Source organism: Pseudonocardia abyssalis, assembly GCF_019263705.2.
GTDB classification, from domain to species: domain Bacteria; phylum Actinomycetota; class Actinomycetes; order Mycobacteriales; family Pseudonocardiaceae; genus Pseudonocardia; species Pseudonocardia abyssalis.
The window spans coordinates 1304668-1419488 of the sequence record NZ_JADQDK010000001.1 but is presented as its reverse complement, the minus strand read 5'-3'; the positions used below and the strand labels follow the sequence as shown (position 1 = coordinate 1419488).

General features: G+C 74.3%; 105 protein-coding genes (2 of these 105 only partly in view). 54 read left to right on the top strand and 51 right to left on the bottom strand.

The genetic code is table 11. From position 1 onward, the window contains the following. Together I4I81_RS06810 and I4I81_RS06805 are read left to right on the top strand one after the other, a co-directional pair. On the top strand, positions 1-129 hold the final stretch of the coding sequence (locus I4I81_RS06810; RefSeq protein ID WP_226363794.1) for an ATP-grasp domain-containing protein. Its footprint begins 1188 nt before the window's first position; 129 of the gene's 1317 nt are visible here — the last part of the coding sequence; its start codon lies off the left edge, out of view; it ends in the stop codon at positions 127-129. 2 nt (positions 130-131) lie between these two features. Further along, positions 132-1148 (top strand): D-alanine--D-alanine ligase family protein, encoded by a 1017-nt coding sequence (locus I4I81_RS06805; protein ID WP_226363793.1) that lies wholly within the window; start codon positions 132-134, stop codon positions 1146-1148. Positions 1149-1155: 7 nt separating this feature from the next. Here the strand turns inward: I4I81_RS06805 and I4I81_RS06800 are convergent, their stop codons facing one another. Beyond that, positions 1156-1503 (bottom strand): hypothetical protein, encoded by a 348-nt coding sequence (locus I4I81_RS06800; protein ID WP_218604052.1) that lies wholly within the window; start codon positions 1501-1503, stop codon positions 1156-1158. A 104-nt stretch (positions 1504-1607) separates the two neighbouring features. Further along, a complete protein-coding gene (locus tag I4I81_RS06795; RefSeq protein WP_218604053.1) occupies positions 1608-2447 on the bottom strand; it encodes a LysR family transcriptional regulator in 840 nt (279 codons plus the stop codon). A 98-nt stretch (positions 2448-2545) separates the two neighbouring features. Here I4I81_RS06795 and I4I81_RS06790 point away from each other — a divergent pair, with 98 nt between their 5' ends. Beyond that, positions 2546-3271, top strand: coding sequence for an SDR family oxidoreductase (locus tag I4I81_RS06790; protein ID WP_218604054.1), 726 nt, complete (start codon positions 2546-2548; stop codon positions 3269-3271). 1 nt (position 3272) lies between these two features. Here the strand turns inward: I4I81_RS06790 and I4I81_RS06785 are convergent, their stop codons facing one another. After that, a complete protein-coding gene (locus tag I4I81_RS06785) occupies positions 3273-3770 on the bottom strand; it encodes a MarR family winged helix-turn-helix transcriptional regulator (protein WP_218604055.1) in 498 nt (165 codons plus the stop codon). Between the two features lie 40 nt (positions 3771-3810). On the opposite strand from I4I81_RS06785, the gene I4I81_RS06780 reads away from it, so the two are divergent. The 6 genes from I4I81_RS06780 (at position 3811) to I4I81_RS06755 (ending at position 11509) form a co-directional block, all read left to right on the top strand. Then, on the top strand, positions 3811-4731 hold the full coding sequence (locus tag I4I81_RS06780) for a DMT family transporter (RefSeq protein ID WP_218604056.1): 921 nt from the start codon (positions 3811-3813) through the stop codon (positions 4729-4731). A 311-nt stretch (positions 4732-5042) separates the two neighbouring features. Beyond that, a complete protein-coding gene (locus I4I81_RS06775) occupies positions 5043-5702 on the top strand; it encodes a peroxiredoxin (protein ID WP_218615892.1) in 660 nt (219 codons plus the stop codon). A gap of 224 nt (positions 5703-5926) precedes the next feature. Continuing rightward, positions 5927-7669 carry a serine/threonine-protein kinase gene (locus tag I4I81_RS06770; RefSeq protein ID WP_218615891.1) on the top strand — a complete coding sequence of 581 codons (1743 nt, stop codon included), beginning with the start codon at positions 5927-5929 and terminating at the stop codon, positions 7667-7669. 1 nt (position 7670) lies between these two features. Then, the gene (locus tag I4I81_RS06765) at positions 7671-8519 is read left to right on the top strand and encodes a phosphatase PAP2 family protein (protein WP_218615890.1); all 849 of its coding nucleotides are present in this window, start codon (positions 7671-7673) and stop codon (positions 8517-8519) included. A gap of 288 nt (positions 8520-8807) precedes the next feature. Beyond that, positions 8808-10937 (top strand): DEAD/DEAH box helicase, encoded by a 2130-nt coding sequence (locus I4I81_RS06760; RefSeq protein ID WP_226363792.1) that lies wholly within the window; start codon positions 8808-8810, stop codon positions 10935-10937. Positions 10938-11218: 281 nt separating this feature from the next. After that, the gene (locus tag I4I81_RS06755) at positions 11219-11509 is read left to right on the top strand and encodes a hypothetical protein (protein WP_225924507.1); all 291 of its coding nucleotides are present in this window, start codon (positions 11219-11221) and stop codon (positions 11507-11509) included. A 9-nt stretch (positions 11510-11518) separates the two neighbouring features. Here I4I81_RS06755 and I4I81_RS06750 read toward each other — a convergent pair whose 3' ends face one another. Then, a complete protein-coding gene (locus I4I81_RS06750) occupies positions 11519-12802 on the bottom strand; it encodes a glycosyltransferase (RefSeq protein WP_218605267.1) in 1284 nt (427 codons plus the stop codon). Continuing rightward, on the bottom strand, positions 12799-15150 hold the full coding sequence (locus I4I81_RS06745; RefSeq protein WP_225924506.1) for a glycoside hydrolase domain-containing protein: 2352 nt from the start codon (positions 15148-15150) through the stop codon (positions 12799-12801). The genes I4I81_RS06750 and I4I81_RS06745 overlap by 4 nt, the downstream gene beginning before the upstream one ends. Positions 15151-15201: 51 nt before the next feature. Here I4I81_RS06745 and I4I81_RS06740 point away from each other — a divergent pair, with 51 nt between their 5' ends. Continuing rightward, entirely contained in the window at positions 15202-16059 is an 858-nt protein-coding gene (locus tag I4I81_RS06740) for a thermonuclease family protein (protein ID WP_218615889.1), read from the top strand. 295 nt (positions 16060-16354) lie between these two features. On the opposite strand, the gene I4I81_RS06735 is transcribed toward I4I81_RS06740, so the two are convergent. Genes I4I81_RS06735 through benA form a run of 4 tightly spaced genes read right to left on the bottom strand, consistent with a single transcriptional unit; the run spans position 16355 to position 23738 of the window. Beyond that, the gene (locus I4I81_RS06735) at positions 16355-19156 is read right to left on the bottom strand and encodes a helix-turn-helix transcriptional regulator (protein ID WP_218602198.1); all 2802 of its coding nucleotides are present in this window, start codon (positions 19154-19156) and stop codon (positions 16355-16357) included. Positions 19157-19191: 35 nt separating this feature from the next. After that, positions 19192-21855, bottom strand: coding sequence for a benzoate 1,2-dioxygenase electron transfer component BenC (gene benC, locus I4I81_RS06725; protein WP_218602197.1), 2664 nt, complete (start codon positions 21853-21855; stop codon positions 19192-19194). Between the two features lie 11 nt (positions 21856-21866). Further along, entirely contained in the window at positions 21867-22382 is a 516-nt protein-coding gene (benB, locus tag I4I81_RS06720) for a benzoate 1,2-dioxygenase small subunit (RefSeq protein ID WP_218602196.1), read from the bottom strand. 3 nt (positions 22383-22385) lie between these two features. Continuing rightward, the gene (benA, locus tag I4I81_RS06715) at positions 22386-23738 is read right to left on the bottom strand and encodes a benzoate 1,2-dioxygenase large subunit (RefSeq protein ID WP_218602195.1); all 1353 of its coding nucleotides are present in this window, start codon (positions 23736-23738) and stop codon (positions 22386-22388) included. A 202-nt stretch (positions 23739-23940) separates the two neighbouring features. On the opposite strand from benA, the gene I4I81_RS06710 reads away from it, so the two are divergent. Genes I4I81_RS06710 through I4I81_RS06695 form a run of 4 tightly spaced genes read left to right on the top strand, consistent with a single transcriptional unit; the run spans position 23941 to position 27169 of the window. Further along, a complete protein-coding gene (locus I4I81_RS06710; RefSeq protein ID WP_218602194.1) occupies positions 23941-24861 on the top strand; it encodes a LysR substrate-binding domain-containing protein in 921 nt (306 codons plus the stop codon). Beyond that, positions 24858-25961 (top strand): mandelate racemase/muconate lactonizing enzyme family protein, encoded by a 1104-nt coding sequence (locus I4I81_RS06705; RefSeq protein WP_218602193.1) that lies wholly within the window; start codon positions 24858-24860, stop codon positions 25959-25961. The genes I4I81_RS06710 and I4I81_RS06705 overlap by 4 nt, the downstream gene beginning before the upstream one ends. Positions 25962-25998: 37 nt before the next feature. Continuing rightward, positions 25999-26841: a catechol 1,2-dioxygenase gene (gene catA, locus I4I81_RS06700; RefSeq protein WP_218602192.1), complete on the top strand. Its 843-nt coding sequence runs from the start codon at positions 25999-26001 to the stop codon at positions 26839-26841. 37 nt (positions 26842-26878) lie between these two features. Beyond that, on the top strand, positions 26879-27169 hold the full coding sequence (locus I4I81_RS06695; protein WP_225924505.1) for a muconolactone Delta-isomerase family protein: 291 nt from the start codon (positions 26879-26881) through the stop codon (positions 27167-27169). Positions 27170-27581: 412 nt separating this feature from the next. Here I4I81_RS06695 and I4I81_RS06690 read toward each other — a convergent pair whose 3' ends face one another. From I4I81_RS06690 to I4I81_RS06680, 3 genes are read right to left on the bottom strand one after another with little or no spacing between them, the layout of a single operon-like run. After that, positions 27582-28790, bottom strand: a complete 1209-nt coding sequence (locus I4I81_RS06690; protein WP_218602191.1) for an acetyl-CoA C-acetyltransferase — start codon at positions 28788-28790, stop codon at positions 27582-27584. Next, positions 28783-29430, bottom strand: coding sequence for a 3-oxoacid CoA-transferase subunit B (locus I4I81_RS06685; protein ID WP_218602190.1), 648 nt, complete (start codon positions 29428-29430; stop codon positions 28783-28785). The genes I4I81_RS06690 and I4I81_RS06685 overlap by 8 nt, the downstream gene beginning before the upstream one ends. After that, complete coding sequence (locus tag I4I81_RS06680) at positions 29427-30092, bottom strand: CoA transferase subunit A (protein WP_218602189.1); 666 nt, start codon at positions 30090-30092, stop codon at positions 29427-29429. The genes I4I81_RS06685 and I4I81_RS06680 overlap by 4 nt, the downstream gene beginning before the upstream one ends. 70 nt (positions 30093-30162) lie before the next feature. On the opposite strand from I4I81_RS06680, the gene I4I81_RS06675 reads away from it, so the two are divergent. Next, positions 30163-31086, top strand: coding sequence for a LysR family transcriptional regulator (locus tag I4I81_RS06675; protein ID WP_218602188.1), 924 nt, complete (start codon positions 30163-30165; stop codon positions 31084-31086). A gap of 444 nt (positions 31087-31530) precedes the next feature. Here the strand turns inward: I4I81_RS06675 and I4I81_RS06670 are convergent, their stop codons facing one another. Together I4I81_RS06670 and I4I81_RS06665 are read right to left on the bottom strand one after the other, a co-directional pair. Beyond that, the gene (locus tag I4I81_RS06670) at positions 31531-32049 is read right to left on the bottom strand and encodes an SCO family protein (RefSeq protein ID WP_218602187.1); all 519 of its coding nucleotides are present in this window, start codon (positions 32047-32049) and stop codon (positions 31531-31533) included. Continuing rightward, the gene (locus I4I81_RS06665; RefSeq protein ID WP_218602186.1) at positions 32046-33536 is read right to left on the bottom strand and encodes a linalool dehydratase/isomerase domain-containing protein; all 1491 of its coding nucleotides are present in this window, start codon (positions 33534-33536) and stop codon (positions 32046-32048) included. Before I4I81_RS06665 ends, I4I81_RS06670 begins: the two co-directional genes overlap by 4 nt. A 105-nt stretch (positions 33537-33641) precedes the next feature. Between I4I81_RS06665 and I4I81_RS06660 the strand changes: the two genes are divergently transcribed. Genes I4I81_RS06660 through I4I81_RS06650 form a run of 3 tightly spaced genes read left to right on the top strand, consistent with a single transcriptional unit; the run spans position 33642 to position 36891 of the window. After that, complete coding sequence (locus tag I4I81_RS06660; protein WP_218602185.1) at positions 33642-35156, top strand: class I adenylate-forming enzyme family protein; 1515 nt, start codon at positions 33642-33644, stop codon at positions 35154-35156. Between the two features lie 32 nt (positions 35157-35188). Continuing rightward, on the top strand, positions 35189-36292 hold the full coding sequence (locus I4I81_RS06655) for a GAF domain-containing sensor histidine kinase (RefSeq protein WP_218602184.1): 1104 nt from the start codon (positions 35189-35191) through the stop codon (positions 36290-36292). After that, the gene (locus I4I81_RS06650) at positions 36286-36891 is read left to right on the top strand and encodes a response regulator transcription factor (protein WP_218602183.1); all 606 of its coding nucleotides are present in this window, start codon (positions 36286-36288) and stop codon (positions 36889-36891) included. Before I4I81_RS06655 ends, I4I81_RS06650 begins: the two co-directional genes overlap by 7 nt. Here I4I81_RS06650 and I4I81_RS06645 read toward each other — a convergent pair. Continuing rightward, on the bottom strand, positions 36860-37381 hold the full coding sequence (locus I4I81_RS06645; protein ID WP_226363791.1) for a LysR substrate-binding domain-containing protein: 522 nt from the start codon (positions 37379-37381) through the stop codon (positions 36860-36862). The genes I4I81_RS06650 and I4I81_RS06645 overlap by 32 nt on opposite strands. Between I4I81_RS06645 and I4I81_RS06640 the strand changes: the two genes are divergently transcribed. Beyond that, on the top strand, positions 37367-37804 hold the full coding sequence (locus tag I4I81_RS06640; protein ID WP_218616642.1) for an N-methyl-L-tryptophan oxidase family protein: 438 nt from the start codon (positions 37367-37369) through the stop codon (positions 37802-37804). The two genes, I4I81_RS06645 and I4I81_RS06640, sit on opposite strands and share 15 nt — an antisense overlap. A gap of 22 nt (positions 37805-37826) precedes the next feature. Then, complete coding sequence (locus I4I81_RS06635) at positions 37827-39119, top strand: aromatic ring-hydroxylating oxygenase subunit alpha (protein WP_218615888.1); 1293 nt, start codon at positions 37827-37829, stop codon at positions 39117-39119. Between the two features lie 218 nt (positions 39120-39337). Here the strand turns inward: I4I81_RS06635 and I4I81_RS06630 are convergent, their stop codons facing one another. Continuing rightward, positions 39338-40207, bottom strand: a complete 870-nt coding sequence (locus I4I81_RS06630) for a universal stress protein (protein WP_218605372.1) — start codon at positions 40205-40207, stop codon at positions 39338-39340. A gap of 225 nt (positions 40208-40432) precedes the next feature. Here I4I81_RS06630 and I4I81_RS06625 point away from each other — a divergent pair, with 225 nt between their 5' ends. After that, positions 40433-40846, top strand: a complete 414-nt coding sequence (locus I4I81_RS06625; protein WP_218605371.1) for a VOC family protein — start codon at positions 40433-40435, stop codon at positions 40844-40846. A gap of 189 nt (positions 40847-41035) precedes the next feature. Continuing rightward, positions 41036-41683, top strand: a complete 648-nt coding sequence (locus I4I81_RS06620; protein WP_218605370.1) for a response regulator — start codon at positions 41036-41038, stop codon at positions 41681-41683. Between the two features lie 64 nt (positions 41684-41747). On the opposite strand, the gene I4I81_RS06615 is transcribed toward I4I81_RS06620, so the two are convergent. The 4 genes from I4I81_RS06615 to I4I81_RS06600 form a co-directional block, all read right to left on the bottom strand. Further along, on the bottom strand, positions 41748-42947 hold the full coding sequence (locus I4I81_RS06615; RefSeq protein ID WP_218605369.1) for a sensor histidine kinase: 1200 nt from the start codon (positions 42945-42947) through the stop codon (positions 41748-41750). Continuing rightward, a complete protein-coding gene (locus I4I81_RS06610) occupies positions 42944-43612 on the bottom strand; it encodes a response regulator transcription factor (RefSeq protein ID WP_225924504.1) in 669 nt (222 codons plus the stop codon). Before I4I81_RS06610 ends, I4I81_RS06615 begins: the two co-directional genes overlap by 4 nt. Positions 43613-43689: 77 nt before the next feature. Further along, the gene (locus I4I81_RS06605; protein ID WP_218605368.1) at positions 43690-43869 is read right to left on the bottom strand and encodes a hypothetical protein; all 180 of its coding nucleotides are present in this window, start codon (positions 43867-43869) and stop codon (positions 43690-43692) included. Between the two features lie 82 nt (positions 43870-43951). Beyond that, positions 43952-44368, bottom strand: a complete 417-nt coding sequence (locus tag I4I81_RS06600; RefSeq protein ID WP_218615887.1) for a hypothetical protein — start codon at positions 44366-44368, stop codon at positions 43952-43954. 323 nt (positions 44369-44691) lie between these two features. Between I4I81_RS06600 and I4I81_RS06595 the strand changes: the two genes are divergently transcribed. Both I4I81_RS06595 and I4I81_RS06590 read left to right on the top strand, forming a co-directional pair. Further along, entirely contained in the window at positions 44692-45024 is a 333-nt protein-coding gene (locus I4I81_RS06595) for a cupin domain-containing protein (protein WP_218604718.1), read from the top strand. A 132-nt stretch (positions 45025-45156) separates the two neighbouring features. Then, positions 45157-45432, top strand: coding sequence for a three-helix bundle dimerization domain-containing protein (locus I4I81_RS06590; RefSeq protein WP_218615886.1), 276 nt, complete (start codon positions 45157-45159; stop codon positions 45430-45432). A 233-nt stretch (positions 45433-45665) separates the two neighbouring features. Here the strand turns inward: I4I81_RS06590 and I4I81_RS06585 are convergent, their stop codons facing one another. Continuing rightward, entirely contained in the window at positions 45666-45974 is a 309-nt protein-coding gene (locus I4I81_RS06585; RefSeq protein WP_218604720.1) for a cation transporting ATPase C-terminal domain-containing protein, read from the bottom strand. 221 nt (positions 45975-46195) lie between these two features. Here I4I81_RS06585 and I4I81_RS06580 point away from each other — a divergent pair, with 221 nt between their 5' ends. Next, positions 46196-47902, top strand: a complete 1707-nt coding sequence (locus tag I4I81_RS06580; protein ID WP_218604721.1) for a sensor histidine kinase — start codon at positions 46196-46198, stop codon at positions 47900-47902. Positions 47903-47979: 77 nt separating this feature from the next. Here I4I81_RS06580 and I4I81_RS06575 read toward each other — a convergent pair whose 3' ends face one another. Then, a complete protein-coding gene (locus I4I81_RS06575) occupies positions 47980-48180 on the bottom strand; it encodes a hypothetical protein (RefSeq protein WP_218604722.1) in 201 nt (66 codons plus the stop codon). Positions 48181-48445: 265 nt separating this feature from the next. Next, entirely contained in the window at positions 48446-50164 is a 1719-nt protein-coding gene (locus I4I81_RS06570) for a GAF domain-containing sensor histidine kinase (RefSeq protein WP_218604723.1), read from the bottom strand. Positions 50165-50715: 551 nt separating this feature from the next. On the opposite strand from I4I81_RS06570, the gene I4I81_RS06565 reads away from it, so the two are divergent. Both I4I81_RS06565 and I4I81_RS06560 read left to right on the top strand, forming a co-directional pair. Beyond that, positions 50716-51132: a DUF1003 domain-containing protein gene (locus I4I81_RS06565; RefSeq protein WP_226363790.1), complete on the top strand. Its 417-nt coding sequence runs from the start codon at positions 50716-50718 to the stop codon at positions 51130-51132. Further along, the gene (locus I4I81_RS06560; protein ID WP_218604725.1) at positions 51129-52133 is read left to right on the top strand and encodes an Acg family FMN-binding oxidoreductase; all 1005 of its coding nucleotides are present in this window, start codon (positions 51129-51131) and stop codon (positions 52131-52133) included. Before I4I81_RS06565 ends, I4I81_RS06560 begins: the two co-directional genes overlap by 4 nt. A 734-nt stretch (positions 52134-52867) precedes the next feature. Here the strand turns inward: I4I81_RS06560 and I4I81_RS06555 are convergent. Together I4I81_RS06555 and I4I81_RS06550 are read right to left on the bottom strand one after the other, a co-directional pair. Then, positions 52868-53392 carry a flavodoxin family protein gene (locus tag I4I81_RS06555; protein ID WP_218615885.1) on the bottom strand — a complete coding sequence of 175 codons (525 nt, stop codon included), beginning with the start codon at positions 53390-53392 and terminating at the stop codon, positions 52868-52870. A 44-nt stretch (positions 53393-53436) separates the two neighbouring features. Next, complete coding sequence (locus I4I81_RS06550; protein WP_218604946.1) at positions 53437-53715, bottom strand: DUF1918 domain-containing protein; 279 nt, start codon at positions 53713-53715, stop codon at positions 53437-53439. Between the two features lie 221 nt (positions 53716-53936). On the opposite strand from I4I81_RS06550, the gene I4I81_RS06545 reads away from it, so the two are divergent. From I4I81_RS06545 to I4I81_RS06490, 12 genes are all read left to right on the top strand, one after another. After that, positions 53937-54422 (top strand): NADH-quinone oxidoreductase subunit B family protein, encoded by a 486-nt coding sequence (locus I4I81_RS06545; protein WP_218604945.1) that lies wholly within the window; start codon positions 53937-53939, stop codon positions 54420-54422. Further along, positions 54419-56413, top strand: a complete 1995-nt coding sequence (locus I4I81_RS06540; protein WP_218604944.1) for a proton-conducting transporter transmembrane domain-containing protein — start codon at positions 54419-54421, stop codon at positions 56411-56413. Before I4I81_RS06545 ends, I4I81_RS06540 begins: the two co-directional genes overlap by 4 nt. A 47-nt stretch (positions 56414-56460) precedes the next feature. Further along, positions 56461-57393, top strand: a complete 933-nt coding sequence (locus tag I4I81_RS06535) for a respiratory chain complex I subunit 1 family protein (RefSeq protein ID WP_218604943.1) — start codon at positions 56461-56463, stop codon at positions 57391-57393. Positions 57394-57396: 3 nt separating this feature from the next. Then, positions 57397-58047 carry a hypothetical protein gene (locus I4I81_RS06530; protein ID WP_218604942.1) on the top strand — a complete coding sequence of 217 codons (651 nt, stop codon included), beginning with the start codon at positions 57397-57399 and terminating at the stop codon, positions 58045-58047. Then, entirely contained in the window at positions 58047-59507 is a 1461-nt protein-coding gene (locus I4I81_RS06525; RefSeq protein ID WP_218604941.1) for a proton-conducting transporter transmembrane domain-containing protein, read from the top strand. Before I4I81_RS06530 ends, I4I81_RS06525 begins: the two co-directional genes overlap by 1 nt. Further along, positions 59504-60973, top strand: a complete 1470-nt coding sequence (locus tag I4I81_RS06520) for a hydrogenase large subunit (protein ID WP_218604940.1) — start codon at positions 59504-59506, stop codon at positions 60971-60973. Before I4I81_RS06525 ends, I4I81_RS06520 begins: the two co-directional genes overlap by 4 nt. Before the next feature lie 212 nt (positions 60974-61185). Further along, positions 61186-62121, top strand: a complete 936-nt coding sequence (locus I4I81_RS06515; protein WP_218602993.1) for a magnesium transporter CorA family protein — start codon at positions 61186-61188, stop codon at positions 62119-62121. 115 nt (positions 62122-62236) lie between these two features. Next, complete coding sequence (locus I4I81_RS06510; protein WP_218602978.1) at positions 62237-62419, top strand: hypothetical protein; 183 nt, start codon at positions 62237-62239, stop codon at positions 62417-62419. Positions 62420-62784: 365 nt separating this feature from the next. Continuing rightward, the gene (locus I4I81_RS06505) at positions 62785-63675 is read left to right on the top strand and encodes a universal stress protein (RefSeq protein WP_218602979.1); all 891 of its coding nucleotides are present in this window, start codon (positions 62785-62787) and stop codon (positions 63673-63675) included. Between the two features lie 220 nt (positions 63676-63895). Then, positions 63896-64540 carry an SRPBCC family protein gene (locus I4I81_RS06500; RefSeq protein ID WP_218602980.1) on the top strand — a complete coding sequence of 215 codons (645 nt, stop codon included), beginning with the start codon at positions 63896-63898 and terminating at the stop codon, positions 64538-64540. Further along, a complete protein-coding gene (locus tag I4I81_RS06495) occupies positions 64537-65259 on the top strand; it encodes a VIT1/CCC1 transporter family protein (RefSeq protein WP_218602981.1) in 723 nt (240 codons plus the stop codon). The genes I4I81_RS06500 and I4I81_RS06495 overlap by 4 nt, the downstream gene beginning before the upstream one ends. Positions 65260-65287: 28 nt before the next feature. After that, the gene (locus I4I81_RS06490; protein ID WP_218602982.1) at positions 65288-65821 is read left to right on the top strand and encodes a DUF2231 domain-containing protein; all 534 of its coding nucleotides are present in this window, start codon (positions 65288-65290) and stop codon (positions 65819-65821) included. A gap of 336 nt (positions 65822-66157) precedes the next feature. Here I4I81_RS06490 and I4I81_RS06485 read toward each other — a convergent pair whose 3' ends face one another. The 3 genes from I4I81_RS06485 to I4I81_RS06475 form a co-directional block, all read right to left on the bottom strand. After that, entirely contained in the window at positions 66158-66853 is a 696-nt protein-coding gene (locus I4I81_RS06485; RefSeq protein ID WP_218602983.1) for a hypothetical protein, read from the bottom strand. Between the two features lie 71 nt (positions 66854-66924). Continuing rightward, entirely contained in the window at positions 66925-67671 is a 747-nt protein-coding gene (locus tag I4I81_RS06480; protein WP_218602984.1) for a hypothetical protein, read from the bottom strand. Next, complete coding sequence (locus I4I81_RS06475; RefSeq protein WP_218602985.1) at positions 67668-68291, bottom strand: alcohol dehydrogenase catalytic domain-containing protein; 624 nt, start codon at positions 68289-68291, stop codon at positions 67668-67670. The genes I4I81_RS06480 and I4I81_RS06475 overlap by 4 nt, the downstream gene beginning before the upstream one ends. A 157-nt stretch (positions 68292-68448) precedes the next feature. On the opposite strand from I4I81_RS06475, the gene I4I81_RS06470 reads away from it, so the two are divergent. Both I4I81_RS06470 and I4I81_RS06465 read left to right on the top strand, forming a co-directional pair. Next, complete coding sequence (locus I4I81_RS06470) at positions 68449-69591, top strand: sensor histidine kinase (protein ID WP_218602986.1); 1143 nt, start codon at positions 68449-68451, stop codon at positions 69589-69591. Next, the gene (locus I4I81_RS06465; RefSeq protein WP_218602987.1) at positions 69588-70244 is read left to right on the top strand and encodes a response regulator; all 657 of its coding nucleotides are present in this window, start codon (positions 69588-69590) and stop codon (positions 70242-70244) included. Before I4I81_RS06470 ends, I4I81_RS06465 begins: the two co-directional genes overlap by 4 nt. Positions 70245-70397: 153 nt before the next feature. On the opposite strand, the gene I4I81_RS06460 is transcribed toward I4I81_RS06465, so the two are convergent. Continuing rightward, positions 70398-71768, bottom strand: a complete 1371-nt coding sequence (locus I4I81_RS06460) for an MFS transporter (RefSeq protein WP_218602988.1) — start codon at positions 71766-71768, stop codon at positions 70398-70400. Positions 71769-71990: 222 nt separating this feature from the next. On the opposite strand from I4I81_RS06460, the gene I4I81_RS06455 reads away from it, so the two are divergent. The 4 genes from I4I81_RS06455 to I4I81_RS06440 all read left to right on the top strand — a co-directional run bounded on the left by I4I81_RS06455 (position 71991) and on the right by I4I81_RS06440 (position 76420). Beyond that, a complete protein-coding gene (locus I4I81_RS06455; protein ID WP_218602989.1) occupies positions 71991-73118 on the top strand; it encodes an ABC transporter ATP-binding protein in 1128 nt (375 codons plus the stop codon). A gap of 37 nt (positions 73119-73155) precedes the next feature. Next, on the top strand, positions 73156-74538 hold the full coding sequence (locus I4I81_RS06450) for an ABC transporter substrate-binding protein (RefSeq protein ID WP_218602990.1): 1383 nt from the start codon (positions 73156-73158) through the stop codon (positions 74536-74538). A 2-nt stretch (positions 74539-74540) separates the two neighbouring features. Continuing rightward, the gene (locus tag I4I81_RS06445; protein ID WP_218602991.1) at positions 74541-75521 is read left to right on the top strand and encodes a carbohydrate ABC transporter permease; all 981 of its coding nucleotides are present in this window, start codon (positions 74541-74543) and stop codon (positions 75519-75521) included. Positions 75522-75631: 110 nt separating this feature from the next. Then, the gene (locus tag I4I81_RS06440; RefSeq protein WP_226363789.1) at positions 75632-76420 is read left to right on the top strand and encodes a carbohydrate ABC transporter permease; all 789 of its coding nucleotides are present in this window, start codon (positions 75632-75634) and stop codon (positions 76418-76420) included. A gap of 53 nt (positions 76421-76473) precedes the next feature. On the opposite strand, the gene I4I81_RS06435 is transcribed toward I4I81_RS06440, so the two are convergent. The 9 genes from I4I81_RS06435 to I4I81_RS06395 form a co-directional block, all read right to left on the bottom strand. After that, a complete protein-coding gene (locus tag I4I81_RS06435; RefSeq protein ID WP_225924503.1) occupies positions 76474-76941 on the bottom strand; it encodes an acetyl-CoA carboxylase biotin carboxyl carrier protein in 468 nt (155 codons plus the stop codon). Beyond that, positions 76938-78647: an acetyl-CoA carboxylase, carboxyltransferase subunit beta gene (accD, locus tag I4I81_RS06430; protein ID WP_226363788.1), complete on the bottom strand. Its 1710-nt coding sequence runs from the start codon at positions 78645-78647 to the stop codon at positions 76938-76940. The genes I4I81_RS06435 and accD overlap by 4 nt, the downstream gene beginning before the upstream one ends. Beyond that, a complete protein-coding gene (locus I4I81_RS06425; RefSeq protein ID WP_218605647.1) occupies positions 78644-80248 on the bottom strand; it encodes a PfaD family polyunsaturated fatty acid/polyketide biosynthesis protein in 1605 nt (534 codons plus the stop codon). Before I4I81_RS06425 ends, accD begins: the two co-directional genes overlap by 4 nt. Beyond that, positions 80245-82209 (bottom strand): hotdog family protein, encoded by a 1965-nt coding sequence (locus I4I81_RS06420; RefSeq protein WP_218615884.1) that lies wholly within the window; start codon positions 82207-82209, stop codon positions 80245-80247. Before I4I81_RS06420 ends, I4I81_RS06425 begins: the two co-directional genes overlap by 4 nt. Further along, complete coding sequence (locus I4I81_RS06415; RefSeq protein ID WP_218615883.1) at positions 82206-88658, bottom strand: type I polyketide synthase; 6453 nt, start codon at positions 88656-88658, stop codon at positions 82206-82208. Before I4I81_RS06415 ends, I4I81_RS06420 begins: the two co-directional genes overlap by 4 nt. A gap of 43 nt (positions 88659-88701) precedes the next feature. Further along, positions 88702-89304 carry an SGNH/GDSL hydrolase family protein gene (locus tag I4I81_RS06410; RefSeq protein ID WP_218605123.1) on the bottom strand — a complete coding sequence of 201 codons (603 nt, stop codon included), beginning with the start codon at positions 89302-89304 and terminating at the stop codon, positions 88702-88704. 55 nt (positions 89305-89359) lie between these two features. After that, positions 89360-90613: an NAD(P)/FAD-dependent oxidoreductase gene (locus I4I81_RS06405; RefSeq protein WP_225924502.1), complete on the bottom strand. Its 1254-nt coding sequence runs from the start codon at positions 90611-90613 to the stop codon at positions 89360-89362. A 122-nt stretch (positions 90614-90735) separates the two neighbouring features. Then, entirely contained in the window at positions 90736-92469 is a 1734-nt protein-coding gene (locus I4I81_RS06400; RefSeq protein WP_226363787.1) for an AMP-dependent synthetase/ligase, read from the bottom strand. 69 nt (positions 92470-92538) lie between these two features. Next, complete coding sequence (locus I4I81_RS06395) at positions 92539-93477, bottom strand: LysR family transcriptional regulator (RefSeq protein WP_218615882.1); 939 nt, start codon at positions 93475-93477, stop codon at positions 92539-92541. A 248-nt stretch (positions 93478-93725) separates the two neighbouring features. Here I4I81_RS06395 and I4I81_RS06390 point away from each other — a divergent pair, with 248 nt between their 5' ends. Next, on the top strand, positions 93726-94160 hold the full coding sequence (locus tag I4I81_RS06390) for a hotdog fold domain-containing protein (protein ID WP_218604269.1): 435 nt from the start codon (positions 93726-93728) through the stop codon (positions 94158-94160). A gap of 52 nt (positions 94161-94212) precedes the next feature. Here the strand turns inward: I4I81_RS06390 and I4I81_RS06385 are convergent, their stop codons facing one another. From I4I81_RS06385 to I4I81_RS06375, 3 genes are read right to left on the bottom strand one after another with little or no spacing between them, the layout of a single operon-like run. Next, positions 94213-95109: an alpha/beta hydrolase family protein gene (locus I4I81_RS06385; RefSeq protein WP_226363786.1), complete on the bottom strand. Its 897-nt coding sequence runs from the start codon at positions 95107-95109 to the stop codon at positions 94213-94215. A 2-nt stretch (positions 95110-95111) separates the two neighbouring features. Beyond that, complete coding sequence (locus I4I81_RS06380; protein ID WP_218604268.1) at positions 95112-95681, bottom strand: PaaI family thioesterase; 570 nt, start codon at positions 95679-95681, stop codon at positions 95112-95114. Between the two features lie 56 nt (positions 95682-95737). Next, positions 95738-96901: an acyl-CoA dehydrogenase family protein gene (locus I4I81_RS06375; RefSeq protein ID WP_226363785.1), complete on the bottom strand. Its 1164-nt coding sequence runs from the start codon at positions 96899-96901 to the stop codon at positions 95738-95740. 162 nt (positions 96902-97063) lie between these two features. On the opposite strand from I4I81_RS06375, the gene I4I81_RS06370 reads away from it, so the two are divergent. Together I4I81_RS06370 and I4I81_RS06365 are read left to right on the top strand one after the other, a co-directional pair. Then, positions 97064-98014, top strand: coding sequence for a PDR/VanB family oxidoreductase (locus tag I4I81_RS06370; RefSeq protein WP_218604267.1), 951 nt, complete (start codon positions 97064-97066; stop codon positions 98012-98014). A gap of 91 nt (positions 98015-98105) precedes the next feature. Then, positions 98106-98924 (top strand): MBL fold metallo-hydrolase, encoded by an 819-nt coding sequence (locus I4I81_RS06365; protein WP_218604266.1) that lies wholly within the window; start codon positions 98106-98108, stop codon positions 98922-98924. Between the two features lie 292 nt (positions 98925-99216). Here the strand turns inward: I4I81_RS06365 and I4I81_RS06360 are convergent, their stop codons facing one another. The 8 genes from I4I81_RS06360 to I4I81_RS06325 are packed head-to-tail and all read right to left on the bottom strand — an operon-like array spanning position 99217 to position 106012. After that, positions 99217-100521, bottom strand: a complete 1305-nt coding sequence (locus I4I81_RS06360; RefSeq protein ID WP_218604265.1) for an FAD-dependent oxidoreductase — start codon at positions 100519-100521, stop codon at positions 99217-99219. A gap of 20 nt (positions 100522-100541) precedes the next feature. After that, positions 100542-100991, bottom strand: coding sequence for an acyl-CoA thioesterase (locus I4I81_RS06355; RefSeq protein WP_218604264.1), 450 nt, complete (start codon positions 100989-100991; stop codon positions 100542-100544). Continuing rightward, on the bottom strand, positions 100988-101866 hold the full coding sequence (locus I4I81_RS06350) for an acyl-ACP desaturase (RefSeq protein WP_218604263.1): 879 nt from the start codon (positions 101864-101866) through the stop codon (positions 100988-100990). The genes I4I81_RS06355 and I4I81_RS06350 overlap by 4 nt, the downstream gene beginning before the upstream one ends. Beyond that, on the bottom strand, positions 101863-102699 hold the full coding sequence (locus I4I81_RS06345; protein WP_218604262.1) for an SAM-dependent methyltransferase: 837 nt from the start codon (positions 102697-102699) through the stop codon (positions 101863-101865). Before I4I81_RS06345 ends, I4I81_RS06350 begins: the two co-directional genes overlap by 4 nt. Then, complete coding sequence (locus tag I4I81_RS06340; protein ID WP_218604261.1) at positions 102696-102950, bottom strand: acyl carrier protein; 255 nt, start codon at positions 102948-102950, stop codon at positions 102696-102698. Before I4I81_RS06340 ends, I4I81_RS06345 begins: the two co-directional genes overlap by 4 nt. A gap of 55 nt (positions 102951-103005) precedes the next feature. Further along, positions 103006-103494 (bottom strand): PaaI family thioesterase, encoded by a 489-nt coding sequence (locus I4I81_RS06335; RefSeq protein WP_226363783.1) that lies wholly within the window; start codon positions 103492-103494, stop codon positions 103006-103008. After that, positions 103491-104321 (bottom strand): ferritin-like domain-containing protein, encoded by an 831-nt coding sequence (locus I4I81_RS06330; RefSeq protein WP_218604987.1) that lies wholly within the window; start codon positions 104319-104321, stop codon positions 103491-103493. Before I4I81_RS06330 ends, I4I81_RS06335 begins: the two co-directional genes overlap by 4 nt. Further along, entirely contained in the window at positions 104318-106012 is a 1695-nt protein-coding gene (locus I4I81_RS06325; protein ID WP_218604988.1) for an AMP-binding protein, read from the bottom strand. Before I4I81_RS06325 ends, I4I81_RS06330 begins: the two co-directional genes overlap by 4 nt. 201 nt (positions 106013-106213) lie before the next feature. Between I4I81_RS06325 and I4I81_RS06320 the strand changes: the two genes are divergently transcribed. The 6 genes from I4I81_RS06320 (at position 106214) to I4I81_RS06295 (ending at position 112792) form a co-directional block, all read left to right on the top strand. Further along, positions 106214-107422: a cytochrome P450 gene (locus I4I81_RS06320; protein ID WP_218604989.1), complete on the top strand. Its 1209-nt coding sequence runs from the start codon at positions 106214-106216 to the stop codon at positions 107420-107422. Beyond that, a complete protein-coding gene (locus tag I4I81_RS06315; protein WP_218604990.1) occupies positions 107419-108795 on the top strand; it encodes an acetyl-CoA carboxylase biotin carboxylase subunit in 1377 nt (458 codons plus the stop codon). Before I4I81_RS06320 ends, I4I81_RS06315 begins: the two co-directional genes overlap by 4 nt. After that, the gene (locus tag I4I81_RS06310; RefSeq protein ID WP_218604991.1) at positions 108792-110027 is read left to right on the top strand and encodes a cytochrome P450; all 1236 of its coding nucleotides are present in this window, start codon (positions 108792-108794) and stop codon (positions 110025-110027) included. Before I4I81_RS06315 ends, I4I81_RS06310 begins: the two co-directional genes overlap by 4 nt. Further along, positions 110024-111256 carry a cytochrome P450 gene (locus I4I81_RS06305; protein ID WP_218615881.1) on the top strand — a complete coding sequence of 411 codons (1233 nt, stop codon included), beginning with the start codon at positions 110024-110026 and terminating at the stop codon, positions 111254-111256. Before I4I81_RS06310 ends, I4I81_RS06305 begins: the two co-directional genes overlap by 4 nt. Before the next feature lie 244 nt (positions 111257-111500). Further along, a complete protein-coding gene (locus tag I4I81_RS06300) occupies positions 111501-111758 on the top strand; it encodes a hypothetical protein (protein ID WP_218603236.1) in 258 nt (85 codons plus the stop codon). Next, a complete protein-coding gene (locus I4I81_RS06295) occupies positions 111755-112792 on the top strand; it encodes a phosphotriesterase family protein (protein ID WP_218603235.1) in 1038 nt (345 codons plus the stop codon). The genes I4I81_RS06300 and I4I81_RS06295 overlap by 4 nt, the downstream gene beginning before the upstream one ends. 198 nt (positions 112793-112990) lie before the next feature. Here I4I81_RS06295 and I4I81_RS06290 read toward each other — a convergent pair whose 3' ends face one another. Both I4I81_RS06290 and I4I81_RS06285 read right to left on the bottom strand, forming a co-directional pair. Then, a complete protein-coding gene (locus I4I81_RS06290) occupies positions 112991-113989 on the bottom strand; it encodes a zinc-dependent alcohol dehydrogenase family protein (RefSeq protein ID WP_218603234.1) in 999 nt (332 codons plus the stop codon). A gap of 160 nt (positions 113990-114149) precedes the next feature. Continuing rightward, on the bottom strand, positions 114150-114821 hold the final stretch of the coding sequence (locus I4I81_RS06285) for a sensor histidine kinase (RefSeq protein WP_308187738.1). 1047 nt of this gene lie beyond the right edge of the window; only the last 672 of its 1719 coding nucleotides appear in the window; its start codon lies beyond the right edge, outside the window; its stop codon occupies positions 114150-114152.

Here is a 114821-nt window from a genome sequence, read left to right as displayed (position 1 = left end):
CCGCTGCCGTTCCTGATGGTCCACCACGTGCAGATCCCCTGGCTGCTGGTGGGCAACATGCTGCGCCTCAAGGACTGGATCCGCATCGACTTCAACATCGGCAAGCTCGTCGAACCGGCGGGTGACTGAGCGTGCCGGTCCATGTCCTGCACCTGGTGGGCTCGGCCGTCGACGACGCGTTCTGCGACCTGTCGTGCCTCTACGCGCGCGACGCCCTGCACGCCGTGACCGACCCGCGGCGCTACCGGCACTCCGTCGCCCACGTCGGACCCGACGGGCGGTGGCGGTTCCCGTCCGACCTGGAGCGCACCTCGATCGCCGCGGCCGTCCCGATGACGCCGGGCGGGGCCGTGGCGTACCTCGCCGCGCTGGACGTCGACCTGGTGCTGCCGCAGATGTTCTGCCGACCCGGCATGACGTCCTACCGCGCCCTGTTCGACGTGCTGCGCATCCCGTACCTCGGCAACACCGCCGAGGTGATGGCGCTGGCGGCGCACAAGGGACGGGCGAAGGCGGTGGTGGCGGCGGCCGGGGTCGCGGTGCCCACGGGGGAGCTGCTGCGCCCCGGGGACCGCCCGACCGTCGCCGTCCCGGCCGTCGTCAAACCGGTGGACGCCGACAACTCCGACGGGGTCGCGCTCGTGACCGACGTGGCCCGGTTCGACGACGCGCTGGCCGGGGCGTTCGCGCACTCGTCCGAGGTGCTCGTGGAGTCCTACGTCGAGCTGGGCCGCGAGGTGCGGTGCGGGATCGTCGTCAGCGACGGGGAGCTGCGCTGCCTGCCGCTGGAGGAGTACGCCCTGGACCGCGTGCGCACCCGCGCCGACAAGCTGGGCCGCGACGCCGACGGCGATCTGTACCTGGTGGCCAAGGACCCCACCCGGTCCTGGATCGTCGACCCGGGCGACCCGGTCACCTCGGCGGTCCACGACGCGGCCCGGCGTTGCTTCGCCGCACTGGGCTGCCGGCACTACGGCCTGTTCGACTTCCGCGTCGACCCGGACGGGCGGCCGTGGTTCCTGGAGGCCGGGCCGTACTGCTCCTACGCCTCGACGAGCGTGGTCACCGTGATGGCCCGGGCCGCGGGCATCGCGCTGCCCGAGCTGTTCGCCATGGGCGTCGCGCAGGCGCTGGCAGGCCCGCGCTGACCGGCTCTCACGCGGCGCCGACGACCGGGCACGCGCGGCGGACGTGCAGGGCGACGATCACGGCGGCCGCCGCCGCGACGATCAGCCCCGCGAGGGCCGGGTCCATGTCCTTCGACAGGCTCGGAGCGCGGTCGGGCCCGACCGCCCAGAGGACCAACGGGACGGCGTAGGCCGCGGCGAGCGCGGCGACCCACCCGCGCAGCGCCCGGAGGCGGGCGTCGCGCAGGGACGCGACCAGCAGCCCGACGACCGGGACGACGGCCAGCATCGCGAACTGGCCCAGGACCAGGACCGGGACGGCCCAGGCCGCGGCGACGACCCAGCGGGGGGCGGTACGGGTGAGCGAGGTGCGCATGGCGATCTCCCGAGAGCGTTGACGCGAATACGGAGCAGTGCTCTCGCACAATGGCACGCCTGAGCTTCCGAAACAAGAGCACTGCTCTCCCCCGTGGGAGTTCGCTACAGCCTCGTCGCGGTCCGGACCAGGTCCGCGACCGCCCGCGAGCGGCTGTGCGGGGGCCACGCGATCACCGTCGTGACCGGCGGCGCGTCCACGACCGGGACGGCCACGAGGTCCTCGCGCAGCTGGGCCCGGCACGAGTCGGGCAGGACCACCGCGGTACGGCCCAGCGCGACCAGCTGCATCAGCTGCGTGTGGTCGTGCACCTCCGGGCCCGGACCGTCCGGGTAGCGACCCCCCGCACCCGGCCACCGCGGCATCGGCAGGCCCGGCAGCGCGGTGGCCTCGGCCATCGTCACGTCGGTGCGCCCCGTCAGGGGGTGCCCGCCCGGCAGCGCCACGACCTGCCCCTCCGTGCCCAGCTCCTCGACGTCGAGCCCGGCCGTCGTGTCGAACGGCCGGTGCAACAGGGCCACGTCGGCGCGCCCGTCGCGCAGGATCGCGCCCTGCTCGCCGATCCCGCACAGCAGCACCTCGACGGCGACCGCGGCGGGCTCGGCGGCGTAGGCGTGCAGGAGCTTCGCCAGCAGCTCACCGGACGCACCCGCCTTCGTCACGAGGACCACGCCGGCCTCCGGGGTCGCGGCGCGGCGCACGCGGCGCTCGGCCGCCTCGATCGCGTCGAGTGCGGCGACGCCCTCCCGCAGCAGCACCGCCCCGGCCTCGGTCAGGGCGACCGAGCGACTGGTGCGCTCGAGCAGCACCGCCCCGAGGCGCCGCTCCAGGCGGCTGATCGCCCGCGACAGCGGGGGCTGCGCGATCCCGAGCCGCTCGGCGGCGCGGCCGAAGTGCAGCTCCTGCGCGACGGCGACGAAGTACCGCAGCTCCCGCGTCTCCACGCCCGCCACGGTACGCGACCAGCGTCGATACCCGACCGGTATCGCCTCGCACCCGATCGGTCTTGGACGCTCCGCCGGTGCCGGGACAGGCTCGAACCATGACCGAGAAGAGGACGGCGCTGGTCACCGGCGCGAACAAGGGCATCGGGTACGAGATCGCGGCGGGCCTGGGCGCCCTGGGCTGGCGGGTCGGGGTCGGCGCCCGGGACGAGCAGCGCCGCACCGACGCCGTCGCGAAGCTGGTCGCGACCGGCGTCGACGCGTTCGGCGTCCCGCTCGACGTCACCGACGACGCGAGTGTCACCGCCGCGGCCGCGCTGGTCGAGGAGTACGCCGGACGCCTCGACGCGCTGGTCAACAACGCCGGGATCACCGGCGGTGCGCCGCAGACGCCCACCACGGTCGACCTCGACACGGTGCGACGGGTCGTGGAGACCAACGTCCTCGGCGTCATCCGCGTCACCAACGCGCTGCTGCCGCTGCTGCGCCGGTCACCGTCGCCGCGGATCGTGAACATGTCCAGCGGCGTCGGGTCGCTGACCCGACAGAGCACCCCCGGTGGCGACACGGGCCCGATCGCCGTCGCCTACTCGCCGTCGAAGACGTTCCTCAACGCCGTGACCGTGCAGTACGCGAAGGAGCTCGCCGACACGGGCATCCTGATCAACGCGGCCTGTCCCGGCTTCGTCGCGACCGACCTCAACGGCTTCCGCGGCCACCGCACACCGGAGCAGGGTGCGGCGACCGCGATCCGGCTCGCGACGCTGCCCGACGACGGCCCGACGGGCGGGTACTTCGAGGACGCGGGCGCCATCCCCTGGTGACTCACCCCGGTTCGACGCGCGCGAGCCAGCCCGTGAGCAGGACCTCGAGCCGCCCGGCCTCGTCGGGCGTGAGGGCGTCGAGCAGGCGGCGCTCGTTGCGCATGTGGTCGGTGAACGCGCCGTCGATCAGCTCCCGGCCCGCGGCGGTGAGGGCGACGACCCGACCGCGGCCGTCGCCGGTCGCGGGTCGGCGCGTGACCAGCCCGGCATCGACGAGGCGGTCGATCCGCTTGGTCATCGCGCCGGTCGTGACCATCGTGAACCGGGCGAGCTCACCGGGTGCGCGCTCGAACGGCTCGCCCGCGCGGCGCAGGGCGGCGAGGACGTCGAACTCCCCCTCCGCGAGGCCGTGGCGCCGGTAGACCACGCACAGCTCGTCGGTCAGGTGGGCGGCCAGGCGGTGCAGCCGCCCGATCACGCCCTGCGGGGACACGTCGAGGTCGGGGCGCTCGCGCGCCCACTCGGCCTGGATGCGGGAGACGTGGTCGGGCTCGGTCACCGCCCTAGTTTACCTTCCCGGGAAGGTATATGTTCCTTCCATGGAAGCTACCTGGCGGTGGGTACTCGTCACGGCGATCGCGCCGGTGGCGTGGGGCAGCACCTACTACGTGACGAGCGAGTTCCTGCCGGCCGGCCATCCCCTCTACGGCGCCGCGATCCGCGCCCTGCCCGCGGGCCTGTTGCTGCTCCTGGTGTGCCGGTCCCGGCCGCGCGGGGTGTGGTGGCGGCGCTCGGTCGTGCTGGGCGTGCTCAACACGAGCGCGTTCTTCGCACTGGTCTACCTCGCCGCACAACTGCTGCCCACGAGCATCGCGTCGGTGATCATGGCGTCGTCGTCGGTGGTGATGATGCTGATCGCGTGGGCCGTCCTGGCCGAGCGGCCCGCGGCGGCGGCCGCCGTCGGTGCCGCGCTGGGGATCACCGGAGTCGTGACGATGCTCCTCACCGGGGTGGAGGCGGTGAGCCCGGGCGGGGTGACCGCCTCGGTCGGCGCGATGCTGATGTCCTCGGTGGGGTTCGTGCTGGCCCGCAGATGGAGCGGCGAGGTGCCCGTCCTGGACTCGACGGCGTGGCAGCTCGTGGCGGGCGGCGTCGTCGTCCTCCCGGTCGCCGTGCTCGTCGAGGGCGCGCCGCCCGTCCTGGACGGCCCGGCCCTCGCGGGATTCGCCTACGTCGGCGTCGTCGCGACCGCGCTCGCCTTCACCGCGTGGTTCACCGGCCTGCGCCACCTGCGCGCGGGCACCGTCGGGCTCGTCGGGCTGCTCAACCCCGTCACCGGCGTCCTGCTCGGCACCGCGCTCGCCGCCGAGGCCCTGACCGGCCGTCAGGTCGCCGGGATCGCGCTCGTCCTCGCCGGCATCCTGCTCGCGCTCCCACGATCCGGGAAGGCCCGACGCCCGCGCCGGGCCGAGACGTCGGTGTCACCGCCACGCGCCGGGACCGCCCCGACCGTCCCTTGACCGCCGCCGCGGGGCCTTGGGGCCCCGGGACCCGGGGCGGGCAGCGGGCTTCACCGCCGTCTGCATCACCGACGACCCCGATTGCGCGGGGGGATGATCGTCGGACAGACTCGTCACGTGGTGCGCACCCTGCTCGAGGCCTTCTGGCCGAGCCGTCGCATCACGCATTTCGACGAGCTCTGTCGCCCGGCCGCGTAGCGCGACCGCCCCGTCCCGTCCCGGTCGTCACCCGCGTGGTCCCGCCGCGCCCGGGGACCACCGGAACAGGTCGACGACCACGACACCCCGCACCACACGAAGGAGACACGTCCATGGCTCTTCAGATCGGCGACACCGCCCCCGACTTCACCGCCGAGACCACCGAAGGAACCATCGGGTTCCACGAGTGGATCGGCGACTCCTGGGCCGTCCTGTTCTCCCACCCGCGGGACTTCACCCCCGTCTGCACCACCGAACTGGGCTACCTCGCCAACAACAAGGCGGAGTTCGACCGCCGCGGCGTCAAGCTCATCGGCCTCTCGGTCGACCCGCTCGACAACCACGAGAAGTGGGCCGCCGACATCGCCGAGACCCAGGGCACCGCCCCGAACTACCCGCTGATCGGCGACTCCGACTTCGTCGTGTCCAAGCTCTACGGGATGCTCCCGAACGACGTCAGCGGCGACCCCACCCAGCGCACCCCCGCCCAGAACGCCACCGTGCGCACCGTGTTCGTCGTCGGCCCGGACAAGAAGATCAAGCTCGTCCTCGTCTACCCGATGACGACCGGCCGCAACTTCGACGAGGTGCTGCGCGTGATCGACTCGCTGCAGCTCACCGCGAAGCACCGGGTCGCCACACCGGCGAACTGGAAGCAGGGCGAGGACGTCATCATCGCGGGCTCGGTCTCCGACGACGAGGCACGGACGATCTGGCCCGACGGCTGGGAGTCCCCGCGCCCCTACATCCGGATCGTGCCCCAGCCCAGTTGATCCGGCTCGCCCCGGCGCACTCCCGGACGGTGCCCGGTGCGGGACCTCCTCGTGTGCAGGAGGTCCCGCACCTGCGCGGTCCGCGGGGGCCGATGACCGGCGACGGCCGCGTCGACGCCGGACGTGCGGCGGACCGGGGCGCGGCCCGCCGACAGAACCGGTCGTGGGAGTGCGCGCGGCGGCCCACCCACCCCGACCGGCCGCGCGACCGTAGGCTGTGACCGGTGCCGGAACAGCAGAGCGCAGCCGCGGGATGGGTCGGGCACGTTCTGGCCGGTCACCGGATCGACGCGCTCATCGGCGAGGGCGGTATGGGCGTCGTCTACCGGGCGACGCACCTGCGCCTCGGACGCACGGTCGCCCTCAAGGTCCTGCCGCCCGCACTGGCCGCCGACCTCGACTACCGGCGCCGGTTCGAGCGCGAGGCCGCGATCGCCGCCAGCCTCGAGCACCCGAACGTCGTGCCGATCTACGACGCGGGCCACACCGACGGCGTCCTGTACCTGTCGATGCGCTTCGTCGACGGGGAGGACCTCGGCGCCGTGCTGCAGCGCGAGGGCCGCCTCGGCATCGACGGGCTGTGCGCCGTGCTCGGGCCGGTCGCCGACGCGCTCGACGCGGTCCACGAGGCCGGGCTGGTACACCGCGACGTCAAGCCGGGCAACGTCCTGCTCGTGCGCGCCGGGCGCCCCCGCGGCGGGCAGGTGTACCTCTGCGACTTCGGGATCGCGAAGGGCGCGACGGCCGCGGGCAGCGACATCACCTCCGCGGGTCAGTACATGGGAACGCCGCAGTACTCCTCCCCGGAGCAGATCGAGGGCCGCTGGGTCGACGGGCGCTCCGACCAGTACGGGCTGGCCTGCCTGGCCTACCGCTGCCTCACCGGGGAGGTGCCCTACCCGCGCCCGGAGATGGCCGCCGTCGTCTACGCCCACCTCGCGGCCGACCCGCCCCGGCCGAGCCGACTGCGCCCCGACCTGCCGGTCGCGGTCGACGCCGCCGTCGCGCGGGCCGCGGCCAAGCATCCGGACCACCGCTTCCCGAGCTGCTCGGCCTTCCTCGACGCGCTGCGCGCCGCCGCGCACGCACCGGTCCCCCGGCCCCGACCGCGCCCCCGGCCGACCGCGCCGTATCCGACCTCGACGCCACCCCCGGCCCCGCCGCACCTGCCGGCTGCGACACCCCTGCCGGCTGCGACACCCCTGCCGTCTGCGACACACCGACCGGCTGCGACACACCGACCGGCTGCGACACACCTGCCGACATCCGGGCCGCCCGCCGCGCCCACCCGCCGGATCACGCCGGACGAACCCGTCGCCGCCCCCGCGACGCTGCCGCTGCGCGAGGCGGTGGACACGCCGGCCCCGGACGAGCAGGCCCCCGGACCGACCGACGTCCGGGCCGAGCGCGGCACCGGGGACCGGTCGATCACCGTCAGCTGGACCGCGGGCGGCCCGCAGGACGTCGAGTACAAGGTCACCCGGCTGACGCCGGAGGGCCGCTGGCACGTCGTGGGACGCACGCGCTCGACCTCCATCGTCGACGGTGCCGTCACCCCCGACGCCCGGATCCCGGAGTACGCGGTCGTCGCCCGGCTCGGTTCCGCGGTCTCCGGGCCCGTGCGCACTCCCCCGGCCGACGATCCGGAGGAACCCCCCGGCGGGATCCCCGCGGTGCGGCACCTCGCCGCCACGGCCTCCGGAACGCTCGCGTTCGAGTGGCCCCCGGGGATCACCGAGGCGATGGTCGTGGTCCGCGCCGACCGGCTGCCCGAGACACCCGACGACCCCGCCGCCACCGCCTGGAAGATCACCAACATGCGCTACGAGCTCGACGGCGGGCTGCGGTTGCCGAGCTCCGTCCCCCTCCCCTGCCACGTGGCGGTGGCGTCCTGCCGCCGCGTCGACGGCGGGCTGGTCGTCGCCCCGGGGTTCGACCCGACCGCGCGCACCACCGTGGGCGCCTGAGGTGGTCCCACCGCCCGAGGACCCGGTCGTCTCCCGTGCCCTGGAGGAGGGGCCCGAGCAGCGCTACGTCGGCGACCGCGACCTCACCGCCTGGCCCACCGCGGTGGGCTCCGTCCTGGTCCGCCTGGCCGCCGAGCTGCGGCAGCGGCTCACCCCGCAGGCGGTGCTCCTGGTGGTGCTCGCCGTCGGGCTCGTCCTGGCCGCCGGGCTCACCGCGCTCGCCGGCGCCGTCTACGACGCCGTCACCGAGGACGACGGCGTCGCCGCACTCGACCGCCCGCTCCTCGACGCGGTCCTCGGCCTCCGTACCCCCGCGCTCGACACCGCCGTCACGGCCTTCTCCGCGCTCGGCGGACCGGTGGGCATGCCGGTGCTGGCGGGGGTGGTCGCGATCGGGCTCGCCGTGGCCTGGCGGCAGTGGACGCCGGTGCTGCTGGTCGCCGCCACCGCCGCGGGCTCGCTCGCCCTCACCGTCGTGGGCAAGGTCACGGTCGGCCGAGTCCGGCCGCCGCAGGTCGACGCGGTGCCCCCGTACGAGGTCAGCGCCTCGTTCCCGAGCGGGCACTCGCTCAACGCGATCGCCCTCGCCGGCATCGTCGCCTACCTGCTCGTGCGCCGGCAGCGCACCAGACGGGCCCGCACCGCGACCGTCGTCGCCGCCGCGGTGTTCGCGCTGCTCATGGGGGCGAGCCGGGTGTACCTCGGCCACCACTGGCTCACCGACGTGCTCGTCGCGTGGGCACTCGGGCTCGCCTGGCTCACCGTCGTCGTCACCGCGCACCGGCTGCTGCTCACGCTGCGGACCGTGCGACACCCACCCGACCCCGCCGAACAGCCCCGATCCGACTGAACCGATCGCCGTTCCGCCCGCGTCGCGGCCCGCCGCGCGGTCGCCAGGCGGTAGGATGACCACGAGATCCGACCCCGCTGGGCTCTGCCCGTCCGGCACGGCCGGTCCGCGCGGGCGTGTTCCCGGGTGGCCGTCCGGCCCGGCGGCGGCGATCTCCCCGCAGATCCACGGGCCGGTGCGCGTCCCGGAGGAGCCAGCCGGCTCCTCCCCGTGACGCCCTCACCGGCCCGCAGCACGGTGTCGGCAGGCCGCCCAGGCGGTCCGCCGCGCATCGCGAAGGAGGAGTACGTGGCTCGACGAGGCCAGCCCCCGGCCGGGGCTCGCCGTGGCGCCCCGCGCGACCGACGACGCGGCGGCGACCGCCCCGAGGACGTCGTGTCGGCGCTCGCGCGCACCGTCCGGGAGGTGGAGGTCGCCTTGAAGGGCGGCCGGGCCACGCCCGCGACACGCACGAAGTTCCAGGCCGCGGCACTGCTGCTGCGCGAGGAGCGCGCGCGGGTCCGGACCGACGCCGACGTCGGCGAGCGGCAGCGGACCGAGCGTCTCAAGCGCCTCGACGAGATCGCGAAGACCCTCGCCATGACCGCCGTCCGCGACCAGGCGCTGCTGGCCCTGCTCGCCGAGGACGCCGTCGTCTCCGACGACGCCCGGTGGCTGCGCGGCGAGGTGCTGCGCAGGGCCGGCATCGCGACGGAGCCCGAACCGGTACCGCCCGTGGAGGTGCCCGCCGCTCCGGCGAAGCCCCGCGTGGTGCCGCAGTCGGTCGTCTCCCGGCAGCTGGCCAACCCGTTCCTCGCTCCCGACTTCTCCGCCGCCCGCCCGAGCACCCCGCGCCCGACGCCGCTGGCCGGCTGGGAGCTGCTCGGCCCGCTGCTGCGGTCCTTCGAGCGCGCCGGGGGCGGGGCGTCGGCGTGCATGACGCTGCCCGCGCCGTCGTCGCGGACGGCTCCGGGCCGCATGGAGCTCATGCCGCACCAGGCCCGCCTCGTCGCCGCGGCCGCGGCCGGGCACCGCACCTTCCTGCTCGCCGACGAGCCCGGGCTGGGCAAGACCGCGCAGGCCCTGCTCGCCGCGGAGGCGGCGAACGCCTACCCGCTGCTCGTCGTCGTGCCGAACGTCGTCAAGACCAACTGGGTCCGCGAGGCCGGGCTGTGGTCACCCCGTCGCACGGCCACCGTGATCCACGGCAACGGCGACACCATCGACGGCTTCGCCGACATCGTCGTCGTCAACTACGAGGTGCTCGACCGGCACGTCGGCTGGCTGGGCGACTTCGGGTTCCGCGGCATGGTCGTCGACGAGGCGCACTTCATCAAGAACAAGACCTCCCAGCGCTCCCAGCACGTGCTGGAGCTCTCCGCGCGCATCCGGGCCTTCACCGCGCGCCCGCTGCTGATGGCGCTGACCGGCACCCCGCTGATCAACGACATCGAGGACTTCCTCGCCATCTGGCAGTTCCTCGGCTGGATCGACGCCACCAAGCCCCTCGCCGACCTGATGGACGCCCTGACCACGACCGGCCTGACGCCCGCCGACCCCGGTTTCTACCCCGCCGCGCGCAGTTCCGTCGTCGACCTGGGCATCGTCCGGCGCCGCAAGGTCGACGTGGCCGCCGACATCCCCGCCCGGCGCATCGCCGACCTCCCCGTGGAGCTGGACGGCGCGGTCGGCCGCTCGATCCGGGCGGCCGAGCGCGACCTCGCCCGCCGGATGGTGGCGCGGTACTCCGACGCCCTGGCGAACCGGCGCTCCGGGGCCCGGGTCGAGGGCATCGACCACGACCTCGTCGCGCAGGTGGCGAGGTGGGAGCAGAAGGACGCGGCCGAGGCCTCGTCGGGTGACAACGTGTTCGGCATGATGCGGCGGATCGGGCGGGCCAAGGCCGGCCTCGCCGCCGACTACGCCGCGCAGCTCGCCCGCAGCGCCGGCAAGGTGGTGTTCTTCGCCAAGCACGTCGACGTGATGGACGCCGCCGAGGAGACGTTCACCGCGCAGGGCGTCCGGTTCTCCTCGATCCGCGGCGACCAGACCTCCGCGGTGCGCCAGCGCAACATCGACGCCTTCGTGAACGACCCCGACGTCGCCGTCGCGGTGTGCTCGCTGACCGCGGCGGGCGTCGGCATCAACCTCCAGGTCGCGTCCAACATCGTGCTCGCGGAGCTGTCCTGGACCGCGGCGGAGCAGACCCAGGCCATCGACCGCAGCCACCGCATCGGTCAGGACCAGCCGGTCACCGCGTGGCGCATCATCGCCGCACAGACGATCGACGCGCGGATCGCGGAGCTGATCGACAGCAAGGCCGGGCTCGCCGCCCAGGCCCTCGACGGCTCCGACGAGGAGGTCGGGTCCTCGGCCGACGTGCAGCACGCGGCCCTCGTCGCACTGCTGACCGACGCGCTGGCCGGGGCCACCGTCTGAGCGTCGCGCGGAGGACGCACGGCGCTCGGAACGTGTCCTGCAGGCCGTCGGCCGGCGACGGGGGCATCGGCGGCGCGGGATCGAACGGGAGCGGGTCCTCGCGGGGGGCGCGTCCGGGACACGCAGGTCGGGATCACATCGGAGGCGGAGCGGACCCGGTGGGCCGCCGCCCGCGGAGCGAGCGGTCCCGTTTCCGCGGCGACGTCCGCGGGAACGCTGTGGCATGACGACCCGCTCCGGCGCCCGGCACGCCCCGGCACCCGACGTGGTGGCCTGAGGTGGTGGACCGGACGCCCGACGGGCGGTGGATCGTCGTCGACGGCCGGCGGTGGCGCGCCGCCGACCCCGAGATCCCCGACGACGTCCACGCCGAGCTCCTGCACCACCTCGGTGTGGCCCGCAACGCGGTGCGCACGTCGGCCGGGGACGAGGACGCGGTGCGCCGCGCCCGGGCCCGCGTGCAGGCCGCGAAGACCGGGCTCGGCGAGCGCGGCGACCCCTGGTGGGAGCAGGACGCCGACACCCGCACCGCCCGGTGGACCGAGGCCCTGCGGACCCTCGGTGCCGACTAGCCGGTCCGCCTACTCCTCCTGGGCCGCGCGGCGCACCGCGAGCTCGGGCCGGAACAGGTCGTCGAAGACGCGGGCCCGGTCGAAGGACAGCGCGTGCTCGCGGCCCCGCCGCTCCAGCGAGCGCCGCTCGTGCTCCGACATCTCCAGCACCACGCGGTCCAGGGCCGCCGTGATGGCCGCGACGTCCCCGGCCTCCACGATGACCGCCGCGTCGCCGACGGCCTCACCGGTGCCGCCGGTGATCGCGGTGATCACCGGGCCGCCGCCGGCGAGCAGCTTCTCGGTCAGCGCGATCCCGAACGTCTCGACGAAGTCGGGCTCCTCCTTCGTCGGCAGGGCGTAGGTCGCGCAGCCCCGCATGAGCAGCGGCTTCTCGTCGTCGTCGACGTCGGTCAGGAGGACGACCCGGTCGTCGCCAGCCGCCAGCTCCCGGACCTCGGCCAGCGCCGGGCCGGTACCCGCGACGACCAGCTTCACCTGCTCACGCGCCCGCGACGCCGCGTAGGCCCGGACCAGGTCGTGGATGCCCTTCGCCCGCGAGATCCGGGACAGGAACAGCACGTACCCGTCGCGCTCCAGACCACGCCGGCGCAGTGCCGCGTCGACCGCGGCCGGGTCGAGGTCGAGGTAGGCCGAGGTGTCGATCGGCGGGTAGCTGACGGCCACCCGCGCCCGACACTGCTGCGCGAACAGCGTGCCGCAGTGCTCGTCGACCGCCTCGGCGGACAGGACGATCTGGTCGCGGGTGTACTCCGAGACCGCGACGACCTCGTCGTGCGCCAGGAACGTCGTCAGCAGCGCGACCGCGGCACCGAACCGCTCCTCGCGCAGGCACGAGCGGATGACGTTGGTGACGTCGGACCCGACGGCCTTCGCGATGGTGTGGACGTCGGTGAGCAGACCGGCCGCGTGCACCGCCGCCACGGCGTCCATGACGACGTTCGCGTGCGGCGCGAGGTACATCGAGAGGACCGTCGTCGGCACCGGCTCGGCGAGCAGTTCGACCAGCCGGCCGGTGAGGCCCGCGAGGCCCCGTCCGTCGGGCACGCGGTAGTCGCCGACCGGCTCGGGCCGCTCGACGGTGATGCCCGGGCTGTAGGGCTGCAGCCGGTCCAGCGGTTTGAGCGGGAGACCGGCGGCCTCCAGCGTCGCGATCGGCCACGTGAGCAGCCGGACGTCGTCGAAGCCCCGCGTGAGCGCCACCTCGGCGAGGTTGCGGGCCTCCCCGGAGTGACCGCAGATCACCGGGTCGGCCCGGACGACGATCACGAGCCTGCGCTCGGGGTAGGTCACCCCCTCGCTCTCGCCGCGGGCGCGTCGGACAGCGACGGGGGCCGCGCCGACCGGCCCCACGCCGACGGCTCCGGGCCGAGCTCCAGGTGCAGCACTCCGCCACGGTGCACGTCCGAGGCGCTGATGTGGGTCGTTTCGCATGGCCGTCCGTTCAGGGTCGCCGACTGCACGTACTGCGCGGGAGGTGTCTCCGCGATCCCGTCCGCGCCGATGGGGGTCTCGCGGTGCCCGGTGGTCTCGATGACGAACTCGCCCCCGTCGACGCGCAGTACCGCCCGGGCGAAGGCCGGCGCGTTGACGAGGAACAGGCTCTGCCCGGCGACCGGGAAGAGGCCGAGGGAGGCCCAGACGTACCAGGAGCTCAGGCCCCCGGAGTCGTCGTTGCCCGGCATACCGCCGGCGCCGGTGCCGAACTGCCAGGTCAGGGCCGCGTGCACGACGTCGGCGGTGCGGTCCGGGCGGCCGGCGTAGTGGTAGGCCCACGGCGCCTCCATGTCCGGTTCGTTGTTGAGCCCCTCGAACCGGTTCAGGGCGTAGCCCGCGGCCATCTCCGCGGGCGGGGGGTGCAGGCCGGGCTGGGTGACCGCGGGCGCGCCGAAACCGAAGAAGGCGTCGAGCATGGCGACGAACCCGTCGTCGCCGCCCGCGAGCGCGATCCGGGCCCGCATGTCGTGCAGCAGCCGGAAGGAGTAGTTCCACTTCCCGCCCTCGTAGTACTCGGAGTCGAGCAGCAGGCCCGAGGCCGGGTCGAACGCGTTGACCCACTGGTGGCTGCGCGCCTCCAGGTCGTCGGCGAGTCCGTGGTCGCCCAGCGCGCGGGCGACGCGCGCGGTGCAGTGGTGGCCGTAGGCGAGGTCGAGGGTGTGCGTGATCGGGTGCACCACGCCGTCGTCGCGGAAGTTCTCCCCGTAGAGGCGGCGCAGGTCCGCCTCCATGTGCACCAGCGCCCAGCTCCAGTCCAACCGGCCGAGGCCGGTCGCGTGCGCGTCGGCGAGCGCGGTGTGCGCCAGGGCGCTGGCCTGCCGGAAGAAGCGGTCGGCCCCGCGGGCCATCCGGTACCCGATCGGGAAGTTGCCCTCCTCCTCGCAGACCCGGATCAGCGACTCCAGCAGGTCGGCGGCCCGGTCCGGCACGATCGCCGTCATCAGCGGGATCTGGGTCTTGTAGATGTCCCACATGGTGCAGACGTCGAACGCGAACGGCCCGGACGTCGGCCAGAACGGGCTCTCGTCGTCGCCGAAGCAGGGCTTGATCAGCGCGTGGTACATCGCGGTGGCGAAGACCGTGCGCCGGGCCGGGGTGCCGCCCTCGACCCGGACGCGGTCGAGGTGGTCGGCCCAGCGCGCACCCGTCCCGGCCCGGACGGTGTCGAAGGACGGGGTGGGCTCACCGCACTCGCGGCGAAGGTTCTCGCGGGCCTGCTCGCACCCGCGCAGGGAGAATCCCAGCCGCACCTCGACGGTCTGCCCGGCGAGCGCGCGGCCCATGAACAGCAGCCCGAAGGGGCGCAGCGTGGTCTGGCGGATGCTGTCGAAGTCGAGGCGGGTGCCGCCCTCGACGAGCCGGCGGTCGTACCAGAGCATCTGGCGCCAGTCCGGGCTGCTGACCTCCAGGTACACCGACAGCGGCACGCCCTCCATCACCACGGTGCCCTGCGCGCGCCCGTGCCCGATGCTCTCCACCTGGGCGCGGAGCGGGACGGTGCGGCCGTGGTCGATCGCGAGCCCGCCGCAGGACAGGTCGACCACCAGCCGCGCGCTGCCGCTCTCGGGGAACGTGTAGCGGTGCACGGCGACCTTCTCCCCCACGGTGAGCTCGCAGCGGATGCCGGTGTCCAGCGTCGCGGCGTAGTAGCCGGCCTCCGCCGACTCCTCGTGCAGGGGCCACGCCTCGCCGAGGTCGTCGAGCGGCTGGACCATCGGCGTGACGCGGACGTAGTTGTAGTACTTGCGGATCGCGCCGGTGCCGGACTGCTGGAAGTGCGTGAACCCGGACGCCTGCTGCGTCGGGAAGATCTCCTCCGGCAGTCCCTCGGTGCCCTTGTCGTAACGGCCGTAGCCGGTCGGGTAGGCCCCGGAGTAGGCGCACGCCGAAACCATCCCCAGCGGGGACGTCGCGCCCGGGTGCGTGTTGCCGACCAGCGGTTTCGGGAACCACCACGCGGCTGCGAGACCGTCCGCGGGCGGGAGGGCCGTCGCGGCGGTGCCGATGAAGGGATCGACGTCGTTGATGATGAGCGGAGTATGGGGTGGGGGTCGGCGGTCGGTGGTTACGGCGCCGTGAACTCGGGCCGGCCCACCCCGAACGGGTTCGACGTCGCCGAGCACACGGACACGGGTGCAACACATCGGGTCGCCGCGACGACAGGGGGATGTCCGGTTCGTCGTCTGTGAGGTGTCATGGGTCAGCGCGCGGTGGTTGCGGGGGTCCTGGGGGCTCTGCTCGTCCTCGGTGGGTGCGGTGGCGGCGGGGACGAGCGGCGGGCGGCGCTGGGGTCGGTGGTCGGGGCTGTTCCGGCTGCGCCCGCGTCCGCGGCGCCCGTCGTCGCCGGGACCGAGGTGGTCGCGGTCGCGGCGGTGCAGGACGGGGACACGTTCACCGTCACCGGCGGCCGGACCGTCCGCGTCCTGGGCATCGACTCCTGCGAGCTCGGCACCGACGCCGGCCGGAACGCCCTCGCGTACGCGAAGGGACTGCTACGCGTCGGGGACGCCGTGACGCTGCGGACGGAGCCCGGCGTCGACCGCGACCCCTACGGGCGGCAGCTGCGCTACGTCGCCACCGTCGGCGGCTCCGACTTCGGCTCCGCCATGATCCGCCACCCGCACACCGGGGTGTACGAGGGCGGGGACGCGCGGCCCGGCTACGTCGCCGACCTGCGCCGCCTCGACGACGGACCCCGGGTCTGCGACGCCGCGACGACGACCGCCGCCCCGGTCCCCACCGCAGTCCCGACCACCACGGTCGCACCCGCGCCCCGCACGACGACCGGCCCCGCCCCTCAGCCGGCCCCGCGACCCGCGCCGCAGCCCGTCGCCCAGCCCGCGCCGCGCCCGGCCGCCCAGCCCGACCCGGAGCCCCAGCCCGACCCGGAGCCCCAGGGCGGCGGCTGCCACCCCAGCTACACCCCGTGCGTCCCGGACGGGCCGGACCTCGACTGCCCCGACATCGGGTTCATGGTCGCGGTGACCGGGCCCGACGAGTTCCGCCTCGACGGCTCCGACAACGACGGCAAGGGCTGCGAGAGCTACGGCTGAGCCGGGCGTTCCACGAACTGCGGTGGCCGGTGGGCGCGGACCGGGTGGCTCCCCCGCGAACCGCTCCGCCTGGACCAGCGCGTGCTGGCCGGACGTGCCTCGGTTCGCGGACGCCCGCGCCGGGCACGCCGACGTCGGCCATCGACCCGTAGCCGTGGCCGAACCCGAACCCGGCAGCCCGATCTGCCCCAGCACCGCCGCGAGCGCGATCCCCGCCCACGGCGCCTGCTCGCCGCGCTCGCGCAGTAGCGCTCCAGGAACGCCGGGTCGTGCCGGTCCTCCTCGACGAGCGAGGTCACGGTCCGGTTCGCGCCGCGAGCTCGGTTCGGGAGCGCAGGCCGAGCTTCGCGTAGACGCGGGTGAGGTGGAACTGGACCGTCTTGACCGACAGCATCATCTCCGCCGCCACCTCCTTGTTGGTCATTCCCGAGGCGACGAACGCGGCGACGGTGCTCTCCTGGTCGGTGAGCCGGTCCGCCGCACCGCCGGGGCCGCGCCGCCCCGGGCCGCGCTGCCCGGGGCGGCCGGTCCGCAGCTCGCGGTCGCAGCGGTCGACGTGGACCTGCGCGCCGAGCTCGACGAAGAGCTGACGGGCCGCGGTGAGCACCTCGGCGGCGTCGCGGCGGCGGCCGGCGCGGCGCAGCGCGGTGCCGTGGGCGAAGTCGACGCGCGCGCGGTCGTAGGGCAGGGGCAGCCGGGCGAGCCGGTCGCGGGCGAGCGCGAACGCCTCCTCGGCCCCGGCGAGGTCGCCGCGCGCCGCGAGCAACCGGCCGCGGACGGACCCGAGCCGCGCCGACGCGGAGCCGTGGTCGCGCCGGGTCGCGGTCGCCTCGAGCGGCGCGAGGAACTCGTCGGCCTCGGCGAGGCGGTCGAGGAGGACGAGCGCGTTCGCGTACACGTCGTGCCACGGCCAGAAGCCCGGTTCGTCGACGCCGCCGCGCGGGGAACGCGCGGCGAGCGGGGCGAGGTGGCGCACGACGGCCTCGTGATCGGACACCGCCTCCGCGACGTGGGCCCGCGCCAGCAGGGCCGGGACGGTCATGACCGCGTAGTCGTGATCGGCAGCGCCACCGAGGCGCAGGTGTCGGTCCGCGGCGTCCTGCCCGCCGCGCAGGGCGTGGACCTGGGCGCCGGTCCAGTGCACGAGCGGGCGCAGCAGTTCCAGGCCGGTGGCGCCCAGCAGGATCTCGGCGCGGTCGACCGCCTCGAGCGCGCCCGCCCAGTCGCCGAGCGCGAACCGCGCGCGGGCGAGCCACGCCAGGGCCCACAGCGAGATCCGGTTCGACCCCGCCTGGTGCGCCGTCGGGGCCGCGAACTCCAGCTCGCGCCGCGCCGCCTCGGGGTCGTCCTGGGCGAGGTGCAGCCAGCCCAGGCCCATCCGGACGCGCTGGTGCTGCGGCCCGGACGGGCTCTCGGCGACGGCGTGGCGGTAGGCGGTGAACGCCGCCGCGACGTCGCCGCGTGCCGCGTGACCCAGCCCGATGATGGCCCGCGACTCCACCGCGGCCGGGGAACCGGGCTCGGCGTGCTCGACCGCGCGCCCCGCCCAGCGCACCAGGTCGTCGCCGTCCCACTCGGCGAGCGCGTGCAGCACCCGCCGCTGGCAGACCACCGCCGCGGCCGCGCGGTCCGTGCCGCGGGCCCGCCAGGCGGCGTCGAGCCAGGCCGCCGCTTCCGCCCGGCGCCCACGCTGCACCGCGACGTAGGCCAGCACCGCGTCCCTGCGGGGTCCCGCCGGGAGTGCCTCGACCTCGGGCAGTGCGTCGACCGCCTGTCCGAGCAGCCCGGCCCCGGCGAGCGCGTCGACGGCGCGGACGATCCGGTCCTCACGGTCGGCGCGGGTCGGACTGATCCGGCCGGCGTCGATCAGGGCACCCGCCACGACGGCCCAGGCCCCCTCGTCGGCCTTGCGCTCCGCGAGCGCGACGAGCTCGGCGGCGAGGTCGGGGTCCGGCAGCGGCGCGGCCTCGACGCGGTGCCGGAGGCGCTCGGTGTCGTCGGTGACGATGCCGGACGCCCGCAGGTGCAGGTCGTGGCGCCGGGCCGGTGCGAGGGAGGCGTGCACCGCACCGCGGACGAACCGCCCGGGGAAGGTCAGTGCGTCGAGCCCGTGCCCCGCGGCGGACCCGAGCAGGCCCGCGGTGTGGGCCTCGTCCAGCGCGGCGATGGGGTCCGGCACCGCGCCGAGGACCGCCGCGTCGGCGAGCACCGGGTCGGCCCCGAGTACCGCGGCCGCCTCCACCAGCGCCCGGGCCCCGGGGCTGCACGCGTCCAGGGCCGCCTGCACCCGGTTCTGCACGGTGGTCGGGGCCGGGAGGCGCGTCTGCCAGTCCGACCAGCGCACGGGCGGGGTGTCCCGGAGGATCTCCAGCAGGTGGCTCGGCAGCCCGCCCGCGTGCTCGCGCAGCCGCCGGGCGACCGGCATCGGCAGGTCGATCCCGGCGACGCGGGCGGCGAGCAGGCGGGTCTGCTCGGTGGTCAGCGGCGACACCCGCAGGCGGACCGCGGGGAGCCGCTCGAGCACCTCGGCGACCTCGGGGTCACCACCCGCCCCCACGGACCGGACGAGCAGGAGCAGCAGCCGTGACTCACCGAGCCGGACGACCGCGGAGGCGATCGCCCGGATCGACAACGGGTCGGCGTGGTGGGCGTCGTCGACGGTGACGAGCACCGGCCCGGACCCCCGCTGCCCGTCCGACCGCTGCCCGTCCGACCGCTGCCCGTCCGACCGCTGCCCGTCCGACCGCTGCCCGTCCGACCGCTGCCCGTCCGACCGCTGCCCCACCGACCACCGGTGAGCCAGCCGCACGCCGAGGTCGATCGGCCCGTCCCACGACGGCGCCTCGGGGGCGAGCAGCCGATCGGCCAGCGCCCCGGGGCTCGTGGACTCCCACGGCAACCCGTCGACCGCGGTGACCGGCACGGTGTCGTGCCGGTGGCGGAAGCGGCGCAGCAGCGCGGTCTTCCCCACCCCCGCCGGTCCCTCGACGACGGCGACCACCGGAACCCCGGTGGCCGCCAGGTCGAGCAGCCCGTCGAGCCGGGCGAGGTCCTCCGACGCGCCCACGAGGTGGGGGTCGTCGGGTCCGGGGTGCACGCCGCACACCGTAGGACCGATCGGCCCCGAACCGCTCAGCCCATGTCCCCGCCGGCCACCGGCAGGACCGTCCCGGTGACGTAGGAGGCCTCGTCGGAGGCGAGGAACAGGATCGCCGCCGCCTGCTCGTCGAGCGTGCCGTAGCGGCCGAGCAGCGAGGAGCCGAGCGTCTGGTCGACGTGGGCCTGGAACCAGGCCCGCTCCTGCTCGTTCCCGGCCTCCGGCGTGCCGCGGGAGATCCGCCGCGGCGGCGCCTCCGTACCGCCCGGGGCGGTGGCGACGACCCGGATGCCGTGCTCCGCGTACTCGACCGCGAGCGACGCGGTGATCGCGTTGATCCCGCCCTTCGCCGCCGAGTACGGGATGCGGTGCACGCCGCGGGTCGCGGCCGAGGACACGTTGACGATCACGCCGCGCGTCCGCTGCACCATCCCCGGGAGGACGGCCCGGCAGCACCACAGGGTCGGCATCAGCGACCGCTGGATCTCCGCGGAGATCTCGGCCTCGGTGAACTCGACGAAGGGCTTGAAGTTGATCGCGCCCCCGACGTTGTTCACCAGCACGTCGACACGGCCCTGCCAGGCCTGCGCCTCCCGCAGCGCGGACTCGGCCCCGGCCCACTGCTCCAGGTCGGCCTCGACGGCGAGCGTCTTGGCGCCGTCGGCGAGCAGGCCCTCGGCCACCTCGTGCACCAGTGGCGACCGGTCGACCAGCACCAGCAGCCCGCCCTCCGCGGCGGCCCGCTCCGCTACCGTCCGCCCGATCCCCTGGGCGGCGCCCGTCACCACCACGACCCTGCCCTCGAACCGGCCGGGCGTGACGAACCGCGGGCGGCGCTTGGCGGTGTTGTCCGCCATCGCCCGCCGGGTGGTCTCCTTGGACCGGTCGGCGTGGTCGGAGACCAGCTGCCGGGCGCGTTCCCGGTCGCCCGCCTCGATCGCGTCGACGATGTCGAGGTGGTCCTGCGTGCACAGCGGATGACACCAGGTGGCGGTGCGCAGCGACTGCTCCATGTGCCCCCGCACGCCCAGGGCCCGGTAGGCCTGCGACAGGTGCTCGTTACGGGTGAGGCTGAACAGGTAGTCGTGGAACGCGGCGTTGGACTCGGTGTAACCCGCGGCGTCGACGAACCGGTCGTCCTCGACGTAGGGGACGGTGGCCTCGGCGAGGAGGCGGTAGCCGTTGACCTGTCCACCGGTGAGCCGGCCGATGACCAGTTCGAGCGCCCCCAGCTCCAGCGCGCGGCGGGCGTCGAAGATGGCGTCCGACTCGTGGACCGACGGGTGCTCCTCGCCGATCTCGTACCCGCCCTCGCCGACGACGCCCGCGGGGGGCGGCGTCGGTACGGGTGCGGCGAGTGGCTCCAGGCCGGAGGTCGGGAAGACCTCCTGGCCGGCGAGGGAGCGTCCGGCGGCGAGGATCAGGTCGTCGCCGGCGTCCAGCGCCGCGGGGTCACCGGTGAGCGACAGCGCGAAGACCTCCTGGCCGCACAGACCGCGGGCCGATGGGGCCGGTGCCGCGTTCGACGCGTGCAGCGGCGCGAGGTCCACGAGCGGTGCCAGCACCTGGCCGGTGATCGCCCGGCCCTCCCCCGCGAGCACGAGCAGTTCCTCGCCGTCGCCGCCGCGCACGTCGACCGCAGCCGGCTCCTCGACCTCCTCGGCCTCCTCGGCAGGTGCCTCCCCGTCCGGCACGGCGGCCAGGGCGAACTTCTCGTAGAAGAAGCCGCCGGGGCTCATACCCTGGTCGGAGAAGTGGCTGCGCACGCCGTCGACCATCGGCGGCGGGCCGCACAGGTACACCGCGGCCGTGCCGTCGTGCAGGTGCTCCGGCTCGATCAGTGCGGTGACGTAGCCCTGGTGCGGGGCGGTCGTCCTCCTGTCCGCCACGCAGTGGGTCCAGGTCATGCCCGGGATCGCGTCGGCGAGCCCCGCGATGGTGTCGATCTCGACGACGTCGTCGTCGGTGGTGGCCCCGTAGAGCAGGTGGACGGGGCGCTCGCTCCCCGCCGCGGCGAGGGTGCGCAGGATCGCCAGGATCGGGGCGAGCCCGGTGCCGCCGGCGAGCAGCAGCAGCGGATCGGGCGCCTCGCGCAGGAAGAAGCTGCCGTGCGGTCCGGTGAACGAGATCGCGTCGCCGACCTCGGCGCGCTCGTCGAGGTAGGTCGACATGACCCCACCGGGCGTGATCTTGACCAGGAACGTCAGTGCGTCGTCGGCCGGCGCGTTGCTGAAGGAGTACGAGCGCGACTCCTCGGTGCCCGGAACGGCGATGTTGACGTACTGGCCGGGCAGGAAGACGAGCTTCTCCCGGTCGGCGATCTCGATCGTCAGCGCGACGGTGGTCGGTGAGAGCCGGTCGAGCCCGGTGACGGTGCCGCGGAACGTGGCGGCACTGGTCTTCGCGACCGCCGAGGTGCACGCGATCTGCAGCGCCAGGTCCGAGCGCGGCTTCATCTGGCAGGTCAGGACGTACCCGTCCTGCTCCTCGTCGGAGGACAGTGCGTCGGGCAGGTACGAGCCGCCGTCGAACTCACCGGAGTCGCAGAACGCCTTGCAGGTGCCGCAGACCCCGTCACGGCAGTCCATCGGGATGTTGATCCGGGCCCGGTAGGAGGCGTCCGCGACGGTCTGGTCGGGCGTGCAGGTGATGAAGCGGGTGACGCCGTCCTCGAAGGCGAGGGCTACTTGATGAGACATCCTCGTCCCTCCTAGAAGTGGTAGACGTCGACCACGTGGTGGATGTAGTCGTTCTTCAGCACCACGGTCTTGCGGCGGATCAGCGGCGACTCCCCGGAGAAGTCGATCGTGTAGAACGACGTCCCGTAGTAGGGGTCGATCGTCTTGTACCGGAAGTACATGGTGTGCCAGTTGAAGCGCACGTCGACCAGGTCACCGCGGCGCTCGATCACCTCGACGTTGCTGATGTTGTGGCTGGTCCGCGGCTCGGGCAGCGACGTGGCGCTGGACCGCTCGGTGCGGATCCGGAAGACCCGGTCCTCCAGGCCGCCTTTGTTGTCGTAGTAGATCAGCGAGATGTCGCGCTGCGGGTCCTCGACGAGCCGGTCGTCGTCGGTCCAGCAGGGCATCCAGTAGACGACGTCGTCGGCGTAGCACTCCAGCCACTGCTCGAACTCGCGGTCGTCGAGGTGGCGGGCCTCGCGGTAGAGGAACTGCTCGATCATGTTCTGGGTGATCAGGGTGGAACTGCGCTCGGTCGTGGTCATCGCTCAGCCCTCCGCCTTCTCGATAGCGGCCTGCATGGTCTTCTGCCAGTAGCCGTGCTGGACGGGGTAGAGCCCCTCGTCCTCGTTGCGCTGCCCGGCCGAGACGACGTTGTCCATTCCCAGGCTGGTCGCGACCTCGTCGGGGCCGGTGAGCCAGTGCTCGGCGCCGCGGCTCATGTCGTTCCACGGGGCCGCGGTGGCCCGGAACGTGAGCTGGCAGGAGCGGAACTCCTCCAGGTCGTCGGGGGTGGCCATGCCGGAGGCGTTGAAGAAGTCCTCGTACTGGCGGATGCGGTGGCTGCGCGCCGTGTCGCTCTCCCCGACCGGGGCGATGCAGTAGATCGTGACCTCGGTCCTGTCCGGTGCGATCGGGCGGAACTGCCGGATCTGCGTGGAGAACTGGTCCATGAGGTAGACGTTCGGGTAGAGGCACAGGTTGCGGGAGCCCTTGACCATGAACTCGCCCGTGGCGTCGCCGTACTGCTCCTTGAGCTCGTCCATCTTGTCCCACAGCGGCCGGTCCTCGGGGTTGCCCGCCCAGGTCCACAGGCACAGGTGCCCGTTGGGGTAGGACCAGTAGCCGCCGCCGGACTTGCCCCAGCCGCCGGCGTCGAGCGCCTTGGTGGAGTTCTTCGACTCCCCGGTGCTGCGCCGCGAGGTGGTGGCCGCGTAGTTCCAGTGCGTCGCGCTGACGTGGTAGCCGTCGGCGCCGTTCTCCGCCTGGACCTTCCAGTTGCCGTCGAAGGTGTAGGTCGAGCTGCCGCGCAGCACCTCCAGGCCGTCGGGCGACTGGTTCACCAGCATGTCGATCACGACGGTGGTGTCACCGAGGTGCTCGGCGAGCGTGCTCACGTCGGGGTTCAGGCTGGCGAACAGGAAGCCGCGGTAGGAGTCGAAGCGGGCGACCTTCGTGAGGTCGTGCGAGCCGTCGACGTCGAACGTGTCGGGGTAGCCGGCGCCCTCGGGGTCCTTGACCTTGAGCAGCTTCCCGTCGTTGCGGAACGTCCACCCATGGAAGGGGCAGGTCAGCGTCGGGCGGTTGTCGGTCTTGCGGCGACACAGCATCGCCCCGCGGTGCGCGCACGCGTTGATCAGGCAGTGCAGCCCGCCGTCCTTGTCGCGGGTGATGACGACGGGCTGACGGCCCATGTACGTGGTGAGGTAGTCACCGGGGTTCGGCAGCTGGCTCTCGTGCGCGAGGTAGAGCCAGTTGCCCTCGAAGATGTGGGTCATCTCGAGCTCGAAGATCTCCTCGTCGGTGAAGATCCGGCGGTTGGCGCGGTAGACACCGGCCTCGGGATCGTCGACGACGGCGTCGGAGAGGACGTCGCGGACGTGGGAGACGTCGAGGGTCATGGTGGGCCTCCGGTCGATACGGCGGTGGGTCGAGTTCGGCTGCCGTTCACTGTCACTCGGTGGCGTCGGCGTCGCGCCAGGGGTTCCCCTAGTACCAACCTGGGGATTTTTCAGACGCTGGACGTCTTAGTCATCCCGAACTAGGTCTTTGCGGATACATGCTCCGCTCCCTACCGTGGTGTGACCAACGTCGGGAGGTGCCATGGAGATCCGCCAGCTCCGCTACTTCGTGGCCGTGGCCCAGACCCGCCACTTCGGGCAGGCCGCCGAGCGGCTGCACATGGCGCAGTCCCCGCTCTCGCAGGCGATCCGCCAGCTCGAGTCGCAGGTGGGCGCCACCCTGTTCGTCCGCACGACCCGCCGCGTCGACCTCACCCCCGCCGGGGAAGCGCTCCTGCGCGACGCCCAGCGGATCCTGGAGTCGGTCGACGCCGCCCAGGGCCGGGTCCGGCTCATCGGGGAGGGCAGCAGCGGCCTGGTCCGCATCGGCGCGACGGGACTCGCGGCGTTCCGCCACCTCCCCCAGCTCGCCCGGATCGCGGCGCGCGAGGTGCCCGGCCTGGTCCTGCGCTACCTGCCCGACCTCCTCACCCCCGCCCAGCAGCTCGCGCTGGAGGAGGACCGGATCGACCTGGCGGTCCTGCGCCCGCCGTTGCGCGGTGGCGGCCTCGCCTCCCGCCTGATCGCCAGGGAGCGGCTGGTCCTCGCCGTCCCGCAGGCCCACCACCTCGTCGGCGACGAGCCGGTCGCGGTCGCGGAGCTGCGCGACGAGGACTTCGTGGTCTACGGCGCGCGCGACTCCGTCGTCGACGCCACCGTCACGCAGGCCTGCTTCGCCGCGGGGTTCCTGCCGCGGCGCGCCCACGAGGTCGCCGAGACCTCGATCATGCTGACGCTCGTGGCCGCCGGCCTCGGCGTCGCCCTGCTGCCCGAGTCCGTGCTCGCCCTGCGGATCGACGGTGTCCGTTACGTGCCGGTCGCCGACGACATCCACATCGACCTCGCGCTCGCCTGGCGTCGCGACGACACCTCCCCGGTGCTCGCCCGCCTCGTCGAGGCGTTGGAAGCCAACGGGTTCGTACCGCCCGTCCACATCGACTCCCCCATCGGAGGACACCCGTGAAGATCGCCCGGATCGAGGCGATCCCGTTCGCCATCCCGTACACGAAGCCACTGCGCTTCGCCAGCGGCGAGGTCCACACCGCCGACCACGTCCTGATCCGGGTGCACAGCGACGACGGCCGGATCGGCGTCGCCGAGGCCCCGCCGCGGCCCTACACCTACGGCGAGACGCAGGAGTCGATCGTCGCGGTGATCGAGAAGATCTTCGCGCCGGAACTCATCGGCGTGTCCCTGCTGGAGCGCGAGGTCGTGCACGCGCGGATGGACCGCACCATCGGCAACCCCACCGCGAAGGCCGCCGTCGACATGGCGATCTGGGACGTCCTGGGCCGCACCCTCGACGTGTCGGTGACCCAGCTCCTGGGCGGGTTCACCGACCGGATGCGGGTGTCGCACATGGTCGGCTTCGCGCCCGACGACGTGATGGTCGCCGAGGCGCAGCGCGTCCGCGACACCCACGGGATCACCGTGTTCAAGGTGAAGGTCGGCCGCCGCCCCGTCGACCTCGACGTGGGCGCCTGCCGGGCGCTGCGCACCGCGCTCGGGCCGGACGTCGAGCTCTACGTCGACGGCAACCGCGGCTGGACCCCGTCGGAGGCGGCGCGGGCGCTGCGGGCGATGGACGACCTCGACCTGACCCTGGCCGAGGAGCTCTGCCCCGCCGACGACGTGCTCGGCCGCCGCTGGCTGGTCTCGCAGACGACCGTGCCGACCGTGGCCGACGAGAGCGCGACGACGCCCGGCGAGGTCACCCGCGAGCTGCTCGGCGGGTCGGCGACCATGATCAGCATCAAGACCGCGCGCACCGGCTTCTCGACGTCGCAGCGGATCCTGCACCAGTGCGAGGGCATGGGCGTCGAGGTCGTCATGGGCAACCAGATCGACGGCCAGCTCGGCACCGCGTGCTCCGTGGCGTTCGGCGCCGCCCACCGGCTCACCTCGCGGCGCGCGGGTGAGCTCTCCAACTTCCTCGACATGCGCGACGACCTGCTCACCGAGCCACTGGAGATCTCCGGCGGCGAGCTGGCCGTCCGTCCCGGGCCCGGGATCGGCGTCGACGTCGATCCCGACAAGCTCGCGCACTACCGGCTCGATCAGTAACCCGACCCCGTCCGATCTGACACTGGAGTCCACCACCATGACCACCACAGAAGCCACTGCCGCCGGCTCCGGCCGCTCCGCCACCGAGGCGTTCACGCAGAAGGCGCGCACCGGCGGCCCGGTCGACCACGCCCGCGTCGGCGCCATCGCGACCGACGCCCTCGCCGCGCTGCACGAGGTCGTCCGCACGCACCGGGTCACCTACGAGGAGTACGACGCCCTCAAGGCGTGGCTGATCCGCGTGGGCGAGGACGGCGAGTGGCCGCTGTTCCTCGACGTGTTCCTCGAGCACGAGGTCGAGAAGGTCGCCAACGCCGACCGGTCGGGCGCCGTCGGGACGATCGAGGGGCCGTACTACAAGCCGGGCGCCCCGGAGTCGACGAGCGAGGCGACCCTGCCGATGCGCGACGACGAGCCCGGCACCCCGTTCCTGTTCCAGGGCACGGTCACCGACCTGGACGGCGCCCCGCTCGACGGCGCGCTCGTCGAGCTCTGGCACGCCGACGACGCCGGCTACTACTCGCAGTTCGCCCCCGGCATCCCGGAGTGGAACCTCCGCGGCCAGATCCGCACCACAGCCGACGGCCGCTTCGCGTTCCGCACGATCCAGCCCGCGCCGTACCAGATCCCGACCGACGGCTCGACCGGCGCGTTCGTCGACGCGGCCGGCTGGCACCCGTGGCGCCCCGCGCACCTGCACCTCAAGGTGTCGGCCCCCGGTAAGCAGCTCGTGACCACCCAGCTCTACTTCGACGGCGGTGACTACGTCGCCGACGACGTCGCCCAGGCCGTGAAGCCCGAACTGGTGCTGCACCCGACGCCGGCCGCGTCCGGCCCGGGCAACGAGGTCACCTACGACTTCCCCCTGGACCCGGCGTGAGGGCCGCCGACGTGCTCCCTCCCGCGGAGGCGCGGAGATGACACAGCTCTTCGCCGTCCGCATGGACGTCGCGCTCCCGCCGGACATGGATCCGGCGGAGCGCGCCGACCTCCTCGCCCGCGAGAAGGCCTACTCCCAGCAGTGGCAGCGCTCCGGGCACTGGCCGCAGATCCACCGCTGCGTCGGCGAGTACGCGAACCTGTCGATCTTCGCCGTCGAGGGCAACGAGCAGCTCCACGAGATCCTCTGGGGCCTGCCGCTGTTCCCGTACATGACGATGACGATCACGCCGCTCGCCGTGCACCCGTCGGACATCGCGCACTCCTGACCCACTCCCGCACGACCCCCGGGTAAAGGTCTGCCCGCGATTCGTTCCACACGTTCGTGACGCAAGGCCACCCTGCTGTAGATCCCCACTCCCGGAGGACCACCGTGCCCGCACCATCCGACGCACTCCGTCGCAGGTCGGTGACCTGGATCGTCGCCCTCGCGAGGCTCGGCGCCGTGCCGACGCTGTTCGTCCCGACCGCGGCGCACACCGCGCTGCGGGAACGGGCGGCGGCCGACGCGGCGGCCGCAGACCGCCTGATCACCTGTCCGCCGCAGGGCCCGGAGCGCGGTCCGGGCGTCAGGTCGTCGCGTGCACCGCACCGGCATCGTGTGCACCGCACCGGCGTCGCGACGGCGGTGCGGTGCCGGCAACGGTGGTGCGGTGCCGGGGGACCGCGGCGTCCTCGCCGCTACGCGATGCGCTCGAAGACCGCCGCCAGGCCCTGGCCACCGCCGATGCACATCGTCTCCAGTCCGTAGCGCGCCCGCCGGCGCACCATCTCCCGGCTCAGGGTCGCCAGGATGCGGGCGCCCGTCGCTCCGACCGGGTGGCCCAGCGAGATGCCGGAGCCGTGGACGTTGACCCGGTCCAGGTCGTCGAGCTTCCACTCCCGCGTCACGGCGAGCACCTGCGCGGCGAACGCCTCGTTCAGCTCGATCAGGTCGATCTCGTCGAGGGTGAGTCCGGCGCGCTCCAGCGCCCGGGACGTGGCCGGGACCGGCCCGATGCCCATGGTCGCGGGCGGCACGCCGGCCACGGCCCAGGACACCAGCCGCACCAGCGGGCGCAGGCCCAGCGCGGCCGCCCGCTCCGGCGTGGTGACCACGCAGACCGCGGCGCCGTCGTTCTGGCCCGACGCGTTGCCCGCGGTGACCGTGGCGTCCGGGTCGTCGCGGCCCAGCACCGGCCTGAGCTTCGCCAGGACCTCCACGGAGCTGTCGGGCCGGATGTGCTCGTCGGTCTCGACGACCGTGTCGCCGCGCTTCCCGGGCACCGTCACCGGCACGATCTCGTCGGCGAACACCCCGGCGGCCTGCGCCGCCGCGGCCCGGCGGTGCGAGCGCACCGCCAGCTCGTCCTGCTCGTCGCGGCCGATGCCGTACTCGCGGCGCAGGTTCTCCGCCGTCTCCAGCATCCCGCCGGGCACGGGGAAGTCGTCCCCGCCCGCGGTGACCCGCCCGCGGGCCAGTGCGTCGTGCAGCAGCAGACCGGGCCCGGCGGGCGTGCCCCAGCGCATGTCGGAGGAGTAGAAGGGCGCCCGCGACATCGACTCGACCCCGCCGGCCAGCACGACGTCGCTCACGCCGGTCTGCACCTGCATCGCGGCGGTGAGCACGGCCTGCAGCCCGGAGCCGCAGCGCCGGTCGATCTGCTGACCGGTGACGGTGACGGGCAGCCCGGCGTCGAGCGCGACGACCCGCCCGACCGCGGGCGCGTCCATCGTCGGGTAGCTCTGGCCCAGGACCAGCTCGTCGACGGCCGCCGGGTCGAGCCCGGTGCGCTCCAGCACCGCGCGGACGACGGTGGCGCCGAGGACGTGGGCGGGGACGGTGCGCAGGGTGCCGCCGAACCCGCCGACGGGGGTGCGCAGGGGTGCACAGATCACGGCCTCACGCACGGGACACCGCCGGCTCCACCGCGAACGGGGCGGTGGTCGCCGCCCGCACCTCGTCGAGGGTCACGCCGTCGGCCAGGTCGGTCAGGACCAGCCCGCCGTCGCGCACCGAGAACGTCGCCAGGTCGGTGACGACGACGTCGACCGGGCGCTGCGCCGTCAGCGGGTAGGAGCACTCCGCGACGATCTTCGGCGTGCCGTCCTTCGCGGTGTGCGTGGTCGCGACGACGACGGTGCGGGCCCCGACCAGCAGGTCCATCGCCCCGCCGACGCCCAGCACCGGCTTGCCGGGCACAGACCAGTTCGCGATCCGACCCTGCGCGTCGATCTGCAGGGCGCCGAGCACCGCGACCTCGACGTGCCCGCCGCGGATCATCCCGAACGACGCGGAGCTCGCGAAGAACGAGGCACCCGGCCGGGCGGTGACGGGCTTCTTGCCCGCGTGCACGAGATCCGGGTCGACCTCGCCGGGCAGGGGTGTGGGGCCGACGCCGAGCAGGCCGTTCTCGGTCTGCAGGTGCGCGGCACCGTCCGGGAGGTGGTCGGCCACGAGGGTCGGGATGCCGATGCCGAGGTTGACGACCGCGCCCGGCGGGATGTGCGGCACGACGCGGGCGGCGATGCGGTCCTGGATCCCGCTCATCGCGCACCCCCCGCGAGCACGAGGACGTCGACGAACAGGTGCGGGGTCACGATCTCCTCCGGGTCCAGCGCACCGACCGGCACGATCTCGTCGACCTCGGCGATCACGAGGTCGGCGGCGGTGGCCATGTCGGGGTTGAAGTTGCGGGCGGTCTTGGCGTAGACGAGGTTGCCGAGCTCGTCGGCGGCGCGGGCCCGCACGAGCGCGACGTCGGCGCGCAGGCTCTCCTGGTAGATGTGCGGCTCGCCGCGGATCACCCGTTCGTCCCGGCCCTCGCCGAGCGCGGTGCCCCAGCCGGTGCGGGTGTAGAAGCCGCCGATGCCCGCTCCCCCGGCCCGGATCGCCTCGGCCAGCGTGCCCTGCGGCACGAGGTCGATCTCCAGCCGGTCCTCCTGGTAGGCCGCGACGACGTCGGGGTTGCTGGTGAAGTAGGAGCCGACGGCCTTGCGGACGCGCCCTTCCAGCAGTAGCAGGCCCAGCCCGCGGCCGGGCTCGCCGAGGTTGTTGCTGACGACCGTCAGGTCCTTCACCGACGAGTGCGTCAGCAGGGCGTCGATCAGGGTCAGCGGCGCGCCGACCAGGCCGAACCCGCCGACCATGACGGTGGCGCCGTCGGGGATGCGGGACACCGCGGCGGCGGGGTCGAGAACGGAGAGGGGCATGCCGCCGAGCCTCCCCGGGTGGTATCAATATGTCCAACATCTGCTTGGTGGCTACCCATATGCTGTGCATATGCGATTCCGGCGGCTCCTCTACTTCGTCACGGTCGCCGACGAGCTGAGCTTCACCCGGGCCGCCGAGCGGCTGCACATGGCGCAGCCACCGCTGAGCCAGCAGATCGCCCTGCTGGAGAAGGACCTCGGCGCCGAACTGTTCGACCGGTCCCGCCGCGCGGTCCGGCTCACCGCCGCCGGGGAGGCCCTGCTCCCCGAGGCGCGGCGGCTCCTCGCCGACCTCGACGACACCGCGAGGCTGGTGCGTCGCGTCGCGGCGGGCTCCGTCGGGCGGCTCACCGTGGGCTTCGTCCCGTCCGCGATCAACGGCGCCCTGTCGGACCTGCTGCGCGACTTCCGCGCCGGGCACCCCGACGTCGAGCTGACGCTGCGCGAGCGCGACCCCGACGCCCTGCTCCGCGCGGTCCGCGACCGCAGCCTCGACCTGGCCGTCCTCTACCTGCCGGACGCCGAGCCCGACCTCGCCCACCGGTGGCTCGGCTCCGAGGAACTGGTCCTCGCGCTGCCCGAGCACCACCCGGCCGCCGCCCGGTCCCGGGTCGCGCTCACCGACGTCGCCGACGAGCCGTTCGTGCTCCCCGAGCAGCACGACGTCCCGGGCCTGCTCGCCGCCGTCGACGCCGCGTTCGCCGACGCCGGCGTGACCCCGCGGGTCGCGCAGCGCGGGGTGTGGCTCATGCAGACCGTCCTCGGCCTCGTCGCCGCCGGGATCGGGCTCGCGGTCGTGCCGTCCTCGGTCGCGGCACTCGGGCGGGTCGGCGTCGTCCTGCGCCCCCTCGACGGTCCCACCCACCGCGTCGACCTCGCCGCGGTCTGGCGGCCCGACGACACGTCGGCCCCGCTCGCGGGGATGCTCGCCGCTACCCCGCTGCCGGCAGCACCGCGTGCGCGTACGGGACCTCGCTCGGCGGCCCCGGGCTGACCCCGGTCTTCACCGGCCCGTCCGGGCGCCGCGCCGAGACCATCGACCCGGTGGTTGCGCGGGGTCGTCGGAGGACCGCAGGGCGTCGTGCAGGTCGGCCGGCACCGGGGTGCCCGTCCCCAGCCGGGCTCGGACGGCGGCCAGGCGGGCCACCGAGTCGCGGTGCGCGGCGGGCGCCACCGGCGCTCCGGTCCGAGCGGGTGGTTGGTGTGCAGCACCCGCGCCGGGTCGTCGGGGCGGTGCTCGGTGCGGCAACTACTCCGGCGACGCCGGGCGGCACCGGCTCCGGACCGCCACCGTCGGCCTGCGGGACCGCGACGGCCTGCACGCCCGGCTCGAGGACGTGCGGTGCCCGGTCCTGTGGCTGCAGGGCACGGCGGACTCGGTCTACTCCGTCGCCGACGCCGAGGAGGAGCCTCCTCGGCGCGTCCGACCCGGAGGTCGTCATCCCGGCGGCGGCGGAGTTCGTGGGGCGCCGGAGCTGACGCCCAGCAGGCGCCGCAGGTCGCGCACCATCTCCTCGGCGCCGCGGGTGTCGGGCCAGTGGTGGACCGGGCGCCCGTCCGGGTCGAGCAGGTAGGTCACGGCGGTGTGCTGCACGTCGTAGCCGTCGGGACCCTCCCGCCGCCGGGTGAAGACCCGGAAGGACTCCTTCGCCGCGTCGACCTGCTCCGCGGTGCCGGTGAGGCCGGTGAACCACGGGTAGGAGGCAGTCAGGAACGCCTTGAGCACGGCGGGGCCGTCGCGCTCGGGATCGACGGTGACGTAGAGCGGGACCAGCGGGGCGGGCCCGAGCTCGTCGAGCACCGCCGTCAGCTTGGTGAGGGCGCGCGGGCAGACGACCCGGCACGCGGTGAAGCCGAACTGCACGAGCTGCCAGCTGCCGCGGTGGGTGCGCTCCGTGACGGGGGTCCCGTCGTGGTCGACCAGGGAGTACGTGGCGCGGATCGGCGGGGCGCTCACGGCGCGGCGACCAGGTCGACGGCGGGACCGTCGGGGACGTCGAGCACGGTACGGCCGCCGTCGGCGCGGCCCGGCACCTCCGCGCCACCCAGGTGCAGCCGGGTGCCCGGCACGAGCCGGGCCAGGGTGACCGTGCCGTCGCCGGGCAGGGTGGCGTCGCGGCGCAGCCGGGCGTGCAGCACCCCGTCGACGACCTCGGCCCGGCTGACCTCGACGTCGCGGTCGACCTCCACCAGTGCGGGCTCCGCGTGGTGCTCGGGACCCCACGGCCGGTTGTAGAGGCCCCACAGGCCGTCGGGGACGTTGAGGCGGGCGTAGCCGAGCAGGACGTTGCCGGTCATGGGCTCGATCTCGGTGCGCCGCCCGTCGGCGTCGGTCGGGGTGTCGTTGCGCGGGTAGACGAGCCCGGCGTCACGCCGGGTCGGGCTCATGTGCCGGTCGGCGTGGGCGAGCAGGCCGTCGAGCGTGGCCCGGTCCCCCATCTCCGACGCCCAGGCCGCGACCCAGCCGGTGTCGCAGGTGTCGGTGACCAGGTCCTGCCCCATGACGTTGCGGGCGGGCGCGGACCGCACCGACAGCGTGCCGTCGGGCCCGGGGACGAGGAACTCGGCGACCTGGCGGGGATAGTGCTCGTGCACGAAGTCGCGGTTCCAGGTGTTCATCAGCGCGCCGCACCAGGCGTCGACCCAGGGGGCGAGGGTGTCGTTCGGGGCCACGGCGCGGCTGTCCTCGAGCACCATCATGTTGTAGTGCCCGGCGGCGTCGAGGCGCCCGAAGTCGGCCCACGCCCGCTCGTAGCCGGCGACGACGTCCTCCGCGCGGGAGCCGCCGGTGATCAGGTCGTGCAGGCGGAAGCCGAGGATCGCGGGCTGGTTGCAGATCTGGAAGACGCAGTTGGGCTCGCACGCCACGCCCACGTAGCCGTTCTCGACCATCTGCCAGTAGAGGTGCTCGTTGAGCGAGTCGCGGTCGTAGGAGAAGCGCTTCTCCTGCCCGCCCCAGAAGAACGACCAGTGCCGGAACGTCAGCGACCCGGGCTCGGCGTAGCGGTCGTCGGCGAAGAGGTGGTCGTGCAGGAGCGCGCAGGACTGCACGTAGGCGGAGTACATGATGTTGTCGCGGACGACCGGGTCCCACTCCTCGTGCAGCCGGTCGGCGAGGTGGGCGTTGAAGACCGCCCCGCCGCGGGAGACGTCGCGCCAGTACATCCACACGTCCGACATCAGGAGCTTGTCGATCAGGCGCCGGATCGTCGGCCGGAACACCCCGGGTGCTGCGGGCAGGCGGTGGCGGTGCGCGAGCGCCAGCCCGTAGACCATGTAGGCGAGCTGGAAGCGGTAGCTGCCGAAGTCGTCCTCGCCCGCGCCCTTGCCCTGCATCCCCGACCAGTCGTGCGGCAGCTGCCGGGACAGGTTGTCCCAGTGCCGCAGGTGCCCGATCTGCTCGGTGGTCAGTACCGGTCCCGTCGTCGACCCCGTCGTCGTCATGGCGGGCGACGCTACGCGCGACACCCAGCGCCGCCACGCCCGTTCGGGTGTGCCGCGGCGGCCCGTGGTGCGCTGTGATCGGCGCACACGAGGTGGAGGTGCACGGTGAACGGTCCCGGGGAGATCCTGCGGGTGGCGGCGCGGCGGTTCGGTGCACGACCCGCGCTGGTGACGGCGACGCGGACGCTGACCTTCGCCGAGCTCGACGCGCTCAGCGACCGCGTCGCGGCGTGGCTGACCGCCCGCGGGGTGCGCGCGGGCCGGCCGGTGTCGCTGTACGCGCAGAACCGGTGGGAATGGGTCGTCACCTACCACGGGGCCCTCAAGGCCGGCGCCGTCGTGAACCCGGTGAACGTCATGCTCACCCCCGAGGAGCTCGCGTTCGTGCTGCGCGACTGCGGCGCGGCGGCGGTGTTCACCAGCGCCGAGCAGGCCGCCGCGGTGGTCGGGCTGACGCGCGACCTGCCCGACCCGGTCACCGTCGTGGCGTTCGGGGAGGCCGCCGGCGCCGTCGGGTTCGACGAGGTGCTGGCCTGCGACGGCCCCGTCCCCGACGTCGTGGTCGACCCGGGCGCCCCGTCGACGATCGGCTACACCTCCGGCACCACCGGTCACCCCAAGGGCGCGGTGCAGAGCCAGCAGGCGGTGCTGCTCAACTGCGCGCTGACCGCCACGATGCACGGCCGGACCAGCGCCGACGTCGTCGTGACCGCGTTGCCGGCGCCGCACGTCTACGGCAACGTCGTGATCAACGGGACGTTCCTCGTCGGCGGCACCGTGGTGCTCATGGAGCGGTTCGACCCCGCCGGGTCCCTGCGGCTGATCACCGAGCACCGCGCCACGATGTTCGAGGGGGTGCCCGCGATGTACGCCACGATGCTCACCTCGCCGTCGCTGGCCGACGCCGACCTGTCCTCGCTCACCCGCTGCACGGTCGGCGGTCAGACCATCCCGCTGTCCACCATCGCGCGGTGGGAGGAGCGCTCCGGGGCGCCGCTGATCGAGCTGTGGGGCATGACCGAGGTCGCCGGGCTGGGCACGACGCACGCGCTGCACTCCCCGCCCGTCCCCGGCTCGATCGGGGTGTCGCTGCCGGGGATCGAGATCCGCGTCTGCGACCTCGAGGACCCTTCCCGCGACGCCCCGCGCGGTGAGCCCGGCGAGCTCATGGTCCGCGGCCCGATCGTCATGATCGGCTACCACGGCAACCCCGAGGCGACGGCCGAGGCCATCGAGCCGGACGGATGGCTGCACACCGGCGACATCGCGACGATGGACGCCACCGGCCACGTCTTCGTCGTCGACCGCCGCAAGGACATGATCATCACGGGCGGCTACAACGTCTACCCCGCCGAGATCGAGCGCGTGCTGGCCGCGCACCCGGCGGTCGGGCAGGTCGCGGCGGGCCCCGTGCCCGACCCCGTCAAGGGCGAGCTGGCCTGCGCCTACGTCGTACTGGCCCCCGGCGCCACGGCCACGGAGGAGGAGCTCATCGCCTTCACGGGCGGCTCGCTGGCCGCCTACAAGCGCCCGCGCGCGGTGCGGTTCGTCGACGCGCTGCCCGCGACGTCCACGGGCAAGATCATGCGCCGGGAGCTCATCAAGCAGTTCGACGCGTGACGGGGACGGCCCCTACGGCGTTCACTGGTCGGATGGACGCGCTCGCCCCCCTCGCCCGCGGGCACGCCGACCTCGTGGAGCTGCTCGACCGGCGCGCCGCGCTCGACGCGGCGCTCGGGCTGCTGGTCGTCGACGGCGACGTCGCGTGGATGGCCGAGCCCGCCTCGGACGGCGGGTACCTGGTGCTCCGCCGGGTCCGCGGCGACCGGACGGGCCTGCTGCGCGGCCTGCGCGTCCCGCGCGGACTCGGGCTCACCGGCAAGGTGCACGGCAGCGGCGGCCCGGCCTGGGTCGACGACTACTTCCGCTCCACCGACATCACCCACACCTTCGACGGGCACATCGAGGCCGAGGCCGTCCGGCGCCTGCTGGCCGTCCCGGTCCGGCGCCACGGCCGCCCGCTGGGGGTGCTGGCGGTCGGCGCGCGGACCGACGGCGCGTTCGGCGACCGCGCCGTCGCGCGGGCGGGCGCCGTCGCCGACCATGCGGCACTGGCGGTCGCGGTGGCCGAGCGGGCCCGGCTCGCCCGCGAGGTCGCCGTGCACGAGGAGCGCAGCCGCATCGCCGCCGAGCTGCACGACAGCGTCGGCGCGCTGCTGTTCGCGATCGGCTCCGGCGTGGCCGGGCTGGCCGAGACCGCCGACGGCGACCCGGAGCTCACCGACCGGCTGGAACGGCTGCGGCGCCAGGCGGACGAGGCCTCCACGGCGCTGCGCGACTCGCTGCGGACCCTGCGCGCCTCCCCAGCCGCGCTCGCGCTGTCGGTCGCGCTGCGCGCGGACTGCACCGCGTTCGCCGACCGCACCGGCGTCCCCGCCGAGCTGGTCGTGCTCGACGACGTCCCGCCCGACCTGCCGCGCTCGCGCCACGAGGTGCTGGTCGCCGCGGTCCGCGAGGCGCTGCTCAACGTGGAGAAGCACGCCGCGGCGTCCGCCGTCGTCGTCACCGCGGGGCGGCGACCGCGGGGCGGCGTGGTCGTCGCCGTCACCGACGACGGCGTGGGCCTGCCGCCCGACCACGTGCCCGGCCTCGGGCTCACCAGCACCGCCGACGCGGTCGGGCGCCTCGGCGGCACGGTGCGGGTCGTGTCCGACCCCGACGGCGGCACCACCTGGCGGATCGACCTGCCGTGCTGACCACCTCCCGGATCCGCGTGCTGGTCGTCGACGACCACCCGGTGGTCCGCGACGGAGTGGTCACCCAGCTCTCCCGCCACGGCGACATCGACGTCGTCGGGCACGCGGCCGACGCCGCCGGGGCCGTCGCGCTGTGCGCCCGCGAGCGCCCCGACGTCGTGCTGCTCGACCTGCGGCTGCCCGACGCACTCGCCGTCGACGTCGTGCCCCGGCTGCGCGCGGTGTCGCCGCAGAGCCGGGTGCTGCTGTTCACCGCGTTCCCCGAGCACGCCGCCGTGGCCCCGTCGCTGGCCGCCGGCGCGTGCGGGCTGCTGGTCAAGGACGCGTCCGGCACGGCGCTGCGCGACGCGCTGCGCGAGGTGTCCCGCACGGGCACCTACCGCGGGTCGGCGACCGGAGGGGCGCCTGCGGTCGTCACCCCGCGCGAGTACGACGTGCTCCGGCTCGTCGCCTCGGGCCACACCAACGCCGAGATCGGTGAGCAGCTCGGGTTGTCGGTCAACACCGTCAAGGCCTACCTGCACAACGTCATGCACAAGGTCGACGCGCGGAACCGGGCCCAGGTGATCACCCGGGCCCGGGCCCACGGCCTGCTCTGAGCAGCGCCACCGGGGTCGATCCCGCCGACCCGCCGAGGGCCGGAGCCAACGATGCCGTGGCGTGCCGCAGGGCGGCGAGGCCCGCGGCGGTGCCGGGCCGGTTGCGGGACCCCGCACGGACGGCGGCGACGACGCGGCGGATCGGCGCGGGCGCGGTGCTGATTGGGATCCGCCGCGTGTCGTGGGCGGGCAGCTCGGCCAGCCGCGGGACCAGCGCGACCCCGAACCCGCGGGCGACCAGGGCGGCACCGGTGTCCCACTCGTCGGCGTAGTGGACGACGTCGGGGGCGAAGCCGGCGCCGGCGCAGGCGAGCGTGACGAGCTGGTGGTAGGCGCGTCCGGGGTTGCTGCCGATCCACGGGTCGGCGGCGAACTCGGCGAGGCCGACGCCGTCGCGGCCGGCCAGCGGGTGCGCGGGGCCGACGAGGATGTCCAGCGGCGCACCTCGCGGAGTTCGCGCCCGTCGCGGTTCCCGGTGTTCATGTGGCACGGGCGGCACAACTTCTACGGCTTCCCGGTCTACGGCGAGGTCGCCACCAAGCTCGACCAGCACATGGGCGGGGACGAGACGACGGCCGACACGCGCGGCTTCGACCCGGACCCGGTGCGCCGCGGCCGCTACGCCGGGTTCGTCGAGCGCCACCTCCCCCGCTTCGGCGGGCCCGAGCTCTACTCGAGGACCTGCCTCTACACCGTGCCACCGGACCAGGACCTCGTCCTCGACACGCTCCCGGGCGCCCCGCAGATCGTGGTCGCCATCGGGGCGGGCCACGCCTTCAAGTTCGCAGCGCTCATCGGGGGGCTGCTCGCCGACCTCGCGCAGGGCCGCGCACCGGCGCACCCGATCGACGCCTTCTCCCTCACCCGCCCGGCGCTGACCGACCCGTCGTTCCCCCGCAGCTTCCACGTCTGACCCGTCCGGAGGGACACCCGCGATGACCGACCTGTACGCCGACCTGCCGGCCCGCCCCGTCCCCCCGGTGCTGTTCACCGAGGAGCACACCTACCGCCACACCCGGCTGCCCGTGGACCGCGCGTCCACCCTGCTCCCCGACGCCTACTGCTCGCCGGAGTTCTTCGCACTCGAGCGGGAGAAGGTGTTCGCGGCGAGCTGGGTCGCGGTCGGGTTCGTCGGCGACGTCGACCGCCACGGCGCCTGCGTCGTGGTCGAGGTGGCCGGCCGGTCGGTCATCGTCACCCGCGACCGCGACCGGCGGCTCCGGGCGTTCCACAACGTCTGCCGCCACCGCGCCGCGCGGCTGCTCGACGCGGACGCCCGGGAGGTCGGGCGGCACGGACGCATCCGCTGCCCGTACCACAGCTGGACCTACGCCGCCGACGGTTCGTGCCTGGGCACGCCACTGTTCGAGGGCTCCGACGTACCGCCCGGCGAGGAGGCCGTCTTCGACACCTCGGGGGCGACGGGCTTCGACCGCGCCGACCACGGCCTGCTCCCCGTCGCCGTCGACACCTGGGGGTTCCTGCTGTTCGTCCACCTCGGTGCCGACCCCGCCCCGCTGGGCGACCAGCTCGGCGACCTGCCCGGCCGCCTCGCCGACCACGCGCTCGAGGGGTGGGTCCCCCGGCGCCGCCGCACCTACGACGTCGCCGCGAACCACAAGCTCGTCGGCGAGAACTTCATGGAGTACTACCACCTGCCCTGGGTCCATCCCGAGCTCAACCAGGTCTCGCGGTTCTCCGACCACTACCGCTGGCAGGGCCCCGGGATGTACACCGGGATGTGCACCACTCCGGTGTCGCGCAACACCGAGGCGGGCGGCTGGGACGGCCTCCCGCCGCTGGGCTCCCTGCGCGGCGAGGACGCCGACGCCGGACGCTTCGTCTGGCTGTTCCCCGCCACCGCACTCGTCGTGCTGCCCAACCACGCCTACGTCATCCTCACCCGGCCCGTCGCCGCGGACCGCACGGTGGAGACCGCCGTCCTGCTCACGCACCCCGGGACCGACCCCGACGCGGACCCCGCCGCCGCGGAGGGCGTCGAGCAGCTCGACCGGTTCTGGGATGTCGTCAACCGCCAGGACCTCGAGATCGTCGAGCGGGTGCAGGAGGGGATCGGGAACCCCGCCTACCGCGGCGGCCGGATGTGCTTCCGCTTCGAGGAACCGCTGCACCGCTTCCAGAACATGGTCATCGACCGGATGGTCGGCGTCGACCGCGTACCCGAGGGCGACGCGGCGCCGATGACCCGCATGTTCCCCGACGCGTGATCACCGCTCACCTGACCGGTCCGAGCGGCCGGGACCCGATCACGGAGAGCAGCCGGAGCTTGTCGTGGCTCTCGCTGCCCGGCACGGCGGTGTAGGGATGCCGACCTCGTGCTCGTCCCACAGGTCCCGGAACTCCGCGCTCCGGGCGAGGAGGAGGTCCGCGAGGTGCACCGCCCGGGATCCGGGCCCATCGGATCCCACCTCGCGCGCGGGCCGCCCTACGAGCGGGCGACGACCACCGGGCACGGCGAACGGTGCAGCAGCGTGTTGCTGACCGATCCGAGGAACAGTCCGGTGAACTCGCCGCGGCCACGGGACCCGACCGCGACGAGCTGGGCCCGCGCCGCCTGTTCGAGCAGGACCTGGGCCGGGCGGCCCCGGGTGACGACCCGCTCCACCACGACGTCCGGGTACTTCTCGGCCCAGCCGGCCAACCGCTCGGCCAGCACCAGACGCTCGTCGTTCTCGATCGCCTCCCAGTCCAGCAGCGGGGCCAGCACGGGGTCCGCGACCAGGTCCCACCAGGTGTGCACCGCCACGAGCCCCACGTGCCGCAACGACGCCGCCTCGTAGGCGAACGCGACGGCCGCCTCGCTGCCCGGCGACCCGTCCACGCCGACGACCACCGGCCGGGCGGTCGCGGGCTCCTCCCGCCCGCGCACGACCACCACGGGGCAGGCCGCGTGGGCGGCGAGCGCGACGGAGACCGACCCGGCGAGCAGCCCCTCGACCTTGCTGAGCCCACGGTCACCGATGACGACGACGAGCGCCTGCTCGGCCGCCTCCCGCAGCACCGCGACCGCGTGGCCCGTGACGAGCTCCGAGCGCACCTCGACACCGGGGGCGTCCCGGCCCGCGACCGCGGTGGCGTCGGCCAGTGCGTCGCGGGCGTGGTCGACCAGCACGTCCTCGTAGCGCTTCACCAGTTCGGGGCGGAGCACGCGGTCCGCCTCGCCGTGGACGGCGGTGACCAGTCGCAGCGGCGCCCCGCGCCGGGCCGCCTCGGCCGCACCCCAGCGCACGGCCTCGGTGGCCCGCACCGAGCCGTCCACCCCGACGACGACCGCCGCCCTGTCTCCCACGTCCATGTCGCGCTCCTCGTCGTGTCCCGGTGGCGATCGGTGCCGGGCCGGTGCAGCGGACTGTGCCCGCGGGGCGTCCGCCGCGACAGCGGCGCGGGACCCCGCCGCGCAGGGACCTTCGACCCCGGGCCGGGCGGTCCGTCGCACCACGGGTGCACGCCCGGCCCGACCGGGTCTAGCATCGCGACCCGGCTCGCGCCGCAGCCGGTCCCGGCAGCACCGGAGGTATCCATGGGCGTCTCGCTCAACCCCTACCTGAACTTCCGCGACGGCACGCGCGAGGTGATGACCTACTACGCCTCGGTGTTCGGCGGGGAGCTCACCGTCAGCACCTTCGCCGAGACCGGGGGCATGGGCCTCGACGAGGCCGAGCAGCACAAGGTCATGCACTCGCAGATCGTCACCGGCTCCGGGCTGACCCTGATGGCCGCCGACGTCCCCGCCGCCATGGACGTGAGCGCCAACGGCACCGTCTCCCTCAGCGGCGACGACGAACCGACCCTGCGCGGCTACTGGGACGGTCTCACCGACGGCGGCAGCGTCACCGTGCCCCTGGAGAAGGCGCCGTGGGGCGACACCTTCGGGATGTGCACCGACCGGTTCGGCGTCGACTGGATGGTCAACATCCTCGGCGGCCCGTCCTGAGCCGAACGGCCGGCCCGGCGCGGCCCGTGGCAGCAGCAGGAGATCGCCGGCGGGGCCCGTCACGGCGTCGGCCCTGCTGCTGCCCGACCAGAACAGGGGTCCTTCGGCCCCCCGATACGGGCCGTGCGTCGCAGCGCCACGCCCCGGGGCAGGGATAAGGTCAGGACTCACCGACGGAGGAGACCTGCCATGATCTCCGTGTTCCTCCTCGACGACCACGAGATAGTCCGCCGTGGCATCGCGGCCCTGCTCGAGTCCGAGGACGACATCACCGTGATCGGCGAGGCCGGCACCGCGTCACAGGCCCTGGCCCGCATCCCCGCCCTGCGCCCCGACGTCGCGATCCTCGACGTCCGCCTACCCGACGGCGAGGGCGTCTCCGTCTGCCGCGACCTGCGCTCCTCGATCGACCCACCCCCCGCATGCCTCATGCTCACCTCCTATCTCGACGACGAGGCTCTCTTCGGCGCGATCGTCGCCGGTGCCGCCGGTTACCTCCTCAAGCAGGTCGCCGGGATCGACCTCGTCGGAGCGGTCCGCACCGTCGCCGGCGGCGGGTCCCTGCTCGACCCCAAGGCCACCGCGGTCGTGCTGGAACGGCTGCGTCGCGGCGACGAACCCGCCGACCCGCGGTACACCTCGCTGAGCCCGCAGGAACGCCGCATCCTCGCCCTCATCGCCGACGGGCTCACCAACCGTCAGATCGGCGCCGACATGTATCTCGCGGAGAAGACCGTCAAGAACTACGTGTCCTCGCTGCTCCACAAGCTCGGCTTCGCCCGCCGCACCGAGGCCGCGGTGTACGCCACCGAACTGCGTCGGACCGACCACCGGTGAGCCCCGCCCACGGAGACCGTGGGCACGGGTCGGCTCGACCCCGCGCTCGAGCAGGGCTGCCGGCTCACGGCCGGGGCAGGCTCAGGGTGAACCGGGCCCCTCGCCCGGGCGCGCCGTCCGCGGTGACGGTGCCGTGGTGGTTCCGGGCGGTCTCGCGCACGAGTGCGAGGCCGAGCCCGAACCGGCGCGTCGTGCCGTGGTCGTCGTGCCGGGAGCGGGCGAACAGCTCCTCGGCGCGCCCGGGGTCGATCCCGATGCCGTCGTCGGCGACGGTCAGCGCGACGGAGCCGGCGCTCCCGGTGACGGTGATCCGGACGTGGCCGCCCTCCGGGGTGTGGCCGATCGCGTTGTCGACGAGGGCGAGGATCGCTCGACGCAGGGCGACGGCGTGACCGTTCACCGGGTGCGGGCCGGCGGGATCGGGGTCGTGGGTGACGCTGACCCCGCGGGCCGCGGCGTGGGCGCAGGTGCTCGCGACGACGCCTGCGGCGAGATCGTCCAGGTCGACGACGTGGTCGCGCTCGGGCTGCCGGTCGAGCTCGGCGGAGACGAGGAGGTCCTCGACGACCTCGCCCAGCGCCCGGGTGTCGGTGACGAGGCCGTGCAGGCCCTCGGCCAGGTCGGGGTCGACCGACGCCGCGGGATGGGCGGCGAGCATCTGGGCGCGGGTGAAGAGCACGGTCAGCGGGGCGCGCAGCTCGTGGGAGGCGTCGGCGACGAACCGGCGCTGCAGCTCCAGCGCCTCGGCCAGGGGCTGCACGGACCGCCGCGACAGCAGCGCCGCCGCGGCGAGCGCGGCGGCGAGACCGGTGGCCTCGGCGAGCAGGACGGCCTCCAGGACCCGGCGCTGGTCGGTGCGCAGCGCGGCGAGGTCGTTCGCGATCACCCACCGGCCGGTCTCGCGGTCGCTGATCTCCAGCCGGTAGGTGCCCTCCGGGGTGTCGACGTCGTGGCGGTCGTCGACGGTGCCGTTCGCCGCGGCGGTGAGCGCGGCGGCGACGCCGGGCGGGGCCGCCGGGGTCACCTCGGTGCGCCCGTCGGCCCCGGCGTGGGCGAGGTAGGACCCCGGTGGTGGGTCGTCCACGTCGTCCGCGACGGCCAGGACCGCGGTGAGCTCGGCGTCGAGGGTCTCGGACTGGTGCTCGTTGACCAGCAGCAGCGCGACCCCGCCGGTCAGCAGCAGCACCGCCGTCGTGCCGACGGCGATCTGCACGACGCTGCGCCACCACGCTCGGCGCAGCACGACCCGGTCGCCGCGGTTCACGTCGAACCCAGCCGGTAGCCGAGGCCGTGCACCGTGCTGATCGCCTCGCGACCGAGCTTGCGCCGCAGATAGCTGACGTAGGTGTCGACCGCGCCGGGGGTCTCGGCGTCGAACACCCGGTCCAGCAGCTCGTCGCGGGTGAAGACCCGTCCGGGTCGGGCGGCGAGGACCTCGAGCAGGGCGCACTCCCGCGCGGTCAGCTCGACGTCGTCCGCGGGTCCGTCGTCGTCGAGCACGCGGCGGGCGGCGACGTCGAGCCGGCGGCGCCCGAGGGGCAACGAGTCGGCCCGGTCGGCGTGGCGGCGCAGCAGGGCCCGGACACGGGCGAGCAGCTCGGGCACCTCGAACGGCTTGACCAGGTAGTCCTCCGCCCCCGCGTCCAGACCCTCGACGCGGTCACGCAGCGTCCCGCGCGCGGTGAGGACCAACACCGGGACGGCCACGCCGCGCGAGCGCAGCCGGGCCACCAGGTCGACGCCCTCGATCCCGGGCAGCCCGCGGTCGATCACCAGCACGTCGAAGCGGCGGGTCAGCGCGGCGTGCAGCCCGGCCTGCCCGTCGTGGGCCAGCTCGACGGCGAGGCCCTGCGCCGTCAGCAGCTGCTCGAGCAGGCCCGCGAGCGTGCGGTCGTCCTCCACGATCAGCACCCGCGCCACCGCAGCCATGTGGCCAGTGTCCACCGCTCCCCCGGCCCGGACGACGACGCCGGCCCCCGGAACCGTCACTGATCCGTCCGACACGCTCACCGGCGAACGGCCCGCGTGGCGAAGTACTGCGCCGCCCCCACGATCTCGGTCAGCACGTGCAGCCCTGCCGCCCGGTCGCTCACGTTGAACGCCACCGGCAGCGCCTCGACCCCGTGCCGCCGCCGGATCTCGTCGGCGACCGCGACCCAGTTGTCCCGTTTGCGGCTCGCGACCACCGCCCGGGCCGTGGGTCGGCGCCCTGGGCCGTGGGTCGGCGCGTCTCCTGCTCGGCGGTCTCCGGCCGATGCGCCGGCACGGTCAGGACTGCTGCGCGAACACCTCGTCCAGCGGGGCGACGCCCGCGGAGGTCTCGTACGGGTTCGCGTACGGCAGCGGCTCGTCGGCGCCGGGGGTGGTGGTCTCGAAGACCCCGTCGAGGTCGGTGTCGTCGAGGACGACGTCGGCGAGGCCGTCGGCGTCGAAGCCGAGGGCGATGACGTCGGCGGTGAAGGTGCCGTCGCCGGGGGTGTTGTCGAACGCGGCGAGGTCGTCGTAGAAGTCGCCGTCGACGTCGACCAGGACGGTGTCGAGGGTGCCGTCGCCGTTGGTGTCGAGCTGGGTGGTCTCGGTGTAGCCGTCGCCGTCGAGGTCGACGTAGCCGAAGGTGCCGTCCTCGATGTCGGGCTGGGCGGGGGTGGTGGTGTCGATCGGGGCGGGGTCGTAGCACTCGGACATCGGATCCTCCGGGGGTGTTCGCGGCGGCCGGGGTGGCCCCTCATGGACACGGACGCCACCGGAGGCGCACGGGTTACACCGACCACCGTCCGGTCTCCCGGGCCGCCATCGCTCACCGGGCACACCGGGTCCGGGGTTGCCGAGACCCCTCGGCGTGGTCGGAGCGGCCGAACCCACCGATCGCGGGCTCGGGTACGTCGGCCGAGGACCGGTGACGTTGTCCTCTGATGCCGCGGGCCGGTCCGGGGCGACGATCGCGCTGCGGAGCAGGGAGGCGCCCCCTCCGCTTCGCACCGCCGACCCGTGACCACGAGAGGCCCACCATGGAGAAGTCATCGCTCACCGCACTCGCGCGCCGGCAGCTGGAGATCGCTGCGACGGCACCGGGCGGGCGCAGCGCGGCGACCGTCTACGGAGGCCACGAGCACGTACTGCACCAGACCGTGATCGCGCTGGTGTCCGGCCGGACGCTCGACGAGCACGCGAACCCCGGAGAGGCGACCGTGCACGTGCTGCACGGTCGGGTCCGGCTCACGGCCGGGGAGCTCGGCTGGGAGGGCTCACCCGGCGACCTGCTCGTCGTGCCGTGCGCCCGGCACGCCCTCGAGGCGCTCGAGGACTCCGCGGTTCTGCTGACCGTGGCCAGGACGAGGTGACCGTGCCGGTCCAGGACGGTGCCGATCGTGACCGGGTCGACCGCTGGGGGACCGACGGCGGACACACCGACACCGGGCGGTGGGCGATCGACGGGGCCGGACACCCGGGACCGGCTGCAGGAAGGCACGAACGTGCGAGCAGTGCGCGACCCGGACCCGTCCCCCGCCGACGTGGTGGCCCGGCAGCTGCTCGAGGTGGGTGACCGGCTCTGCCGCCAGTTCGCCGTCGACGGCGGGCCGACGGCCGAGTCGGTGCGCGAGCAGGTGCGCCGGGCTCGGGCCGAGTTCGGGTCCCCGGCGGTGATCGCCTACCTGCCGGTGCTGATCGAGCGCGCACTCCGGCGGGACCTGACCGTGGATCGGTCGAATCGCCACGAGGACCGGACGGACGGACAGCCGCGGGCATGACCGAGGTGATCGGCCGCGTCGAGGCCGGTCGGGTGGTCGCCCCTCGCCGAACCCCCGATCAGGAGTCCGGCCGTGCGGGCCAGGGCCGTCGTCTGCTCCCGATCCGTCCAGCCGCCGTCCGAGTGCGTACACGCCGAGTCCGACGAACCACCACACCAGGACCATCCCCATCGCCGCGACCGGGGACCCCCGGCCACGTCCCCCGGGCCGTGAACCGCGCCGTCAGGTCACTCCTACCGGCACCGCAGGACCACCTTCACCAGCTCGCCGACCCACAGCACCGCCGAGCGGCCGTGCAGTCCGTCGACCTGCACGACCAACACGAGCAGCGCGACGACCGACCCGCTGGCGACGAAGGCCGAGGTGTTGCGCAGCGTCTCGCGGCTGACGGTGCCACGGGTCTCGTGGCGCACGTTGAGCAGGTTGACCACCTGGAAGAACACGAACGTCGTGAACGCCATCGTGCCGGCCACGCTCGCCACCCCCAGCCTGGCCGACGGGCCCGGCGCCCACAGCAGCACCGCGAGCGTGCCGGCCGCCATGACGGCGCTGCTCACAGGATCCGCGCGAGCCGCCTGCGGTCCAGGATGCGATCGCGGGTGCCGCACCGACCGGATCGGCGGCAGGTGCGACGCGGTGCCCGTAGAGTGGCGCGGAGCTGCCCCGGCCCCAGGCAGACGACCAGTGCGCCGGACCGCGGTACCGGGTCCGGCCGGAGGGCTGCGTGCCGTGGAACCCGTCCGACCGTCCGGTCCGGCCCGTCGTGGATGACGCGCACGACCCTCCGCTGACCTTCCCCGACCTCCCGCGCCTGGAGCTCGACCAGCTCCTCGGCCAACTGGTCGACCGCGCCCACGAGGTCATCGCCACCCAGAGCCGCCTGCGCGGGCTGCTCCGCGCCAACCAGATGATCACCGGCGACCTCGCCCTGCCCGCCCTGCTGCGCCACATCGTCGAGGCCGCACGCGAGCTCGGCGGCGCCCGCTACGCCGCGCTCGGCGTCAACGCGCACACCGGAGGGCTCGCCCAGTTCGTCCACTCCGGTATGTCGCCCGAGACCGTCCGGGCCATCGGTGACCTGCCGCAGGGCAGGGGCCTGCTCGGGGCGCTGGTGGAGGACCCGGTCCCGATCCGGGTGGAGCGGATCGCCGACGACCCGCGCTCGTCCGGCTTCCCCGAGCACCACCCGCCGATGGACGGCTTCCTCGGCGTCCCCATCCGGGTCCGCGGGGAGGTGTTCGGCAACCTCTACCTCTGCGAGAGCAACAGCGGGGGGTTCAGCAGCGAGGACGAGGACCTGGTCACGGCGCTCGCCGCCACCGCCGGTGTCGCGATCGCGAACGCCCGCCTCTACGACGCCGCCCGCGTCCGCCACGAGTGGCTGGGCGCCTCGGCGACCATCACCCGGCGGCTGCTCTCCACCGAACCGGGCGACCCGCTGCAGCTCGTCGTCGACCTCGCCCACGACGTCGCCGGGGCGGATCTCGTGGCCATCGTCCTGCCCGCCGAGGACGGGCCCGACCTGCGCGTCGAGGTCGCCGTAGGGACCGGGGCCGACACGGTGATCGGGCTCGACGTGCAGGTGGAGGGGTCGCTGTGCGGGCGGGTGCTCCGGACCGGGCGTCCCGTACGCGAGTCCTGGCCGCTGCACGTCCCCGGCCTGGGCTCGGCGGTGTCGGCCCAGCTGCGCCTGGACCCGGTGCTCGTCGTGCCCCTGGTGGGGAGCCGCCAGGTCAAGGGCGTGCTGGTGGCCGCCCGCCTGCGGAACCGGCCCGCGTTCACCGACGACGACCTCGACATGGTGACCGCGTTCGCCAACCAGGCCTCCCTCGCCCTCGAGCTCAAGGACGCCCGCGCCGAACAGCAACGACTCGCCGTCGCCGACGACCGCGACCGCATCGCCGCCGACCTCCACGACCACGTCATCCAACGCCTCTTCGCCGCAGGCCTGTCGCTGCAGAGCGTCGCCAAGGGCCTCGGCGCCGGCACCGCCGCCGACCGGATCGGGGAGAGCATCACCAACCTCGACCAGACCATCAGCCAGATCCGCACCACCATCTTCCAGTTGCACCGCACCACCGGAACCGTCGCGTCCGGTTTGCGCGGGCGGGTCCTCGACGTGCTGGCCGACGTCGCACCGGCGCTCGGCTTCCACCCCGAGACCCGGTTCAGCGGACCCCTGCAGAGCAGCGTGCCCGACGACGTCGCCGACGACCTCGTCGCCGTCCTCCGCGAAGCACTGACCAACATCGCCCGGCACGCGAACGCCCACTCCGCCGCCGTCGACCTCAGCGTCCACGACGAACTCACCCTCCGCGTCGTCGACGACGGAACCGGCATCCCCGCCACCGGCCGGCGCAGCGGACTGGCCAACCTCGCAGCCCGCGCCCGGCGCCACGGCGGGACCCTGCACGTCACCCGGGGCGAGCAACGCGGGACGGAGCTGTCCTGGAGCGTGCCCATCGGCTGACGTCGGCGCCGGAGGGGCGACGTCCTCGGCGGCTCGTCCTGACCGCACCCGCGGCCGCCTCCGACGCCGGGACCGGTTCAGCTGCGGTGGATGGAACGGAGCTCGACCGTCGCGGGCGGCTCCGCCGCCGCCCCCGGGTCCAGCACCTTCGCCCCGTCGACGAGGACCCAGCCGCCCCGGATGTGCTCGATCGCCCGGTCCTGCGTGATGCCGGACTGCACGAGGCGGTCCAGCACGGTCCGCTCGGAGAGTGCGGTGCTGCTGCGTGATGTGTCCATCGGTCTTTCACCTCGGTGCTCGGGGGGACTCGCTCGGAGCCCCACCGTCGCACCCGCCGCGGCGCGACGGCACCGGCCGAAGGTCCCGAACCCGGCCGTCCGAGACCCGAGCGGGCCCTGCGGGCGCCGTCGGTCCACACCACGCAACCGTGGCGGTCGCGGCTCGCCCACGGGCGCGTCGAGCTGCACGGCGACGCTGGTCATCCGGGTCGGCCACCCCGCGCCGCACGCTCGAGTCGGTCCTGCTCCGGACCTGACCGGCGTCCTACAGGGGCACCCGCCAGCTCAACCGCGTCCCCCGACCGGGGGCGGGGGACGCTGTGCACGATCCGCCGCGCTCCCGGGCCCGCTGCTCGAGGTTGCGCAGCCCGCTGCGGGCAGTGGCGGGGTCGATGCCCACGCCGTCGTCCACGACGTCGATGCGCAGCTCCTCCCCCGCCTCGACGGTGACGGTCACCGCGGACGCACCGGCGTGCCGGACCACGTTGCTCACCGCCTCCCGCACGGCGGCCTCCGCGTGCACCCCGAGCTCGGCGGGGACCAGTGTGTCCACCGGTCCGGAGATGCGCAGCGACGGCGTGATCCCGGAGCCGGCCGCCGCCTCGGCCGCGGCGTCGAGGAGCCGCCTGCTCACACCGCCCGCCGGGCCGTCCCCGTCGGTGTGCAGGTCGAAGATCGCGGTCCGGATCTCCCGGACCGTCGTGTCCAGCTCGTCCACGACGTGCGTCAGGCGGTTCCGCAGGTCGGGATCGGTGCTGCGACGCAGCGTCCCCTGCAGCTGCATGCCCGCGGCGAACAGCCGCTGGATGACGTGGTCGTGCAGGTCGCGGGCGATCCGGTCCCGGTCGGCGAAGACGTCGAGCTGGCGTAGCGCCCGGTTCCGGTCCCCCAGCTCCATCGCCAGAGTGGCCTGCTCGGCGAACGAGGTGAGCAGGGGGACCTCCCCCGGGAGGAACCCGGGCCCGCCGTCGCGGCGCAGCACGACCAGCACACCCGTGACCGACTCCTGGGACCGCAGCGGCACGGCCATGGTCGGGCCGTACCCCGCCGGATCCGCACCGGGCCCGTCCAGCAGGGCCCCCGGGGAGACCGCGAGCACCGGCGCCCGGCTCACGAGCACCTCGTGCAGCAGCGGGTCGTCGCCGCCGATGCGGCGGCCCACGGGATCGGGTTCGTCGGGGCCGCACCAGCCGCGGATGGTGAAGTCACCGCTGTCCGGATCGGGACCGAGCAGGATCAACGTGGCGTCCGAACCGGTGAGCTCGAGGGTCCGCTGGGCGATCAGCCGCAGGGCGTCCTGCTCCGTGGCCCCGGACAGCAGCTCGCTGCGGATCTCCGCCGAGGCCTCCAGCCACTGCTGGCGCAGCCGGGTCTGCTCGAACAGGTCGGCGTTCTGCACGGCGATGCCTGCGGCGGCGGCCAGCGCCCGCACCACCGCCTCGTCAGCGGCGGTGAACTCGCCCCCGCCGACCTTCTCGGTGAGGTACAGGTTGCCGTACACCGCGTCCCGCACCCGGACGGGTACGCCCAGGAACGATCGCATCGGCGGGTGGTTCGCGGGGAACCCGACCGACGCGTCGTGGGCGCCGAGGTCGGCGAGCCGCAGCGGGCGCGGGTCGATGATCAGCTGCCCGAGAAGTCCCTTGCCCTCCGGCAGCGGCCCCATCGTCTCGCGGGTCTGCGCGTCCAGCCCGACGTGCAGGAACCGGGACAGCCCCCCGCCCGCACCGAGGACCCCGAGCGCCCCGTACCGGGCGTCGACCAGGTCGGCGGCCGACGCCACGATCCGGCGCAGGGTGGCGTCGAGCTCCAGTCCCTCGCCGACGGCCACCACGGCGTCGAGCAGTCCCTGCATGCGGTCGCGGGTCGTGGCCATCTCGGAGAGCCGGTCCTGCACCTCCCGCAGCAGCTCGTCCAGGCGCAACCCGGACAGCAGGTGCGACGCCGTCGGAGGGAGCTGCGCGTCCTGCTCGTCGTGTGCCATCGGGGCCTCCCGGTCGGTGCGTCCCGGTCGGTGCGTCCCGGTCGCCCACCCACTCTGCGCACGTCCCCGGCCGGGGTGCAGGGTACGTCGCCCGCACCCGCGTCAGCGCGTGCAGCCCGCGGCTCCGGCCGAGGAGCCCGGCGGGCGGACCCAGCTCCATCGACAGGCGAGCGCGACCAGCACCGGCCATGCGGTCACCGTCGGTCCCCGCGCGGCCCGCCCCTCGACGCGGGGTCGGGGGTGTCGTGCTCATCCGGGTCGCTCCTCGGGGACGGGCCGGTCGGACCGCTCAGGACGCACCCCACGACGGCCGCCCCCGCTCGGCGGGCTCGCCCAACGCCGCGGGCGACCCGTCCACCACCACTCCGGGCGGTCCCGGGATCGTGTCCGTTCGCGGACGGGGTCGGGACTTCCGACCCTGACGGCGGGATCGCCGCGGCGATGATCGTGGACTGCGCGGGGCGCACCGTGCGACCCGTGAGCGGAGGTCGGACGATGCCCCGTTGGCGACGATGACCACGCCGCGGTCGGGGCGGGGTACGCATCCCGTGGTGGCCGCCCAGCGGGCGCACCGCGCGGCCCACCTGCAACTGCGGATGGCCGACGGCATCACGGCGTTCGCCGGGTCGATGCCCTTCGTCTACCTGCACGCGGTGACGTTCGCGGTCTGGATGCTGATGGTCGAGGGGAGCCCGTGGCCGACCCTGACGCTGGTCGTGTCGCTCGAGGCGATCTTCCTCTCGACGTTCGTCATGATCGGCCAGAACCGGCAGGCCGCGTTCGCGCAGGCCAAGGCCGCGCACGACTTCGTCGAGCAGGAGATCGAGCTCAAGACCAACACCGACATCACCCGCGCGATCCACGTCCTCACCACCGAGCTGCACCGTCGTCTCCTCGACGACCGGCCGGCCCCGTCGGACGCCGCAGCGGGCCGCAACGGATCCCACCCGGGGGTGCAACGACCATGACCGACCTCGCCTCGACACTCGGGCTCACCGGTGAGCAGGTCGAGCACGTCCTCGCGACCGCGGGGCGGGCCCCGTCCCTGCACAACGCGCAGCCCTGGCGGTTCCGGCTGCGGCCCGACGTCGTCGAGCTGCACGCCGACCCCGAACGACGCCTCCCGGTCGTCGATCCCGACGACCGGGAGCAGCGCATCGCCTGCGGAGCCGCCCTGTTCACCCTGTGCCTGGCCCTGCGAGGCCACGACATCCGCCCGATCGTGACGCTGTTCCCCGACCCGTCCCGGCCGGACCTCGTCGCCGCGGTCCGCCACGGCGGCGACCGCCCCGCCACGCCGGACGAGCGGCGCCTGCTGCGCGCCGTCCCGCTGCGCCGAACCAACCGCCACCCCTTCGCCGGCACCGCGGTCACCCGGCAGGAGCTCCACGCCATGCGCCGCGCCGCCCTCGACGAGGGTGCCTGGCTCCAGTTCGTCGACGACCCCGCCCAGCGCGCCGGGATACAGCGGCTCGCCCTGCTCGCCCACCGGGAACAGCTCGCCGACCCCGCGTTCACCGCCGAGCTCAGGAGCTGGACCGGGACCGGGCCCGATCGGCGCGACGGGGTCCCCGCCGGCGCCGGCGGACCCCGGCCGGCACCGCAGGACCGCTGGGTCCTGCGCGACTTCGGCGCGGGCACCGCACCCGACCGCGTGCCGGGCAAGGACTTCGAGCACGACCCGCTCATCGCCGTCCTGACCTCCCACCTCACCGGTCGGCGGGCCGAGGTGCAGACCGGCCGGGCCCTGCAGCGGCTCCTGCTCGCCGCCACCGCCGACGGGCTCGCCGCGTCGTTCCTGTCCCAGATCGTCGAGGTACCCGGCCCCCGCGACCAGCTGCGCAGGCTCATCGGCGCGACCCGGCCCCCGCAGGTCGTCCTCCGGATCGGGCGCGGCTGGCCGGTCTCGGCCACCCCCCGCCTCGCCGTGGCCGACCTGATCATGGGCGAGCCGTCGCACCGGTCCTGAGCACGGCGGGACCGGCGGCCTCCCGCGGCGGGCCCTTCGACCCTCCCGCGGCGACACCCCGCCGGACGAGGGTCACCGGTGAGCCGGAGGACCGGTGCCGACTCTCGCGGAGGAACGACGAACCTCGACCTCGCACGGTGGCGGTCCGCGATCGTCACCGTGTACCACGTCCTGCTGCCGGGCCTGCTCGCGACGGTCACCGCCCGCGCCGTCCTCGCCTGGGCCGGTGAGGTGGCCGCGCCCCGGGCGTGCACCGACGTCATCCGCCAGCTGCGCACCCGGCTCATGAGGCATGCGCTCGCACCGGGCCCGCGGCGTCCCGAGCTGCCCCCCACCGGCGAGCTCGCCACGCCGGCCACCCGCGGGCTCGACGGGTTGGAGGGCCATCTCGGCCACTACCTCCCGACCCTGCTCGTCGCCGCGGTCGTGCCGGCCGCCGTCGCCGGGCGCATCCTGTTCGCCGACCCGCCCCCACCGCCCTGCGCCACCACTACATCGCCTACCGCGCCGTCGTCCGCACCAAGGTCGCCCGCCTACGCCACGACCAGGGCGACGAAGCAGCCGCCACCGACGCCGAACAGCACGCCGAGCTCGCCCTGCACCACCTCGAACACGGCGCGGTACCCCGACCTGGCCCTCGACACCAGCAGCGACCTGGTCGCGCTGCGGTGCCACACCGGAAGCGCCGAGGCCGACCGCGCCACCGGGGTCGCACCGGGCGGCGAGGGCGGTCCTCAGCCGCGGTCGCCCGCCCGCAGGACCAGCCGGGCCACCAGGTTCACGCCCCACACGCGGGCGCGCTCCTCCTCGCCGGCCACGAGCGGGCCGGGCGTGGCGGTCACCCGGAACGACTCCGGCCGGGCCACCACCGCGTACCCGGCCCGGCGCAGCCGGCGGGCCGCGGCCGAGGCCGCCGACCCGGGCAGCCGCGGACGGTCGGCCCGGGTGTCGAACGCCGCGGCGGTGCGACCGGCCGAGGCGGGCGGGAGGGCCGCGAGCCACTCCCGCAACCCCACCTCGGTCGCGCCGGGTGCGCCCTGCTCGGCCGCCGCGCGTCGCGTCGCCGGGCGGGACAGGCCGAACGCGTGGGTCGGGCCGCCGACGACGAGCAGGTCCGCCCCGCCCGCCGCCCGCACCGCGTCCGGATCACCCACCTGCAGCACCCGCGCGTGCACCCGCTCCCCCAGCCCGAGCGCCACCGCATCGGCGATCCGCCGGGTGTCGCCGAACATCGACTCCACCACCACGAGCGCGTCCATCCCGTCCTCCTCCATCGGTCCTGCGGGTCCTGCCGGGAGGCCCGTCACGGCGCCCGATCCGGCTCCGGGGTGTCGGCGGGGTGCGGCCACAGGCCGATCGCGCTCGACGGCGGCTGCGGCCAGTCGGCGGCGCTCTCGATCCGGTACCCGTCGGACGGCACCACCACCGAGTCGCGGTCGTTGCCCACCCAACGCACCCGGAACCGGGCGGGTCCGGGGCCCGCGAGCTGCTCGACGATCCGCGCCCAGCGCCAACCCCGTTCCAACGGTGGCAAGGGCACCACCAGCCAGTCGCCGTCGTGGGTCGTGGTCCGTGCGGTCATGACGTCACCTCCGGGGACGACGCTCTCGCACCACCGCACCCGTGCGGGAGCGTCACAGGTCCCCGGCGGGCGGGCCGGAAGTCCCGTCGGTCCCCGGGGGGTCCGATGGCGGACGGGTCGGGACCTTCGGTCCTGGTCCGGGCCGCGACCGGTGACGACCCTGGTCCGGTGATCACCCACCCGACGTCTCGATCGCCCGGACCGGTGCCCCGGTACGACCCGTGCTGAGGCTCCTGCGGGCGATCCGCCGGGCCGGGCGCGCCGCCGAGGACGCACCCGACGCCCCGACGGCGCCGCGGCCGGTCGCCGCGCCGGAGCTCGGCGGGTCGGTGCAGGTCCGCCACGTCGACGCCGGGTCGTGCAACGGCTGCGAGATGGAGATCGCCTCGGCCTTCGGGCCCGTGTACGACGCCGGCCGCTACGGCGCCCGCCTGGTGGCCTCGCCGCGGCACGCCGACGCGCTGCTGGTGACCGGCGTCGTGACCCGCAACATGGCCGGCCCGCTGCGCCGCACCCTGGACGCCGTGCCCGCACCGCGGGTCGTCGTCGCGGTCGGGGACTGCGCGTGCGACCGCGGCGTGTTCGCCGGGGCGTACGGGGTCGTGGGCGCGGTCGGCGACGTGGTCCCGGTGGACCTCTCCGTGCCCGGCTGTCCGCCGCGCCCGGAGGCCGTCGTCGCCGCCCTGCGGACGGTGACCGGCCGGTGAACCCCGTCGGGGCCGGGCTCTCCGGGGCCGTCCTCGCCGCCGTACTGACGGTGCTGGCCGCGGTGGTGGTGCCGCGCGGGCCGCGCCCGGTGTGCGCCGGCGCCGGTACCGTCGCGGTCGGGCTGCTCGGCGCACTCGCGGGCGTCGCGGCGGTGCTGGGGACACCGTGGTCGGCCGAGCTGCCGGACCTGCTTCCCCTGACCGGGGTGGTGCTCGCCGTCGACCCGCTGGGCGGGGTGTTCCTCGCCGTGGGCGGTGCGGTCGTCGCCGTCTCGGCGGTGTACGGGATCGGGTACACCCGCCACGCACTCGACGGCCGGGCCGTGCAGGCCGCCTTCCCGCTGTTCGCGCTGTCGCTGCTGCTGGTGCCCGCGGCGGGCGGGGTCGGCACGTTCCTGCTGTGCTGGGAGCTGATGGCGCTCGCCTCGCTGCTGCTGGTGCTGGCCGAGCACCGGCAGCGTCCCGCCGTGGCCTCCGCCGCCCGCTGGTACGCCGTGACGACCCACCTCGGGTTCGTCGCGATCCTCGCCGGGCTGCTGCTGCTCGCCGCCCCCGGCGACTCCTTCGCCGCGATCCGGGCCGCCCCGGCGCCCGCGTCGGGCGGGCTGGTGTTCGTGCTGTGCCTGGTCGGGTTCGGGTCCAAGGCGGGGATCGTGCCGCTGCACGCCTGGCTGCCCCGCGCCCACCCGGAGGCGCCCAGCCACGTCTCCGCGCTGATGTCCGCGGCGATGGTGGCACTGGGCGTGTACGGGATCGTGCGGGTCGGGTTCGACCTGCTGGGCGGCGGCTCCACCTGGTGGTGGGTGCTGGTGCTCGTCCTCGGTGCCGTCTCCGGGGTGTACGGGATCCTCCAGGCGGTGGTCGTCACCGACCTGAAGGCGCTCCTGGGCTTCTCGACCACCGAGAACATGGGCCTGGTGCTCGTCGGGGTGGGCGCGGCCGGCCTGTTCGCCTCCACCGGCCGCGCGGGACTCGCCGCGCTGGCGTTGACCGCCGCTCTGCTGCACGTGGTCGGGCACGCCGCGTACAAGACGCTGCTGTTCCTCGCGGCCGGGTCCGTCCTGCACGCCACCGGAACCCGGGACCTCGACACGCTGGGCGGCCTGCGCCCCACGATGCCGGCGACGACGCTCGCGTTCGGGCTCGGCGCGCTGGCGGCGTCGGCGCTGCCGCCCGGCACGGCGTTCGTCAGCGAATGGGTGCTGCTGCAGGCGCTGATCCGCGGCCTCGACTCCTCCGGCGCCTCCGTCGTGCTCCCGCTCGCGGTCGGCGCCGTGGCGCTCACCGCCGGACTGGCGGTGGCGACGTTCGTCAAGGCGTTCGGGGTGGGGTTCCTCGCCCGACCGCGCAGCGACGCCGCCGCGGCCGCCCGGGAGAGCCCGCCGACGATGGTCGCCGCGATGGCCCTGGCCGGGGTGGCGTGCGTCGGCCTGGCCGTGGCGCCGACGCTGGTGCTGCCGGGCCTGGGCCGGGTCGCGGGTGCACTGGTGGGGGCGCCCGCACCGGTCACCGGGACCGTGGCCGTCGAACTGGTCGGCGTCGACGGAGCCGTGTCTCCCGCCCTGCTGCTGGTCGCGCTGCTCGGGGCGGTCGCCGTCGTCGTCGCCGTCCCCCGGTTGCTCGCCGCCCGGCGGGCCCGGCGCGGGGCGCGGCTGTGGGACTGCGGAGGCGGCCGGCCGACCGCGCGCATGGAGTACACCGCCACCTCCTTCGCCGAGCCGATGCAGCGGGTCTTCGAGAACGTGCTGCGCCCCGAGCAGGACGTCGACGTCACCCACCACCGGGAGTCCCGCTACCTCGTCGAGGCCGTGGAGTACCGGTTGCGGGTCCCCGACCGCATCGAGCGGCGGCTCTACGCACCCGTGCTCACGGCCGTCGCCGCGTGGGGCGTCGCGGGACGCCGGCTGGCGAACGGGAGTGTGCACCGCTACCTCGGCTACGGCTTCTGGACCGTGTGCGCCCTGCTCGTGGCCCTGGTGGTGCTGCGATGACCGGGGTCCTGCGATGACCGGGGTCCTGCGATGACCGGGGTCCTGCGATGACCGGGGTCCTGCAGGTGCTGCTCGTCGTCGGCGGATCACCGCTGCTCGTGGGCCTGATACGGCAGGTCCGGGCCCGGCTGGAGGGACGTGCGGGCCCGGGTGTCCTGCAGCCGTGGCGCGACCTGCGCAAGCTCGTCCGCAAGGAGCCGCTCACCCCGCGCGGCACGAGCGGGGTGTTCCGCGCCGCGCCCGTGCTGCTGGTCGCCACGACGCTGGTGGTCACGGCGGTCGCCCCCTTCGTCGCGACGACGTCCGCGCTGGGGCCGCTGGCCGACCTGTTCGCCGTCGTGGCCCTGCTCGCGCTCGGTGCGGTCGCGCTCGCCCTCGGCGGGATCGACACCGGCACCGCGTTCGGCGGGATGGGCGCGAGCCGGGCGGTGACGATCCTGGCCCTCGTCGAGCCCACGCTGCTCGTGGCGATCTTCGCGCTGTCCGTGCCGGTCGGCTCCACGAACCTCACCGCGGTCGTGTCCTCGACGCTGCGGGACCCGGAGCGGGTGGTGTCCCCGGCGAGCCTGCTCGCGGCCGTCGCCCTGCTCGTCGTGATCGTCGCCGAGACCGGACGGTTGCCGGTGGACAACCCGTCCACGCACCTGGAGCTGACGATGGTGCACGAGGCGATGGTGCTGGAGTACGCCGGTCCGGACCTCGCGCTGGTCGAACTCGGCTCGGCGATGCGGCTGTCGGTGTACCTGGGACTGTTCGCCAACCTCTTCCTGCCGTGGGGCATCGCCGACGGGCCCGGCGTCCTCGCGACCGCCGTCGGTGTGGTCGCGTTCGCCGCCAAGGTGGCGCTGCTGGGTGCCGCGCTCGCCGTCGCCGAGGTGTTCCTGGCCAAGGTGCGGCTGTTCCGGGTGCCGGAGCTGCTGGCCGGGTCGTTCCTGCTCGCGCTGCTCGCCGTCACCGCCTCCTCCGTGCTGGGCGGCTGAGCCGTGGACGTCGTGCTGCTCGACCTCGCCGTGGGAGCGCTGCTGCTCACCGCCGTGCTGATGCTGTGGCGCCGCGAGCTGTCGGTGATCATCGGCCTGTACACCGTGCAGGGGGCGGCGCTGGCCGCCGTCGTGGCGCTGCTCGCCGTGCAGGAACGATCCGTCGAACTGGCCGTCGCGGCCGCCGGGGTGCTGGTGCTGCGGGCCGGGGTGCTGCCCGCCGTGCTGCGGCGCGCGCTGGCCGCCGCCGGGTCCGAGCGACGGGTGACGCGGCCGCTGGTCAACGTCACCGCGTCGCTGCTCGCCGCCGCCGTGCTGACGACACTCGCACTGGCCGTGTCGCAGCCGATCGTCGACCTGGCCCCGTCGCCCGCGACGCGGGCCGCCCCGGTCGGCGTCGCCGTCGTGCTGATCGGGTTCTTCGTGCTGGTGACCCGCCGCCGGGCCCTGTCGCAGATCATCGGTTTCCTGCTGATGGACAACGGCATCACCGCCGTCGCCTTCCTGACCACCGCCGGGATCGGGCTCGTGGTCGAGGCCGGCGTGGCACTGGACGTGCTGCTCGTCGTGGTGGTCCTGCAGGTGCTGACGGGACGGATGCGGACCCTGTTCGGCCGCACCGACCTCGACGAGCTGCGCGAGCTGAGGGACTGATGACGCTGCTCGCCTTCGCGCCCGTCGCGGTGCCCGCACTGGCTGCGGTGGTGCACGCCCTGTTCGGGTGGCGGCGCGCGACCGGGTGGGTCGGCACGGCGTCCGCGGCGCTGGTGCTGGCCTCGGCGGTCGCGCTCGCCGCGTCCGTGGTCGACCGCCCGTTCACGGTGGGCCCGCTGCTGCGGGTCGACGCCGTCAGCGCGTTCATGCTGGTGCTGATCGGCGCGATCGCGCTGCTGACCGCGGTCGCCACCCCGGCCCACCTGGCCACCGAGATGTCGGCGGGCCGGGCGAGCGCGCGGACCGCGGGCCGGATGGGCGTGCTGGTGCAGCTGTTCCTGGCGGCCATGGCGCTGGCCGTGCTCGCCGCCGACCTCGGGGTCCTGTGGGTCGCGGTCGAGGCCACCACGATCGTCACCGCGTTCCTGGTCGGGCTGCGCCGCAGCACGGCGGCGGTGGAGGCCGCCTGGAAGTACGTGGTGATCTGCTCGGCCGGGATCGCGCTCGCCCTGCTCGGGCTGGTGGTGCTCAACTTCGCCGCGCAGGAGACCGGGACCGGCGCCGGGCTGGACTGGGCCGCGCTGGTCGCCGCGGGTCCGCAGCTCGACCCGGGGGTCACCCGGATCGCGGTGGTGCTGCTGGTCGTCGGGTTCGGTGCCAAGGCCGGGCTCGCCCCGCTGCACGCCTGGCTGCCCGACGCCCACAGCCAGGCCCCCGCGCCGGTATCGGCGTTGATGTCGGGGGTGCTGCTGTCGGTGGCGTTCTACGCGCTGCTGCGGATCCGGGCCGTGGCCGACCTCGCGCTCGGCCCGGGGTTCATGCGCGCCCTGCTGGTCGCGGCGGCGCTGGCCTCGCTGGCGATCGCGGCGTCCCTGCTGATCGCCCAGCGCGACCACAAGCGGATGCTCGCCTACTCCAGCATCGAGCACATGGGGCTGCTCGCGCTCGGTGCGGCGGCGGGCGGGACCGCCGCCACCGCCGCGGTCCTGCTGCACGCGCTCGGGCACGGTCTCGTCAAGGCCGTGCTGTTCCTCGGGGCCGGGCGGTTGCTGCAGCTCGCCGGCACGAGCCGGATCGACGGCGTCCGCGGCCTCGCCGCCCGGCAGCCGGTGCTGGCCGGCTGCCTCGGGCTCGGCGTGCTCGCACTGGTCGGGCTGCCGCCGTTCAGCATCTTCGCCAGCGAGCTGGGGATCGCCCGCGCCGGTTTCACCGGGGGCATCGGCTGGGCCACCGCGGTGGCGCTGGTCCTCGTCGTCGTCATCGCAGCCGCGCTGCTCGGGCACCTCAGCCGGATGCTGCTCGGCCCGCCGCCCGACCTCCTCCCCGCGACGGCGCTGCCCCGGTCGACCGCGGTCGCACTGGTCGGCGGCCTGCTGGCCGCCGCGGCCCTCGGGATCGGCGCCGGACCGGTGGCCGTCCTGATCGACGCGGCCGCCGCCGTCCTGGACGGAGCCCGATGACCCCCGACGAGCTCCCCGCCCGGGCCGCGGCGCTGATCGCCGACGGCCACCGCGTCGCGCTGGTCGCCGGCCACGACGACCGGCCCTCCGGCGGCGGGCTGCGCGCGGTGTACCTGTTCACCCGCGGAGCCACCGCGGACGCTCCGGAGAGCCGCATCGAGCTGCACGTCCCGCTCGACCCCCGGGACCCGCGCGTGCCCAGCCTGGCCGCGCTGTCGTTCCCCGCGGGCCGCTTCGAGCGCCGGATGCGCGACCTCTTCGGCATCGTCCCCGTCGACCACCCGCTCCCCCGCCGGCTGGTCCGGCACTTCCACTGGCCGCGCGGCTGGTACCCGATGCTGTCCGACGCCGGGGACCCACCCGCCTTCGGCGACACCGAGGGCCCCTACCCGTTCGGCGCGGTGACCGGGCCCGGGGTGTACGAGATCCCGGTCGGGCCGGTGCACGCCGGGATGATCGGGCCGGGGCACTTCCGGTTCTCCGTCGTCGGGGAGACGATCCTCAAGCTCAAGGCGCGGCTGTGGTACACCCACCGCGGCATCGAGAAGCTGTTCGAGGGCCGCACGCCCGAGGACGGCGTCGTGCTGGCCGAGCGGATCAGCGGGGACACCTCCGTCGGGCACGCCCTCGCGTTCTGCCTGGCCGTGGAGGACGCACGGGCGGGCACCGTCGATCCCGGGGTGCACCGGCGGCGCGCGGTGCTGCTGGAGCTCGAACGCCTGCACAACCACGTCACCGACATCGGGGCGCTGTGCAACGACGTCGCCCACGGCGTCCTCGACGCGCACGCGCAGCGCGTCCGCGAGCGGCTGCTGCGGATCAACGACGAGGTGACCGGGAGCCGGCTGCTGCGCGGAGCGTTCGGGCCCGGCTCCGCCACGCTGCTCCGGCCGCCCGATCCGGGCGTCCTCGGGTCGCTGGCCGTCGACGTCGCCGGGATCGTGGCACTCGCGCTCGGCCACAGCGTGGTGCGCGACCGCTTCACCGGCACCGCCGTGCTCACCGCCGAGCAGGCCACCGACCTCGGCACGCTGGGATACGTGGCCCGGGCCAGCGGCCTCCCGACCGACGCGCGGCACGACCACCCCGTGCTCCCCCCGCCACCGCGGACCGTGCACGCCCACACCGGCGGCGACGTGCTCGCCCGGTTCCGGGTCCGGGCCGAGGAGTTCGCCGCCTCCGTCGCGTACCTCACCACGCTGCTGGGCGACCCGCCCCCCGATCTCGTCGTGGGCCGCACCCCGTCGGGGACCGGCACGGGGGTCGGCATCGTCGAGGGCTGGCGGGGGACGATCGTGCACCGGGTGGAGCTGCGCCCGGACGGGACGCTGGGCCGGGTCGCGGTGGTCGATCCCAGCTTCCTCAACTGGCCCGCACTGCCCGTGGCGCTGGCGGACACGATCGTCCCGGACTTCCCGCTGGCGAACAAGAGCTTCGGGCTGTCCTACCCGGGCAACGACCTCTGAGCGGCCCGCCCGGTGGGTCGAGACCGGGACCTTCGCCCCTGGCCCGGACACATCCCCGGGGGGGACGCTCGGGCCATGGCACGGCACCCGCTGCTCCCCCCGTCGTGACGGCCACCCGCCCGGCCGACGCCTCCCGCTGCGCCCGGTCGCTGCCCCCCGCCGGTGGCGACGCCGTCCCGGGCCAGGCCCGGACCCGCCTCTACCGCGAGGGGGTGCTCGAGGCCGAGGGATTCCCCGTCTCGGAGATCGGCGCCCGCACCGCCCGCACCGGGACGACCCTCTGGCTGGACCTGCACGACCCCGGGGCCGCGGACCTGGAGATCCTCACCGCCGAGTTCGGCCTGCACCCGCTCGCCGTCGAGGACGCCGTGCTGCGCCACGAGCGCCCCAAGCTGGACCGCTACCCCGACCACCTGTTCCTCTCCGCCTACGCCGTGCACCTCGTCGGGACCGAACTGGTCAGCAGCGAGCTGGCCGCGTTCGTCACGACCCGCGCGCTGATCACCATCCGCAAGGACGACGGATTCGACGTGGACGCGCTGGTCGGACGCTGGGACGACAGCCCCGACCTGAGGGGGCACGGCGTCGGCTACCTGCTGCACGGGCTGCTCGACGTCGTCGTCGACGGGCACTTCACCGCGGTGCAGTCCCTCGACGACCAGATCGAGCAGCTCCAGGAGCAGCTCTTCGCCGAGGACGGGGCCGGCATCGAGGTGCAGCGCCGCAGCTTCCAGCTCCGCAAGAGCCTCGTGCTGCTCCGTCGGGTGGTGCTGCCGATGCGGGAGGTCGTGAACACGCTCATGCGCCGCGACGTCCACCTGGTCGACGAGGAGATGATGCACTACTTCCAGGACGTGTACGACCACGTCCTGCGGGCCACCGAGTGGACCGAGAGCCTGCGCGACCTCGTCACCACGATCCTGGAGACCCGCCTGACGATCCAGGGCAACCGGCTCAACGAGATCATGAAGAAGCTGACGGGCTGGGCCGCGATCATCGCCATCCCGACGGCCGTCACCGGCTTCTACGGGCAGAACATCCCCTACCCCGGCTTCGGGCAGCAGTGGGGCGTCGTGGCCAGCGTGCTGCTCATCGCCTCGATCAGCGGCGCCCTGTACGCCATGTTCCGCCGCCGCGGCTGGCTCTGACCCGGCTCCGCCGGTGGGCGCAGGGGGTCCCGGAACCGCGTGCCGTTCGGCCCGTTCCGCCTGCGACGCCACGGGGGCAGGGTCGGTGGTCCACCGATCCTCCGGAGGAGACGACATGGACAACGCCCGCACCGCCATCGACCGACCCGTCATCGACCACAGCGGTGTCGCCATCGGCACGGCCACCCCGTCCGGTGACGTCTACGACCACAGCAGGGTCCGCATCGGAACCGTGACCGTGGCCGGGGACGCCGTCAGCGCGTCGGGCGTACGCATCGGCCGGGTGCGGTCCCGGTGATCGCGGGCCCGACGCGGTGACCCGCAGGTCCGTCGTCCTGAGGCCGTCCGGCCCGTGCCGGCAGGACCGCGCGGGTCAGCGGTCGGCGGGGACAGGGGCGGGCGAGCGCGACCGGACACCGGGCGGCGACCCGACGGCCCCCGACGAGGCTCGGTGTCGGCGGCCCGGCTCGAGGCGGCCTGCACCGCCCCTCGGCACCCGTCGGGCACGACGGCTCGGGCCGGGCCCGGCGGAGGTCCCCGCGACCGGGGACCAACGACCGTCGCCCGCGGGCACCGGCCGTCCCTAGCGTCGGGTCACCGGCACCCGCCGGGAGCCGCGGTGCGCCTGCTGTCGCACAGACCGACGAAACGGAGTCACCCCTCGTGACCAGCACCATCTCCAGGATCGTCGCCGCCGTCGACGGGTCCGCGCTGTCCCTGCAGGCCGCCCAGTGGGCCGCCGACGAGGCGGCACAGCGGCACCGCCCGATCCGGCTGGTGCACGCCGTCGAGACCGACACGCTCACCTACGGCGCCGGGGTCCCCCTGCCGCAGAGCTACTTCGACGCGGTCCGCGCCGACGGGGTGCAGATCCTGTCCGACGCCCGCGAAGCGGTCCTGCTGCGGCACCCCGAGCTCGACGTCACCGTCACCCTGCACACCTCGGGACCGGTGCCGGCGCTGCTCGAGGAGAGCGACGCCGCCGCGCTCCTCGTGCTCGGGGCGCACGGCCGGGGCGGTGTGGACGCGCTCCTGCTCGGCTCCTGCGTCGTCGCCGTCGCCGAGCACGCCCGGTGCCCGGTCGCCGTCGTCCGAGGACGTGGTGTCGACGGCGCGCCGCCCACCGCCGGCCCCGTCGTCGTCGGGGTCGACGGGTCACCGGTCAGCGACGCGGCCGTGGCCGCGGCGTTCGACGAGGCGTCGTGGCGGCACACCGAGCTGCGGGCCGTGCACGCCTGGACCGAGCCGTTCCTGCCCGGCACCGACCGGTGGGTCGGCCGGGAGGCCCGGACCGTAGCCGAGGAGGAGGTGCTGGCCGAACGCCTCGCCGGGTGGCAGGAGAAGTACCCGGACGTCCCGGTGCGGCGGATCGTCGACCGGGGCCACACGGTGCGCTCACTGCTCGAGCACGCCGAACCCGCGCAGCTGCTGGTGGTCGGCAGCCGGGGCCGTGGCGGGTTCACCGGCCTCCTGCTGGGCTCGACCAGCCAGTCGTTGGTCCACCACGCGACCTGCCCCGTCCTGATCGTCCGACCGACACCCGGCGCCTCGTGACGGGACGTGTCGACGGCGCGCGCACCTGGCGGGCAGGCCCGTCGACGTGCACCTGTCGGCCGGTGCCACCGCGCCCGGCCTGCGCCACGTGTGGACCGGGCATGTTCACCGGTGCCGCGCTGCTCGTCGTCGCCGGTGTGGTGCCGGTGGGACCGAGGGCGGTACCCGGTCGGGCCGGAGGACCCTGACGCACCCGGCCTGACCGGGACATCCTGGAGCCATGCCCGCACCCGCCCGCCGCACCGCCGTCGCGTTCGTCCTGCTCGTCGCCGGGAAGGCGCTGGGCCGGCGCTGGATGGCCCACTGGGGCGCCACCCCGGACGAGCTGGCGACCGCCTGGCCCGGCGACGACCTGATCGCCCGCCCGGACCTCACGACGACCCGCGCGGTCACGGTGCACGCCCCGGCGGCGCAGACATGGCCGTGGGTCGCCCAGCTCGGGCAGGGCCGGGGCGGCTTCTACAGCTACGACGCCCTGGAGAACCTCGTCGGCTGCGACATCCACAGCGCCGACGAGATCGTGCCGCGGTGGCAGGACGTCACCGCCGGGGCCGAGGTCCGGCTCGCCCCCGAGGTGGCGCTGACCGTCGCGTCGGTCGATCCGGGACGGTCGCTCGTGCTGCGCGGCGGTATCCCGCTCGGGCGCACCCCGTCCCCGTTCGACTCGACCTGGGCGTTCGTGCTGACCGAGCAGCCCGACGGCACGACCCGGCTGGTGTCCCGCGAGCGGTACGGGTACCTGCGCCGGTGGGCGGCACTGGTCGTCGAGCCGGCGTCGGTGGTCAGCTTCGTGATGAGCCGGCGGATGCTGCGCGGCATCGCCGAACGGGCCGAGCGGACCCCGGCCCCGGCCGTCGCCGCATGAGGTTCCTGCCGGCCGACCGCGGGGATCCGGACGCTCCCCGGGCCGGGCTGTCCGGGCGGCTCAACCGCCTCCGTGCGGGCGTGCTCGGGGCCAACGACGGCATCGTGTCCACCGCGGGACTGGTCGTGGGGGTCGCCGGTGCCACTACCGCCACCGGGGCGATCCTCACCGCCGGCGTGGCGGGCGTGGTCGCCGGCGCGGTGTCGATGGCGCTGGGCGAGTACGTCTCGGTCAGCAGCCAGCGCGACACCGAGAAGACACTGCTCGCCCGCGAGCGCGACGAGCTCGACCGGTTTCCCGACGCGGAGCTGGCCGAGCTCGCCACCCTGTACGAGGCCAAGGGGATCAGCCCCGGGACCGCCCGGCTGGTGGCCGCCGAGCTCACCGCGAACGACCCGTACGCCGCCCACTTCGACGTCGAGCTCGGCATCGACCCGCACGACCTCACCAACCCGTGGCACGCGGCCGCCGCCTCCGCGGGCGCGTTCGTCCTCGGCTCCCTGCTCCCGCTGCTGGCCATCCTGCTGCCACCCGCCGACGCCCGCGTCGCGGTGACCGTCGTCGTGGTGCTCCTCGCCCTCGCCCTCACCGGCGCCGTCAGCTCCTCGCTCGGCGGCTCGACGCGGGGCCCGGCGGTCCTCCGGCTGGTGCTCGGCGGAGCACTGGCCATGGCCGTCACCTTCGGCATCGGGCTACTCGTCGGCGCCTCCGGACTCTGACCCGACCCACCACCCACGAAGGAACTCCATGACCACCGTGAACGGCCTGCCCGCCCACATCCTGCTCGTGCACGCCGTCGTCGTCCTCCTGCCGCTCGCCGCCCTGATCGTGGCCGCGAGCGCGCTGTGGCCGGCCGTGGCCCGTCGTCTGGCCGGCCCCGGTGCCCTGCTCACGCTCGGCACCCTGGCCCTCGTCCCCCTCACGACCGGGGCCGGGGAGTGGCTGGAGGAACGCGTCGAGGAGACCGCCGCGCTGGAGGTGCACACGGAACTCGGCGACACCGCGCTCTACGTGGCACTGCCCCTCGCCGTCCTCGCGCTGATCGTGTGGTGGCGCGAGCGCGAGTCCCGGTCCGTCACGGTGGCCCGCCACACCGCGGTGACCGGTCCGGGCACGGCGACCCGCGGCACCCGCCGGACCTTCCTCGCGCCGACCTCCGCCCCGGTCGGGATCCTGATCTCCGTGGTGGCGGTCGCGGTCGCCCTCGCGACGATCTACCTCGTGTACCGGATCGGTGACTCGGGCGCGCAGGCGTCCTGGCAGGGGCGGTTCACCCCCTGAGGTGGCCCTGCGCCCCATCACCTCGCGCCGGGTGTCCGGATCCCGTGGGAGCGCGTCGTCGCCGCCGGGCAGACCCGACCGATCCCCCGGCCTCCGGACCTCCGGCACGTGCCGTGCTCGTGCCCGCAGGTGCCGGATGCGCCGTCGTGGCGACCGTCGCCCACCCGATCCTCGACTGACGGCCGCCGGGTCCGGGGCCGGGAAGCGGCAGCGGCCGACCGCACCGGAAGCCGATCCGGACTCGTTCTCACGCGCCCACAGCGTCGTCTCCGGGCCGGCCCCGGTCAACGGCAGGCGGCGCCCTCGTCGAGGGCCTCTGCTGCCCGGACGTCTCGATCACGACCGGACGAGGCGCACGCCGGTCGTGAGCAGCCAGACGAGCCAGGCGGCGAACCCCGCGAGCCCGACGAAGAGCAGCGCCGAGCCGTCGGCGATCGCGAGGTTGCCGACCCCCGCGGCGAGCAGCATGCTCCCGCCCACCAGGCCCAGCAGGCGCTGCCACGCCGGGGTCAGCCCGCTCGCGTGCGTCGCGAGGGCCGCGCCGATGAAGGTGGTGCCGAGCATCGGCAGTGCCAGCGCGAACGCCGCCGCGTGAGCGTGCCAGACGAGCTCGAACGCGGGCGTCGGCTCGGCGAGCCCGCCGGCGGATAGCGCGAGGCCGATCTGCAGGGCGTTGACGAGCACGAGGACGGCCGACAGCGTCGCACCGGCGGCCAGGGCGAGGCGCGACCAGTCGGCGCCCGCTCCGCCGCGCCGCTCCACGAGGCCGTGCAGGCCCGTCACGAACAGGAGCAGCAGCGGCAGGCTCAGGGCCACCACCCCGGTCGCGATCGCGACCGAGTCGCGGTTGGCCGCGTAGTAGGCGAGCACGTCCTCGATCGGAGCGCCGAAGGTCGGCGCGGCGGGGAAGCCGTACACCGCGTTCTCCATCACCACCGACACCGCGAACGCGATCGCCGCGGCGCCGACGAGCCGGCCTCGAAACATCCCACCGTGCGCCGTCGTGGTGCCGGTGCCCTGCGGTGATCTCATCCCTGACTCCTTCGTTACGGTCGAATGATCGTGAAACGTCGCCTGGTACGTCCCGAGTGACGCGTCCGCGGTCACCTGCGCGACAGTCGGATCCAGCGGATGCCTGCGGCCAGGTGGAAGGTCAGCGTGCCGAGGATGCTGACGGCGACCAGGGTGGAGGGCGAGCTGGTCGCGATGACGACGACGACGGCGGCCGTGCCCGCGGTGCCGACGACGACCGCGCCCCGGCCAAGGACCGGGCTCAGGCCGCGGCACAGCGCGATCCCGAACAGCACGACTGCCACGGGCAGCAGCAGAGCGCCGGTGACCAGCAGCGCGTCCATGACGCCCTGCGCGGCCTGCCAGGCCAGGACCACGACCGGCCGGTCGACCTCGGCGGCCTGCTGGTAGGCCCGCGACATCGGCGCGGTGGCGATGTTGAGCACGGCGTTGGCCGTGAGCACGGCCGAGCCGAGGGAACCGACGGTCCGAGCGGCGGTGGACAGCACCGGTGCGGTGACGCGCAGCACTCGGTGCAGCAGCTCGAGATGCACCGCCCACAGCACGAGCGCGGCGAGGTAGAGCAGGTGCTCTGCCGCCCGGGCGTACTGGATCTCCGGGAAGCGGAGCAGGGTCTCGGGGGCGGAGGGGTCCGGCAGGCCGAGCGCGCCGACGAACACGAAGGTGGCCAGCATGAGCAGGCTGCCGACGGTGCCGGTGAGGCCGGCTCCGCGCAGCAGGCGACGGTCGGCGGGCCCGAGGGACCTCAGGGGGTCGGCGGGGACGATGTGGCCGCCGGCCTGGTTCCCGGCCTGCCGGGTGGTGTCGAGATCGTTCATGGTCGGTCTCCTTCGTCGATGGTCGAACGCGGCCCTCCGCACACGGCGGTGACGAGCTCGGCTCGGGCGTGTCGCTCGGCGAGGTGTCCTCCCGGGTGTAGTCGATGACGCGGTCGGCGCCGGGCGAACCGACCAGCTCGGCGTTGCGGGAGCTGCACGCCGGTGACGTCAGCGCCGAGGGCCTTGGCGATCTGCACGGCGGTGAGGTCGGCGGGCTTGAGCGCCGGCATGCGTTCGGGCACGCAGACGTACCCGGCGAAGCTGCCTGCGGCGACCGCGGCGTGGACGTCATCCCCGGGGCGGAACCCGGTCACGGCCGCGCCGACCGTCGCGACCCGGCCGGTGACGTCTCGTCCGGTGACGTCTCGTCCGGTGACGTCTCGTCCGGTGACGTCTCGTCCGGTGACGTCTCGTCCGCGGACGGCGACCCGTGGCCCGCGCAGCCCGAGTGCCGCGCGCATGACGTCGGGCCGGCCGGAGGTGACGAACCAGTCGCCGTGGTTCACCGCGGCCGCGTGCACGCGGCCGAGCACCTCGTGGGGCCCGGGGGTGGGCTCGTCGACGTCCTGCAGGCGCAGGACGTCGACTGTTCGGTAGCCGTGCTGGACGATCGCCTGCATCACGGCCCTTCCTGGTCGATCGGCATGGGCTCACGATGACGGGGCGGCCCGACCGGCACATCCGTCCGGCTGCTCGGGTCGTCCTGGCCGCGGGGACGACCCGCGTCTCGTGCTTTCGGCTGGTCCGCCACGAGCGCCGCCTCTCTACGCTGTGGGCATGGTGGGCGGCAACCTCCGGGCGCTGTGGGCGGAACCCCGTCCTGCGCATCCGCCCGCCCGGGTGTGGCGGGACCGGGCGCTCGTCGCCGCGCTCGTGTCGTGGTCGGTCGTGGAGACCGTGCTCCGCCAGGACCTCGCGTGGTGGCGCCCGGTCGTGCTCACCCTCAGCCTCGTGATCGCGCTCGCGCTGTTGTGGCGACGCACCCATCCCCTGGGCTCGGTCGTGGTCGCGTTCGGCAGCCTGATCGCGTTCGACGTCGCGAGGCTCTTCGCCTTCGACGGGACCGGACTCAACAGCATCGTGGCCGTGCTGGTGCTCCCGTACTCGCTGTTCCGCTGGGGGGCCGGCCGGGAGGCCGCGATCGGCCTGGGGATGATCCTGGTCTGGCTTCCCGTCACGCTCGCCGCCGTGCCGGCCGACCCGGCGGAGGTGGTGGCCGGGTACGGGTTCTTCCTGTTCTCCGCCGCGCTCGGCACGTCGATCCGCTATCACGCAGGGGCCCGGGTCCGCGACATCGAGCAGGCCAAGCTCCGCCAGCGCAACCAGCTCGCCCGCGAGCTCCACGACGCGGTCGGCCACCACGTCTCGGCCATCGCCATCCAGGCCCAGGCCGGGCGGGCCGTGGCCGCATCCGACCCCGACCGTGCACTGGCCACGCTCGAGACCATCGAGGAAACGGCGTCGCGGACGCTCGCGGAGATGCGCGCCATGGTCGGCGTCCTGCGCGACGGGACGGAGCCCGACTTCGCCCCGCACCCGGGTGCGGCAGCCATCGAGCAACTCGCCCGCGGCGGCGGTGGCTGGCCCCGCGTCGACGTGCAGCTGTCCGGTGACCTCGACGAGCTCAACCCCTCCGTGGGGGTCGCCCTCCACCGGATCGCCCAGGAGGCGGTCACCAACGCGGTGCGCCACGCCCGCCACGCGACCCGGGTCGCCATCCGCGTCGCCGACGAGGGCGAACGGGTTCGCCTGACCGTCCGCGACGACGGCGATGCGGGCAGCCACACGCCCCCGGGCTACGGCCTCGTCGGCATGGCCGAACGAGCGAGCCTGCTCGGCGGCACCCTCCAGGCCGGACCCGACCCCGACGGCGGTTGGACGGTCGACGCGGTGCTGCCGAAAGGCGTCGCGACGACATGACCATCCGTGTGCTCATCGCCGACGACCAGGACATCGTCCGTGCCGGCCTCACCATGATCCTCGATGCCCAGCCCGGCATCGAGGTCGTCGGTGCGGCCGCCGATGGCCGCGAGGCGGTCGCACTGGCCCGCACGCTCCGCCCCGACGTCTGCCTGTTCGACGTCCGCATGCCCCAGGTGGACGGGATCGAGGCCACCCGGCAGCTCGCCGGCGCGGGTGTCGACGACCCGCTGGCGGTCGTCGTGATCACCACCTTCGACCTCGACGACTACGTGTACGGGGCGCTGAAGGCAGGCGCCCGCGGCTTCCTGCTCAAGGACGCCGGCCCCGCACTGCTCACCCAGGCCATCCAGGCGGCCGCCCAGGGAGACGCCCTGATCGCCCCGAGCATCACCGCGCGGCTCCTCGCCGCCTTCGCCGACACCCGTGCGAGACCCAGACCGGCGCCGCCGATCGAACCCCTCACCAGCCGGGAGGAAGAGGTCCTGATCCCCGTCGCCCAGGGCTGGACCAACCACGAGATCGCCGACGACCTGCACATCAGCATCAGCACCGTCAAGACCCACCTCGCCAGCCTCATGCGCAAGCTCGCCGCCCGCAACCGCGTCGAGATCGCGATGTGGGCGTACGAGACGGGCCGCATCAAGACCTGACGACGGACACCGAACTCCTTTCGACACTCCTCCTCCACCACGGGACCGCGGCGTCCTGCGTGCCGTCGCCGCGGGCGGGTGCGCCCTCGCCGGACCCACCCGGTGGTGTCGACCGGCGCGGCCGCGCCCGCCATGAGTGGGCGAACCGTGCGATCAGCGCGTCGAGGCTGCGTCCGGTACCGGACGCAGCACCACCGCGGTGAGTACCGCTGCGGCGAGAGCGGCGCCGCCGGCCGCCAGGAACGTCACATGCATCATGGTGACCACACCGTCGCGCACCGGGGACAGGATGCCGGCCAGCGCCACCCCGAACACGGCACCGAACTGGCGGAAGGTGTTCATCGCACCGGACGCCGTCGCTGCCAGCTCCGCGGGCACGGCACCCATCATCGCCTGGATCGCCACCACCCCGCTCGACAGCGGTACGCCCACGCCCAGCAACACCAGCGCCCAGCCGTATCCCGCGTACCCGACCCCGCCCGCCAGCAGCGTGAGCCCGGCCATGCCGACGGCGATGCACCCCAGACCGGCGACCATCGTCGCCCGCGTCCCCCATTGCCGAACCACCCGCGAAGCGAGGACGGCGGCCACGCCGAGCGCACCGAACAGCGCGACGAACTGCACGCCCGTCTCCAGGGGCGAGAACCCCAGCCCGGTCTGCAGGTGGACCGTGACGAGGTAGATCGCGGCGTAGAGGCCGAACAGGCCGAGGAAGTTCACCGCGCACGCGAGCCCGACCTCGGGGATCACCAGCAGCCGCGGCGGCAGCATGGGGGCCGCCGTGCGGGACTCCCAGCCGGCGAACAGCGCCCACGCCACGACTCCGCCCGCCAGCAGCCCGAGGACCACTCCCGATCCCCAGCCCAGCGACGGGCCCTCGATCAGGGCGAACGTCAGTCCCGCACCTCCGACCAGGAACAGCACCTGCCCTACCGCGTCGACCCGTCCGCCTGTCGCGGGTGCCTGCGCAGGCACCGACCGGAGCAGGCCCACACAGGCGAGCACGCCGATCGGCAGGTTCACCCAGAAGATGCTGCGCCATCCGAGGGTCTCCACCAGCAGACCGCCGAGCAGCGGGCCGAGCGCGAGCGCGACCCCGCACGTGCCGCCCCACATCCCGATCGCTCGGGCTCGCCCGGCTGCGTCCGGGGCCGACCCGGCGGCCACCGCCAGCGACAGCGGCACCACGGCCGCCGCGAACACGCCCTGCGCGGCGCGGCCCGCGATCAGGGTGCCGGCATCCGGGGCCAGTGCGCAGGCCACCGAGGCCAGGGTGAAACCCGCGACGCCGGCCACCAGCACGGAGCGCCGCCCGAACCGGTCACCCAGCGCACCCGCGGTGAGCAGCAGGCACGCGAATGCCAGCACGTAGGCGTCGAGCAGCCACTGCGCCGCGGTGGCCCCCGCGGCGAGCTCGGCATCGATGGCGGGCACCGCGACCGGCGTGATGCTGGTGTCGAGGTAGACCAGGAACGCGGCCACGCACACCAGGACGAGCGCGGACCGGCTACGCACGGTGCTCATCGCCGGGACGCTAGTGACGGCGTCGCCCCGGCGGTCCGGACATGGCCGGATCGACGCGCCCCAGTGGAATCGCCGATCGCCGACGGGCGCTGCCGATTCGATCTGCCGATCGACCCGACGGCCTCGCGACAGCGGCCGGGATCCGGGCTGCCGCCGGCCGTAGGTTCGCCGCGTCGGTCGAGCGGAACCCACGCGGCCGACGAGCGTACGCAAGGAGGACATGTGAGTCGGATCCGGATCGAGGCCGCGACCAAGCGGTTCGGGGGCGTCACCGCCGTGGACGAGGTCACGCTCGACGTCGCCCACGGGGAGTTCCTCGTCCTGCTCGGCCCGAGCGGGTGCGGCAAGTCCACCCTGCTTCGTGCGGTGGCCGGCCTCACGCCGCTGTCGGCGGGCCGCGTCCTGCTCGACGACCGCGACATCACCCACGCACCGCCGCGGGACCGCGACCTGGCCATGGTCTTCCAGAGCTACGCGCTCTACCCGCATCTGTCGGTGGAGAAGAACATGGGCTTCCCGCTGCGCGCCCGCGGCCGGGCCCGGGCGGAGATCCGCTCCGCGGTACGGGAGGTCGCCACTGCGCTGGAGCTCGACGAGCTGCTCGACCGCCGCCCGCGGGAGCTGTCCGGCGGGCAGCGCCAGCGCGTCGCGCTCGGGCGGGCGCTGGTACGCGACCCCGGGGCGTTCCTGATGGACGAGCCGCTGTCGAACCTCGACGCCAAGCTGCGCACCGCGACCCGCGCCGGCCTCACCGAGCTGCACCGCTCGCTCGGCTCGACGTTCCTCTACGTCACCCACGACCAGGTCGAGGCCATGACGATGGCGACCCGGATCGCGGTGCTCCACGCGGGACGGCTGGAGCAGGTCGGCACGCCCGCCGAGGTGTACGACGAGCCGGCGTCGGCGTTCGTGGCGGGCTTCCTCGGTGCGCCGGCGATGAACCTGCTGCCCGCCCGGGTGACGAGCCGCGACGGCCGGCTGTACGCGGTCGCGCGCGACGTCGAGGTCCCGCTCGACGTCACCGGCGAGCAGCCCGACGTCGACGTGCTGCTCGGGGTCCGGCCCGAGCACCTGGTCCCGGCCGGCTCCGACGCGCAACTGCGCGGGGTCGTCGGCCTCGTCGAGAACCTCGGCAGCGAGGAACTCGCCCACTGCACGGTCGGCGACACGTCGGTGTGTGTGCGCGGAACGCGCCCGCTCGGCGTCACGACGGGCGCCGCCATCGGCCTGTCGACCTGCGCCGCCACCGTGCATCTGTTCGACCGCGCGAGCGGGCGCCGCCTCGTCTGGCGCGAGCCCGCCTCCGCGGCCGGGAGACGCCTGTCCCACCTGGACATGTCCGGCGTGTGAGTCCAGCAGTCCCCCACCTCGAGGAGCACCTCCCGCCATGAAGATCCGTCATCGCCTCGGCCTCGCGGTCGCGCTGGCCCTGACCCTCGCCACGACGGCGTGCGGGGTCGGCGGCAGCGCGACCGCCCCGCAAGCCGAACCGACCGCCGTCGTCCCCGAACTGACCCCCGACCAGCAGGTGTCGATCATCTTCGAGAGCTACAACTTCGGCCAGGCCGGGGCCTGGACCGACACCTTCACCGCGCTGATCGACCAGTTCCAGGCCGAGCACCCGAACATCACGGTGACCCCGCAGCGGCCGCAGGGCAACAGCCCGAACCCGGCCACCGACACCATATCGAGCCTGCAGACGCAGATCGCCGCGGGCAACCCGCCCGACGTCGCGCAGCTCGGCTTCAGCGACCTCGACTTCACCGTCAACCAGCTCGGCGCCAAGCCGCTGGACACGATCGTCGGCACCGAGGCCGTGCAGGCGAACTTCGACGGCGCCGAGCACCCCTACGCCCCGACGGCCCGTGTGCTCGGCGACTGGGAGGGCCAGACCTACGGCGTGCCGTTCGTCTTCTCCACCCCGGTCCTCTACTACAACGCCTCCCTGTTCGAGGCGGCCGGCCTCGACCCGGCCGCGCCCCCGACCACGTGGGCCGAGGTCGGCACTGCCGCGCAGGCCATCACCGCCGCGACCGGCAAGGGCGGGGTCTACCTCGACTGCCTCACCAAGACGGCCAAGGACTGGTGCCTGCAGGCGCTGGTCCGTTCCAACGGCGGTCGGGTGATCTCCGAGGACCGCACCGCACCGACCTTCGCCGACCCGGAGGTCGTCGAGGTCGTGGAGATGGCCCGTGGGTTCGTCGACGCCGGCGTCACCCCGGTGTTCACCCAGCAGCAGGGCTACGAGGCGTTCGCCCGGGGCGAGATGGGCATGATCCTGGAGACCAGCGCCATCCAGGCGACGTTCACCAAGGGCGCGGCGTCGGGCGGCTGGGACCTGCGGTCCGCGCCGATGCCCAGCTTCGACGGGCAGCCGACCATCCCGACCAACTCGGGTGCGTCGCTGTTCCTGCTCGCCGACGACCCCGCGAAGCAGCGGGCCGGCTGGGAGCTGATGCAGTTCCTCACCAGCGAGAACGCCTACGAGATGATCTCCACCAACATCGGCTACCTGCCCCTGCGCACCGGCCTGGTCGACGACCCGGACGGGCTGCAGGGCTGGATCGCCGAGAACCCGCTGGTCCGGCCCAACCTCGAACAGCTGGGCCGGATGGAGCCGTGGATCTCCTTCCCCGGCAACTCCTACCTGCAGATCCGCGACGGCATGATGGAGGCCGTCGAGGCGTCGGTGTACCAGGGCGCCGACCCGGCGACGACGCTCGCCGACGCGCAGGAGCGGGCCGTCGGGCTGTTCCCCGGCGACGGCTGAGCATGTTCGTCGAGCTGGCCCCGCCCGTGACCGCCCCCGTCGGCCACGGGTCCTCCACCGGGCCGGCCGGGCCCGGGCCGGTCGTGCACACCGCACGACCGGCCCGGGTTCGACGGCTCCTGCACGCGGTGGTCCCCTACCTCTACGTGGCACCCGCGCTGGTGCTGCTCGTGGTCTGGACCTACCGCCCGCTGGTGCAGACCGCCCAGCTCTCGTTCTACTCGTGGAACCTGCTGCCCACCTCGCCCGCCGTCCCGGTGGGCCTGGCCAACTACGAGCGCCTGTTCGAGCTGCCCGACCTCGGCGACTCGGTCGGGCGGACCGTCGTGCTGATCCTCGCCCTGCTGCCGTTCTCGATCGTCGTGCCGGTGCTGGTGGGGCTGCTGACGCGGGAGGTCCGCGGCCGGGCGGCGGTGGTCTACCAGGCCATGGTGTTCGCCCCGATGCTGGTGGCGCCGGTCGCCAGCGCCGCGGTCTGGCAGTGGTTGCTCGACCCCGGATCGGGTGTCGTGAACCGGGTGCTGGGCACGTCGACGAACTGGCTCAACGACAGTTCCACCGCGCAGCTGGCCATCATCGTGATCACGGGCTGGCACGTGCTCGGCTTCGCCGTGCTGATCGTCTCCGCCGGGCTGGCCGGGATCAACGGCGACTACGCCGACGCGGCCGCGGTCGACGGTGCCACCCGTTCGCAGATCACCCGGCGGATCACGCTGCCGCTGCTGTCTCCGACGCTGGTGTTCCTGGCACTGATGACGGTCCTGCTCTCCGCGCAGTGGACGTTCCCACTGATCGACACGATGACGCAGGGCGGCCCGGCCGACGCGACCACCAACATCTACTACCTGCTGTGGGACTACAGCTTCCGCAGCTTCGACGCCGGGCTGGGCGCCGCCGCGGGGATGGTCCTGCTGGTGGGGTTCGGCGCCGTCGCGACCGCGCTGGTCTGGCTGTCGGACCGTCTGACCTTCCACGACAACTGAGTCGTTCCACGACAGCCGAGGAGGCTCCCATGTCGTCCGGCACCCTGACCCCGGCACCCGCCGTTCACATCCCCGATCCGGATCGCCCTGTCCCGTCCCGCTGGCGCGTCGTGCGAGGGCACGCCGTGCTGGCGGTGCTCGGCGTGCTGTGCGTCTTCCCGATCTACTGGCTCTACGCCACGGCGCTGCGCCGGCCGGAGGACGTCTACTCGCAGAACCCCCTGCCGTGGCCGATGTCGCTGCTCAACGTCGTCGACGCTGCGGCGAAGGTCGACGTGGTCGGGCTGATGGTCAACACGACGGCGGTGGCCCTGCTGACGGCGCTGGGCCAGCTGCTGACCGCGCTGCTGGCCGCATACGCCTTCGCCGCGTGGCGCTTCCCGTTCCAACGGCTGCTCTACCTCGCATTCATCGGCACCTGGCTGGTGCCGTTCCAGGTGACGATGCTGCCCAACTACTCGCTGCTGCTGCAGCTCGGGCTGCTCAACACCCTCGCGGGCGTCGTCGTGCCCAACCTGTGTTCCGCGCTGGGCGTGCTGTTGCTGCGCCAGCACCTCGACAGCTTCCCCAAGGAGCTGCTGGAGGCCTCGGCGATGGACGGCCGCTCGTCCTGGACGACGCTGTGGACGGTGGTGGTGCCCAATGTGCGCCCCGCGCTGGCCGCGCTGTCGATCCTGCTGTTCATCAACGCGTGGAACGAGTACTTCTGGCCCGCGATGGTGCTGCAGCGCAGCAACGCGGTGATCCAGCTGGGTCTGCGCAGCTTCATGGGCACCGAGGGCAACGACTGGGGCCCGCTGATGGCTCTGGCCGGACTGGCGTGCCTGCCCATCTTCGCGCTCTACCTGGTGCTGCAGCGCCACATCGTGCACGCGTTCGTGCGGTCGGGGCTCAAGTAGCCCCGACCGCACGTCGGTCTCAGGGATGCAGTGGTCTCAGGGATGCAGTGGTCTCAGGGGTACAGCAGGAGCAGTGGCTGGCCGTGCTCGACCGCCATCCCGTCGGCGACGAGGAAGTCCGCCACCCGCCCGGCCCGCCTCGCCTCCACGGGGATCATCAGCTTCATCGCCTCGACGATCCCCACCTGCTGCCCGACCCGGACCTCGTCCCCGACCGCGACGAAGGGCGTGGCGCCGGGCTCCGGGGCCCGGTAGAAGACCCCCACGGTCTCCGCGCACAGGGCGACGGTGTCGGGTTCCGGCTCGACGGCGGGTGCCGCGGGCCCCGGGGACGGGGCAGCCGGGGACGGGGCGGCCGGGGACGGGGCAGCCGGGGACGGGGCGGCCCAGTCGACCTCGACGGTCACCCCGCCCGCGGTCATCCGCACGGCCGAGGGCGTGCGGGCCGCCTGCGCGAGCAGGATCAGCACCTGCTCGCGCAGCACCACCGCCACCCGCTCGACGTCCTCGGGCGGGGTCATCGCGACACCACCCGGTCCGGGCGCCCGGCGGCGGCCGGGTCCACGAGCACCGCCGTGTCCGAGCCGAAGCGCCGGAACCGGGCCCGGCGGGCCGTCACGAGCGTCATCTGGTCCAGCGGCAGCAGCTCACCGAGGGTCTGCGCCAGCGCGGCGCGCAGCGCCTCGGACGCCGCCACCGGATCGGTCTCGGCGCCCTCGCCCGGCTCGGGCACCACGCCGTCGACGATCCCGAGCCGCAGCAGCGACCGGGCGTCGACACGCAGGGCGGTCGCGGCGAGCGGCGCCGCGGCCGGGTCCTTCCACAGGATCGCGGCACAGCCCTCGGCACTGATCACCGAGTACACCGCGTTCTCGCACATCAGGATGCGGTCGGCGACGGTCAGCGCGAGCGCGCCGCCACTGCCGCCCTCCCCTGTCACCACGGCCACGACCGGGACCGGCAGCCCGGCCATCAGCACGAGGTTCTGCGCGATGGCGACGGCCTGCCCGTGCCGCTCGGCGTCGACGCCGGGGTGGGCGCCCGCGGTGTCGATCAGGGTGATCACCGGCAGGCCGAGCTTCGCCGCCAGCCGCATCACCCGGGCCGCCTTGCGGTAGCCGGCCGGGCTCGGCATGCCGTAGTTGCGGGCGGCCAGCTCGGCGCCGTCGTGTCCCTTCTGGGTCCCGATCACCACCACCGGGACCCCCTCGAACCGGCCGAGGCCGGCGACCAGCGCCGGGCAGTCAGCCGAGCTGCGGTCGCCGTGCAGCTCGTCGAACCCGTCGACCAGCATCGCGACGTGGTCCAGCGTCGTGGGCCTGCCGAGCCGGCGCGCGGCCCGCACGCACAGCCAGGGGTCCCGCTCGGGCAGCCGGTCGGCGTCGGTGATCAGGGCGGGGCCCGCGGGTTGCGGGGCAGGGGCCCGGTCGTCGGAGACGGGGCGCCTGCTCGCCACCGAGAGCAGCCGGGCCAGCGTCGCCCGCAGCTCCGCCCGCGACCGGATCATGTCGATCACACCGTGTTCGAGCAGGAACTCCGCGGTCTGGAACCCGGCCGGCAGGGTCTCGCGGATCGTCTGCTCGATGACCCGGCGCCCGGCGAACCCGAGCCGGGCCCGGGGTTCGGCGATGATCACGTCGGTCGAGGTGGCGAACGACGCCGCCACCCCGCCGTAGGTGGGATCGGTGATCAGCGAGACCGTGAGGACGCCGGCCTCGTCGAGCTGGCCGAGCGCCTGGCTCGTCTTGGCCATCTGCATCAGCGACAGGATTCCCTCCTGCATGCGGGCCCCACCCGATGCCGTGACGATCAGCAGCGGGGTGCGCTCCCGCAGCGCGATCTCCGCGGCCCGGGTCACCGCCTCGCCGACGGCCGTCCCGAGGCTGCCGCCCAGGAACCGGAAGTCCATCGCGGCGACGACGACCGGGTTGTCGTCGATCCGGCCGCGGGCACAGACCACGGCCTCGGCCAGCCCGGTGCGGGCGCGGGCGTCGCGGAGCCGGTCGGAGTAGGGCCGCAGGTCGGTGAACTCGGGCAGGTCGGCGTCGGCGACGACCAGTTCGAGCGTCCGCACCGAACCGGGGTCGAGCAGGCTCGCCAGCCGCTGCGGCGCGGTCAGCGGGGCGTGCCAGCCGCACTCCGGGCAGATCCGCCCGGCTCGGGCGAACCGCCTGCCGTAGATCATCGCGGCGCAGCCGTCGCAGACCAGCCATTCCGTGGTCGTCACGAGTCCTCCAGATAGGGGTCGGGCAGGTAGGTCGTGCACTCGGTGGGCAGCCGGACGCCGGCCAGGCGCAACTGACCGGCGCGCGCGGTGAACGCGGCTCCGCGCATCAGGTGCCCGGCCAGCTCCGCGGCGCACCGGTTCGCGGGCGGGGCAAGGTGGGTGCCGCTCACCCAGGAGTTGAAGGCGCCCATCGCGGGCCCGCACCAGACCTGGTAGTCGGCGACGCGGTCGGGTGCGCCCGCGATGCTCCATCCCGATGACAGGCCCAGGTACCAGCGGAAGATCAGCGCCATCCGCCGCTTGGGGCTGTCCTGCGCGCGGGCGATCTGGGCGGGGTCGCGGGCGGTGAAGAACGCCACGCAGTCCTGCCACACCTCGTCGAGCGGGCGGCGGAACACCCGTTGCTCGAGCTCGGCCCGCTCGGCCACCGGGATCGCGTCGATGCCGTCGTGGGCCCGGTAGGTCTCGTACAGCTTCTTCGCCCGGCCCGCGAACAGTGTGCCGCGGCGCAGGACCTGCACCTCGACGCCCATCTCGAACATGTCGGCCGAGGGCGCCATGTCGACGTCGGCCGGGCCGGCGCCCGCTAGCAGGTCCTTGGTGGCCGCGGACTGGTCGGCCTCCACGGAGGCCTGGTTGATCGACCCGGTGACGACGTACGCCGCGCCCAGCGCGAACGCCGCCGCCACCGCGGCCGGCGTGCCGATGCCACCGGCCGCCCCGATCCGGACCCGGCGGGCGGGCATCCACTCGCGCCCGATCCGGTCGCGCAGCGCGAGCAGCTCGGGCACCAGCACCACCAGCGAGCGCCGGTCGGTGTGGCCGCCGGAGTCGGCCTCTGCGGTGATGTCGTCGGCCATCGGGACCGCGCGGGCCAGCTCGGCCTGCTCCGCGGTGACGGCCCCCGCCTCCAGCAGTGCGCGGACGATCCGCTCCGGCGCGGGCCGCAGGAACAGCTCGGCGACCTCGACCCGCGACACCTTCGCGATGATCCGGTTGCGGGCCTGCACCGCGCCGTCGCCGGCGCGGGCGAGCCCGGCCAGCCGATAGCGGACGACCTGCGGGGTCAGGTCGAGGAACGCCGACGCCTCGACGCAGCGCACCTCGTGGCGCAGGCACGCCTCGACGGTGGCCCGTTCCAGCGCGGGCTCGCTGGGGCTGTGGATGAGGTTGCACGCGAACGGCAGCCCGGGCGCGTCGCGGCGGATCGTGGCCAGCTCGGCGTCGATGCGATCGGGCAGCAGGCCCGCGGCGCCGAAGGACCCCAGCCTCCCCGAGCGGGCCAGCGCCACCACCAGGCGGGCCGAGGCGATCCCGTTGGCCATGGCCCCGGTCATGTAGGCCTCGCGGACGCCGTGCGCCGCGCGGAACCCGTCGTCCCCGAGCGCGTCGGGCCGCAGCGGGGCGAGCGCGGCGAGGACCTGGCCGGCGGCCCGCGCCGCCCGGTCGTCGGTGCACACGCCGATCCCGGCGCCGTCGCGCACCACGAACAGCGGCCGGTCCAGGCACAGCAGGGCGGCGCGGACGGCGGCGGCGTCGCGGGCGACCGCCTCGGCGAGCTCGGGCGCCGCGCCGAACGGTGACCTCGCGAGCTCGGTCACGGCGCACCCGCTTCCCGCAGCTCGACCGCGACACCGGTGAGCTCGTAGATTCGCAGGCCGGGCTTCCACATGCTGGCGTCGGCGCTCACCCGGACCCGGCCGGGCGTGGCGACGACGTCACGCAGGTGCACCTCCAGCGTGGAGGTCGCGTCGACGGGCAGGAACTGGCCGCGGTACTTCCACGCGAACGGCTCGCCTACCGGGACGACGAACTGCGGGTCCCGCAGGTGGTCGGCGTGCCCGGAGTCGAGCAGCCACTCCTGCATCGCCTGGATCACCGACTCCACCCCGAGCGAGCCGGGGATCACCGGGTCGAGGTGGAAGTGGCGGGCGAAGAACCAGTCCGCGGGGTCGATCGCGCGCACGGCGTGCAGGTACCCCGCGCCGTGCCGCCCGCCGCCGTCGACCACCTCGATCTCGTCGAGCAGGGCCAGCTTCCCGCGGGAGCAGCGCGACGCGGCGGGGTCGGCGCGGCGCGCGGTGAGGTCGAGCCTGCGGGTCCGCGGACGCACCTCCTGCGCGTCGAGCCACGTCGGCAGCGTCCGGCCGCTGTCGAGGCCGGTCTGGTTGGCCAGCGCGGCGTCGCCGAAGTAGCCGAACATCGTCTCGCCCCGGTAGAACGGCTCGCCGTCCACGGCCAGGGAGTACCGGAACTCCTGCAGCATCGATCCGGGCAGCGGCGTGGTGGACAGCAGCTCGGAGCTCTGCCGGATCGTCGCGTCACGCAGGTCGACCTCGCGCAGCACCGTGGCGGTGCCGCCGAGGTTGCGCAGGCTGACCGTGGCGTCCGGCGCGGCCAGTGTCGGGCCCAGGTAGTAGCCGATCAGCAGGGCGGCCTGCAGGGAGGTCTCCATGTAGACGCAGTGCGGCATCGACGCGTTCGCCGTGTCGGCGTAGTACCAGGAGTCGGCCGGCGAGTCGTACTCCGTCTCGTAGCGGGCGCTGTCGAGGCGGCCCCGCTCGCCGTCGACGTGGACGACCCGGTCGACCAGCAGCAGGCCGCCGGTCGGTAGCCGGGTCGCCTTGCGACCGGTGTTGGTCGCGAACTCCGGGCCCATCGCCAGGCCCTGGTCGCCGCGGGCGAGGTGGGCCATGTGCAGCTCGCTGAGCAGCGTCCGCTCACCCGCTGCGCTGAGCCGGCCGAGCCACGGACCCCGGCCGCCGGCGCCCGGGCCGGCCGGCGTGCCCGGCCGTTCCCGGACCTCCACGGACACCTCGAACGCCCCGACACCGTCGACGGTGGCCCGGGCCGTCAGCCCGGGCCGGGGTACGAGATCGACGGCCGTCACCTCCAGATCGACCGTTCCGGCGATCCGCGCACCGTCGGACGGCGGCGCGGTGACGACGAACTCCGCGTCGGCCAGGCACAGGTGCAGGCCCGTGAACAGCGCGAACACCTGCGTGGCCTGCACGGCCGCGGCGACCGCGTCGCCTTCCGCCGCGGCCAGCACCCGCCCCGCGCCTGCCGCCCCGCCGCGCAGCTCGATCCGCCCCACCGCGTTCAGCACCGGCCGGTCTCCCCCGGCGAACCGCAGGGCGGGGTTGGCGCCGTCCTGGTCGTAGGCGGAGCCGAACACCCCGGCGACGTCACCGGCCGCGAGCCGGGCCAGTGCGGCGGTGTCGAGTGCGGTCACCGTGGTGCGGGCCAGTGGCTTGAACGCGCCCTCCGGCGCGGTCCGGACCGCGGGCGGTGCGGGCGGCTCCGCCGCGCCCACCCCCGGCCGGGCCGTCACCATGCGCCGTTGCAGGGCCTCCTGCGCCCGCAGCGCGCTGCGGTGCGCCTGTGCCACCGATTCCCACAGCGTGGTGAGCGCGGTCGGCCCCGGCCCGTCCCGCTGCGGCGCCGGGAGCGGCGAGGCGGCGGGGGGTGCGGCGGGGGGTGCGGCGACCTCCGGTGGGGGTGCGGCGGTCCAGGCGGCCGCATCGAACGGCTCGCCGACGAACTCCAGGACGCTGGTCATCGTGCTCCTTCGCTTCGGTGCCGGACCGCCTCGTTGAAGCGGTCCGCCAGGTCCGGGGTGGAGACGACGGTGACCCCGGTGAACCGCTGCAGCACGGCCCCGTCCGGGGTGCACGCGGTCGCCGTGACGGTGACGCCGGTCGGGCGCCGCTCGACGCCGTCGAGCACGAGCACGAACGGCTCGTCGTCGGGCAGCGGCGCGTACAGGTCGACGCGGTCGATGCCCAGCGGCAGGCACGGGGCGCCGAGCAGGCGGTGTCCCAGCACCGGCGGGCCCTGCAGCAGGACGTCGGCGAGTACCGGGCTGTAGAGCCGGCCGTGGAACGCGCCGTCGGCGACCGCCGAGTCCGCGAGGCGGCACTGCACCACCAGCCGCCCGTCGTCGGATGGGTCCGCGGCCAGGATGCGCCGCATCCCCTGCAACGCGGGCCCATGGAACTGCACGGCCGATCTGTAGATCTCCAGGGCGTCCTCCGGCCCTTCCCCCACCTCATGGGCCGTCGAGCGGGGCGGCTCGGCGGGTGCCGGCGCGAGCCGCAGCGTGGCGGCGTAGTGCGACGGCGCGAGCCCGTGCGGGTCGCCGGAGCGCACCGCGGCCCGGACCCGAACCCCCGTCCCGTCGACGGACGCGGCGTCGACCTGCACGCGCAGCCGCTCCGGGACGGGTCCGTCGAACACGATGCCCTTGTGCACCTGGAAGTCGCCGACCTCGACGACCGTCAGCCCGGGATGGGCCCGCTCGACGACGGCGACCAGCCAGCCGAGGCCGAACGTCGCGGGCAGCACCGGGTGGGCCCCGATCCGGTGGGCCTGGATCACCGGGTCGTCGACCAGGCCCGCGAGGTCACGGGCGGCCGTGAACGCCGGGGGCGGCACCCGCCGGGGGGCGGCCAGCGAGGTGTCCGCCCCGATCAGCACGCAGATCTCGGCCACCCGCTCGGCCGTGAACTGCTCGACGAACGCCCTGGCGCCGGCCGAGGGGTCGAGCAGCGGGATCCCGCGGGCGCTGAACAGCTCGCGGAGCGCGTCGGTGACCATGCCGCCGTCCCACGCCCCCCAGTCGATCGCGGTGACGTGCTGCTCGGGGTGGCGGGCCCGGTGGCTCGCGGCGAACCGGCACAACGCCTCGTTGGCCACGGCGTAGTCGGCCTGCCCGGAGTTGCCGAGCAGCCCGGCCACCGAGGTGAACAGCACCAGGTGCCGCAGCGGCGCGCCGTCCAGCGCCCCGAGGACGGCCGCGAGCCCGCCCAGCTTCGGGGCGAACACGCGCCGCACCTGCTCGGGGGTCTTGTCCGGCAGCAGCGCGTCGGCCAGCACCCCGGCGCCGTGGACGACGCCGGTGACCCGGTCCCGGTCCGCGGCCAGGGCCGACCGCACGGCGTCGGCGTCGGTGACGTCGACCGCCAGGTAGCGGGCCCGCGAGCCCAGCGCCGCCAGGGTGGACCGGATCTCGCGCCCGGCCCGCAGCTCCCCCAGCGCCCGGTCGACGTCGCGGGGTGTGGGCCGCCCGCCGTCGGCGCGCAGGCCGTCGATGACGGCGGGCTTGAGCTCGCCGTCCGGCACTCCCGCGGCCCAGGCAGGCTCGTCGGCGAGCGCGGTGCGGCCCAGCAGCAGGAACGCGGCCGCGCTGTGCTCGGCCAGCGCGCGCACGCACAGCGCCGTGACACCGCGCGCGCCACCGGTGACCACGAGCAGGTCGTCGGCACCCAGCGTGGTCGTCGGCGGCGGCGCCGACGGGTCGACCACGGACCGCTCGGTGGCCGGGCGGTGACGGCCGGGAACCACCGTGCACCGCTGCCCACCGGCACCGATCCCGACCTCCAGGGTGTCGGTCGCGGCGTCGTGCAGCTCCGCGAGCAGCGCCGCGGCGAACTCGTCAGGAGCCAGGGCGGGGTCGACGTCGACCGACCGCGCGAAGACCGCGGGGTCTTCCGCGGCCAGGGTCTTGACCAGGCCGCCGACGCCGCCGAGCAGCGCCCGTTCCGGGTCGCAGCGCCCGGACAGGCCCAGCTCACCGTCGAGGCGGGTCACCGTCACGTACGCCGCGCGGGTGCCGGCCGTGGTCAGCGCGCCCACCGCCGGACCCGCGGTCGCGACGGCACCGGCCAGCGCGTCCACCACGTCGGGTCCGTCGAGGAGATGGAGCACGAGGTCGGCGGGACCGCTGAGGTCCGGGCCGGGGGCCCGTCGCACGGTCCAGCCGCTCGCCTCCAGCGCGGACGCGACGGCGTCCCCGTCCGGGCCCCCACCGTCAGGGCCCCCGCCGTCGACCAGCAGGGCGACGGGCTCGTCGGCGTAGGGGTCCTCGATCAGGTCGATACGGGGCAGGCGGACCAGCCCGACCCGGTGCCGGGGCGCGGTCGCCCCGGCCTCAGGTGCTTTTGGGCCGACACCACCGGCCCCTCCGAGGAAGGACGCGATCTGGTCGAGGGTGCGCAGCTCCGACAACTGCTCCGGACCGATCTCCGGCAGCTCCGGGAACAGCTCCTGCACCGCGCCCAGCACCTGCACCCGCTTGATCGAGTCGACCCCCAGATCCGCCTCCAGATCCATCCCCGGATCCACCATCTCCACCGGATAACCCGTCTTCTCCGCCACCACCCCCCGCAACACACCCAACAGATCCGGCGCAGCCGCAGGCGCGACTGGCTCGGCAGTGGCGGGAGCCACGGGAGCGACGGGGGCCGCAGCCGCCTGCGGGGCCGCCGCACCGAGGAACGTCGCGATCTGGTCGAGGGTGCGCAGCTCCGACAACTGCTCCGGACCGATCTCCGGCAGCTCCGGGAACAGCTCCTGCACCGCACCCAGCACCTGCACCCGCTTGATCGAGTCGACCCCCAGATCCGCCTCCAGATCCATCCCCGGATCCACCATCTCCACCGGATAACCCGTCTTCTCCGCCACCACCCCCCGCAACACACCCAACAGATCCGGCGCGGCCGCAGGCGCAGGCGCGACCGCGACCGGCTCGGCAGCGAGCGCGGTGGCCGGGACGGGCGCGGTGGTCGGCGCGGTGGTCGGCGCGGTGGTCGGGACGGGCGCGGTGGCCGGGACGGGCGGCGCGGCCACCAGTGCCCGCAGTTCAGCGTCGACGTCGGCGGCCGGTTCGGCCACCTGCCGCGCCGGAGCCACCGCCGGAGCCGGAGTCGGCAGCGGGCTGCCGAGTTCGAGTCCGGTGAGTGACGCCAGGATCTCGTTGGCCCGGATGTGGGCCTGCCCGATCCCGGCACTGTGCTCGACCACCGCCTGCACCATGTCCGCGACGGCCGGATCGCCTGCCCCGTCCCGCACGGTGGCGGCGAGCTGCTCGGCGATCCGCAGCTGGCCCTCCAGGTAGTCCGCGTGCACGTCGACGTGCCGGAGCAGGGCGGCCCCGGTGACGTCGACCGCGGGCCTGCTCGCCGCGGCTGCCGTGGGCAGGACTGCGGGTCGGGACGCGATCGGGCCCGTACCGCGCGTCGCGAGGACCTCCGAGCCGTGGACCACCACAGGGGCGCCGTGCGCCCCGTTGCCCTGCGCCCCGTTGCCCTGCGCCCCGTTGCCCTGCGCCCCGTTGCCCTGCGCCCCGTTGCCCTGCGCCCCGTTCGTCCCCGCCACGGCGAGCCCCGCCGTCTCGGGCGCCGGTCCCGCCACGCGGTAGCCGTCGGCGAGCGCGTCGCGGTAGGCGGTCCGGCGCTGCTCCGGGACGTACTCCGGGGCCGACAGCGTCACCGCCATCCCGCCGGTGCGAGCGGGCGCGGGCGGTGGAGCGTCGTACCGGTTGACCGCGGTGATCGGGACGCCGAGCACGGCGAGCCGGACGGCCGCCGCCTTCAGCGCGACGTCGCTGTCCCCGAGCGGTCCGCCGTCGGTGGCGAACGCCTCGACGTCGTCGCCGAGCGTGCGGCGGACCAACGAGGTGAGCACCTGCTTGGGCCCGAACTCGACGAACACCGTGATTCCCGCGTCGCGCATCGCGTGCAACCCGGCGACGAACTCGACGGGGCGCGCGAGCTGCTGGACCAGGGTCCGGGCGTTGGCGTCGGGGTCGGCGCCGTAGCCGGCGTCCGGCGAGTTGGCGTGCACGGGAGCCGCCGGTTCTCCGATCCGGACGGTGGCCACGGCCGCCGCGAAGGCCTCGGCGGCGTGTGCGACGTACGGCGTGTGGAACGCCGCGGCCACCGGCAGCAGACGCGCGTCGAACCCGCGGGCGGCGCAGGCCTCCACGACCTCGGCGACCGCACCGCTGCCACCGCCGACGACGACCTGGTCGGGCGCGTTGTGGTTGCACAGAACCACGTCGGGGAACCCGGCCAGCAGCTCCTCGACCTCGTCGCGGGACGCCGTGATCGCCGCCATCGTGCCCGCGTCGGGGGTGTCGGCCTCCGGGGCCATCGCGAGCCCGCGGGCCCGCGCGAGGGTGAAGAAGTCGCTGTCCGGCAGCGCCTGCGCGGCCCAGAGCGCGGTCAGCTCGCCGAAGCTGTGGCCCAGGTGGGCGTCGCAGCGCAGGCCGAGCTCGCGCAGGAACCGGAACTGGCCGACGGCCAGCGCGCCGATCGCGGGCTGCGCGTGCTCGGTGCGGCGCAGCGCGGCCTCCTGGCCCTGGCGCACCCCGGCGTCGAACACCGGCGGCGGGTACATCACCTGCGCGAGGCGGGTGCCCGCCCCGTCGAAGGAGGCGTTCGCCTCATCGAGCGCGGCCGCGACGACCGGATTGTTCAGCGCCGCCTGCGCCCCCATGTCCAGGTACTGGCTGCCCTGCCCGGCGAACAACGCGCCCACCTTCAGGCCGGGCTGCGCGCGACGCCGGTAGTGGACACCCCGCGGGTGCGAGAACGCGTCGGCGTCGGGCTGCGCGGCGAGCTGCTCGATCGCGAGCTCCCGGAGAGCGGAACCGTCGTCCGCGGCGACGAACCCGATCCGGGCGTGCTGCTCGGGAATCTCCACACCGTCGACCGACGGCTCCCCCGCCCGAAGCGCCGCCAACAGCGTGTCCGGGTCGGGGGCGTGCCACAGGTGCGCGCGGGCGGTGCGGTGCTGGACCCGCATCCGGTCGCGGGACGGCACGTGCTCCTCGAGCACCACGTGGAAGTTGGTGCCGCCGAAGCCCATCGCGGACGCGGCGGCGCGGCGCACCGGGCGGTGCGGGTCGAGGATCCACGGCCGGGTGGTCCCGTTGACGTAGAACGGCGCGTCCGGCCCGATCGCGGAGTTCGCCCGCTCCACGTTGATCGTCGGCGGCAGCATCCGGTGGTGCAGGCCCAGCGCCAGCTTGATCAGGCTGGCGGTGCCCGCGGCGCCCTTGGTGTGCCCGATCTGGGACTTCACGCTGCCCAGAGCGGCGAACCTCGGCTCGTCCGACGCGGCGGACAGCAGCTCACCCAGCGCGGTGAGCTCGGTCCGGTCGCCGACCGCGGTGCCGGTGGCGTGCGCCTCGAACAGCTCGACCGACGCGGGCGAGCACTCGGCGTCGGCGTAGGCCCGGTCCAGCGCCAGCCGCTGGCCCTCGGCGCGCGGCGCGTAGATGCTCTTCGCCCGGCCGTCGCTCGACGATCCGATCCCGCGGATGACGGCGTAGATCCGGTTCCCGTCGCGCTCGGCGTCGGCGAGCCTGCGCAGCGCGAGCATGCCGATGCCCTCGCCGAGCAGGGTGCCGTCGGCGCCCTCGTCGAACGGGCGGATCACCCCGCCGGGCGACAGTGCGCCGACCTTGCTGAAGCACAGGTAGATGAAGATCGAGTTCTCGGTGTCGACGCCGCCGGTGATCATGGTGTCGGCCCGGCCGTCGACCAGTTCGGCCACCGCCGTGCGGATGGCGGCGAGCGAGGCGGCACACGCGGCGTCGACCGTGGCGTTCATCCCGCCCAGCCCCAGCCGGTTCGCGATCCGGCCGGCCACCACGTTCGCGAGCAGCCCGGGGAACGAGTTCTCCTCCCACGGCGCGAAGGCCTGCACGTACTTGGCCGCGATCGCGTCGGCGTCGGCCGCGGACAGCCCGCAGCTGCGGACGGCCTCCTTGAGCACCGGCGTGGACAGGCGCGCGGCGAGCGGGTGCATCAGCGGCACCGGCCCGGTCGTGCCCAGCACGACGCCGGTGCGGCTCGGGTCGTACCAGTCGCCGTCGGCGCCGGCGTCGCGCAACAGGTCCCGAGCCACACCCAGGCTCAGCGTCTGCATCGTGCTGGTGACCTCGAGCTGGTTGGGGGGCAGCCCGAACTCCACGGGGTCGAACTCGACGTCGGGCAGGAAGGCCCCGCGCCTCGAGTACGTCTTGTCCGGTGCCGACGGGTCGGCGTCGTGGTAGTCCTCGAGGCTCCAGCGCGACGCGGGGACCTCGGACGTGCAGTCCACGCCGTCCACGATGTTCTGCCAGTACTCGCGGTGGTCGTGGGCCATGGGGAACAGCCCCGACATGCCCACGACGGCGATCAGGTTGCGGGCCAGCCGGCGTTCCGACAGCTCGTTGCTCACGGTCGTCCTCTCGATTCGGTCGTGTCGGTTCGCACAGCAGGACTCAGGCGGCGACGAGGCCCGTGTCACGGGCGACGAGCTCGGCCATGGACGCGGCGAACCGCTGGTGCCCCTCGGGGCTCGGGTGCAGGCCGTCGGAGGACCACGCGGGCCCGGGCCGCCACTCGGGGGCGCCCGCGAGGTCCAGGCACAGGGCCCCGGTCGACGCGGCGGCCGCGCGCATCGCCGCGTTGGCCTCGGCGAACCGGCCCTGCATCAGCCGGCGGAACCCCTCCGGGACGGGGAGGTTGGAGGGGATGTCGGGGTAGTCGGCGGTGAACACGACGGTGTCCATCCCGCACAGCACGGAGAAGATCTCGTTCAGGTTGGCGCGGAACCGGGCGGGGTCGTAGTCGCTGACGAGGTCGTTGACCCCGACGACGACGCCGATCAGCGGTGGCTTACCCACCAGCGCCCGGCCGATCTGGTGGTCGAGCACGTCCTGGGTGGTCGCCCCGTGGGCGCCGAGGTTGCGCACCGATCCCGCGGGCAGCCCGAGGAGGTCGGCCAGCCGCGGCACCCAGCCGCGGTAGCCGCCCTCCGGGGCCGGGTCGCCACGCCCCTCCACGAAGCTGTCGCCGAGCACTGTGAGCCTGGTGGGGGGCATGGCCGTCCTTCCGGTCGTCGGATGTCGGGGTGTCGGGGTGTCTGGGTGTCGGTCCTCAGCCGGCGAACACCCGCCGGTCGGCCGGGACGTCCACCTCGTCGTAGAGGCGCTCGAGGCTGTCCCGCCCGAAGAACTGCTCGCCCGGGATCCCGCCCGCGATCAGGCCGAAGAACTTCTTCGTGTACTCCTCGCTGTGCGAGGCCGCGCTGAACACCGCGTCGTAGAACGGCGTGAGCTGCAGCTCGGAGATGCTGCAGGTCAGCTCGAAGGTGCCGGCGCTGGCCTCGTCGCGCTCCTTCGCGTACTCGGCGACCGCGTCGTCGACGGGGCGCGCGCCGGACAGGCCCTCGTGCAGCCGCTCGGCGAGCAGTTCGCCGTACTTGAAGGCGTCGGTGATGCCCCAGCCGGTGAACGGGTCCTTGTGGTAGCCGGCGTCGCCGACCAGCGCCCAGCCCGGGCCGTGCGAGCGGCGGTAGAAGTTGTCCGGGTAGCGCATCGGCCGGAACGGCTCCTCGCGGACGCCGCTGTCGCGCAGCTCCTCGCCGAGCGCCGGGTCGATCTGGTCGAAGATCTCCTGGAACGAGCCGTCGACGTCGGCGCGGAAGTCGGCGAACCGGTCCCGCTTGCGCATCACGGCGAGCAGGTTGACCCCGCCGTTGGTCGGCCAGGTGCCGATCTGCTGCTCGCCGAAACCGGTGCGGTGGTGCATGCCCCAGTGCGACAGGCCGCTGAAGTAGGAGTAGTAGATGAAGCAGCCGGCGGGACGGCGCACGTAGAAGTCGGCGCCCACCTTGTCGGCCACCGTCGAGCCGGCGCCGTCGGCGCCCACCACGAACGCGCTGCGGAACTCCAGCTCCGGCCCGCCGCGCTGGCGGCCGCGGATGCCGATGGCCCGGCCCTCGGCGAAGACCACGTCGGCCATCGTGAAGTCCTCGATGACGTCGACCCCGGCCTCGCGCGCCGCGTCGACCAGCAGGGAGTCCAGCACGGTGCGCCGCGGGCAGTACACCGCGTCGACGCCCTCGATCGGGTCGGCGAACCCGGCGATCTCGATGCCGGTGTAGGTGAAGTTGAGGTGCCGGATCGCGGGCACGCCGGTACCGACGACCCGGTCGAGCAGACCCCAGTCCTGCAGCCGGGCCAGGCCCGCCTGGTGGATGTAGTGGGTCGAGGGCGTGTCGCTCGGGAACGTCGAACGGTCCACGAGCAGCACGCGGTGACCCCGTCGGGCCAGCAGCATCGCCACCGGCGAACCGGCACAGCGGGCACCCACCACAATGACGTCATACATGTACTTCAGCTCCCTCATCTGGCCGATGATTAGATCCTGTCGCTATTCCACGGATACGCAATGCGGCACCGCGCAGCGCTATGGCGCGAAAGCCCCCGGCAATCAGCGCGAGACCGTCACAGCGCCCGTTCTCCGACTATTCACGCGACTGAAATCTCGTTTCCGTACAACGCCGCGACATCCGCCGCGTAGGCTTCCGCGATCGCCGCGCGGCGCAGTTTCATCGACGGCGTGAGGTGCCCGGCGTCGACCGTGAAGTCCCGGGCGACCACCCGGAACCGGCGGACCGACTCGGCGCGCGAGACCAGCGCGTTGGCCGCGTCCACCGCGGTGCCGATCTCGGCCAGCAGCGCCGGGTCCCGGCACAGGTGCTCGTCGACCGGCCCGAGACCCCGCTCCGCCGCCCAGCCCGCCGCCGCGGCGGCGTCGAGGGTGACCAGCGCGGTGACGTGCGACCGCCCGTCACCGAGGAGCATGCAGTTGCTCACCAGCGGGTGCAGCCGGATCCGGTCCTCCAACGGTGTCGGGGCCACGTTCTTCCCGCCGCTGGTCACCAGGATCTCCTTGCTGCGCCCGGTGATGCGCAGGAAGCCGTCGTCGTCGAGCTCCCCGAGATCGCCGGTGTGCAGCCAGGTCCCGGCCTGCGCGCGGGCGGCGGGCCAGTAGCCGGGGGACACGTTGTCGCCGCTCACCAGCACCTCACCGTCGTCGGCGATGGCCACGGTCGTGCCGGGGATCGGCCGGCCGACCGTGCCGAAGCGGTTGGTCGCCGGCGCGTTCACGGTCACCGCCGTGGCCGCCTCGGTCAGGCCGTAGCAGTTCAGGATCTCGATCCCCACGCCGGCGTAGAAGCCCCATGTGGTGTCGTCCAGCGAGGCACCGCCGCAGATCACGTACCCCAGCCGGCCGCCGAGCAGGTCCCGGACCCGCTGGTGCGAGGGGTCGGCCCGCCGATCGTCCCCTCCGCCCGGTCCCGTGGCGCCCAGTCCCGTGGCGACCGCGGCCGCCTCGGCGTCGTCCGCCAGGACCGACCGGGCCCGCTTGCGGATCTTCTCCAGCGCGTAGGGGACGAGCGCGAGGAACGTCGGACGGAACCCCGGCAGCTCCCCCAGCATCTCCGGCACGCCCGCGACCAGGCCCGTCCGGGTGCCCGCGATCAGGCAGGAGAGCAGGATCGTGCGACCGAACACGTGCGACAGCGGCAGCGAGAGCAGCGTGGCCGCCGGGGCGGAGTCGTCCGGCGAGGCACGGCGGAACAGCCAGTCGGTCTGGCGCACCGTGTTCGCCGACGACGCGTACATGTTGGCGTGGGTGAGCATGCAGCCCTTCGGCAGGCCGGTGGTACCGCTGGTGTAGACGATCGTGGCCAGGTCGTCGGCCCGGACCGGCTCCCGGATCCGGTCGATGTCCGCCGGGACGTCGCGCCAGGCGTCGATCTCGGCGAAGGACCACACCTCGCCCGCGCCCGCCGCCCGGAGCCGGTCGCCGTAAGCCGCGTCCTCGGCCACCGACCAGGTGGCCCCGGAATCGCCGAGCACGTGCCGGACCTGGTGCTCCGACGCGGTCGGGTAGATCGGCACGGTGACCGCGCCGATGCTGAGCACGGCGAGGTCGGCCACCGCCCACTCGTAGCGGGTGGTGCCGAGCACCGCCACCCGGTCGCCGTGCCGCACGCCCCGGTCGAGCAGGACCCCGGCGACGGCGTCGACGTGCGCGGCGAGCTCCGCACAGCTGACGTCCTGCCAGCCGTCCGCACCCTTCCGGCTGATCACGGGTCGGTCCGGATCTGTGCGCGCCCACTCCGCCAGAACGGAGTACAGGCCGCAGTCGGCCGCCAGTGTCTGTCCCGTTCCCGAATTCGCGATTCTGTTCACGTCCACCCATGCTCGGGTATCGCGGTCAGGTCGGCAACGCGCTTCCGGTAACCGGCCGGTTCGTTTTCCCTATCGCCCGGAGTGGGAGTCCACCAAACCCAGCGACGGGCTCTGGAACGGCCCGGCGGCCTCCATCCGGTCGAGGAACGCCTCCCCGAGCGCCGTGATGTCCGGGCGCCACACCGCGTAGAGGTCCACGTTCGGCACCGGGTCGTAGAGCTGCACGGGAATGGGCCGGACCCCGCCGACGAACGAGCCGACGTACATCGCGCGCGACGCGGAGGCGAACCCGATGAGCGACTTGACCGACACCAGGATCGCCGTCGCACCGGGATCGTCGACGACGTGCGTGACGTTCATGGCGACGCCGGACTTCTCCGCGGCGGAGTGGATCACGTCGTACATCCCGGGGCTCTGGTCCCTGGCGAACATGATGCAGGGCTGGCGGGCCAGCTCCGCGAACGGCACCCCGGGCCGCCCGGCCCACCGGTGCCCGGCCCCCACCACCGCCACCATCGGCACCTGCAGCAGCCTGCGGTACCGGAGCTCGGGGTGCACCGGGCGTCCGTACACCAGCGCGACGTCGATGGCCCCCTCGGCGAGCGCGGCGAGCTGCGGCCCGGTGCGCCGCTCCGCCAGCGCGACGGAGACGTCCGGCAGGTCGGCGTGCATCCGAGCCAGCGTCGCGGGCAGGATGTGCTGGCCCGCGGGGAAGTTGTAGCCGACGTTGACGGTGCCGGTGCGCCCGGCCGCCAGCTCTCGCACCGAGTTCGTCGCCTTCGCCATCTGCGCGACGATCGCGCGCGCCTCCGGTTCGAACGCCCGGCCGGCCGGGGTCAGCCGCACGTCGTGCGAGCTGCGGGCCACGAGCTGCACCCCGAGGGTCCGTTCGAGGCGCTTGAGCTGTTGGCTCAGCGACGGTTGGGTGAGGTGCAGCCGCGCGGCGGCCCGGCCGAAGTGCAGCTCCTCCGAGATGGCCAGGAACGACACGAGATGCCTGAATTCCATTCTGTCCCTCCGCTGCCGACCCCCGGCCCGCCCTACTGTCGTCGACGCTCCACTCGGTCGGGTGAACCTCGACTGCACGCTTCGGGACGACCGCATGGCCGTTGGCCGAGAACCGGACGGACGGGACCGACCGGCGGTAGGTGATGCCGATCGGGCGATCGGCATCACCATGCACACGTTGATCGCGCCGGCACGGGCGGCGAAGGTCACCCGGACGACCTGAGACCCGACGACGAGCGGGAGCATGCGTGCGCGAACCGACCCCGGAGACCCTGCGCCGAGCCGCCCGGTGGCAGCCCGCTGCGCCCGATCCGCTCGACCGGCTCGCGTCCGCCGCGACCCTCGACATGGCCCGGCTGGGGCCGAGGTTCACCGACGTCGACGCCGGGATCTGGGTGGACTTCACCCTGCACGCCGCCCTCCGGGACCCGCTCTGCGTAGCGGTCCTCAGGGCGGTGTGCGACGAGGCGATGCGCACGCTCGTCGCGTCCACGTTCGGGACCCCCGCCCGGGCCGACGGCATCCACCTGGTCCGCGACGGGCGCGCCGCGCACGGCAGCCGCCTGTACTGCGTCGCCCGCATCGCGGTGACGCCCGACGACCTCGTCGCCGCCGCCGCGGAGATCCGCGACGAACGGGACGAGGTCGTGGCCCACGCCTCGGCCGGCTACCGGCTCTGCTAGCCCGGGAGGCTCGGCCAGCCCGGGAGGGATCGGCCAGCCCGGGAGGGATCGGCTAGCTCGGGAGGGATCCGGTGCGGACCCAGTGGGCCACCGCGGGGGCCAGCACCGCGCTGTCCTTGACCCACTCGAAGTGGTCGCGGTGCACCACGCCGGAGTCCTCGTCCACGTCCCAGGCCGTCAGCCGCGCCGCCGGCATCCGGCGGCCCAGGAAGTCGACGTTCGACTTGGGTCCCAGCAGGTCGCGGTCGAGCGCGATCGTCAGCACCGGGGCGGTGAGCGCCCGCAGCGCCGCGTCGTAGTCGAGACTGCGGCCCCGGAAGCGGTAGCGGCTGGTCCGCGAGTGCCGCGCCCAGTCGGTCATCACCCCGCCCGCCATCGCGCCCGGGATGAGGACGCCACCGGGCCACGAGCCGCGGACGGCCGCGACCAGCCCGATCCACTGGATCGACCACAACGCCTCGAACCAGCGCCGGGGCCCGAACGCCCGCCAGAAGACCGTGCCGGTCCCGATCACGGCGACGCCGTCCACCGCGTCCGGGTTCGCCGCCGCGAACAGCAGCGCGAGCTGACCGCCGAGACTGTGCCCGAACAGGAACAGCGGGGCCTGCGGGAACCGCTCCCGCACCGCCGCGACCACTGCCGGCAGGTCGGTCTCGATCAGCTCCTTGTAGCCGAAGTCGGGGCCGTCGCCCAGCAGCGGCGCACTCTCCCCCTGCCCGCGCAGGTCGCAGGCGGCCGCGGACAGCCCCGCGGCCCGCAGCGCCGTGAGCAGCGGCAGGTAGAACTTGGCCTTGAGCGCCATCGCCGGCAGCACCAGCGCCACCGGTACGGCCGGGTCGTCGTTCGGCAGCACCCGGACCACGAAGGTCGTACCGTCGGCCGCGGTGACCGGCACCTGCTCCAGCAGCGAGAACGCCGAAGGGCGCTTGATGGGGGGACTCGCGGACACGGTCAGCTCCCAGCGATCGGTGTCGGGGCGTTCGACGGCGGGGCGGTCGTGGAGAGGGCGAGCACGGTGCAGACGTAGTCGAAGGTGAACTTCGCGACGAGGACGTCGGCATCGTCGTAGAGGTGCGCCCGTCCGTCGACCTCGACCCGGCCGCCCGCGTCGGTGGCCCGGACGCGGGCCATGTCCCGGTCGTCGACGGTGGCGACCGCCCGGACCCGGCCGATCGCCGGCCTGCGGAACGTCGAGCGCGCGTCCCGCAGCACGAGCAGGTCGATCCGGGACAGGACGTCGGCCGCGGCCCCGACGAACGCCGAGGCCCCGGCGATGTCGGCGGCCAGGAACAGCGCTCCGGCGTGCACCGTCGCCATGTGGTTGGTCAGGTGGGGCTGGTCGGGGATCTCGGCGACGGCCCGGTCCGGGCCGATCTCGGTGATCGTGATGCCGGCGTGGTTGCCGAACGGCACCAGCGCGTCGGCGACGGCGCGCAGGCCCTCGAAGTCCGGGGCGTCCCCGGTCACGGCGTCGGCGAAGGGCTGGGCGAAACCGCTCGGCAGCGGGATGGTGCGGGTCATGGCGTCCTCCCTGGACGGCTGGCCGGTCAGGATCGGGCGGGTCAGGATCGGGCGGGTCAGGATCGGTAGGGCCGGAGCACCCGGCGGGCGATGGACCAGCGCAGGACCTCCGATGGCCCCTCGTAGATGCGGAACGCCCGCGCCTCCACGAGGTACCGGGCGACGAGGTGGTCCTCGCAGACCCCGAGGCCGCCGTGCAGCTGCACCGAGCGGTCCAGGACCCGCCACACCGCCTCGGACACGAACGTCTTGGTGACCGACGCGAGGTGCCGCGCGGACGAGCTCGCGGGTCCCTCGGCGTCGAGCACCTCGGCCGTCGACCGGATCAGGCTGCGCGAGGCGATGATGTCGATCTCGTTGTCGGCGATCTGGGCCTGCGCCATGCCGTGCTCGGCGATCACCGAGCCGAACGCCCAGCGGTGGCTGATCCGCTCCGCGGCGAGCTCCTGGCTGCGGACGGCGAGCCCGAGCCAGGTCATGCAGAACGCCAGCCGGGCCGGTGCCAGCCGCACCTGCGCGTGCTCCATGCCGGAGCCGACCTCGCCGAGCACCGCGTCGTCGTCGACGCGGCAGTCGGTGAATGTCACCTCGCAGTGCCCGCCGGGGACCGTCCGGTCCAGCGTCGGCATCCGGCGCCCGACGGTCATGCCGGGGTTGTCGTGGTCGACGAGGAACATGGTCGGCCCGGCGCCGGTGTTCGCGACGCAGATGACGAACGCCGCACCGTCGGCGCCGGTGGTGAAGTGCTTGGTCCCGTTGATCACCCACCCTCCGCCGACCTGCTCGGCGGAGGTCCTCAGCAGGGCCGGATCGGCGCCCGCGCCCGGGGCCGGTTCGGTCATCGCGATCGACGAGCGCACCTCCCCCGACGCGAGCGGCCCGAGGTAGCGACGCGCCTGCTCGGCGTTCGCGGTGCGTTCGAGCAGGGCGATGTTGGCGTCGTCGGGGGCCCAGCAGTTGAGGGCCAGCGCGCCGATCAGGCTGGACCCGGCGGCCTCGAGCACGTCGGCCTGGGCCCGGAAGTCCAGGCCGAGACCGCCGTACTGCACGGGGGAAAGCGGGCCGAAGACGCCGGCCTGCCTCGCGGCCTTCTGCAGCTCGACGCGCAGTCCGTCGTCCATCACCCGCCCGTCCACGATGATCTCCCGCTCGATCGGGAAGACGTGCTCGCGGACGAACGCGCGGGTGCGGTCGGCGAGTCCGGTCATGGTTCCGGTCACCGGAACCTCCTCTCGGGGCATCGGACCCGATCGTCGCGCGGATCGGACGGCGTGATCGGGGTGATTGCCAGGTCCAATCGGGGAAGTCGAATCGGGCGCTCCACGCCGCCCGGCCCCGTGCGTCCGGCGACGCTGGTACCCGGATGGGAGGAGGACCCGCCGATGCCCGACTTGCCGACCGGACTGGCCCTGCAGGTGGTGGCGCGCCAGATCGAGGCCGAGGACGTCGTGTCCTACACCCTCGCCCGCCCCGACCGCGGCCCGCTGCCGCCCTGGGCGCCCGGCGCGCACGTGGACGTCCAGCTCGGGGACGCCGTCCGGCAGTACTCCCTGTGCGGTGACCCGGCCGACCGCACGACCTGGCGGATCGGGGTGCTGCGCGAGCCGGACGGCCGCGGCGGGTCCCGCTACCTGCACGACCTGGTCCGGCCGGGCTCGGAGCTGGAGATCGGCCTGCCCCGCAACAACTTCCCGCTCGTCGACGCCCGGCACTACGTCTTCGTGGCCGGCGGGATCGGGATCACCCCGCTGCTGCCGATGATCCGCGTGGTGCAGGCGTCGGGCGCGGGGTGGTCCCTGCACTACGGCGCCCGGCGCCGCAGCCGGCTGGCCTTCCTCGACGAGCTGGCCTGCGGCGGTTCCCGGGTCCGGCTGCACCCCGAGGACGAGTACGGCCTGCTTCCGCTGGCCGGGATCCTCGCGGCGGCACCGCCGGACGCGCAGGTCTACGGCTGCGGACCGGAGCCGCTGCTCGACGCGCTGGAACGCGCCGGCGCCGGGCGGCCCACCGGATCACTGCACGTCGAACGGTTCCGGCCCCGGATCGACCCGGCGGCCGGCCCGGACCAGGCGTTCGACGTACTGGTCGCGAGCACCGGCACCACGCTGCGGGTCGGCGCGGGCGTCTCGGTGCTCGACACCCTCGACGCCGCCGGGCTCCCGATGCCGTCCTCGTGCCGGGAGGGCACCTGCGCGAGCTGCGAGACGGCGGTGCTCGCCGGCGAGATCGACCACCGCGACTCCGTGCTCTCGACCGCCGAACGCGAGTCGGGCAAGACCATGATGATCTGCGTCTCCCGCGCCGCGTCACCGCTGCTGGTCCTCGACCTCTGAGCGGCCGCACCCCACTGACAGGTCCGTCCGGCGTCGCTCGCACCCGTCCGACACGCCGCGGACGAAGTTTCGACACATCGGAGTGTGTGCCATGCAGCTCTCGGTACTTGGATGCCGGGCCGGGATGCCGGCCGACGGCCAGGCTAGCTCGGGTTACCTGGTCGAGACCGCGCAGGCGCGGATCCTGCTCGACTGCGGTCCCGGGGTGGCCCTGGCCCTGTCCTCGGTCACCCGGCCCGCCGCGCTCGACGCCGTCGTGATCAGCCATTTCCACTCCGACCACTGTTACGACCTGCTGCCCGTCGGAAAGGCCCTGCTGTCGCTGCTCACGACGTTTCCCGGCGGGCCCGAGGTGGACGCGGACGAGTTCCGCCCGGTCCGGTTGTTCGCCCCGGTCGGCGCGCCGGAACGGTTCCTGCGCTGGGCGTCGCTGTTCCCCGTCGCCGGTTCCCGGCTGCTCGACCGGGCCTTCGAAGTGGCGTTCGACGTGTGCGAGTACAGGCCCGGCCACCGGGTCACCGTCGGGGACTGCGAGCTGGAGATGCACGAGCTGCGGCACATCGAGCCGAGCTGCGGGGTCCGGGTGAGCGGCCCGTCCGGCACGCTCGCCTACACCGGGGACACCGGCGTCACCGACGCGGCCGTCGTACTGGCGCAGGGGGCAGACCTCCTGCTCGCCGAGGCGACGCTGTCGGCGACCGACCGGACCGAGCACGGCCACCTCAGCGGAGGTGACGCCGGACGGATCGCCGCCCGGGCGGGCGTGGGCGAGCTGATGCTGACCCACTTCGCCTCCGTGCAGGAGGACTGGCTGCGGAACCTGCAGGCGGCGGCCGTCGCGGAGTTCCCCGGCCCGGTCCGGCTGGCCCGGCCCGGCCTCGTCCACCCCGTCGGCGGAGGCCCCGTCTGAGCCGGGATCCACCACGCGACTCGACGGCGCATGCGCGCAGCGACCCCGGCCCGGGGTCGCGCGCCTGCCCGCCGCCAGGCCTTTCCACCCACCGCGGGACCGGGCCGTGGAACCCGGGCTCGAGTCATGCTCCGCCGCGCCGCTCGTCGCAGAATCCTGACTTCGTGCGGGCGCCGTCGACCGACCGCGCGTGCTCGTGTTCCACCGCCACCTCGTCGCCCGGCCGTGTCCGGCGGATGGGCCGCGACCCATCGGGTCGGGCCGGGCTGCGCGGTGGATCCACGCCGAGGTGTCAGCAGGCGCCGGGCCGCAGGACGCGCACCAGCACGCGGGGTGCCAGCAGCGTCGCGGGGGCGTCGACGAGGTTGGCCACCCGCAGGAACGCCCGGGACACCACCGGGTCCCGGTGGGCGGCGAGCTGCACGCGTCGGATGTAGCCGTCCAGTACGCGGGCCGGCAGCGGACGGCGGCCGTCGACCTCGGGCAGGGCCAGGTCCGAGCGCGTCGCGATCTCCCACGCCGCGTCGCACAGCCGCGCGGTGTCGCGGTAGAACGTGCGCGGGTCGAGCGGGCCCGGCGATGCGAGCTGCGCGCGCAGCACCCGCACCTGCTGGGCGGCCAGCGACATGCCCTGGGCGTAGAGCGGGTTCACGCTGCACACCGCGTCGCCGAGCGCCACGAACCCGCGGGCCGGGTCGGGCAGGCGGTCGAAGCGGCGCCGGAGCGAGCCGCCGAAGCGGTAGGGCACCGGGTCGCCCAGCGGCTCGGCGGCCCCGATGACGCGGTGGATGTCCGGCGTGGGGAGCGTGGCGGCGAACGCCTCGAACCCGGCGGCGTCGGCCGGGGGGTGGTCGCCGAGCATCCCGGCCAGTGTCACCAGCCAGCGCCCGCCGTCGACGGCCAGGCAGCCCCCGCCGCGAAACCGCGGGATGGTCGAGACCGTCACGGCGAGCTGGCCGTCGAGGTGCTCGGGGCGCCGGCGGTAGAACCGGGTCGCGTAGCCGAGGTCGACGTCGACCCGCTCCTGCACCGGCGCGGCGTGACCGGCTGCCCTCAGCCAGTCCGCGACCCGCGACCCGCGACCCGACGCGTCGACGACGAGATCGGCAGCGAGGCTCTCCTCGCGACCGGACCGCGGGCGCACCCGCACACCGGTCACGGCCCTGCTGCCGTCGGTGCACAGGCCGGTGACCGTGCCCGGGCCCGCGACGTCGACCCCGGGCACCGCGACCGCCCTGGCCCGCAGCGCGGACTCCAGGAACGGGCGGCTGGCCAGCACCGAGCGCATCCCGGTCGCGGTGGGCGCCAGCCGGCGCCCGTGCAGGTACCAGCGGGTGTCGCGCAGCGGCTCGCCGGTCGGCGCGCCCGCGGCGACCAGCTCGTCGGTCAACCCGGGGTAGAGCTCCTCCATGATCCGCCGGCCGCCGTCGAGCAGCCCGTGCAGGTGCGCGCCCTGGGGCACGCCGCGCCGGACCCCGCTCGACGGGGCGTCGCGCTCGACGATCGTGACCCGGGCGAACGCGTCGCTCAGGACCCGGGCGGCCAGCAACCCCGCCATGCCGGCGCCGACCACCACGGCGTGCTCGCGTGCTGCCATCGAGGCGGCCACCTCGTGGGCTAGACGCCGAGCAGTTCGGGTGCGGTGGCCAGCTCCCGCAGCCGCTCGCGCGGCCGCTCCACCAGCCGGCGGCGGTTCAGGTCGAGCAGCCCGGCGATGCAGGTGACCTCGGCGGCGAGGGTGCCGTCGGCGCGCAGCACCTGCTGGACGATGCGTGCGGTCTTGCGCTCGCCCCAGTGGAACTCGCAGCCGATCTCGACGTCGTCGCCGACGCGCAGCTCGCTGCGGAAGCTGATCGTGACCTCCAGCGCCGCCGGCATGATCCCGGCGCCGAGCAGGGCGTTCACCGTCAGCCCGGCCGCGGCGAGGCACTCCCAGCGGGCGTGCTCGGCGTACTGCATGTACACGGTGCCGGCGACGTGGCCGAGCGCGTCGATCTCGTAGCCCCGCACGACGAGCCTCGTACGGTGCGCGGGCACGGTCACGGTCTCAGGGATGGCGGTGTTCATGAGTGGGTCCCTTCGGTCAGGGTCGTGACGGTGCGGCAGGACTCGACGAACCGGATCAGCTCGTCGAGCGGCTCGGTGCGGTGGTCGACCGCGCGGTCGACCACTGAGACCAGGTGGTCGTAGGCGTCGGTGTGGTCGTAGCGCGCGACGTCGGCGATTCGCAGCGCCCACCGCCAGTAGCCCCTGATGTCGGCCAGCGGCATCCGGAAGTCGGCGATGACGTCGCGGATCGGCGCCGCGACCCGGTCGCCGTGCACCCGCAGGTAGCGGGTGACGACGTCGGCGAAGAACGTGAAGTGCCGGGCCTCGTCGCGGGACAGGCGGGTGAGCAGGTCGGACAGGACCGGGTCGGCGACGTCGGCCCGCAGCTGCTGGTAGTAGATCTGCGTGGCCTTCTCCTGCACCAGCGCGTAGGTGAAGAACTGCACCGGGTGGGCATAGTCGAGCAGGAACGGTTGCCGTCCGTACCCGGCGAGGTCGGTGCGCAGCTCGTCGCGCTCCCGCATGCCCGACGCCCGCTGGTAGCGGGCGAGCGCGCGGGCGTGGGTGTCCTCCTCCGCCGCCCACCGCACGGTGAAGTGGTAGAGCTCGCGGTGGTGGGCGAACACCGCCGGATCGACGCTCGAGTCGACCGGGAAGCTGCGGTGGTAGATGTCGAAGTAGCCGGGCAGGTGGTCCTCGATGACGGTGACGAACTCGACCGCGGAGCGCTGGCCGTCGGTGAGCCGCCCGGCGTCCGCACGGGCCCAGTCCAGGCTCTGCTCGGCGTCCCAGCGACGCTCCGGGGGCAGCGCGCCCAGGAACGCGTCGACGGCCGCCGCGAGGTCCTCGGTGTCGATCAGCTCCGCGGTGTCGACCGCGTTTCCGGTGATCATCGGGCGTTCCGCAGGGTCACGCCGTAGTGCTTGGTGGTGTAGCCCCAGCCGGCGTTGGCGATCTCCAGGTACCGGGTCAGGTCCGCCGCCGTGCCGTCCCGGATCGCGTCGAGCTGCGGGGCGCGCGCGGCCACCCGCTCGATCCAGTGGTCGATGGTGCGGCGGTAGTGGTCGGTCAGGTCGTCGACGGCGTCGACTGCGAACCCGGCCGCCTCTGCCGCGGCCACCAGCTCGGACAGCGGCCGCAGCCGCCCGTTGCCGAAGATCGAGTCGCGGACGAAGTCGGTCCCCGGCCGCGCGTCGAACTCGGCCTGGATCGCCGCGCTGCGGAAGCAGCTCTCGGACACGTAGAAGCGGGCGCCCCGGCGCAGCAGGCGCCGGACCTTCGCGAACACCGCGGGCAGGTCCGGCATGTGGACCACCGAGCCGAGTGCCGCCGCGGCGGCGAACGACCCGCGCGGCGCGTCGAAGTCCTCGAACATCCCGTGGTGCACGCGGACCCGGTCGGTGAGCCCGCGGGTCGCGGCCGTGCCGACCACGTGGTCGTGCTGGCGGCGTGCCGGGGTGACACCGGTGACGGTGCAGTCGTAGCGGCCGGCGAGGAACAGCGTCAACGCACCCCAGCCGCAGCCGATGTCGAGCACCGCCTCGCCGTCGGCGACGCTCATGCGGTCGGCGACGAAGCGCAGCTTGTGCCGTTGCGCGGTGGCCAGGTCGTCGGCCGCGGTGCGGTAGAGCGCCGAGCTGTACTTGCGCATCGGGTCGAGGAACTGCTCGAAGATCGCGGGGTCGAGGTCGTAGTGCTGGTTGGTCTCGACGACTCCCGCGGTCACCTGGCGCCGTCCAGGGCCGCCCGGACCACGGTGACGACCTCGTCGACCGTGCTGACCCCGAAGACGTCGGCGTCCTCGAGCTCGATGTCGTATCGCTGCTCGATGGTGGCGATGATCCGCAGGACCCTGATCGAGTCGGCGCCCTCGACGGCGCGCAGATCGCTGTCGGGCGCCAGCGACGCGGGCTCGACGCCCAGCTCCCCCGCCACGATCCCGATGACGACCTCGGTGATCTCGGCGACTGCGGGCACGGCAGACGTGGTCCCGGTGGACTGGTTCACAGAAGACAGGTTCACAGTGGACTCCTCATGCGACGGGTGACGGGAGGGCGGGGTGCCGGGTCGTCGTGAGCGGCAGCCCGGCAGCGTCGGCGGGCAGGGGGCGGTAGACGGCGGTGGCGGTGACCACGAGCTCGCCCGCGGCGTCGCGCACCTCGGCGCGGCCGGCGACGGTCCCGGACCGGCCCTCCTCGGTGGTGGCGCGGCAGCGGTAGCGGCCGCCGACCGCCACCACGCCGACGTAGCGCATCCGCAGGCTGGTCGTGACGGCCGGGCGGCCGTGCCCGATCACGACGTGGTTGCCCATGGCCTCGTCGCAGACCAGGGCCACGATCCCGCCGTGTACGACGCCGGGGTAGGACTCGTAGCGGCGGTCCAGGCAGAACTCGGTGACCAGCCCGTCGCCGTCGAGGTGGAAGCGCAGCCCCAGGCCCACCGGGTTGGCGGGCGCGCAGCCGAAGCAGTGTCCGTCGGCGCGCTGCGCCCACGGCAGGGTCAGCTCCGGGGAAGCCGTCACGAGATCGCCCCGGCGAGCGCCCGACGCACCTTGCCGTTGCTGGACAGGTCGAGCCCGGTGAGGCCGCCGAACGCCTTGCGGATCTTGGCCTGCAGCTCGCCGAGCTCGCCGGTCTCGGCCATCTGGTCGAGGAAGAGCTGGAAGCCGGTGTCGATGGTCTCGTGGCCGTCGAGCGCGTCGAGGCCGGACTTGAACACGCTCACCGGGTGCTTGATCTTCTCGTCGGAGGTGTAGAAGTACAGCGTCTCCAGCACGGACGCGAGCTCCTCGGGGTGCGCGCGCAGGCGCTCCCCGGCGAAGTACCTGAACTCCCTGGCGTGTGCCGCCTCGTCGCGGCTCGCGCGCCGCAGCAGGTCGGCCAGGACGGGCTCGCGCACCCATGCCGCGACCGAGCGGTAGACGTGGTTGACCGTCAGCTCGGAGATGATGTTGGTGGCCAGCGTGGCGGAGCGGCTGCTGCCCGGCTCGTACGGCGCGCGCATGGCGGCGACCGCCCGCGAGTCGACGGTCTCCCCCACGGCCTGCAGCCAGGAGGTGAACGCGTAGTGGTGCTGCACCTCCTGGTAGCCCCAGATCACCGCGAACGCCGAGAAGTCGTAGTCGTCGATGAACTCGTTCATGAATCCGTGGACCGCCGCGATGACGTTCGACTCGCCCATCACCGCGCTCTTCACGAGCGTCACGTATTCCGGGCGGACGAGGCTCCGGTCGATTCCGTCGAGATCGATTTCGGACAGCTTCCAGTGGCTCCGGTCGTAGTGCCGGAAAACCTCCAGGCTGTGCATCCGGTCCATTCCCGGGATGCTTTCCGTTGGCGTGGTCGTCATGTGTTCACCTGTTCTCTGGCTGCGAGTGCGGCGCGCATGTCGAGGCGCCGCAGTTTTCCGCTGGTAGTGCGCGGAATGGTCCTCGGGGAGACCAGGTGGACCGCCACGCCCGGCACGTCGGCGACGGCCGCCACGCGCTCACGCAGCCGCTGCTCCAGGCCCTCCCGGTCGGACGAGGTGGTCTCGGCGACGAGCACCACCTGCTCGGGCCCGCCGCCGCCGCGTGCGAACGCGACGCAGTTGCCCCGGTGCACGCCGGCGACCCCGCGGGCGGCCTCCTCGACGTCGAGGGGGTAGACGTTGCGGCCGGCGACGGTGATCATCTCCTTGAGCCGGCCGGTGAAGAACAGTTCGCCGTCGCGCAGGTAGCCCAGGTCGCCGCTGCGCAGCCAGCCGTCGGCGGTGAACAGGTCGTCCCCGCCCGCGGCACCGAGATACCCCCGGGTCGCCATCGCGCCGCGCATCTGGATCTCCCCGACCACGCCGTCGGGTCGCACCCGGTCGCCGTCGGCGACGCGGACCTCCATGTCCGGGACGGCGCGGCCCAGTCCGACCAGCTCGCGCGCCCCCGGCACCCCCGCCGCGACGGTCACCGCCCGCCCGTGCTCGGCCAGCACGCCCCGGTCGACCCGCTCGACGACCGGGGCCCGGCCCGACGGCGGCAGCGTCGCGACCAGCGTGACCTCGGCCATCCCGTAGGCCGGCACCATCGCGCCGGGGCGGAAACCCGCGGCGGCGAAGCGGTCCAGGAACGCGGCGACCGAACCCGCCGACACCGCCTCGGCCCCGTTGAACGCCACCCGCCACGCCGACAGGTCCAGGCTGGCGGCCTGCTCCGGGGTGACCGCACCCAGCAGCGCGTCGTAGCCGAAGTTGGGCATCGTCGAGATCGTGGCACCGGCCGTGGCGAACTGCTCCAGCCACCGGGCCGGGCGGCGGACGAAACCGGCCGGGGACCACAGGTGCAGCGGGATCCCGCGGAACAGGCCGGTCAGCGCGCCGAACAGGCCCATGTCGTGGAACAGCGGCAGCCACGATCCGTGCACGTCCGCCGGCCCGAGCCGGATCGCCGCGGTGATGGCCCGCGCGCAGGACCAGACGTTGGCGTGGCTGAGCACCACCCCCTTCGGGACGGCCGTGCTCCCCGAGGTGAACTGGACGATCGCCGGGGCCGCCACCGCGACCTCGGGCATGTGCTCGCCGCCGGCCCCGGTGTCCAGCTCGGCGCTGTCGAGCACGTCCGGCCCGGCGAGCGCGGCCAGCGCCGGGACGAGGCGGGACGCGATGCGGTGCGAGACGACGAGGTGCGACATGCCGGCTGTGCCGGCGACCCGCTGCGTGCGGCGCAGGTAGTCGCCGAGGTCGGTGCCGGCCGGCAGCGCGAGCGGCGCGGCCGCCGCGCCCGCCCGCACCGCCCCGAACAGGGTGGTCAGGAACTCGGGCGTGTTGGGGGCCAGTACGCCGACCCGGTCACCGGGGCGTACCCCGCGCCGGACCAGCGCGGCCGCGACGGTGCGGGAGGCGTCGGCCAGCTCGCGGTAGCGGAGCACGGCGTTCTCGTCGGGGAAGTGGATGCACTGCTCGGGGAACTGGGCCGCGACGACGTCGAGCGCGTCGTGCAGCGTGAGTGGCCGCGTCCGGGCCGGGTCGCAGGGCGTGCGCATCTCGTCCTCGTCACGGGGCGTGCGCATCTCGTCCTCACTGTTCTCAACTCGCTGTCCGGGTTTTTCGAGAAGCGTTGCGGGGATGAGCGCACCCCGTTCCGGCAGGCTGGTCAACGCGAGTTTCCCGAGTCGCATCGGCCGATCGCCTTCGCCGATCGCCCCCGGCCCGAACCGGAATTCATGTCAGTCTTCGATCGAATCTCCGGCCGCGCCGACGAGAGAAGTGTGATGAACGCTCCTGCCAGTCCCGTCGTGTTCGACGCGTTCGCGCCCGAACACCGCGCCGATCCCTATTCGCGCTACGCGCTGGTACGCGAGGCGGTACCGTTCCTGGACAGCGGCATGGGGGTCGAGTTCGTCACCCGGCACGCCGAGTGCAGCGCCGTCCTCAGTGAGACGGCATGGAGCCACCGCGACGAGGCGGAGATCTTCCATCCCGACGCCGAGCGGGTCGACCTGCCCACGTCGTTCCTCTGGATGGACCCGCCCGACCACACCCGCCTGCGCAGCCTGGTCAGCAAGGCGTTCACGCCGAAGGTCGTCGTCGACCTCACCCCGCGGATCACCGAGCTGGTCACCGGGATGCTCGACTCCGCGCTCGCCGCCGGGACCGTCGAGGCGATCGAGGCCATCGCCTACCCGCTGCCGCTGATCGTGATCTGCGAGCTGATGGGAGTGCCGGAACCCGACCAGGCCATGGTCCACCGGCTGGGCCCGGCGCTGGCCAGGGGCTTCGACCCCGACCCGGTGCTGTCGCCGCAGGAACGCAGGGCACGTGACGAGGCGTCCCGCGAGCTGCTGGACTACTTCCGCACGCTCATCGCGCGGCGCCGGGAGCACCCCCGCGACGACCTGGTCAGCGCGCTGGGGGCCGTGCACGACCGGGGCGACACCCTGACCGAGCACGAGATGCTCGCCACCTGCATCACGCTGCTCATCGCCGGTCACGAGACCACGGTCAACATGGTCGGCAACGGCCTGCTCGCGCTGCAGCGCAACCCCGCGCAGCTCGACCTGCTGCGCCGGCACCCCGAGTTCGCGCGGTCGGCCGCCGACGAGATCCTGCGCTACGACTCACCGGTGCACATGACCACCCGCACCGCGCGGCGCGAGCTGGTGGTGGGCGACCGCACGTTCGCCGCGGGCGAGCACGTCTGCGTGCTGGTCGGCTCGGCCAACCGGGACCCGCGGGTCTTCGACCGCCCCGACGAGTTCGACGTGACCCGCTACGCGCCCGGGACCTCGACCCCGCGCCATCTCGGATTCGCCCTCGGCATCCACTACTGCATGGGGGCCGCGCTGGCCCGGCTGGAGGGCGAGATCCTGCTGACCGAGCTCGCGCGCCGGGTCCGGGTGCTCGAACCCGCGGGCGAGCCCGTCTACCGGCCCAACCTGCTGATCCGGGGCCTGCGCGAGCTGCCCCTCACCTTCCGATGACCCGCACCGTGCTGGTGGCCAACCGCGGTGAGATCGCGCTGCGTGTGCTGCGGACGTGCCGCGAGCTGGGCCTACGCACCGTCGCGGTGTACTCGACGGCGGACGCGGACTCGGCCGCGGTCCACTACGCCGACCTGGCGGTGTGCATCGGCCCCGGCCCGGCGCGCCTGAGCTACAACCACATCCCGTCGGTGATCGAGGCGGCCCGGATGACCGGGGCCGACACGATCCACCCCGGCTACGGGTTCCTGTCGGAGAACGCCGACTTCGCCGAGGTGTGCGCGGCCGAGGGCCTCACGTTCGTCGGCCCACCCGCCGCAGTGCTGGCGCGGCTCGGCGACAAGGCGGTGGCCAGGGCACTCATGGCCGAGGCGGGGCTGCCGCTGCTCCCCGGCAGCGTCACCGCGATCGACGACGTGGACGAGGCGTTCGCGCTGGCCGAGGACATCGGCTACCCGGTGATCATCAAGGCGGCCGCGGGCGGCGGTGGCCGCGGCATGACGGTGGTGCGCGACGGGGCCGACTTCCGCGACGACTACCGCCGCACCCGGGCCGGGGCGCAGGCGGTGTTCGGCGACGGCCGGGTGTACGTGGAGCGCTACCTCGACTCCGCGCGCCACGTCGAGATCCAGCTGCTGTGCGACGCGCACGGCGCCGGGGTGCACCTCGGCGCCCGCGACTGCTCGGTGCAGCGGCGCCACCAGAAGCTCGTCGAGGAGACCCCGGCTCCCGGGCTGGACGGCGCGACCGTGGCCGCGATGGGCGAAGCGGCGGTGCGCGGAGCGCTGGCCGCGGGATACGTCGGCGCCGGGACCGTGGAGTTCCTCGTCGACGCCGAAGGGAACTTCTCGTTCATGGAGGTCAACTGTCGGTTGCAGGTCGAGCACCCGGTCACCGAGCTGGTCACCGGCCTGGACCTGGTCGCCGAGCAGCTGCGGGTGGCCGCGGGCGAACCGCTGGGCTTCACCCAGGACGACGTGACGCCCCGAGGCGCAGCGCTCGAGTGCCGGATCAACGCCGAGGACCCGGACCGCGACTTCGCGCCCGCCCCGGCACTCATCACCCGCTGCGTCCTGCCCGGCGGGCCGTTCGTCCGGGTCGACAGCCATGTGAGCAGCGGCTACCGAATCCCACCCGACTACGACTCGCTGCTGGCGAAGATCGTCGTCTGGGCGCCCGATCGGGCGGGCGCCCTGGCCCGGATGGACCGCGCGCTCGCCGAGCTGGAGCTGACCGGTGACCGCCTCGTCACCACCGCGGACTTCCTGCGCACCGTGCTGGCCGAGCCCGAGTTCGTCGCGGGCCACCACGACACCGCGTTGCTCGACCGCATGCGCCGACGCTCGTCCGAACCCGAACGGAGCACCGCGTGACCCCCTCCGCCGCAGTCCATCCCGTCCAGCAGGCCGTCGTCGACGCCTTCTCCCCGGCGGCCCGGCACGACCCCTACCCCGCCTACGACGTGCTGCGCGCCGCAGGACCGTTCGTCCCCGGCCCGCACGGCACCCAGCTCGTCACCCGCCACGCCGACTGCGAGGCGATCCTGGCGGACCCGTCGTGGAGCCACGCCGAGGAGCCCGCACTGCTGCATCCCGACAGCGACGTCGAGCTGGCCGGCTCGTTCCTGTGGCTGGAGCCGCCGGACCACACCCGGCTGCGCCGCCTGGTGAGCGCCGCGTTCACACCCCGCCGGATCGAGCGCATGCGGGCGCGCGCGGTGGAGCTGGTCGACGGGTTGCTCGACTCCGCCCTCGCGGCCGGGGAGGTGGACCTGATCGAGTCGCTGGCCTACCCGCTGCCGCTGACCATGGTCTGCGACCTGCTCGGCGTGCCCGCCGGTGCCCACGCCGACGTCCGCCGGATGTCGGCCGGCATCGCCCGCGGGCTCGACCCCGACGCCCTGCTCACCCCGGCCGAGCTCGACGCCCGCACCCGCGCGGTGCAGGACTTCGCCGCGCTGTTCACCGAGCTGATCGGCCGGCGGCGAGCGCACCCCCGCCAGGACCTGATAACCGCGCTCGCGCAGGTCGAGGCGGACCGCGACACGCTCTCGGAGCACGAGCTGCTCGGCACGCTGCTCATCCTCGTCGTCGCCGGGCACGAGACCACCGTCAACCTGATCGGCAACGGGCTGCTCGGCCTGTTGCGCCATCCCGACCAGTTCGCCCGGCTGCGCGCCGACCCGGACCTCGCGCTCCCCGCCGTCGACGAGATGCTGCGCCACGATCCGCCGGTGCACCTCACGACCCGCACCGCCCGCGCCGAGCTGACGGTCGGCGGGCGGGTGTTCGCCCCCGGCGACGCCGTCATCGTTCTGCTCGGCTCGGCCAACCGGGATCCCGAGGCGTTCGCGCGACCCGCGGAGCTCGACCTCTCCCGGTACGCGGGCGAGCCACGGCCACGCCGGCACCTCGCCTTCGGCCTCGGCCTGCACTACTGCCTCGGGGCGTCGCTGGCGCGGCTGGAGATGGAGGCCGTGCTGCGCGCCGTGGCGACCCGCGTGGGCCGGTGCGAGCTGCTCGCCGAACCGCTCTACCGCCCGAACCTCGTCGTCCGCGGCATGTCCGAGCTGGTCGTCCGCCTGCAGGAAGAGAGCACGCCATGACCGCCGTCCATACCGACCCCGAGGCCGTCCCCGGGTTCGACGCCTTCGAACCCGTCCACCGGGCCGATCCATACCCCGCCTTCCGGCGGGCCCGGGAGGCGTCCGCGGCCTGTTCGCTGCGGCTCGGCGACGTGCCGGTCACGGTGTTCACCCGCTACGAGGAGTGCGCCACGATCCTGTCGAGCCCGCAGTGGGGCCACGGCTACCGGGCCGGCATCAGCCCGTTCCGGGACCCGGGCGCGCGCATCCCGGGCTCGTTCGTGCGGATGGACCCGCCCGAGCACGGCCGCTTCCGCAGCCTGGTCAACAAGGCGTTCACCCCCCGTACCGTCGCGAGCCTGGTCCCGGTCGTCGAGCGTGTCGTCGAGTCGCTGCTCGATGCCGCGCTGGACCGCGGGGAGGTCGACGTGATCGCCGACCTCGCCGTCCCGCTCGCCCTGACCATGATCGGCGGCCGGGTGCTGGGCGTCCCCGCCCCGGACCGGCCCGCCCTGCGCGGCTGGGAGCTGGCCATCGCCCGCGGGACCGATCCCGACGAGCTGCTCCCACCCGACGCCGTCGCCGCCCGCAGCCTCGCCGCCCGCGACTGTGCGGCCTACTTCGCCGGCCTGGTCGCGCAGCGCCGCGCCGAACCGGCAGACGACCTGCTCAGTGCGCTCGTACTGGTCGAGGAGCACGGCGACCGGCTGACCGAGCCGGAGCTGGTCGGCATCTGCATGCTGCTGCTCGTGGCCGGCATGGAGACCTCGATCAACCTCATCGGGAACGGGGTGCTCGCACTGCTCCGGCACCCCGACCAGCTGGCCCTGCTGCGCGCGCGGCCCGGGCTGATGGCGTCGGCGCTGGAGGAGATGCTGCGCTACGACCTGCCCACGCAGTTCACGATCCGGGTGGCACTGTCCGACACCGAGGTCGGCGGCCGCCGGTTCGCCCGCGGCGACGGGGTGATCGTCGTGATGGCCTCGGCCGGGCGGGACGGCGCGGTGTATCCCGATCCCGACCGCTTCGACATCACCCGCTTCGACGGCCCCACCCCGGCCCGCAGGCACCTGGGCTTCAGCCTCGGCGTGCACTACTGCCTGGGTGCCCCGCTCGCCCGGATCGAGGCGAGCGCCGCGATCGGTGCCCTTCTCCGTCGCGCCCCCGACCTGGCGCTGGCCTCCGGCGAGCTGAGCTACCTGCCGAGCCTGATTCACCGCGGTCTGGTCCGGCTGCCCGCGCGGACCTGACCCGGTGATCGGCTGAACCACGGCACGGTCAAGCGCGGCTCGGAGGACCAGGCGACGCTCCGACGCCGATGAGGGTGCTCGGACCCCGTGCTGGTCGGCGTCCAGCACCCGGCGCTCGTCGGGACCCTGCCCGCCCACCAGGGCGACCAGCTCGGCGGGGACGACGTGGGCGCGTCCGGCGCAGCTGGGGACCGACCCGTTCGGCATCCGGCCCGGGCCCGGGCCCCGTCGACGGCCAGGTGCTGTGCCCGCCAGCCTCGGGCTGGATCCGGTCACCGGACCCCGCGACGGGCAGCACCGCGCCGCCGTCGCCGAGATCTGCGCGGCCTGCGCCACGGCCGGGATCACCGGCGACTCCGTCACCGAGGTCGGCCGGGACTTCCGGATGGTCGCCGCAGGCTCCGACGTCGGATTCCTCGAGGCAGGCGTGACCGCCGCCCGCGCGCGCCGAGACGCACTCACCACCAGCGAGAACGACACCGAAGGAGTCGCCACCGCATGAGCACCGTCAACACCCTGCGCGGACCCGTCGACAGCTCGCAGATCGGCACCACGCTGATGCACGAGCACCTCATGGTCCGCAACCCCGAGCTCGAGCGAAACATCGAGCACCCCGAGTACGACGAGGCCGCCATCTTCGCGCGGGCCCGCGCGAGCCTGACCTCGCTGCACGTGGACAAGGGCATCGACACCTTCGTCGACCTCACGGTCCTCGGCCTCGGCCGCGACATCCCGACGGTCCTGCGCCTCACCGAGGACGTACCACTCAACATCGTCGTGGCCACCGGCTACTACACCGCGAAGGACCTGCCGACCTACTTCCACACCCACGCCCCGGACGGTTTCGTCGGCCGCACCCTCGACGGCCCGGACGTGCTGGAGCGGATGTTCGTCGACGACGTCGTGAAGGGCGTCCCGCGCACCGACGGCGTCAGAGCCGGGATCATCAAGATCGTGACCGACGAGCACGGGATCACCCCCGACCTCGACCGCGTCTACCGGGCCGCCGCCCGCGCCCAGGCCGAGACCGGCGTGCCGATCTCCACCCACACCAACGTCTCCTACGCCAACGGCCGCGACCAGCAGAAGTGGTTCGTCGACAACGGCGTCGACCTCGGACGCACGATCATCGGGCACAGCGGCGACTCCACCGACCTGGGCTACCTCAAGGAGCTCATGGACAACGGCTCCTTCATCGGCATGGACCGCTTCGGCATGGAGTTCGTGCTCGACGACGAGAGCCGCATCGACACCCTCGTCAAGCTCATCGAGCAGGGCTACACCGAGCGCATCACCATCTCCCACGACGCCGGCTTCTTCTCCATCAACACCCCGACGTCGTGGCGGGCGAAGCACACGCCGAACTGGCACCACCACCGCATCTCCGACCACGTGCTGCCCGAACTGCGCAAGCGCGGGGTCACCGAGGACCAGATCACCCAGATCATGGTCGTCAACCCCGTCCAGGCCCTCACCGGCGACGTCGAGGCGACCCGGGCCGTGGCCGAGAAGGTCCTCGGCACGGGCCGGTCGTGACGGCCGACAAGATGCCCGTCTGGGAGCCGGGCGCCCACATCGACGTCCTCCTCGGCCCCGCCGAGCCCGTCCTGCACGGCCTGCTGCACCGTGTGGCCCTGCGCGGTGATCAGGACGCCGTCGTCGTGGTCGCGGACGAGCTCCCTGGGCCGGTTCCGCGCCTCGTCGCCGCACCCCGCTGCGCGGAGGCGCCGCCGGTCAGGGCACGAGGACGGCCGCGCCGGCGATCCGGTCCCCGGCCAGGTCGGCGAGCGCCCGGTCCGCCTCGGCGAGCGGCCGTACCGTGACGCTCGGCCGGACACCGAGCGCCGCCGCGAGGCGGAGGAACTCCTCGCCGTCTGCGCGGGTGTTGGCCGTGACGCTGCGCAGCTGCTTCTCCCGGAACAGCTCGTCGGCGTACACCAGCCCCGGCACGTCGGAGAGGTGGATCCCGGCGACGGCGAGCGTGCCGCCCTGGTCGAGCGCCCGCATGGCCACCGGGACCAGCTCACCGGCCGGCGCGAACAGCACCGCGGAGTCCAGCGGCTCGGGCGGCGCGGCGTCGGCGGGCCCGGCCGAGGCGGCGCCCAGCTCGAGGGCCAGCGCCCGTGCCCGCTCGGAACGGGTCAGCACGTGCACCACCGCCCCCTGCGCGATGGCGACCTGCGCGACGACGTGCGCGGACGCGCCGAACCCGTAGATGCCCAGCCGTCCCCCCGGCGGCAGCTCGGACCGCCGCAGTGCCCGGTACCCGACGATGCCCGCGCAGAGCAGCGGCGCGGCCTCGGTGTCGTCGAGCCCGGCAGGCAGCCGGTAGGCGTACCCCTCCGGCACGACGGCGTACTCGGCGTAGCCGCCGTCGGCGTCCCATCCGGTGAACGCCGCGTCCGGGCAGAGGTTCTCGCGTCCGCAGCGGCACCACCGGCACCGGCCGCAGGTCCCGCGCAGCCACGCGATCCCGATCCGGTCCCCGGGCGCGAAGCGCACCGCCCCCGGCCCGCGCCGGTCCACGACGCCGACGATCTCGTGGCCGGGCACCGTGGAAGGCCGGCGCGGCTCCAGGTCTCCCTCGGCGAGATGCAGGTCGGTGCGGCACACGCCGCACGCGAGGACCCGCACCCGGACCTCACCGGTCCCCGGCTGCGGGTCCGGGCGGTCGACGCGGCGCAGCGGCCCGCTGCCCATCGGGCCGGGCCGCTGGATCTCCCATGCACGCATGCGACGAGCCTGACCGAGCGGCGGCGCGCCGACCAGGGACCGCTCGGTCCAGCTCACGTGCCGACCGCCCCTTGCGCGCGGGCCTACGCCCCGGCCGGTACGGACGTCGCGGGACCCTGTCCCGCTGTCGGCAACCGGAGGCACCGTCGTCCGGAGCAGGTCACAACGGGACGCGCCAGCTCAGCCGGGTCCCGCGGACCGGCCCCGGCGTCACGCTGCACCCGCCACCGCGACTCCGCGCGCGCTGCTCCAGGTTGCGCAACCCGCTGCGGGCCGCGTCCGGGTCGAATCCGACGCCGTCGTCGACCACCTCGACCAGCAGATCCTCCCCCGCTTCCACGGTGACGGTCACCGACGACGCAGCGGCGTGCCGCACCACGTTGCTCACCGCCTCCCGCACGACGGCGACGGCGTGCGTCCCGATCTCGGGCGGGACGAGCGCGTCGAGCGGTCCTGAGATGCGCACCGACGGCGCCATCCCGGAGCCGGCCGCCGCCTCTGCTGCGGTGTCCAACAGCCTCCTGCTCAACCCGCCCGCCGGACCTTCCCCGGCGGTGTGCAGGTCGAAGATGGCGGTACGGATCTCGCGGACCGTCGTGTCCAGCTCCTCCACCATGTGCGCCAGCCGGTCCCGCGTGTCCGGATCCGTGCTGCGCCGCATCGCCCCTTGTGCCTGCATGCCGGTCGCGAACAGCCGCTGGATCACATGATCGTGCAGGTCGCGCGCGATCCGGTCCCGGTCGGCGAACACGTCGAGCTGCCGCAGTGCCCGGTTCTTCTCACCCAGCTCCAAGGCCAGCATGGCCTGATCGGCGAAGGAGGTGAGCAGCGG

Bases quoted from the DNA above. Each gene is read 5' to 3' on its own strand.
- I4I81_RS06800 (WP_218604052.1), bottom strand. From the start codon at position 1,503: ATGCGCACCTCGCTCACCCGTACCGCCCCCCGCTGGGTCGTCGCCGCG.
- I4I81_RS06790 (WP_218604054.1), top strand. From the start codon at position 2,546: ATGACCGAGAAGAGGACGGCGCTGGTCACCGGCGCGAACAAGGGCATC.
- I4I81_RS06780 (WP_218604056.1), top strand. From the start codon at position 3,811: ATGGAAGCTACCTGGCGGTGGGTACTCGTCACGGCGATCGCGCCGGTG.
- I4I81_RS06775 (WP_218615892.1), top strand. From the start codon at position 5,043: ATGGCTCTTCAGATCGGCGACACCGCCCCCGACTTCACCGCCGAGACC.
- I4I81_RS06745 (WP_225924506.1), bottom strand. From the start codon at position 15,150: ATGTGTTGCACCCGTGTCCGTGTGCTCGGCGACGTCGAACCCGTTCGG.
- I4I81_RS06740 (WP_218615889.1), top strand. From the start codon at position 15,202: ATGGGTCAGCGCGCGGTGGTTGCGGGGGTCCTGGGGGCTCTGCTCGTC.
- benC (WP_218602197.1), bottom strand. From the start codon at position 21,855: ATGTCTCATCAAGTAGCCCTCGCCTTCGAGGACGGCGTCACCCGCTTC.
- benB (WP_218602196.1), bottom strand. From the start codon at position 22,382: ATGACCACGACCGAGCGCAGTTCCACCCTGATCACCCAGAACATGATC.
- benA (WP_218602195.1), bottom strand. From the start codon at position 23,738: ATGACCCTCGACGTCTCCCACGTCCGCGACGTCCTCTCCGACGCCGTC.
- I4I81_RS06710 (WP_218602194.1), top strand. From the start codon at position 23,941: ATGGAGATCCGCCAGCTCCGCTACTTCGTGGCCGTGGCCCAGACCCGC.
- catA (WP_218602192.1), top strand. From the start codon at position 25,999: ATGACCACCACAGAAGCCACTGCCGCCGGCTCCGGCCGCTCCGCCACC.
- I4I81_RS06695 (WP_225924505.1), top strand. From the start codon at position 26,879: ATGACACAGCTCTTCGCCGTCCGCATGGACGTCGCGCTCCCGCCGGAC.
- I4I81_RS06685 (WP_218602190.1), bottom strand. From the start codon at position 29,430: ATGAGCGGGATCCAGGACCGCATCGCCGCCCGCGTCGTGCCGCACATC.
- I4I81_RS06680 (WP_218602189.1), bottom strand. From the start codon at position 30,092: ATGCCCCTCTCCGTTCTCGACCCCGCCGCCGCGGTGTCCCGCATCCCC.
- I4I81_RS06675 (WP_218602188.1), top strand. From the start codon at position 30,163: ATGCGATTCCGGCGGCTCCTCTACTTCGTCACGGTCGCCGACGAGCTG.
- I4I81_RS06665 (WP_218602186.1), bottom strand. From the start codon at position 33,536: ATGACGACGACGGGGTCGACGACGGGACCGGTACTGACCACCGAGCAG.
- I4I81_RS06655 (WP_218602184.1), top strand. From the start codon at position 35,189: ATGGACGCGCTCGCCCCCCTCGCCCGCGGGCACGCCGACCTCGTGGAG.
- I4I81_RS06635 (WP_218615888.1), top strand. From the start codon at position 37,827: ATGACCGACCTGTACGCCGACCTGCCGGCCCGCCCCGTCCCCCCGGTG.
- I4I81_RS06630 (WP_218605372.1), bottom strand. From the start codon at position 40,207: ATGGACGTGGGAGACAGGGCGGCGGTCGTCGTCGGGGTGGACGGCTCG.
- I4I81_RS06625 (WP_218605371.1), top strand. From the start codon at position 40,433: ATGGGCGTCTCGCTCAACCCCTACCTGAACTTCCGCGACGGCACGCGC.
- I4I81_RS06620 (WP_218605370.1), top strand. From the start codon at position 41,036: ATGATCTCCGTGTTCCTCCTCGACGACCACGAGATAGTCCGCCGTGGC.
- I4I81_RS06610 (WP_225924504.1), bottom strand. From the start codon at position 43,612: ATGGCTGCGGTGGCGCGGGTGCTGATCGTGGAGGACGACCGCACGCTC.
- I4I81_RS06600 (WP_218615887.1), bottom strand. From the start codon at position 44,368: ATGTCCGAGTGCTACGACCCCGCCCCGATCGACACCACCACCCCCGCC.
- I4I81_RS06595 (WP_218604718.1), top strand. From the start codon at position 44,692: ATGGAGAAGTCATCGCTCACCGCACTCGCGCGCCGGCAGCTGGAGATC.
- I4I81_RS06585 (WP_218604720.1), bottom strand. From the start codon at position 45,974: ATGGCGGCCGGCACGCTCGCGGTGCTGCTGTGGGCGCCGGGCCCGTCG.
- I4I81_RS06575 (WP_218604722.1), bottom strand. From the start codon at position 48,180: ATGGACACATCACGCAGCAGCACCGCACTCTCCGAGCGGACCGTGCTG.
- I4I81_RS06570 (WP_218604723.1), bottom strand. From the start codon at position 50,164: ATGGCACACGACGAGCAGGACGCGCAGCTCCCTCCGACGGCGTCGCAC.
- I4I81_RS06560 (WP_218604725.1), top strand. From the start codon at position 51,129: ATGACCGACCTCGCCTCGACACTCGGGCTCACCGGTGAGCAGGTCGAG.
- I4I81_RS06555 (WP_218615885.1), bottom strand. From the start codon at position 53,392: ATGGACGCGCTCGTGGTGGTGGAGTCGATGTTCGGCGACACCCGGCGG.
- I4I81_RS06550 (WP_218604946.1), bottom strand. From the start codon at position 53,715: ATGACCGCACGGACCACGACCCACGACGGCGACTGGCTGGTGGTGCCC.
- I4I81_RS06535 (WP_218604943.1), top strand. From the start codon at position 56,461: ATGACCGGGGTCCTGCAGGTGCTGCTCGTCGTCGGCGGATCACCGCTG.
- I4I81_RS06525 (WP_218604941.1), top strand. From the start codon at position 58,047: ATGACGCTGCTCGCCTTCGCGCCCGTCGCGGTGCCCGCACTGGCTGCG.
- I4I81_RS06520 (WP_218604940.1), top strand. From the start codon at position 59,504: ATGACCCCCGACGAGCTCCCCGCCCGGGCCGCGGCGCTGATCGCCGAC.
- I4I81_RS06510 (WP_218602978.1), top strand. From the start codon at position 62,237: ATGGACAACGCCCGCACCGCCATCGACCGACCCGTCATCGACCACAGC.
- I4I81_RS06500 (WP_218602980.1), top strand. From the start codon at position 63,896: ATGCCCGCACCCGCCCGCCGCACCGCCGTCGCGTTCGTCCTGCTCGTC.
- I4I81_RS06495 (WP_218602981.1), top strand. From the start codon at position 64,537: ATGAGGTTCCTGCCGGCCGACCGCGGGGATCCGGACGCTCCCCGGGCC.
- I4I81_RS06490 (WP_218602982.1), top strand. From the start codon at position 65,288: ATGACCACCGTGAACGGCCTGCCCGCCCACATCCTGCTCGTGCACGCC.
- I4I81_RS06485 (WP_218602983.1), bottom strand. From the start codon at position 66,853: ATGAGATCACCGCAGGGCACCGGCACCACGACGGCGCACGGTGGGATG.
- I4I81_RS06480 (WP_218602984.1), bottom strand. From the start codon at position 67,671: ATGAACGATCTCGACACCACCCGGCAGGCCGGGAACCAGGCCGGCGGC.
- I4I81_RS06475 (WP_218602985.1), bottom strand. From the start codon at position 68,291: ATGCAGGCGATCGTCCAGCACGGCTACCGAACAGTCGACGTCCTGCGC.
- I4I81_RS06470 (WP_218602986.1), top strand. From the start codon at position 68,449: ATGGTGGGCGGCAACCTCCGGGCGCTGTGGGCGGAACCCCGTCCTGCG.
- I4I81_RS06465 (WP_218602987.1), top strand. From the start codon at position 69,588: ATGACCATCCGTGTGCTCATCGCCGACGACCAGGACATCGTCCGTGCC.
- I4I81_RS06460 (WP_218602988.1), bottom strand. From the start codon at position 71,768: ATGAGCACCGTGCGTAGCCGGTCCGCGCTCGTCCTGGTGTGCGTGGCC.
- I4I81_RS06450 (WP_218602990.1), top strand. From the start codon at position 73,156: ATGAAGATCCGTCATCGCCTCGGCCTCGCGGTCGCGCTGGCCCTGACC.
- I4I81_RS06445 (WP_218602991.1), top strand. From the start codon at position 74,541: ATGTTCGTCGAGCTGGCCCCGCCCGTGACCGCCCCCGTCGGCCACGGG.
- I4I81_RS06435 (WP_225924503.1), bottom strand. From the start codon at position 76,941: ATGACCCCGCCCGAGGACGTCGAGCGGGTGGCGGTGGTGCTGCGCGAG.
- I4I81_RS06420 (WP_218615884.1), bottom strand. From the start codon at position 82,209: ATGACCAGCGTCCTGGAGTTCGTCGGCGAGCCGTTCGATGCGGCCGCC.
- I4I81_RS06410 (WP_218605123.1), bottom strand. From the start codon at position 89,304: ATGCCCCCCACCAGGCTCACAGTGCTCGGCGACAGCTTCGTGGAGGGG.
- I4I81_RS06405 (WP_225924502.1), bottom strand. From the start codon at position 90,613: ATGAGGGAGCTGAAGTACATGTATGACGTCATTGTGGTGGGTGCCCGC.
- I4I81_RS06395 (WP_218615882.1), bottom strand. From the start codon at position 93,477: ATGGAATTCAGGCATCTCGTGTCGTTCCTGGCCATCTCGGAGGAGCTG.
- I4I81_RS06380 (WP_218604268.1), bottom strand. From the start codon at position 95,681: ATGACCCGCACCATCCCGCTGCCGAGCGGTTTCGCCCAGCCCTTCGCC.
- I4I81_RS06370 (WP_218604267.1), top strand. From the start codon at position 97,064: ATGCCCGACTTGCCGACCGGACTGGCCCTGCAGGTGGTGGCGCGCCAG.
- I4I81_RS06365 (WP_218604266.1), top strand. From the start codon at position 98,106: ATGCAGCTCTCGGTACTTGGATGCCGGGCCGGGATGCCGGCCGACGGC.
- I4I81_RS06360 (WP_218604265.1), bottom strand. From the start codon at position 100,521: ATGGCAGCACGCGAGCACGCCGTGGTGGTCGGCGCCGGCATGGCGGGG.
- I4I81_RS06355 (WP_218604264.1), bottom strand. From the start codon at position 100,991: ATGAACACCGCCATCCCTGAGACCGTGACCGTGCCCGCGCACCGTACG.
- I4I81_RS06350 (WP_218604263.1), bottom strand. From the start codon at position 101,866: ATGATCACCGGAAACGCGGTCGACACCGCGGAGCTGATCGACACCGAG.
- I4I81_RS06330 (WP_218604987.1), bottom strand. From the start codon at position 104,321: ATGACGACCACGCCAACGGAAAGCATCCCGGGAATGGACCGGATGCAC.
- I4I81_RS06325 (WP_218604988.1), bottom strand. From the start codon at position 106,012: ATGCGCACGCCCCGTGACGAGGACGAGATGCGCACGCCCTGCGACCCG.
- I4I81_RS06320 (WP_218604989.1), top strand. From the start codon at position 106,214: ATGAACGCTCCTGCCAGTCCCGTCGTGTTCGACGCGTTCGCGCCCGAA.
- I4I81_RS06315 (WP_218604990.1), top strand. From the start codon at position 107,419: ATGACCCGCACCGTGCTGGTGGCCAACCGCGGTGAGATCGCGCTGCGT.
- I4I81_RS06305 (WP_218615881.1), top strand. From the start codon at position 110,024: ATGACCGCCGTCCATACCGACCCCGAGGCCGTCCCCGGGTTCGACGCC.
- I4I81_RS06295 (WP_218603235.1), top strand. From the start codon at position 111,755: ATGAGCACCGTCAACACCCTGCGCGGACCCGTCGACAGCTCGCAGATC.
- I4I81_RS06290 (WP_218603234.1), bottom strand. From the start codon at position 113,989: ATGCGTGCATGGGAGATCCAGCGGCCCGGCCCGATGGGCAGCGGGCCG.